General features: G+C 68.6%; 105 protein-coding genes, 4 tRNA genes and 3 pseudogenes (1 of these 112 cut by a window edge). 49 read left to right on the forward strand and 63 right to left on the reverse strand.

Going from position 1 to position 111051, the window contains the following annotated elements:
- Positions 1 to 51 precede the first annotated feature (51 nt).
- The 5 genes from NL115_RS04965 (at position 52) to NL115_RS04985 (ending at position 4618) form a co-directional block, all read left to right on the forward strand.
- Positions 52 to 582, forward strand: coding sequence for a DUF5812 family protein (locus tag NL115_RS04965; protein WP_254832096.1), 531 nt, complete (start codon positions 52 to 54; stop codon positions 580 to 582).
- Positions 583 to 1148: 566 nt separating this feature from the next.
- Positions 1149 to 1490, forward strand: coding sequence for a ferredoxin (locus NL115_RS04970; RefSeq protein ID WP_254832097.1), 342 nt, complete (start codon positions 1149 to 1151; stop codon positions 1488 to 1490).
- A 152-nt stretch (positions 1491 to 1642) separates the two neighbouring features.
- Positions 1643 to 1727 (forward strand) — tRNA-Leu (locus NL115_RS04975).
- A 242-nt stretch (positions 1728 to 1969) separates the two neighbouring features.
- Complete coding sequence (locus tag NL115_RS04980; RefSeq protein WP_254832098.1) at positions 1970 to 3889, forward strand: hybrid sensor histidine kinase/response regulator; 1920 nt, start codon at positions 1970 to 1972, stop codon at positions 3887 to 3889.
- A gap of 81 nt (positions 3890 to 3970) precedes the next feature.
- Complete coding sequence (locus tag NL115_RS04985; protein ID WP_254832099.1) at positions 3971 to 4618, forward strand: hypothetical protein; 648 nt, start codon at positions 3971 to 3973, stop codon at positions 4616 to 4618.
- A gap of 66 nt (positions 4619 to 4684) precedes the next feature.
- On the opposite strand, the gene NL115_RS04990 is transcribed toward NL115_RS04985, so the two are convergent.
- The 4 genes from NL115_RS04990 to NL115_RS05005 form a co-directional block, all read right to left on the reverse strand.
- Positions 4685 to 6376, reverse strand: coding sequence for a S8 family peptidase (locus NL115_RS04990; RefSeq protein WP_254832100.1), 1692 nt, complete (start codon positions 6374 to 6376; stop codon positions 4685 to 4687).
- Positions 6377 to 6427: 51 nt separating this feature from the next.
- Positions 6428 to 7054: an ArsR/SmtB family transcription factor gene (locus NL115_RS04995; RefSeq protein ID WP_254832101.1), complete on the reverse strand. Its 627-nt coding sequence runs from the start codon at positions 7052 to 7054 to the stop codon at positions 6428 to 6430.
- A gap of 295 nt (positions 7055 to 7349) precedes the next feature.
- A complete protein-coding gene (gene gatB, locus NL115_RS05000; protein WP_254832102.1) occupies positions 7350 to 8846 on the reverse strand; it encodes an Asp-tRNA(Asn)/Glu-tRNA(Gln) amidotransferase subunit GatB in 1497 nt (498 codons plus the stop codon).
- 90 nt (positions 8847 to 8936) lie between these two features.
- Positions 8937 to 9524, reverse strand: a complete 588-nt coding sequence (locus NL115_RS05005) for a DUF2238 domain-containing protein (protein WP_254832103.1) — start codon at positions 9522 to 9524, stop codon at positions 8937 to 8939.
- A gap of 154 nt (positions 9525 to 9678) precedes the next feature.
- On the opposite strand from NL115_RS05005, the gene NL115_RS05010 reads away from it, so the two are divergent.
- A complete protein-coding gene (locus NL115_RS05010; RefSeq protein WP_254832104.1) occupies positions 9679 to 10308 on the forward strand; it encodes a class I SAM-dependent methyltransferase in 630 nt (209 codons plus the stop codon).
- Between the two features lie 171 nt (positions 10309 to 10479).
- On the opposite strand, the gene NL115_RS05015 is transcribed toward NL115_RS05010, so the two are convergent.
- A complete protein-coding gene (locus NL115_RS05015; protein ID WP_254832105.1) occupies positions 10480 to 11601 on the reverse strand; it encodes a pyridoxal phosphate-dependent aminotransferase in 1122 nt (373 codons plus the stop codon).
- An 887-nt stretch (positions 11602 to 12488) separates the two neighbouring features.
- On the opposite strand from NL115_RS05015, the gene NL115_RS05020 reads away from it, so the two are divergent.
- The 4 genes from NL115_RS05020 (at position 12489) to NL115_RS05035 (ending at position 14483) form a co-directional block, all read left to right on the forward strand.
- Positions 12489 to 13022 carry a cupin domain-containing protein gene (locus tag NL115_RS05020; RefSeq protein ID WP_254832106.1) on the forward strand — a complete coding sequence of 178 codons (534 nt, stop codon included), beginning with the start codon at positions 12489 to 12491 and terminating at the stop codon, positions 13020 to 13022.
- A 51-nt stretch (positions 13023 to 13073) separates the two neighbouring features.
- Positions 13074 to 13808, forward strand: coding sequence for an AzlC family ABC transporter permease (locus NL115_RS05025; protein ID WP_254832107.1), 735 nt, complete (start codon positions 13074 to 13076; stop codon positions 13806 to 13808).
- Positions 13809 to 13836: 28 nt separating this feature from the next.
- Positions 13837 to 14175, forward strand: a complete 339-nt coding sequence (locus NL115_RS05030) for an AzlD domain-containing protein (RefSeq protein ID WP_254832108.1) — start codon at positions 13837 to 13839, stop codon at positions 14173 to 14175.
- A 71-nt stretch (positions 14176 to 14246) separates the two neighbouring features.
- Positions 14247 to 14483: a DUF2061 domain-containing protein gene (locus NL115_RS05035; protein WP_254832109.1), complete on the forward strand. Its 237-nt coding sequence runs from the start codon at positions 14247 to 14249 to the stop codon at positions 14481 to 14483.
- Between the two features lies 1 nt (position 14484).
- On the opposite strand, the gene NL115_RS05040 is transcribed toward NL115_RS05035, so the two are convergent.
- Together NL115_RS05040 and NL115_RS20705 are read right to left on the reverse strand one after the other, a co-directional pair.
- Positions 14485 to 14640 carry a GNAT family N-acetyltransferase gene (locus NL115_RS05040; RefSeq protein ID WP_254832110.1) on the reverse strand — a complete coding sequence of 52 codons (156 nt, stop codon included), beginning with the start codon at positions 14638 to 14640 and terminating at the stop codon, positions 14485 to 14487.
- Positions 14641 to 14719: 79 nt separating this feature from the next.
- Positions 14720 to 14932: pseudogene (locus NL115_RS20705) on the reverse strand (GNAT family N-acetyltransferase); the annotation flags it as partial.
- Positions 14933 to 15061: 129 nt separating this feature from the next.
- On the opposite strand from NL115_RS20705, the gene proS reads away from it, so the two are divergent.
- Complete coding sequence (gene proS, locus NL115_RS05050) at positions 15062 to 16528, forward strand: proline--tRNA ligase (protein WP_254832112.1); 1467 nt, start codon at positions 15062 to 15064, stop codon at positions 16526 to 16528.
- Between the two features lie 205 nt (positions 16529 to 16733).
- Here proS and NL115_RS05055 read toward each other — a convergent pair whose 3' ends face one another.
- From NL115_RS05055 to NL115_RS05080, 6 genes are all read right to left on the reverse strand, one after another.
- The gene (locus NL115_RS05055) at positions 16734 to 18434 is read right to left on the reverse strand and encodes an aldehyde ferredoxin oxidoreductase family protein (protein ID WP_254832113.1); all 1701 of its coding nucleotides are present in this window, start codon (positions 18432 to 18434) and stop codon (positions 16734 to 16736) included.
- Between the two features lie 111 nt (positions 18435 to 18545).
- Positions 18546 to 20456, reverse strand: a complete 1911-nt coding sequence (locus NL115_RS05060) for an NAD-binding protein (protein WP_254832114.1) — start codon at positions 20454 to 20456, stop codon at positions 18546 to 18548.
- A 59-nt stretch (positions 20457 to 20515) separates the two neighbouring features.
- Positions 20516 to 21439, reverse strand: coding sequence for an MBL fold metallo-hydrolase (locus NL115_RS05065; protein WP_254832115.1), 924 nt, complete (start codon positions 21437 to 21439; stop codon positions 20516 to 20518).
- A 635-nt stretch (positions 21440 to 22074) separates the two neighbouring features.
- Positions 22075 to 24000 carry a threonine--tRNA ligase gene (gene thrS / locus NL115_RS05070; RefSeq protein WP_254832116.1) on the reverse strand — a complete coding sequence of 642 codons (1926 nt, stop codon included), beginning with the start codon at positions 23998 to 24000 and terminating at the stop codon, positions 22075 to 22077.
- A gap of 95 nt (positions 24001 to 24095) precedes the next feature.
- A complete protein-coding gene (locus tag NL115_RS05075) occupies positions 24096 to 25133 on the reverse strand; it encodes a Glu/Leu/Phe/Val dehydrogenase family protein (RefSeq protein ID WP_254832117.1) in 1038 nt (345 codons plus the stop codon).
- A 73-nt stretch (positions 25134 to 25206) separates the two neighbouring features.
- Positions 25207 to 25737 carry a 2'-5' RNA ligase family protein gene (locus NL115_RS05080; RefSeq protein ID WP_254832118.1) on the reverse strand — a complete coding sequence of 177 codons (531 nt, stop codon included), beginning with the start codon at positions 25735 to 25737 and terminating at the stop codon, positions 25207 to 25209.
- Positions 25738 to 25822: 85 nt separating this feature from the next.
- Between NL115_RS05080 and NL115_RS05085 the strand changes: the two genes are divergently transcribed.
- Entirely contained in the window at positions 25823 to 27622 is a 1800-nt protein-coding gene (locus NL115_RS05085; protein ID WP_254832119.1) for a threonyl-tRNA synthetase editing domain-containing protein, read from the forward strand.
- Between the two features lie 110 nt (positions 27623 to 27732).
- Here the strand turns inward: NL115_RS05085 and NL115_RS05090 are convergent, their stop codons facing one another.
- The 3 genes from NL115_RS05090 to NL115_RS05100 all read right to left on the reverse strand — a co-directional run bounded on the left by NL115_RS05090 (position 27733) and on the right by NL115_RS05100 (position 30559).
- Entirely contained in the window at positions 27733 to 28215 is a 483-nt protein-coding gene (locus tag NL115_RS05090) for an HTH domain-containing protein (RefSeq protein WP_254832120.1), read from the reverse strand.
- A 134-nt stretch (positions 28216 to 28349) separates the two neighbouring features.
- Positions 28350 to 30011, reverse strand: a complete 1662-nt coding sequence (locus NL115_RS05095) for a class I adenylate-forming enzyme family protein (RefSeq protein ID WP_254832121.1) — start codon at positions 30009 to 30011, stop codon at positions 28350 to 28352.
- A gap of 83 nt (positions 30012 to 30094) precedes the next feature.
- Complete coding sequence (locus NL115_RS05100; RefSeq protein ID WP_254832122.1) at positions 30095 to 30559, reverse strand: PaaI family thioesterase; 465 nt, start codon at positions 30557 to 30559, stop codon at positions 30095 to 30097.
- An 880-nt stretch (positions 30560 to 31439) separates the two neighbouring features.
- On the opposite strand from NL115_RS05100, the gene cmk reads away from it, so the two are divergent.
- A complete protein-coding gene (cmk, locus tag NL115_RS05105; protein ID WP_254832123.1) occupies positions 31440 to 32018 on the forward strand; it encodes a (d)CMP kinase in 579 nt (192 codons plus the stop codon).
- 1 nt (position 32019) lies between these two features.
- A complete protein-coding gene (locus tag NL115_RS05110; protein ID WP_254832124.1) occupies positions 32020 to 33000 on the forward strand; it encodes an RNA-guided pseudouridylation complex pseudouridine synthase subunit Cbf5 in 981 nt (326 codons plus the stop codon).
- 30 nt (positions 33001 to 33030) lie between these two features.
- Here NL115_RS05110 and NL115_RS05115 read toward each other — a convergent pair whose 3' ends face one another.
- Together NL115_RS05115 and NL115_RS05120 are read right to left on the reverse strand one after the other, a co-directional pair.
- On the reverse strand, positions 33031 to 34050 hold the full coding sequence (locus tag NL115_RS05115; protein WP_254832125.1) for a response regulator: 1020 nt from the start codon (positions 34048 to 34050) through the stop codon (positions 33031 to 33033).
- Positions 34051 to 34198: 148 nt separating this feature from the next.
- Positions 34199 to 35101, reverse strand: coding sequence for a mechanosensitive ion channel family protein (locus NL115_RS05120; protein WP_254832126.1), 903 nt, complete (start codon positions 35099 to 35101; stop codon positions 34199 to 34201).
- Between the two features lie 96 nt (positions 35102 to 35197).
- Between NL115_RS05120 and NL115_RS05125 the strand changes: the two genes are divergently transcribed.
- A tRNA-Pro gene (locus NL115_RS05125) sits at positions 35198 to 35268 on the forward strand.
- 696 nt (positions 35269 to 35964) lie between these two features.
- Here the strand turns inward: NL115_RS05125 and NL115_RS05130 are convergent.
- The 7 genes and pseudogenes from NL115_RS05130 to NL115_RS20590 form a co-directional block, all read right to left on the reverse strand.
- Positions 35965 to 36699, reverse strand: a complete 735-nt coding sequence (locus NL115_RS05130) for a CBS domain-containing protein (RefSeq protein WP_254832127.1) — start codon at positions 36697 to 36699, stop codon at positions 35965 to 35967.
- Positions 36700 to 36861: 162 nt separating this feature from the next.
- A pseudogene (locus tag NL115_RS05135) lies at positions 36862 to 37017 on the reverse strand (helix-turn-helix domain-containing protein); the annotation flags it as partial.
- Positions 37018 to 37309: 292 nt separating this feature from the next.
- A complete protein-coding gene (locus NL115_RS05140) occupies positions 37310 to 38254 on the reverse strand; it encodes a CPBP family intramembrane glutamic endopeptidase (RefSeq protein ID WP_254832128.1) in 945 nt (314 codons plus the stop codon).
- Between the two features lie 315 nt (positions 38255 to 38569).
- Entirely contained in the window at positions 38570 to 39211 is a 642-nt protein-coding gene (locus tag NL115_RS05145) for a cysteine hydrolase family protein (protein ID WP_254832129.1), read from the reverse strand.
- Positions 39212 to 39438: 227 nt separating this feature from the next.
- Positions 39439 to 39990 (reverse strand): hypothetical protein, encoded by a 552-nt coding sequence (locus tag NL115_RS05150; protein WP_254832130.1) that lies wholly within the window; start codon positions 39988 to 39990, stop codon positions 39439 to 39441.
- Between the two features lie 41 nt (positions 39991 to 40031).
- Positions 40032 to 40583, reverse strand: a complete 552-nt coding sequence (locus tag NL115_RS05155; protein ID WP_254832131.1) for a hypothetical protein — start codon at positions 40581 to 40583, stop codon at positions 40032 to 40034.
- 366 nt (positions 40584 to 40949) lie between these two features.
- Positions 40950 to 41084, reverse strand: coding sequence for a hypothetical protein (locus NL115_RS20590; RefSeq protein ID WP_286667919.1), 135 nt, complete (start codon positions 41082 to 41084; stop codon positions 40950 to 40952).
- A 6-nt stretch (positions 41085 to 41090) separates the two neighbouring features.
- Between NL115_RS20590 and NL115_RS05160 the strand changes: the two genes are divergently transcribed.
- Positions 41091 to 41261: a hypothetical protein gene (locus tag NL115_RS05160; RefSeq protein ID WP_254832132.1), complete on the forward strand. Its 171-nt coding sequence runs from the start codon at positions 41091 to 41093 to the stop codon at positions 41259 to 41261.
- Between the two features lie 148 nt (positions 41262 to 41409).
- Here the strand turns inward: NL115_RS05160 and NL115_RS05165 are convergent.
- Positions 41410 to 42030 (reverse strand): annotated as a pseudogene (locus NL115_RS05165) (IS6 family transposase); the annotation flags it as partial.
- 96 nt (positions 42031 to 42126) lie between these two features.
- Here NL115_RS05165 and NL115_RS05170 point away from each other — a divergent pair.
- Positions 42127 to 42468, forward strand: a complete 342-nt coding sequence (locus tag NL115_RS05170) for a DUF1330 domain-containing protein (RefSeq protein ID WP_254832133.1) — start codon at positions 42127 to 42129, stop codon at positions 42466 to 42468.
- A gap of 27 nt (positions 42469 to 42495) precedes the next feature.
- Here the strand turns inward: NL115_RS05170 and NL115_RS05175 are convergent, their stop codons facing one another.
- Positions 42496 to 44763 carry a DUF7289 family protein gene (locus NL115_RS05175; RefSeq protein ID WP_254832134.1) on the reverse strand — a complete coding sequence of 756 codons (2268 nt, stop codon included), beginning with the start codon at positions 44761 to 44763 and terminating at the stop codon, positions 42496 to 42498.
- Between the two features lie 202 nt (positions 44764 to 44965).
- Here NL115_RS05175 and NL115_RS05180 point away from each other — a divergent pair, with 202 nt between their 5' ends.
- From NL115_RS05180 to NL115_RS05190, 3 genes are all read left to right on the forward strand, one after another.
- Complete coding sequence (locus NL115_RS05180) at positions 44966 to 46027, forward strand: zinc-dependent alcohol dehydrogenase family protein (RefSeq protein ID WP_254832135.1); 1062 nt, start codon at positions 44966 to 44968, stop codon at positions 46025 to 46027.
- Positions 46028 to 46235: 208 nt separating this feature from the next.
- On the forward strand, positions 46236 to 47732 hold the full coding sequence (locus NL115_RS05185) for a glycoside hydrolase family protein (RefSeq protein WP_254832136.1): 1497 nt from the start codon (positions 46236 to 46238) through the stop codon (positions 47730 to 47732).
- 158 nt (positions 47733 to 47890) lie between these two features.
- On the forward strand, positions 47891 to 48058 hold the full coding sequence (locus NL115_RS05190) for a hypothetical protein (protein ID WP_254832137.1): 168 nt from the start codon (positions 47891 to 47893) through the stop codon (positions 48056 to 48058).
- Positions 48059 to 48126: 68 nt separating this feature from the next.
- Here the strand turns inward: NL115_RS05190 and NL115_RS05195 are convergent, their stop codons facing one another.
- The 4 genes from NL115_RS05195 to NL115_RS05210 form a co-directional block, all read right to left on the reverse strand.
- On the reverse strand, positions 48127 to 48543 hold the full coding sequence (locus tag NL115_RS05195; RefSeq protein ID WP_254832138.1) for a hypothetical protein: 417 nt from the start codon (positions 48541 to 48543) through the stop codon (positions 48127 to 48129).
- Positions 48544 to 48681: 138 nt separating this feature from the next.
- A complete protein-coding gene (locus tag NL115_RS05200; RefSeq protein ID WP_254832139.1) occupies positions 48682 to 51048 on the reverse strand; it encodes a PAS domain S-box protein in 2367 nt (788 codons plus the stop codon).
- Between the two features lie 32 nt (positions 51049 to 51080).
- Positions 51081 to 51824: a histidine kinase N-terminal 7TM domain-containing protein gene (locus NL115_RS05205; RefSeq protein ID WP_254832140.1), complete on the reverse strand. Its 744-nt coding sequence runs from the start codon at positions 51822 to 51824 to the stop codon at positions 51081 to 51083.
- A 13-nt stretch (positions 51825 to 51837) separates the two neighbouring features.
- Positions 51838 to 52401: a response regulator gene (locus NL115_RS05210; RefSeq protein ID WP_254832141.1), complete on the reverse strand. Its 564-nt coding sequence runs from the start codon at positions 52399 to 52401 to the stop codon at positions 51838 to 51840.
- Positions 52402 to 52558: 157 nt separating this feature from the next.
- On the opposite strand from NL115_RS05210, the gene NL115_RS05215 reads away from it, so the two are divergent.
- Entirely contained in the window at positions 52559 to 53170 is a 612-nt protein-coding gene (locus tag NL115_RS05215; RefSeq protein ID WP_254832142.1) for a class I SAM-dependent methyltransferase, read from the forward strand.
- 244 nt (positions 53171 to 53414) lie between these two features.
- Here NL115_RS05215 and NL115_RS05220 read toward each other — a convergent pair.
- Positions 53415 to 53486 (reverse strand) — tRNA-Ala (locus tag NL115_RS05220).
- Between the two features lie 329 nt (positions 53487 to 53815).
- On the opposite strand from NL115_RS05220, the gene NL115_RS05225 reads away from it, so the two are divergent.
- Genes NL115_RS05225 through NL115_RS05240 form a run of 4 tightly spaced genes read left to right on the forward strand, consistent with a single transcriptional unit; the run spans position 53816 to position 56493 of the window.
- Positions 53816 to 54280 carry a 30S ribosomal protein S15 gene (locus NL115_RS05225; protein WP_254832143.1) on the forward strand — a complete coding sequence of 155 codons (465 nt, stop codon included), beginning with the start codon at positions 53816 to 53818 and terminating at the stop codon, positions 54278 to 54280.
- A gap of 16 nt (positions 54281 to 54296) precedes the next feature.
- A complete protein-coding gene (locus tag NL115_RS05230; protein ID WP_254832144.1) occupies positions 54297 to 55514 on the forward strand; it encodes an exonuclease RecJ in 1218 nt (405 codons plus the stop codon).
- The gene (locus NL115_RS05235; protein WP_254832145.1) at positions 55511 to 55861 is read left to right on the forward strand and encodes a KEOPS complex subunit Pcc1; all 351 of its coding nucleotides are present in this window, start codon (positions 55511 to 55513) and stop codon (positions 55859 to 55861) included. The genes NL115_RS05230 and NL115_RS05235 overlap by 4 nt, the downstream gene beginning before the upstream one ends.
- On the forward strand, positions 55858 to 56493 hold the full coding sequence (locus NL115_RS05240) for a 30S ribosomal protein S3ae (RefSeq protein ID WP_254832146.1): 636 nt from the start codon (positions 55858 to 55860) through the stop codon (positions 56491 to 56493). The genes NL115_RS05235 and NL115_RS05240 overlap by 4 nt, the downstream gene beginning before the upstream one ends.
- Before the next feature lie 38 nt (positions 56494 to 56531).
- On the opposite strand, the gene NL115_RS05245 is transcribed toward NL115_RS05240, so the two are convergent.
- Positions 56532 to 56945 (reverse strand): plastocyanin/azurin family copper-binding protein, encoded by a 414-nt coding sequence (locus NL115_RS05245; RefSeq protein WP_254832147.1) that lies wholly within the window; start codon positions 56943 to 56945, stop codon positions 56532 to 56534.
- Positions 56946 to 57071: 126 nt separating this feature from the next.
- On the opposite strand from NL115_RS05245, the gene NL115_RS05250 reads away from it, so the two are divergent.
- On the forward strand, positions 57072 to 58349 hold the full coding sequence (locus NL115_RS05250) for a tripartite tricarboxylate transporter permease (RefSeq protein WP_254832148.1): 1278 nt from the start codon (positions 57072 to 57074) through the stop codon (positions 58347 to 58349).
- Between the two features lie 87 nt (positions 58350 to 58436).
- Here the strand turns inward: NL115_RS05250 and glmM are convergent, their stop codons facing one another.
- On the reverse strand, positions 58437 to 59867 hold the full coding sequence (gene glmM, locus NL115_RS05255) for a phosphoglucosamine mutase (protein WP_254832149.1): 1431 nt from the start codon (positions 59865 to 59867) through the stop codon (positions 58437 to 58439).
- A gap of 137 nt (positions 59868 to 60004) precedes the next feature.
- On the opposite strand from glmM, the gene NL115_RS05260 reads away from it, so the two are divergent.
- The 4 genes from NL115_RS05260 (at position 60005) to NL115_RS05275 (ending at position 63521) form a co-directional block, all read left to right on the forward strand.
- Complete coding sequence (locus NL115_RS05260; protein ID WP_254832150.1) at positions 60005 to 60865, forward strand: HVO_0234 family beta-propeller protein; 861 nt, start codon at positions 60005 to 60007, stop codon at positions 60863 to 60865.
- Positions 60866 to 61161: 296 nt separating this feature from the next.
- The gene (prs, locus tag NL115_RS05265) at positions 61162 to 62010 is read left to right on the forward strand and encodes a ribose-phosphate diphosphokinase (protein ID WP_254832151.1); all 849 of its coding nucleotides are present in this window, start codon (positions 61162 to 61164) and stop codon (positions 62008 to 62010) included.
- Positions 62011 to 62098: 88 nt separating this feature from the next.
- Positions 62099 to 63007, forward strand: a complete 909-nt coding sequence (gene pdxS, locus NL115_RS05270) for a pyridoxal 5'-phosphate synthase lyase subunit PdxS (RefSeq protein WP_254832152.1) — start codon at positions 62099 to 62101, stop codon at positions 63005 to 63007.
- Between the two features lie 271 nt (positions 63008 to 63278).
- Positions 63279 to 63521, forward strand: coding sequence for a hypothetical protein (locus NL115_RS05275; protein ID WP_254832153.1), 243 nt, complete (start codon positions 63279 to 63281; stop codon positions 63519 to 63521).
- Positions 63522 to 63815: 294 nt separating this feature from the next.
- Here the strand turns inward: NL115_RS05275 and NL115_RS05280 are convergent, their stop codons facing one another.
- Positions 63816 to 64244, reverse strand: coding sequence for an SCP2 sterol-binding domain-containing protein (locus NL115_RS05280; RefSeq protein WP_254832154.1), 429 nt, complete (start codon positions 64242 to 64244; stop codon positions 63816 to 63818).
- A gap of 237 nt (positions 64245 to 64481) precedes the next feature.
- Between NL115_RS05280 and NL115_RS05285 the strand changes: the two genes are divergently transcribed.
- A complete protein-coding gene (locus NL115_RS05285) occupies positions 64482 to 66503 on the forward strand; it encodes a hypothetical protein (RefSeq protein WP_254832155.1) in 2022 nt (673 codons plus the stop codon).
- A 275-nt stretch (positions 66504 to 66778) separates the two neighbouring features.
- On the opposite strand, the gene NL115_RS05290 is transcribed toward NL115_RS05285, so the two are convergent.
- Complete coding sequence (locus tag NL115_RS05290) at positions 66779 to 67771, reverse strand: beta-ribofuranosylaminobenzene 5'-phosphate synthase family protein (protein ID WP_254832156.1); 993 nt, start codon at positions 67769 to 67771, stop codon at positions 66779 to 66781.
- Positions 67772 to 67879: 108 nt separating this feature from the next.
- Here NL115_RS05290 and ilvD point away from each other — a divergent pair, with 108 nt between their 5' ends.
- Positions 67880 to 69646 carry a dihydroxy-acid dehydratase gene (gene ilvD / locus NL115_RS05295; protein WP_254832157.1) on the forward strand — a complete coding sequence of 589 codons (1767 nt, stop codon included), beginning with the start codon at positions 67880 to 67882 and terminating at the stop codon, positions 69644 to 69646.
- A gap of 79 nt (positions 69647 to 69725) precedes the next feature.
- Here ilvD and NL115_RS05300 read toward each other — a convergent pair whose 3' ends face one another.
- Both NL115_RS05300 and NL115_RS05305 read right to left on the reverse strand, forming a co-directional pair.
- Positions 69726 to 69917, reverse strand: a complete 192-nt coding sequence (locus tag NL115_RS05300) for a hypothetical protein (RefSeq protein ID WP_254832158.1) — start codon at positions 69915 to 69917, stop codon at positions 69726 to 69728.
- A gap of 121 nt (positions 69918 to 70038) precedes the next feature.
- Positions 70039 to 72087 (reverse strand): PGF-CTERM sorting domain-containing protein, encoded by a 2049-nt coding sequence (locus NL115_RS05305; RefSeq protein WP_254832159.1) that lies wholly within the window; start codon positions 72085 to 72087, stop codon positions 70039 to 70041.
- A gap of 265 nt (positions 72088 to 72352) precedes the next feature.
- Between NL115_RS05305 and NL115_RS05310 the strand changes: the two genes are divergently transcribed.
- On the forward strand, positions 72353 to 72619 hold the full coding sequence (locus NL115_RS05310) for a DUF7322 domain-containing protein (RefSeq protein WP_254832160.1): 267 nt from the start codon (positions 72353 to 72355) through the stop codon (positions 72617 to 72619).
- A 237-nt stretch (positions 72620 to 72856) separates the two neighbouring features.
- Here the strand turns inward: NL115_RS05310 and NL115_RS05315 are convergent, their stop codons facing one another.
- Positions 72857 to 73192, reverse strand: a complete 336-nt coding sequence (locus NL115_RS05315; protein ID WP_254832161.1) for a hypothetical protein — start codon at positions 73190 to 73192, stop codon at positions 72857 to 72859.
- A gap of 83 nt (positions 73193 to 73275) precedes the next feature.
- Positions 73276 to 73380, reverse strand: coding sequence for a DUF7989 family protein (locus tag NL115_RS20825; RefSeq protein WP_491536941.1), 105 nt, complete (start codon positions 73378 to 73380; stop codon positions 73276 to 73278).
- 409 nt (positions 73381 to 73789) lie between these two features.
- Here NL115_RS20825 and NL115_RS05320 point away from each other — a divergent pair, with 409 nt between their 5' ends.
- Complete coding sequence (locus NL115_RS05320) at positions 73790 to 75430, forward strand: DUF7289 family protein (protein ID WP_254832162.1); 1641 nt, start codon at positions 73790 to 73792, stop codon at positions 75428 to 75430.
- A gap of 42 nt (positions 75431 to 75472) precedes the next feature.
- Here the strand turns inward: NL115_RS05320 and NL115_RS05325 are convergent, their stop codons facing one another.
- From NL115_RS05325 to NL115_RS05385, 13 genes are all read right to left on the reverse strand, one after another.
- Entirely contained in the window at positions 75473 to 76534 is a 1062-nt protein-coding gene (locus NL115_RS05325; RefSeq protein WP_254832163.1) for a DUF7289 family protein, read from the reverse strand.
- Positions 76527 to 76985 carry a DUF7266 family protein gene (locus NL115_RS05330; protein WP_254832164.1) on the reverse strand — a complete coding sequence of 153 codons (459 nt, stop codon included), beginning with the start codon at positions 76983 to 76985 and terminating at the stop codon, positions 76527 to 76529. Before NL115_RS05330 ends, NL115_RS05325 begins: the two co-directional genes overlap by 8 nt.
- A gap of 21 nt (positions 76986 to 77006) precedes the next feature.
- Positions 77007 to 78248, reverse strand: coding sequence for a DUF7261 family protein (locus tag NL115_RS05335; protein ID WP_254832165.1), 1242 nt, complete (start codon positions 78246 to 78248; stop codon positions 77007 to 77009).
- Between the two features lie 69 nt (positions 78249 to 78317).
- Positions 78318 to 79721, reverse strand: a complete 1404-nt coding sequence (locus NL115_RS05340) for a DUF7261 family protein (protein ID WP_254832166.1) — start codon at positions 79719 to 79721, stop codon at positions 78318 to 78320.
- Positions 79718 to 80350: a DUF7288 family protein gene (locus NL115_RS05345; RefSeq protein ID WP_254832167.1), complete on the reverse strand. Its 633-nt coding sequence runs from the start codon at positions 80348 to 80350 to the stop codon at positions 79718 to 79720. Before NL115_RS05345 ends, NL115_RS05340 begins: the two co-directional genes overlap by 4 nt.
- A gap of 61 nt (positions 80351 to 80411) precedes the next feature.
- The gene (locus tag NL115_RS05350; RefSeq protein WP_254832168.1) at positions 80412 to 81233 is read right to left on the reverse strand and encodes a DUF7287 family protein; all 822 of its coding nucleotides are present in this window, start codon (positions 81231 to 81233) and stop codon (positions 80412 to 80414) included.
- Between the two features lie 7 nt (positions 81234 to 81240).
- Positions 81241 to 83271 (reverse strand): type II secretion system F family protein, encoded by a 2031-nt coding sequence (locus NL115_RS05355; RefSeq protein ID WP_434084008.1) that lies wholly within the window; start codon positions 83269 to 83271, stop codon positions 81241 to 81243.
- Positions 83268 to 85727 carry a type II/IV secretion system ATPase subunit gene (locus NL115_RS05360; protein WP_254832169.1) on the reverse strand — a complete coding sequence of 820 codons (2460 nt, stop codon included), beginning with the start codon at positions 85725 to 85727 and terminating at the stop codon, positions 83268 to 83270. The genes NL115_RS05355 and NL115_RS05360 overlap by 4 nt, the downstream gene beginning before the upstream one ends.
- Positions 85728 to 85959: 232 nt before the next feature.
- The gene (locus NL115_RS05365; RefSeq protein WP_254832170.1) at positions 85960 to 87174 is read right to left on the reverse strand and encodes a pyridoxal phosphate-dependent aminotransferase; all 1215 of its coding nucleotides are present in this window, start codon (positions 87172 to 87174) and stop codon (positions 85960 to 85962) included.
- Entirely contained in the window at positions 87171 to 87719 is a 549-nt protein-coding gene (locus NL115_RS05370) for an Lrp/AsnC family transcriptional regulator (protein WP_254832171.1), read from the reverse strand. The genes NL115_RS05365 and NL115_RS05370 overlap by 4 nt, the downstream gene beginning before the upstream one ends.
- A gap of 343 nt (positions 87720 to 88062) precedes the next feature.
- The gene (locus tag NL115_RS05375) at positions 88063 to 89679 is read right to left on the reverse strand and encodes an HPP family protein (RefSeq protein ID WP_254832172.1); all 1617 of its coding nucleotides are present in this window, start codon (positions 89677 to 89679) and stop codon (positions 88063 to 88065) included.
- Between the two features lie 58 nt (positions 89680 to 89737).
- The gene (locus tag NL115_RS05380) at positions 89738 to 90337 is read right to left on the reverse strand and encodes a DUF8056 family protein (RefSeq protein ID WP_254832173.1); all 600 of its coding nucleotides are present in this window, start codon (positions 90335 to 90337) and stop codon (positions 89738 to 89740) included.
- A gap of 48 nt (positions 90338 to 90385) precedes the next feature.
- The gene (locus NL115_RS05385; protein ID WP_254832174.1) at positions 90386 to 91612 is read right to left on the reverse strand and encodes an outer membrane protein assembly factor BamB family protein; all 1227 of its coding nucleotides are present in this window, start codon (positions 91610 to 91612) and stop codon (positions 90386 to 90388) included.
- A gap of 85 nt (positions 91613 to 91697) precedes the next feature.
- Between NL115_RS05385 and NL115_RS05390 the strand changes: the two genes are divergently transcribed.
- Positions 91698 to 92717, forward strand: coding sequence for a phosphoribosylaminoimidazolesuccinocarboxamide synthase (locus NL115_RS05390; RefSeq protein WP_254832175.1), 1020 nt, complete (start codon positions 91698 to 91700; stop codon positions 92715 to 92717).
- A gap of 27 nt (positions 92718 to 92744) precedes the next feature.
- On the opposite strand, the gene NL115_RS05395 is transcribed toward NL115_RS05390, so the two are convergent.
- Entirely contained in the window at positions 92745 to 93731 is a 987-nt protein-coding gene (locus NL115_RS05395; protein WP_254832176.1) for a formyltetrahydrofolate deformylase, read from the reverse strand.
- A gap of 134 nt (positions 93732 to 93865) precedes the next feature.
- Here NL115_RS05395 and NL115_RS05400 point away from each other — a divergent pair, with 134 nt between their 5' ends.
- From NL115_RS05400 to purQ, 4 genes are read left to right on the forward strand one after another with little or no spacing between them, the layout of a single operon-like run.
- Positions 93866 to 94477: a hypothetical protein gene (locus NL115_RS05400; protein WP_254832177.1), complete on the forward strand. Its 612-nt coding sequence runs from the start codon at positions 93866 to 93868 to the stop codon at positions 94475 to 94477.
- Positions 94455 to 94670, forward strand: a complete 216-nt coding sequence (locus tag NL115_RS05405) for a DUF8150 family protein (protein ID WP_254832178.1) — start codon at positions 94455 to 94457, stop codon at positions 94668 to 94670. The genes NL115_RS05400 and NL115_RS05405 overlap by 23 nt, the downstream gene beginning before the upstream one ends.
- 49 nt (positions 94671 to 94719) lie before the next feature.
- Positions 94720 to 94971 carry a phosphoribosylformylglycinamidine synthase subunit PurS gene (gene purS / locus NL115_RS05410; RefSeq protein WP_254832179.1) on the forward strand — a complete coding sequence of 84 codons (252 nt, stop codon included), beginning with the start codon at positions 94720 to 94722 and terminating at the stop codon, positions 94969 to 94971.
- Between the two features lie 52 nt (positions 94972 to 95023).
- Positions 95024 to 95701, forward strand: a complete 678-nt coding sequence (gene purQ, locus NL115_RS05415; RefSeq protein ID WP_254832180.1) for a phosphoribosylformylglycinamidine synthase I — start codon at positions 95024 to 95026, stop codon at positions 95699 to 95701.
- 76 nt (positions 95702 to 95777) lie between these two features.
- Here purQ and NL115_RS05420 read toward each other — a convergent pair whose 3' ends face one another.
- On the reverse strand, positions 95778 to 97040 hold the full coding sequence (locus NL115_RS05420; protein WP_254832181.1) for an NAD-binding protein: 1263 nt from the start codon (positions 97038 to 97040) through the stop codon (positions 95778 to 95780).
- Between the two features lie 109 nt (positions 97041 to 97149).
- On the opposite strand from NL115_RS05420, the gene NL115_RS05425 reads away from it, so the two are divergent.
- Together NL115_RS05425 and NL115_RS05430 are read left to right on the forward strand one after the other, a co-directional pair.
- Entirely contained in the window at positions 97150 to 98451 is a 1302-nt protein-coding gene (locus tag NL115_RS05425; protein ID WP_254832182.1) for a potassium channel family protein, read from the forward strand.
- Entirely contained in the window at positions 98448 to 99686 is a 1239-nt protein-coding gene (locus tag NL115_RS05430; RefSeq protein ID WP_254832183.1) for a TrkA C-terminal domain-containing protein, read from the forward strand. The genes NL115_RS05425 and NL115_RS05430 overlap by 4 nt, the downstream gene beginning before the upstream one ends.
- Positions 99687 to 99766: 80 nt before the next feature.
- Here NL115_RS05430 and NL115_RS05435 read toward each other — a convergent pair whose 3' ends face one another.
- The gene (locus NL115_RS05435; protein ID WP_254832184.1) at positions 99767 to 100456 is read right to left on the reverse strand and encodes an HAD family hydrolase; all 690 of its coding nucleotides are present in this window, start codon (positions 100454 to 100456) and stop codon (positions 99767 to 99769) included.
- Between the two features lie 220 nt (positions 100457 to 100676).
- Between NL115_RS05435 and secF the strand changes: the two genes are divergently transcribed.
- The 4 genes from secF (at position 100677) to NL115_RS05455 (ending at position 104457) form a co-directional block, all read left to right on the forward strand.
- Positions 100677 to 101570, forward strand: coding sequence for a protein translocase subunit SecF (gene secF / locus NL115_RS05440; protein ID WP_254832185.1), 894 nt, complete (start codon positions 100677 to 100679; stop codon positions 101568 to 101570).
- Complete coding sequence (locus NL115_RS05445) at positions 101567 to 103162, forward strand: preprotein translocase subunit SecD (RefSeq protein ID WP_254832186.1); 1596 nt, start codon at positions 101567 to 101569, stop codon at positions 103160 to 103162. The genes secF and NL115_RS05445 overlap by 4 nt, the downstream gene beginning before the upstream one ends.
- An 87-nt stretch (positions 103163 to 103249) precedes the next feature.
- Positions 103250 to 103987, forward strand: a complete 738-nt coding sequence (locus tag NL115_RS05450; RefSeq protein WP_254832187.1) for an Nmad3 family putative nucleotide modification protein — start codon at positions 103250 to 103252, stop codon at positions 103985 to 103987.
- 59 nt (positions 103988 to 104046) lie between these two features.
- On the forward strand, positions 104047 to 104457 hold the full coding sequence (locus tag NL115_RS05455; protein WP_254832188.1) for a cupin domain-containing protein: 411 nt from the start codon (positions 104047 to 104049) through the stop codon (positions 104455 to 104457).
- Between the two features lie 34 nt (positions 104458 to 104491).
- Here NL115_RS05455 and NL115_RS05460 read toward each other — a convergent pair whose 3' ends face one another.
- Both NL115_RS05460 and NL115_RS05465 read right to left on the reverse strand, forming a co-directional pair.
- Complete coding sequence (locus NL115_RS05460; RefSeq protein WP_254832189.1) at positions 104492 to 105268, reverse strand: DICT sensory domain-containing protein; 777 nt, start codon at positions 105266 to 105268, stop codon at positions 104492 to 104494.
- Between the two features lie 218 nt (positions 105269 to 105486).
- A tRNA-Gly gene (locus tag NL115_RS05465) sits at positions 105487 to 105557 on the reverse strand.
- 256 nt (positions 105558 to 105813) lie between these two features.
- On the opposite strand from NL115_RS05465, the gene NL115_RS05470 reads away from it, so the two are divergent.
- From NL115_RS05470 to NL115_RS05485, 4 genes are all read left to right on the forward strand, one after another.
- Positions 105814 to 106641 carry an NAD+ synthase gene (locus NL115_RS05470; RefSeq protein ID WP_254832190.1) on the forward strand — a complete coding sequence of 276 codons (828 nt, stop codon included), beginning with the start codon at positions 105814 to 105816 and terminating at the stop codon, positions 106639 to 106641.
- Between the two features lie 79 nt (positions 106642 to 106720).
- Positions 106721 to 107017 (forward strand): DUF7312 domain-containing protein, encoded by a 297-nt coding sequence (locus tag NL115_RS05475; protein ID WP_254832191.1) that lies wholly within the window; start codon positions 106721 to 106723, stop codon positions 107015 to 107017.
- 81 nt (positions 107018 to 107098) lie between these two features.
- A complete protein-coding gene (locus NL115_RS05480) occupies positions 107099 to 107722 on the forward strand; it encodes an NfeD family protein (RefSeq protein WP_254832192.1) in 624 nt (207 codons plus the stop codon).
- Positions 107723 to 107787: 65 nt separating this feature from the next.
- The gene (locus NL115_RS05485) at positions 107788 to 108552 is read left to right on the forward strand and encodes a cytidylyltransferase domain-containing protein (protein ID WP_254832193.1); all 765 of its coding nucleotides are present in this window, start codon (positions 107788 to 107790) and stop codon (positions 108550 to 108552) included.
- 91 nt (positions 108553 to 108643) lie between these two features.
- Here NL115_RS05485 and NL115_RS05490 read toward each other — a convergent pair whose 3' ends face one another.
- The 5 genes from NL115_RS05490 to NL115_RS05510 all read right to left on the reverse strand — a co-directional run.
- A complete protein-coding gene (locus tag NL115_RS05490) occupies positions 108644 to 108907 on the reverse strand; it encodes a DUF8006 family protein (RefSeq protein WP_254832194.1) in 264 nt (87 codons plus the stop codon).
- 90 nt (positions 108908 to 108997) lie between these two features.
- Complete coding sequence (locus NL115_RS05495) at positions 108998 to 109294, reverse strand: DUF7996 family protein (RefSeq protein ID WP_254832195.1); 297 nt, start codon at positions 109292 to 109294, stop codon at positions 108998 to 109000.
- Positions 109295 to 109367: 73 nt separating this feature from the next.
- Complete coding sequence (locus tag NL115_RS05500; RefSeq protein ID WP_254823759.1) at positions 109368 to 109688, reverse strand: winged helix-turn-helix transcriptional regulator; 321 nt, start codon at positions 109686 to 109688, stop codon at positions 109368 to 109370.
- Between the two features lie 239 nt (positions 109689 to 109927).
- The gene (locus NL115_RS05505; RefSeq protein WP_254832196.1) at positions 109928 to 110095 is read right to left on the reverse strand and encodes a hypothetical protein; all 168 of its coding nucleotides are present in this window, start codon (positions 110093 to 110095) and stop codon (positions 109928 to 109930) included.
- 64 nt (positions 110096 to 110159) lie between these two features.
- Positions 110160 to 111051, reverse strand: the 3' portion of a protein-coding gene (locus tag NL115_RS05510; protein ID WP_254832197.1) for a heavy metal translocating P-type ATPase. Its footprint extends 1631 nt past the window's final position; the window shows 892 of its 2523 coding nt (coding positions 1632-2523); its start codon lies beyond the right edge, outside the window; it ends in the stop codon at positions 110160 to 110162.

Genomic DNA, 111051 nt, shown 5'->3' on the forward strand with positions numbered 1-111051 from the left:
GCCGCCAGCCGAGCACGAAACGGTGAACAGTCGCGAGCGCCAGTCCCCGATATGAACGACGAGCCGACGACCGACGGGGACGACGAGGCGCCGGCCGGGACCGATGGTCCCGCGGACGCCGAGTGCGGCCAGTTCGTGGTCACGCACGCCGACGAGGACAGCGCCGTCCTGAAAGCCGTCGACGGCGGGCAGGTCCACACGCTCGCGTCGAACCCGGACCTGGCCGAGGACGACGTGGTCGAGGCGACGCTCGCGCCCGAGCCGCCGATGGAGGTGACCTGGCAGGTCGTCGAGGTGGCCTCGCAGCGCGCGCTCAGCATCGAGCGCAGTCCCGAACCGCCGACCGAACTGGCCTACGATATCGCCGCCGACCAGCCCGTCGGCGAGGTGACCCGCCGGGAGCGTGCCGGGGAGGGCGAGCTCCACGTACTGACGCTGGACCCGGGAAGCGTCGCGGACGCGGCCGCGGAGGTGGCCGGCGACGAGGCCACCCGAACCGTCGCCGCCCGTGCCGGCGCCCGCCGGGTCGAGTTGCGGCTGGACGACGAGGAGGGCGTCCTCAGCGTCCGATACCTCCCGTAGCCGGACGTGGACAGCGCTCGGGCGGCGGAATACCCCCGGAGCGCCGTCCCGGACCACTTATCACCCGGTCGTACGTACCAACTCGTGTGCAGTAACCGGCGTCACCCGCCTTTCGACGACCGCAGTGGTCCGAACCGGGCGTCGCCGTAGTGCTGCCATGACTCTACACCGCCAGCAGCGGCGCTGTCCGCCGGACACGAGCGGAATCCGTCCTCAGCGTGGTCGCTCGTCGAGTCGCATCGACGAGGCCGTTATGTCACTCGACAGCGAGATGAAACTTGCTAGCAACTTTTGTGGGCGTGGAATGAAGCGGTTCCCATGGGGTCGACCGCGCGGGAGAGATTCAAACGGAAACTCGTCTACCTCGCCATCCTGGCGGTGCTGTTCCTCGGCACCGCCATCGGACTGGGGTGGGCGTTCGTTCAGGGTACGCCGTAGCCGGTGCGATGCGGGCGCTCCCGACCGACCGGGGGAGGTGGGGACACGCCGCTCGTGGCCTGCGTAGCCCCCGGCTCGGCTGGCGGACCACCGACACCGCTTAACGGACGCGCACCGAACCCGGGTGTATGAGCGACGCGGACGAGCCGGTCGACCCGGCCGAGATCGGGGAGACCGACGCCCCGGCAGTCGAGGAGAAGCCGTACAAGATAATCTTCGAGGCGAACAAGTGCATCGCGGCCGGCAAGTGCGCCGAGGTCTCCGCGAACTGGGAGATGGACCTGAAATCCGGGCTTGGACAGCCCGAGACGTACTTCTTCGACGAGTCGGAACTCGACCACAACATCCGGGCGGCCGAGGTCTGCCCCGCGAAGAAGGACCGCGGCGTCATCCACGTGGTCGACCGCCGGACCAACGAGGAGATCGCTCCCGACCCGCACGGGGACGGGACGCTCTCGGTGGATTGGTAGCGTTCTACCATAATCTCACCGACATATAACAACCAGCGGACTTTGGGAGATAATGCCTCATTCATGCCAGATATTCGATAGAAAGCAGAGCCTATCCGGGAGAGCGCGGGGACCGAAACCGACAAACCGCGCCCCCGCCGACTGAGGCACGCGCGGGGGTGGCCGAGTCCGGACAAAGGCGGCGGACTTAAGATCCGCTCCAGTAGTGGTTCGAGGGTTCGAATCCCTTCCCCCGCACTCCGACGAGCGCCGGCGAGTCGTGAGTGCGGACCGTAGGATTCGAACCCTGGAAGTCGCGCGCAGCGACCACCGGGAGCGAGCACCTCTTCCTCCGGTTCGAATCCCTTCCCCCGCACTCGCCGGCTCGAACGCACGTGAGAGCCACACGCCACACTCACTCGAAGGCGATGGGGCCCGATGCCGCGTGGGTCCGAACCAACATTCATTACCGACGCAACCACACTTCGGGAGAAGCGACAATGGCAGAGCACGGGGGTGGACCGCTGGCGACCGATGGGAAGACGAGCGAGATACGGTTGCTTCACGTCGACGACGACGCGGCCTTCGCGGACATCGCGAAGCCGCACATCGAGCGGTGCAACTCCGCTATCGACGTGACCGCGGAGACCGACCCCGAGCGGGCGCTCGAACGGCTGGCCGAGGGGTCGTTCGACTGCGTGCTCTGTGACTACGACATGCCCGGGCTGACCGGGCTCGACCTGCTGGCTGAGCTCCGGGGGTTCGCCCCCGAACTGCCGTTCATCCTGTTCACGGGCAAGGGGAGCGAGGAGATCGCCAGCGAGGCGTTCTCCGCGGGGGCGACCGACTACTTCCGGAAACCGACCGACACCAGCGAGTACGAGGTGCTGGCCGAGCGGGTCGCGACGGTCGTCGACAAGTACCGCACGGAGCAGCGCCTGGAGCGGAGCGAGGAGCGCTACCGGCGGCTCGTCGAGACCGCGCCGGTCCCCATCGCCGTGCACCACGGCGACGAAATCGTCTTCGCCAACCGGGCGGCCGCCGAGTTCCTCGCCGTCGACGACCCCAAGGAGCTGGTCGGGGACGACCCGCTCCAGTACCTGGAGACCGACGACCGCGCGGTCGCCCGCGAACGGGTCGGGCGGCTCCTCAACGATGAGACCACGACCGAGTCCATCGAGGAGCAGTACGTCGACGCCGACGGGAACGTGAAACAGGCGCTCGTGGCCGGGAGCGCCATCGAGCACGGCGGGGAGCGGGCGGTGCAGGTCGTCGTCCAGGACGTGACCGAACACCGGGAGCGCCAGCAGAAGCTGGAGCGCTACCGGCAGCTGGTCGAGGCGATGGGCGACGGCGTCTACGCGCTCGACGCCGAGGGGCGCTTCGAGATGTTCAACGAGCGGATGGTGGAGCTGAGCGGGTACAGTCGCGAGGAGCTACAGGGCCGGGTCGCGAGCGAGGTGATGACCGAAGCGGGGCTGGAGCGGACGGAGACAGCCATCCGCTCGCTGCTCGACGGCGAGGCGGATTCGGTCACCATCGAGGTGCAGGCAGAGCGCGCGAGCGGGGAGGTGGTCCCGCGGGAACTGACGCTCACGCTCCAGCCGACCGGCCCGGGCGAGTCGTTCGCGGGCACCGTCGGCGTCGTCCACGACATCTCGGAGCGCCGGGCCCGCGAGCGGGAACTGGAGCAGAAGAACGAGCAGCTGGAGGCGTTCGCCGAGATCGTCAGCCACGACCTCAAGAACCCACTCAACGTCGTGAGCGGCCACATCGCGCTGGCCCGCGAGCTGGCCGACGAGGGGGCGAGCGGCGAGGACCTGCTGCCACAGCTCGAGGCCATCTCCGAGGCGACCGACCGGATGACGACGATGACCGACGACCTGCTCACGCTGGCCAAGCAGGGCGACACGGTCGGGGACCGCGAGCCGGTGGCGCTGTCGGTCGCCGTCCGGGATATCTGGGGAACCCTCGACACGACGGGCGCGACGCTGGCGGTCGAGGACCCCGGGACCGTCGAGGCCGACCCGACACGGCTGGAACAGCTCCTCGCGAACCTGCTGGAGAACGCCGTGGAGCACGGCTCCACGGGCAGTCGGCCGCCGGCCGACGACGCCGTCGAACACGGCACGGAGACGGCGGCGTCCGCCGCGGACGGGAACACGACGACGGACGGTGGCGACGACCAGCTCGAGGTCGTGGTCCGGGGGACCGAGACGGGCTTTGCGGTGCTGGACAATGGCCCCGGGATTCCCGAGTCCGAGCGCGACGACGTGTTCGAGCGGGGCTACTCCACCGAGACGGGCACCGGCTTCGGGCTGGCCATCGTGCGGACGGTCGCGGAGGCACACGGCTGGGAGGTCACCGTCGACGAGAGCGCGGCCGGCGGCGCCCGGTTCGACATCCACATCGACGCCTGAGCCGCGGGCCACGGACGACCGGTGAGCGCTCGGCCGCGCGCCGACCGCGCCGCTCTTGTGCACGCATCCCCGAGGACGGGCATGGAACTGGCCTCGCTGGGACGGGACCTGTCGCCGTCGGAGGCCCGGAAGCTCCGCTTCCTGGCGGTCCAGCTCGTCGGCGCGGTCGCGGTCGTCCACCTCGTGGTCGGAGTGACGGGGTTCGTCGACATCCTCGTCAACGGCCTGCTCGTGACCTACCTCACGGAGTTCGTCTTCGAGCGTCCGCGAACCCTCCTGTTCACGCTCTCGGGGAGCGCCATCCTCGTCGGGCTGTTCGCGACCGCGCGTGGCCGGCTCGATCTCCGACGGGCGTATCTCCTCGGAGCGGCGATACTGGCAGCGTATCTCGTCGGCTGGCTCGCCTGGCACACCGTCCTCGACCACGGGTTCGCGCTGACCGGCGGTGGGCCGACCGAGACGACCCACACCCACGGCGGCGTGCTGGCCACGCTCTTCTCGCACTACGTCGAGCCGCTGCTGGCGACGCTCGGGGACGCCGGCTCCGGAACCCCCGGCTCCGGCCGGACGCTGCTCGGCATCGTCTCGGTCACGCTCGAGGCGGCCGGACTCGTCGTCATGGGACTGTTACTCCGTGGTGACCCCGATATCGAGCGGCCGGACGGCACGTTCGGTAGCCTGACGCTCGAGCGGCCGGACACGGACGAGGAACCGCGGGAGTCGAACTGAACGGGCCGGAATCGGCGCCAGCAGTACCGACTCTCGACACCAGGCAGCGCCGACCGCGAGCCGGGACTACGAACGGGCCACGGGCGCAGGGGTCTCGATGACCGACGGGTCCCCGAGGCCACCCTCGTCAGACGAAGGCGTCTCGTGTGAGGCTGGCGTCTCCGCGGACCCGTCAGCGACGGTCACGTCCTCGGCGGTGACCGCGTTCGGGCTGGCCGTTCCGAGACGTGCCGACGCCAGTGTCGCGGCGGCCCGTGCATCGAGCAGGCCGGCACCGGCGGCGGCGTCCGGCCCGGGAGCCGCGACGTCACGGGCGCTGTCGGTGAGCGCCGCCCGGATATCGGCCGCCGTGGCGTTCGGGTTGGCCTGGGCGATGAGCGCGGCGGTCCCCGCGACGTACGGAGCCGCGAAGGACGTACCGGCCGACGCGTCGGTCCCCGGGGCGGCGACCGTGTCCGGCGCGACCATCCCCACGCCGGTCCGGTTGCCGACCGGGCCGCGGGAGCTGAAGTCGGCCACCTGTTCGGCCTCGTAATCGTACACCCCGACGCCGAGGACACCGGGCGCGGTCGCGGGGGTGGCGAGGCTCCCCGCGGCCGTCCGGTAGGTCAGGTCACGGGTGGTGAACAGCTCCAGTTCGTGCGCCCGGGAGACGTTCTCGGCCTCGATGGCGAGGTAGTAGTGCCCACGAGGGACCGTGGCGTCGAGGTAGGCCGTACCGTTCCCACCGCCCCCCGACGAGGCGACGAGGCGCTGTCCGCCCACGCCCCGCCGGAACAGGTAGAGTTCGTACGCATCGGCAGTCGCGTTCGCACCGGTCGGTGACCACTCCAGGCTGGCCCGGACCCGGCCGGCGAACACCTCGCCGTCGGCCAGTGCGTTCCCCTCGGCACCCGGTCTGAACGTGACCCAGCGGCGGTCGTTCGGCTCGTGGGTGCCCGCCCAGTGTCGCCGGGCGTAGTTGCCCGCCGAGGTGACGAAGACGGCATCCCGGGAGGCGTTGCGAGCGACCGCAGACAGCGCATCCGTGTCGGCCCCGGCGTTCCCGAAGTAGCTCCCCGAGTCCACGATGACATCGGCGCCCGAATCGCGGAGCCACGCCACCGCCTCGCGGTACTCCGCCGCGGAGGTCGCGTCCCCGACGGCTGCGACGTGGAGGTCGGCGTCCGGGGCCGTATCGGCGACGACACTGGCGACGGCCGTCCCGTGGTCGGCGTCACCGGGCGAGCCGAACGAGCGGTAGGCCGCGACGTGCCCCGCGAGTTCGGGGTCGGAGACGCGGAACCCGCCGTCGATGATGCCGACGGTCACGTTCTCGCCCGTCAGCCCCCGTTCGTGGAGGGCGGTCGCACCGATGCGGTCGACGCCGGCCGCGACGCGACCGCCGTGGTCACGGCTGGCACGCAGCCGGACAGCCTGGACCGCCGGGTCCGACGAGAGGTCCCGGACCGCCGACAGTGGGACGTATCCCTCGACGTGGTGAGCTCCCTGTCTGACGAACCGGCGCTGCACGTCGAGCCCGGCATCCGAAAGCGTCCCCGTCTTGTGGAGTTTCACCGTCACCAGCACCTCTCGGTCCACGGACTCGGGCTCGGACGCCCCGCCGCGGAACAGCCGCTCGAGCTCCTCGACGGCCCTGTTGCTGTCCCCGAACGCCGTCCGTTCGGCGGGGCCGAGGTCGACGGTGAAGACCGGCAGGAGCGGCGTGGTCAGTAACGCCGCGGCGAGCAGCAGTCTGAGGCCGGTCTGTCGGTTCATTGTTCGCGCTCGTGCGGGATTCCGGAGGGCGTATCAAGAACGTTCGCCCGCCTATGTGGTGGCCTGCCACCGGGACACCGCGAGGACCAGTCCCAGCGCGAGGAGACCGCCGGCCAGGAAGACGAGGCCGACCGGAAGAGCGAGCGGACCGGCGCCACCGAGGCTCTCGCCGATGCGCGGGAGGTCACCACTCGCGGCCGTGCCGATGCTGGGGACGACCAGCCACTGGACCAGCAGACTCGCGACCGCCAGCACCACCACTGCGGGGAGGATGCTGCGGAGGGAGTCGAGCAGCCCACCGTCGTGTTCACGCGAGCCGACGAAGACCACCGTCGGGTCGCGTGCGGGCGCGTAGACGTTCATCTCGCGGCCCTTCGAGGAGTAGCGTGTCTCGGTCACCTCGACGAGGTCCGCGTCCTGGAGACTGTTCAGGTGGTGTCGGGCGTTCTGGAGCGACGTGTCCACCTCGTCTGCGACCTCGGAGGCGGTCGCGGGCTCGTCGTGGAGCGCCGTGAGCACCGACCGGGCGGTGTCGGACGCCAGCGACGAGAGCAGGTCCCCGGCCTCCTCGGAGTCGAGCCAGAGCGTCTGGAGGTCCCCCTCGCCCTCGGGCTCTGCCGACTCGTCCGCGATATCCCCCGACGGAGTGTCCGAGTCGGAGGACAGCAGTTCGGACATTGTCGGTGGTTGCCGCCCCGCGCGTTTAAGCTTTGAGGATACCCCTGCCGGGAATCTGCCAGGAGATTCCCTGAACGTTCGTTCTCGTTGAGTGAATGTACCCATGTAGGCATCGAGGAACGGATTCGGATTCCAGATTGCAACTTCTCTACCGAGAACGGCTACCGACAGCCGCAATTTCTGCCCATCGGTGCCAGTTCTGCCACCCCGGCAGGACGGCTCCGATACCTCGGAGCGCACCAGGGGGCTGGGTGATGGGCCGGGAGACGGAGTCGTCCGGAGCGTGACGAACCAGTCAGTTCTCGGCGTCCAGCTGCTCGCGCAGCAGCTCGTTGACCGTCCCGGGGTCCGCGCTCCCGCCCGTCGACTGCATCACCTGCCCGACGAGGAAGTTGAGCGCGCCGCCCTCGCCAGCGTGGTAGTCCTCGACGGCATCGGGGTTCTCGTCGATAGCCTCGCGGACCGCAGCGGCCACCTCGTCGTCGCCGGTCTTGCCCAGCCCCTCGCGCTCGACGATGTCGTCGGGGGCGTCTCCGTCGTCGAGCATCCCACGTAGAACGGCCTCACGGGCGTTCTTCGCGGTTATCTCGTCGGTCGCGACGAGCTCGACGAGTCGCTTGACCTCGCCGAGACGGTCCTCGACATCCGTGACGTGCATGTCGCGGTAGTTCAGCTCGCCCAGCAGCTCGTCGGCGACCCACGTGGCCGCGAGGTCCGGGTCGAACGCCTCGGCGACCTCCTCGAAGAAGTCCGCCACCTGCTTCGTGCTGGTCAGCTTGTCGGCGGCCTCCCGCGAGAGCCCGTACTCCTCGCGGAACCGCTCGCGGCGGGCGGCCGGGAGTTCCGGGATGGCGATGCGCTCCTTCCAGTCCTGCACGCGAAGCGGCGGGAGGTCGGCCTCGCGGAAGTAGCGGTAGTCCTTCTCCTCCTCCTTGGTCCGCATCGAGAGGGTGACGCCCTTCGACTCGTCCCAGTGGCGCGTCTCCTGTTCGACGTCGGCGCCGCGCTGGATGGCGTTCTTCTGTCGAGACTGCTCGTAGGCCAGCGCCTTCTCCGCGCCCTTGTGGCTGGAGATGTTCTTGACCTCGGTGCGGTTCGCGTCCTCCAGCGTGGCCTCGTCGATGGCCCCGTCCTCGGCCACCTCGTCGGCGTCGACCATCGAGAGGTTGGCGTCGACACGCAGGGAGCCGTCGCGGGTCGCGTCGAACACGCCGAGGTACTCGAGGACCTCCTCCAGTTTCGCGAGGAACGCCCGGACCTCCCCCGGCGACCGGAAGTCCGGCTCCGTGACGATCTCCATCAGCGGCGTGCCCGCGCGGTTGTAGTCGACGAGCGTGTAGTCGGCGGTGTCGATGCCGCCCCCGACGTGCTGGAGGCTGCCGGGGTCCTCCTCCAGATGCGCCCGGCGGATGTTCACCGAGCGGTCCTCGCCCTCGACGGAGAACTCCAGGGTCCCGTCCTGGCAGACGGGCGCGTCGTACTGCGTTATCTGGAAGTTCTTCGGCAGGTCGGGGTAGTAGTAGTTCTTCCGGTGGAACCGGGTCTCCTCGGGAATCGAGGCGTCGATGGCCTTGCCGATCTTGACGGCGGCCTCCACCGCGCCCTCGTTCAGCACGGGCAGCGCGCCCGGCAGCCCCAGACAGACCGGACACGTCCGGGTGTTGGGTGCCTCGTCCTCGGCGGGGTCGGTCGAACACCCGCAGAAGATCTTCGTGTCCGTCTCGAGCTGGACGTGGACCTCCAGCCCGATGACGGTCGCGAGGTCGCGCGATTGCGCGGTCTGTGCGGTCATTGGACCACTTTCGGGAGGGCTGGGGCTTTAGCCTGACGGACAGTGCTGTTCCCTCGGCAGCGGTTCACGCGATGCGCGCTCTGGAGCCACTCACTCCTCACCGCGTCGAACGAGGTTCTCGAGCGCGGTGTCGCCGACCGCGAGGACGATGACCGCGCCGAGGAGATTGAACACGAGGTCCAGAAGCGTGTCGCGTTTGCCGTAGGAGACGAGTATCGGTTCCAGCCCGACCCGGCGTGAGGCGACGTGGACGGCGTACTCCAGCAGTTCCCAGCAGACGCCCATGATGGCGACACCAGCGAGCACCCGCGGCCGCGGGTCCACGTCCGACCGCCGCGAGACCACGTGAATGGCGCCACCCACGAGCGTCGCCGACTGCAGGTGGGTGAGGTGGTCCCACCACCAGACGTCGTCGTACGGCCCGAGCATCCCCACGGCGTGCAGCAGCATCGCCACCGCCACGTAGAGCCGCTGCCACGGCCGGAACTCGACGCTGAGTCGCCGTTCCAGCACGGCCGGGAGGTACGTCACCCAGATGGCGACGAGGGCATTCACGACTGCCCCCGGGTCCCGCTGGCGGACACCCTGGACCAGGACGACGGCGATACCGGTACGGAGTCCACGCTCGGTACCCGCGACGACATCCGGTGGCGGGGTCCCGCCTTCGGAACGACTCATGCACTCACTGGGTGGGTCGCCCCCCGCACTCACAAAGGTAGTGAACTGGACCATGGGCACCCGAGTCAGTCTGACGGCGTCGACCGGAACGGGACCTCCGTGTTCCCCGCTCGACACCCAGTACTCGTAAGCCGACACCACGTGAACGGGCCCTATGCCGAAGTCTGAACCCTTCGAACGCCACACCGACCGGTACGAGGACTGGTTCGACACGCACCAGAGTGCCTATCGGTCCGAGGTCGAGGCGCTCGAGCGATTGCTCCCCCAGCCTGGATTCGGGCTCGAAATCGGTGTCGGCAGTGCCCGGTTCGCGGCGCCTCTCGGGATGCAGGTGGGGCTCGACCCGGCAGCCGAGATGCTGGCTCGGGCTCGCGACCGAGGGGTCGACGTCGTCAGGGGCGTCGCCGAATCGTTGCCCTTCGGGGACGGGACGTTCGACACGGCGCTGATGGTGACGACCATCTGTTTCGTCGACGACATCGCCCGGACCCTGGCTGAAGCCCGCCGGGTACTGCGTCCAGACGGCGCGCTCGTCGTCGGCTACATCGACAGGGACAGTCCCGTCGGCCGGGTCTACCAGGAGAAGCAGTCGGAGAACCCGTTCTACCGGGACGCCGTGTTCGTCTCGACCGACGAACTCGTCGAGGCGATGAAGGCGGCGGGGTTCTCGGCGTTCGAGTTCGTCCAGACCATCTACCACTGGCCCGGCGAGATCGACGACCCCGAACCGATAGACTCGGGGTACGGAGAGGGCTCCTTCGTGGGAATCAGGGCGACCCGGTAGGTCCCCCGGTGCAGCGATGCCGGCATCCGGTGGTGCCGACAGCTCGCTCGCGCAGCGAGTTCGTGGGGCCGGGCCGGGGTCGGGGTCGGGCCCGGGGCGGGGTCGGGGTCGGGCCCGGGGCGGGGTCGGGTCGGGCCCGGGGCGGGGTGCGGGGCCGCCCGGCTCGAAGCGCTACCGCACCGCGGCCGTCGCCTCGCCCATGATTGCCAGCGCCTCCTTCAGCGTCTCCATGTCCGTCGCATAGGAGATGCGCGCGTGGCCGGCGCCGTTCTCCCCGAACGCCTCGCCCGGGACGACCACGACGCCGCGGTCGATGACCTCGTCGACCCACCCGTCGGGGACGCGGGGCATCGCGTAGAACGCGCCCTGCGGGGTGGGCACGTCCAGCCCCATATCTTCGAGTCCGTCGAGCACGACGTCGCGGCGCTCCTCGAACGCGGCGACCATCTCCTCGACGGGGTCCTGTGGCCCGGACAGCGCGGCCTCCGCCGCGTACTGCGAGGGGGCCGACGCGCAGGCCTGACAGTACTGGTGGACCCGGAGCATCCGCTCGATGCGCTCGTGGCTCCCCGTGACCCAGCCGAGCCGCCAGCCCGTCATCGAGTAGGTCTTCGAGCAGGCGTCGACCACGACGACGTTGTCGGACTCGGCGAACTCCAGCGGCGAGCGGTGCTCGCCCTCGAAGACGATGCGGCCGTACACCTCGTCGGAGATACACAGCAGGTCGTGCTCGTCGGCGATGCGCGCGAACTCGCGCATGTCCTCGGTGGACTGGACCGCGCCGGTCGGGTTGGCGGGCGAGTTGACGACGAACGCCGCGGTGTCGTCGGTGATGGCGGCCTCCACGTCGGCCGGGTCCATCGTCAGGTCCGCGCGGAGTTCGACGGGGACGGGCTCGCCGCCGGCGAGGTGCGTGAGCGCCTCGTAGGAGACGAAGCCGGGGTCCGGAAACAGGACCTCCTGGCCCTGGTCGACGTGGGCCTCGAGCGCGATGTGGAGCGCCTCGCTCCCGCCCGCGGTGGCGATGACGTTCTCCGGGTCCACGTCGAGGTCGTTGTCGCGGGCGTGCTTCGCGGCGATGGCCTCGCGGAGTTCGAGGGTGCCCTTGTTGGAGGTGTAGGCGTCGCTCTCGCCCGACTCGATGGCCTCGACCGCCGCCTGCTTGGCGTGGTCGGGCGTCGGGAAATCGGGCTGTCCGAGTCCGAGGTTGATGGCGTCCTCGCCGGCCGCCTCGAACACCTCGCGGATGCCGCTGATGGAGACCTGCTCGACTCGCGATGAGAACCCGGTCATGGGAGTCGTGTGGAGGGGCGGGGTGGTAACTGTTCGTGGTCCGGAACATAGTGGTCAACGGCCCCTTTTACCACCTATACCCGCTATTTTATACTTATACTAGCTAATACTGATGAACAACGGCATTTCGAAGTGAATTCGGCAGTGCCAGCTAATTCGAACGAACCTCGAAGACCACCTACGAAGCCCTCGCGCGCTCCGGGGTCCCTGACTCGCTGCGCGCCTCACTCGCTCGCGGTGCTCGCTCGTTGCGGTGCTTGCGTCGTCAGCTGCCCCGGAGCCCGCTCGCCTTCCGGCAGAGCACGCTCTGCCGACGTTCGCCTCGCTGTGCTCGGCTCACCTTCGAGTCCGCCAGGATTCGGTTGTGTCACGGAGCGGAGCCCCTGCCCTTCCCCAGGTCGCGCGGGTTCGCCCGCAAGGGGCGAACCACCCGCTCCCGGCCCGTGGATTGTGGCGGGTCGCGCACGCCTGTCAGTCGCACCGGCGCGCGCTGGCTGGCGGCGCCCGCCCTCCGCGAGCGGTTTCATGCCGCGAGCACCAGCGGCGGGCGCCGCCAGCCTCTAAGCACGCGAGGGGCGAGGAGCGCAGCGAAGCGAGCACCACAGGCGGCTGGGGAGGTGTGAGGCTCACGGGCCCGACTGACCGATACCCGGTCCTGGCGGACTCGAAGGTGAGCCGAGCACAGCGAGGCGAACGTCGCTGGGCGAGCGAAGCGACTCCCGGACGGTCGAGAGCGCGAGGGCTTCGTCGGCGTTCTCGTCGTCCCCTCGCTGTCATCTCGAGAGAGCGCGAGAACGTCGGGCCCGTCGACAACGTAGCGGTCGGTCACACCGGCAACCACCCACGAACAGCCTTACGTGCCGACCACCCGCAGGGCGAGCCACGACATGAACCACATCGACATCGCCGACATCGAGACGTGGCCCCACCCGATGGGCGTCAACAGCGACCGCCGCGACGTGACAGGAGCGCTCGAGGCCGAGGACGTGGCCATCGTGCGCTACGAACTCGAACCGGGCGAGCAGTTCTCCGGCGGCCTCCACACCCACCACGACCAGGAGGAACTGTTCTACATCCTCGAGGGCACCGCCACCTTCGACGTGGGCCCGGAACCCGACGCGGACCACGCCGAGGGCCACGCGAGCGAGCGCCCCGACACCGAGGAGGTCGTCGCCGAGGCCGGCGAGGTCGTCCGCTTCCCGCCGGGGCAGTTCCAGTGCGGCCGGAACAGGTCCGACGACACGGTGGTCGGCCTCGTCATCGCCGCGCCGGACACGCGGCACGAGTGGGAGGCCCTGGAGTCGTTCGCCCCCTGCGCCGGCGACTGCGACGGCATCACCAGCCACGGCGTCCGCCAGCCCGACGGGGACGGGATGGTCGTCTACTGCAACGAGTGTGGGACCGAGCTGCAGGTGGCCTGAGGGGACGGCGAAGTCGGAAGACACGTGGCGACCCCCGCCGGAGCCCAGAGCGTGACCGAGTCGTCACGCGACGCGTTCCTCGCCGGGGTCCGAGCCGTCGCGCCCATCATCGTCGGCATCGTCCCGTTCGGGCTGGTAGCGGGCGCTGCGGCCGTCAACGCGGGACTGACGCTGCTGGACGCCGTCGGCCTGTCGGTCGTCGTCTTCGCCGGGGCCTCCCAGCTCGCGGCCATCGGCCTGTTCGGCGACGGCGCGCCGCTCGCCCTGGTCGTCGTGACGGTACTCGTCATCAACCTCCGGATGGTGATGTACAGCGCCAGCATCGCGCCCGAACTGCTCGACGAGCCGCGGCGCTGGCGGACGCTGGAGGCGTACCTGCTGACCGACCAGGCGTACGCGCTGTCGGTGACCCGCTTCGAGCGCGACCCCGGGACGAACCGCCGCTGGTTCTACCTCGGGGCCGCGGCGCCACTATGGGTCGTCTGGCAGGTCTGTACGGTCATCGGGGCCGTCGTCGGCGCGCGGGTCCCACCCTGGCTCCCGCTGGATTTCGCGGTTCCCCTCACGTTCCTTGCACTCCTCGTCCCGGCCGTCGAGGGGCGGGCGACCGGCATCGCCGCTCTGGTCGGCGGCGGACTCGCCACGGTGGGGACGAGCCTGCCGCTGGAGGCCGGGCTGATGGCCGGCGCACTCGCGGGCGTGCTGGCGGGTCTCGTCGCCGAGCGCGTCGTCGGTCCCGACGCGGTGGGGAGGGACGGGGACGGCCCCGGAGGTGGGCACGCGTGAGCGGTCGTCCCCCCGGAGGTGAGAGTGCGTGAGTCCCCCGCCCGGCCCGCAGGTATGGCTCGCCATCGTCGCCGCCGGCCTGGGTACGTTCCTCATCCGGGCCTCGTTCCTGTTCCTGTTCGAGCGGATGGGCGGCGTCCCGCCGCGACTGGAGCGGGCACTCGCCTACGTCCCGGCGGCGGTGCTGGCGGCGCTCGTCGTCCCGGCGATCGTGGCGCCCGACGGGACGGCCTCGGTGGTCGGAAACGACCGCCTGCTCGCGGGCGCGCTCGCGGCACTGGTGGCCTGGCGGACCGAGAGCGTCCTCGCCACCATCGTCGTCGGGATGGTCGCACTGGTGGTGCTGGGACAGGTCGGCGTCGTGTAACCACTAGAGACTTCTCGTGGAGATTTTGAAAACACTAGTGGTTACTTACGCCTCGGTACCGAACCCTCCGTATGGAGTCGACGCTCGGAGGGCTCATCAGCGACCGTCCTCATCAGGCGATGTCGCGGGCGGTCGTGAAGACGGCACTCTATCGGGTGCTGATGGTCTTCGTCTCGGTGGCGGTCGCCTACCTCGTCGTCGGGGACGTGTCGGCGGCGCTCAGCATCGGCCTCGCCACGAACGTTGTCAAGACGGTGACGTACTACGGGTACGAGCGGCTCTGGGACCGCATCGCGTGGGGCGTGTAGGTCACTCGAACGCCGACTCGTCCTCACGCGGCCGGTACAGGTGGCACATCTCCTCGGCGTCACCGTCCGGCCGGTCGACCGGGCTCGGGTACGGCTCGAAGCCGAACCGTTCGTAGAAGTCGACGAGTCCCTCGCGGCAGGTCAGCGAGAGCAACACGTCCTACGAGGTCGGGATGCGAGACGGCCGCGGCCAGCAACTCCGCGCCGATACCCTCCCCGCGGCGGTCCTCGGCGACCACCACGTCGTAGCATTTCGCGTAGTAGACGCCGTCACCGACGACACGCGCAGCGGCGACCAGGTCGCCATCGGCCCGGACGCCGAGCGCGACCATCGTGTTCGCCAGCGCCTCACGGACCTCGCCGACATCACGGTCGGCCCACCAGCCGTACTCCTCGTACAATCCCGCCAGCTCGGGAGCATCGGCGGGACCGAGTTCGACCGCTTCCATACACCGCCCTCGGCCAGTGGGAATAAATCGATGTCGTCGGCCCGGGACGACCTGGCACGGAGCGGGCCGCCCCTTCGCGCCGGAACCGGAACGCACCGTGTTTAAGACGCCCCTCCGACACCTACGAGTATGAGCGACGCCGACGACGGCGACGGACAGGAACTCGGCATCACCGAGTCCAAATCACACAAGCCCGGCGAGTGGTACGCCGAGGTCGTCCAGAAGGCCGAACTCGCGGACTACGCGCCGATGGGCGGGTTCATCGTCACGCGACCGCGGGGGTACGCCATCTGGGAGCGCATCCAGGAGCATCTCGACGGCTGGTTCAAGGACACCGGCGTCCAGAACGCCTACTTCCCGATGTTCATCCCCGAGTCCTACCTGGAGAAGGAGAAGGACATCGTCGAGGGGTTCGACCCCGAGGTGGCGTGGGTGGAGACGGCCGGCCACGAGGAGCTGGAGGAGCGCCTGGCCGTCCGGCCGACGAGCGAGTCCATCATCACGCCGTTCATCGCGCAGTGGGTCCGGAGCCACCGCGACCTGCCGATGCGACTCAACCAGTGGTGCTCGGTCGTCCGCTGGGAGGCCACGGACACGAAGCCGTTCTTCCGCACCAAGGAGTTCCTCTGGCAGGAGGGCCACACCGCACACGCCACCGAGGACGACGCCTGGGACGAGACGATGACCCGCCTGGGCCAGTACGAGCGCCTCTACGAGGAGGTCATGGCCATCCCCGGGCTCACCGGACGCAAGCCCGACCACGACAAGTTCCCCGGCGCGCACACGACGACGACCATCGAGGCGCTGATGCCCGACGGCAAGAGCGTGCAGGCGGGCACCTCTCACTACCTCGGGCAGTCGTTCGCCGAGGCGTACGACGTGACGTTCACCAACGAGGACGAGAACGAGCAGGTCGCCCACACCACCTCGTGGGGGCTGTCCTGGCGGGCGATGGGCGCGCTCATCATGACCCACTCCGACGACCAGGGACTCGTCCTGCCGCCCGCGCTCGCACCCCAGCAGGTCGTCGTCGTCCCCATCTGGCAGGAGGACACCGAGGACGAGGTGCTGGAGTACAGCGCCGAACTCGCCGCCGAACTCGACACGGAGTTCCGCGTCCATCTCGACGACCGCGACGAGCGCAACCCCGGCTTCAAGTACAACGAGTGGGAGCTGAAGGGCGTCCCCCTTCGCATCGAGGTCGGCCCCAACGAGGTCGCAGACGAGGAGGCGACGCTGGTCCACCGCCCTGACGGCGAGAACGAGGTCGCCGGCCGCGACGGACTGACCGAGGCGGTCGGCGAGGCGCTCGACACGGTGTACGCGAAGCTGTACGCCGCTGCCGAGGAGCGCATCGAGGAGAACATCCGCGAGGCCCACGGCCGCAACGAGATTCTGGGCACGCTCGGCCAGCACGGCGGCTACGTCAAGACCGGCTGGTGTGGCGATGAGGATTGCGAGGCCGAGATAAAAGACCAGATCGCCGCCGAGATCGTGATGGTGCCGCTCGACCGGGACGAGGAGCCCATCCACGAGACGTGTGGTGTCTGTGGCGAGGAGGCCGTCGAGACGGCGTACTTCGCGAAGAACTACTGAACACGAGCTTTTTTGCGCCGAGTGGTTCCGTGCCTGCGGCGCGGAACCCGAGACGGAAAGAACGTTCAGAAAAAGGCCGCACTCCGGTCGCTCCGCTCCCTCCGAGCGGTGTCGTTCGAGAGAGCTTCGCTCTCTCGTGATGAGGAGAGACGCCAGAGGCGTCTCTCGAACCAAAACGCGCGCCGAGGGCGCGCGTATGCTGTCCTCAGTCGTCGGCGGGCGCCGCGCCGCCGCCGCTCCCCCCCGTGACCTTCGCGTCCGGGACGGTGCCGTCCTCGTTCCAGCCGCGCAGGTCGTAGTAGTTCGACAGTTCCTCGTCGAGGCCCTCCAGTTCGTAGGGCAGGGCGTTGTCGTCGGCGCGGTCGAAGCCACGCTTCGAGTTGAAGTGCCGTTCCAGTTCGACGATGCGGCCCCCGACGTCCATCAGCTCCTCCCAGGAGGCGTCGAACAGCTGCTCGTAGCGCTCGTGGTCGAAGCTGGAGGCGGCGAACTTGCAGAGGACGCCCGCATCGTGGACGGCGTTCTTGTTCTCCTGCTCGATGAGACGGTCCGATTTCCCGGCGACGCCCTCCTTGTCGAGCGCGTCGTTGGGGGCGACCAGCGGGTACTCCAGCTGGTACATCTCGGCGTACATGTGGTCGGCGCCGCGGTTCGCGGTGGCGAAGGAGAGCCCCTGCCCGTTGAGCGCGCGGCCGTCGTGGGCGGCGAACTCCATCCCCTTCATCGTCCAGTTCTCGACGCCGAGCTCCTCGTGACAGCGGTCGATGCCCTCGGCGAGCGTGTCGCCGATGCCCTCGCGGTCGGCGATCTTCTCGACGGTCTCGACCATCAGCTCCTCGTTGCCGAGTTCGCCCTCGCTCTTGAGGTACGCGGCGACGGCGTCGCCACAGGAGATGGTGTCCATCCCGAGCTGGTCACACAGCTCGTTGGCCTCCATGATGGCGACGAAGTCGTCGTTGTCGGCGTTCGAGCCGAACGACATCATCGTCTCGTATTCGGGCCCCTCGGTGACGATGCCGGACTCCTCGTCCTTCGTCGGGAGCTTGCAGGCGAACGCACACTGCGAGCAGGTCCCCTTCTTGTACTTGTGTTCCATCACGGCGCCGGAGCCAATCTGGTCGAGGTGCTCGTACGACTGGTCCTCGAAGTAGCGGGTCGGGAGCGCGTTGACGGCGTTGGCGTAGTCCGAGACCGACACCGTCCCGGCGTCCTTCATCGGACTGCCGGAGGTGGAGGCCTCCTTGTGGATCTCCATCCCGAGCTCCTCGTCCAGGTCGATCTCCGGCGGCGAGTCCCCGTCGAAGGTGAGGAACTTCACGCCCTTGGCACCCAGCACCGCGCCGAGGCCGCCCCGCCCGAACGCGCGCGACTCACTGGTGATGATGCTCGCGAACCGGACGCCGTTCTCGCCGGCAGGACCGACGACAGCGGTGTGGCCCTCGTCCAGCCCGCGGGTGTCCTCGATGTGCTCGATGGTCTCGCTCGTGGTCGCGCCCGCGAGGTCGCTCGCGTCCTCGAACTCGACGCCCTCGTCCGTGACGTGGATGCCGACGAGGTCGTCGCTGGCGCCTTTGATCTCGACGGCGGCGTTGCCGGCCGCGGCGAACGGCCGCGACATGTAGCCGCCGGCGTTCGAGGAGAGCAGGCCGTCCGTGAGCGGCGATAGTCCGGTGCAGGACATCCGGCCGGTGAACGATGTCATCGCGGTCTGGAGCGGGCCAGTAGCGAAGACGAGCCGGTTCTCCGGGCCCAGCGGGTCCGCATCGAACGGGATGCGGTCGTGCGCGAGCTTCGTGCCGACGCCGCGCCCACCGATGAACGTCTCGTTCACCTCGCTGATATCCTCCTCCTGCGTCGTCCGCTCACCCACGTCGATGCTGAGGAGCGGGCCGCGATTGTGAATCATCGTCTCACGGGAACAGTCCCACCATGATAAACCGTGTGCCCCGGAACCCGGGCCGATTGATGGACCGGGCACGAACCGCTCGCGGGCGTGGAACGGCGTACCGCCGACGGGTTACTCCCCGGGGTGGCAGAACTCCATCGCTTCGCGGACATCGTCCCGGCTCCCGATGAGCGTGATGCGGTCGCCCATCTCCAGCGTGAAGTCCGCGTCCGGAACACGGGTGTCGCCGTTCCGGGCGACCAGCGCGATGAGGACGCCGCCCGGGAGTTCGGGGCCGACCTCGTGGACGGGTCGTCCGACCATCTCCTCGGAGGTGACCTCGATCTCCTGGACATCGCCCGAGCGCCCGATTTCACCCATCCAGTTGGCGAGCGCCGGACGCTCGATGGCGTTGTCCATGGCCTGCGCCGTGGCGACCGCCGAGGAGATGGTCCGGACGCCCAGATCCTCGAACGCCTCGACGTTGTTCGGGTTGTTGGCCCGGGCCATCACCGTCTCGATGTCGAACTTGCTTTTCGCGAGCTGTGCCGTGAGGAGATTGGCGTCGTCGTCACCGGTGGCGGCGACGAGGATACGGCAGTTGTCCGCACCGGCCGAGCGGAGGACATCCGTGTCCGTTCCGTCGCCGATGTGGACCGTGTGGCCCTCGTTTCGGGCCGTCTCGACCGCGTCCTCGTCGACCTCCACGATGACGACGTTCTCCCCTCTGTCTTCGAGGCGGTCGGCCAGAGTGCGTCCCACCTGGCCGCCGCCGACTACGATTACACGCATGGGTATCACGTCGAGGAACTCCGCGATGTACCGGGCGAGGCCGCCCTCGAACACGACCGTCGCCAGGATGACCAGGAACACCGTCCCGACCAGCAGCGTCGCACCGGCGTCGAGCTGGGCCGCCCGCGCAACCTCGCCTGCCGCCGCCAGCTCGTCGGCTTTCCCCTGCAGTTCGACCGCGAACAGCGTCGCCACGGACGCGGGGATGATACCGCGCGGGCCGACGAACGACATGAAGGCACGCTCCTCGAAGGTGAAGCGGTCGCCCACCGTCGTGAGGAACACGAGCGCCGGGCGGATGACCAGGGCAACCGCCACGACGACGAACACGCCACCCAGTCCCAGCCGGAGCAGGTCCTCGAACCGCAACAGCGCCGCCAGCGCGATGAACACGAACGAGAGCACCAGCAGCGTGATGTCGCCCTTGAACTCGGAGATATCCTCCTCGTAGGGGATGTCGAGGTTCCCGAGGACGATACCGGCGACGGCGACGGCGGCGACGCCGGCCTCGGCGAAGACGAAGTCGGCGGCCGCGAACGCGACCAGCGCCCCGGCCAGCACCAGCAATCGGGCGTTCTGCGGGGCATTCCCCGGCGAGAGGTCGACGTACCGGAGCGCGTAGTACAGCACCCCGGCGACGATGGTCCCGATGACCATGCCGGTGCCCAGCCGCTCGACGAACAACTGCAGGAACTCCGCGGGCGTCGACCCACCCGTGACGATGACCTCGAAGACGACGACCGCGAGGATGGCCGCCGTCACGTCGTTGACGATGCCCTCCGTCTCGAGGGCGGCCTCCACCCGGTCGCGCACGGGGACGACCTCCATGATGGGCGTGATGACCGTCGGCCCGGTCGCGACGAGGAGGGACCCGATGAGGAAGGCGAACTCCCACGAGGTCTCGGAGAACGCGAGTTTGACCGCGCCGGCGGTCCCGAACAGCGCGATGGCTGCGCCGATGGTGACCAGCCGGGTCGTCGCGGCGGGCGTCTCACGGAACTTCTCCAGCCGGAGATGGAAGGCCCCCTCGAAGACGATGATGGCGACGCTCAGTCCGACGATGGACGGGAGCGCCCCGGCGAACGTCGACCGCGTGACCAGGCCCAGCCCCTCGGGGCCGAGTGCGATGCCCGCGGCGATGAGGAAGATGATGCTGGGTACCTCGAAGCGGTCCGACAGCACCTGCGCGACCACACCGATGCCGATGATGGACGCGACGAGATAGAGCCCAGTACTCGCTCCGGCTGCCATACGGTCGGGTCGTCTCGCGTCGGTCGCTTAAGTCTCCTGTCTCGCGGCGATGCCCGGCATCACTTGCCCGCCTCGTCGGCCGCCGTCCGCCGGTCGAGATACCCCAGCACCCCGCGCACGTTCATCGCCGTCTCGGCCTCCGCCTTCCGCTCGCCCCACACCGCGTCCATCTCGGTCCGCTCGACGAAGTGCTCGATGACGGCCTCGTCGTCCGTGAGTTCGACGCGTGCCTCCGCGATGGCCTCGACCCAGTCGGTCAGCACGTCGGCGTACTCCGTGAGCAGGCCATCAGCGGGCGCGGGGCCGAAGTGAGCGTAACACAGCGTCTCCGGGTCGAGTCGCTGGATGAGACGTACGTCCTCGATGCACTGCTCGAAGTCGAAGTTCGCCGGCGGCGAGGTCGGCTCGATGGCGTCGAGCTGTGGCACGTAGATACCCGCGGCGTCCGCGACGAACACGGCGTCAGCTTCGGCGTCGTGGAAGACGTGCTGGTGCGGGGCGTGGCCGGGCGCCTCGTACACGTCGAGTTCCCGGTCGCCGAGGTCGACGGTGTCACCGTCGACGAGCGGCGCCACGCGGCTGTCCGGGACGGGCTCGGGCTCGGTGTAGAACTCGATCTGCTCGCCGACCGCCGCCTTCGTCCCCTTCCACAGCCGCTCCGGGTCGATGAGGTGGCGCGCACCCCGCCCGTGGATGAGAACCTCCGCGTTCGGGCAGGCCTCAGCCAGGAAGCCTGCCCCGCCCGCGTGGTCGAGGTGGACGTGGGTCGGGACGAGCAGTTCGAGGTCCTCGCGGTCGATGCCGACCTCGTCGAGGGCATCGAGGAGGAGGTCGTGGTTCGTGCCGATGCCCGTGTCCAGCATCGTCGGGCGCTCGGTGTCGAAGATGTAGACGGCTCCGTACTTCTCGGTGCCGTACATCCCGGTGTCGACGTAGTAGCAGTCCGGGACGGATTCGACGGGTTCGACGTCGCCGATTGTCATTGGCTCTGATGCGGGTGCGAGCGTCTTAGTTCGGTTGGGTGTGATTCGTTCTCGATGGTGGAATCGTCTCCCGAAGCCCTCGGCCGCTGTTGGTCAGTCGGAGAGTGTGGGCCTCACGCCTCCCCAACCGCCTGCGATGCTCACTCGCTGCGCTCGTTGCGCTTCTCGTCCCTCGCACGTGTAGCGGCGGCTGGCCTGCGGCACAGCCGCCAACGCGCACCGGCTGGACTGACGAGCTCGCACGCACCAGTCGAGCGGCTAGTCGGCAGGTCGGTTCCGAGAACAGGTAGCGCGCTCGCGCCACCGAGAGCGGTGCCCGAGGCCCGTGCGGCCGAGGGGCCGCGGTCACCCGGCGCGAGCGCGGGGAGGTGTGGGGACGCTAGCGCTCCGCTGGAACCACCACGCGCGTCGCTCGAGCCGAAACAATCCCCTGGCGGAATCGAAGGTGAGGCGAACAGCGGGGGAGCGAAGCTCCCCCGAGCGAACGGCGGCTTCGCCGCTGTGAGCGTCGGCAGAGCTTGCTCTACCGGAAGTCGAGAGCGCGAGGGCTTCGGAGCCCACTCACCTCTAATTCGCCAGATTACTCGACTATCAAGGAAACAACAAGTGAAACAAGATATTACGTGCGTTACTTCCTACTCTTCCAGGAAATCAGGCTCCGTCCGCTTCTCCGCCCGCTCGCTCTCCAGGTGCGACAGGAAGTCGTCCAGCTCGATGTCCTGCTCCTCGCGCTCCTTGCGGTCGCGCACGGAGATGTTGCCGGCCTCCTCCTCGTTGTCGCCGACGATAATCATGTACGGGAGCCGGTCCTCGTGAGCGCCCCGGATTTTGCGGCCGATGGTCTGGTCGCGGTCCTCGACCTCCACCCGGAAGCCGGCATCGTCGAGTTCGTTCTTGACGCGGTGGGCGTAGCCGAGGTTGTCGTCCGAGATGGGGAGGATGCGGACCTGCTCGGGCGCGAGCCAGAGCGGGAACTTCCCGTCGAAGTGCTCGATGAGGACCATGAAGAAGCGCTCGTAGGAGCCGTACAGCGCCCGGTGAATCATCACCGGGCGGTGCTCCTCGTTGTCCTCGCCGATGTAGCTCAGGTCGAACCGCTCGGGCATGTTGAAGTCGAGCTGGACCGTCGGGCCGTCCCACTCCCGGCCGAGGGCGTCCTCGAAGCCGAAGTCGATCTTCGGGCCGTAGAAGGCGCCGTCGCCGGGCTCGACGTGGTAGTCGAGGCTGGAGTTCTCCAGCACGTCACGGAGCTGTGACTCGGCGCGCTCCCATATCTCGTCGGAACCGACCGACTTCTCGGGCCGCGTCGCCAGCGCCACCGTGTAGTCGAGGTCGAACGTCTCCAGCACCTCGTTGATGGCGGTCATGATGTTGTCGACCTCCTGCTCGATGTCGTTCGGCCGACAGAACAGGTGGCCGTCGTCGATGGTGAACGCCCAGACACGGGAGAGCCCCGACAGCTCCCCGCGTTGCTCCTTCCGGTACACCTTCCCGTCCTCGGCGTAGCGGACCGGGAGGTCTCGATAGGACCACGAACCCTCCTCGAAGATGGTGGCGTGGCCGGGACAGTTCATCGGCTTCAGCCCGTACTCCTCGTCGTTCACGTCGAGGAGGAACATGTCGTCCCGGTAGTTGTCGTAGTGGCCAGACTTCTTCCACAGCTCCGTGCGGAAGAGGTGGGGCGTCTCGACGTACTCGTAGCCGTAGCGCTCGTTCAGGTCGCGGACGTAGCCCGACAGCTCGTCGAGCACCGTCTTCCCGGCGGGGTGGTACAGCGGCAGGCCGGGACCCGTCGTGTCCGGGATGGAGAACAGGTCGAGTTCGCTCCCGAGGCGGCGGTGGTCGCGCTTCTTCGCCTCCTCGCGCCGTTCGAGGAACTGCTCGAGGTCCTTCTCGGAGGGGAACGCCGTCCCGTGGACGCGCGTCAGCGTGTCGTTCTCCTCGTCACCGCGCCAGTACGCCGCGGAGATGTCGAGCAACTCGAACGCGCCGACCTCACCCGTGCTATCGACGTGAGGCCCCTGGCAGAGGTCCTGCCAGTCGTCCTGCACGTAGAAGGAGACCGCCTCCGCGTCGGCGGCTTCGGTCTCCAGAATCTCCTGCTTGTACTCGTTGTCCTCGTAGACCTCGAACGCCTCCTCGCGGGAGCGCTCGACGCGCTCGATGTCGTAGTCGGCCTCGACGATGTCGGCCATCTCGTCCTCGATGGCCGCGAGGTCGTCCTCGTCGAGGTCGACGTTCGTGACGTCGTAGTAGAACCCCTGGTCCGTCGGCGGGCCGATGGTGAGCTTGGCCTCGGGGTGCAGGCGTTGGAGTGCCTGCGCGAAGACGTGGGCGGCAGAGTGGCGGAGGACCTGCAGGTACTCGTCGGAGTCCTCCGTGACGATTTCGAGCTTGCAGTCCTCGTACAGCGGCGTGTGCCGGTCGACCAGCTCGCCGTCGACGACGCCGGCGACTGTGGCCGCCCCGAGTCCCGGTCCGATCTCGTAGGCGACCTCCTCGACCGTGACCCCGTCGTCCAGGTCCAGGACGGACCCGTCGGGGAGCGTGACGGCTACCATACCACGAGGGAGTCGGGAGCGCCGGATAAAGCTTTAGAGACGGCGGGAGGGGTTGGCACACACCCGCAAGCCGGGCATCGCTCGGCCGGGTGCGCTCAGAACAACGTCGACTCGCCACCCTCGGCCATCCGTGCCTCCGCGAAGCGGTCGGCCGCCGCCAGCGGCGTGATGCCCTCGGCCCGCGCCGTCTCGAAGATGGACTCCAGCCGGTCGCGGACGGCCGCCACCCGCTCCAGCGCCTCGGCGGTATCGCCGCCCTCCATCTCGGTGACGCCCGCGACCAGGCCGCCGGCGTTCACCACGTAATCGGGCGCGTACAGGATGCCGCGCTCGGCCAGCGCGTCGGCGTGCCGGCGCGCGGCGAGCTGGTTGTTGGCCGACCCGCAGACGATATCGCACTCCAGCCGGGAGATGGTCTCGTCGTTCAGCACACCGCCCAGCGCGCAGGGTGCGAAGGCGTCGCAGGGTTCGTCGTAGATGGCCTCGGGCGCGACCGACTCGACATCGAACTCCTCCTCGACCGCGGCGACCGCTTCCTCGTCCACGTCGGCGACGACCACGTTCGCCCACTCGTCCACGAGCCGCTCCACGAGCGCCCGCCCGACCTTGCCGACGCCCTGCACCGCGATGCGCCGCCCGTCCAGCGAGTCGTCCCCGCCCCGCTCGGCGAAGCAGGCTCGGAGGCCGTGGACGACCCCCGCCGCGGTCACGTCCGTCCCCTCGCCGCCGCCCGCGCCGCCGACGTTGCCAGTCGTCTCCTGGATGACACGAAGGTCCGCCACGTCGATGTTCACGTCCTCGCCCGTGACGAAGCGGCCGTCGTAGCTGTCGACCACGCGACCGTACGCCCGGAGGAGGTCGTCGGTCTTCTCGTCGGGGTCGCCGACGATGACGGCCTTCCCACCGCCCAGCGGCAACTCGGCGGCGGCGGTCTTGTAGGCCATCGCCTCCGAGAGCCGAAGTGCGTCCTCGAGCGCGTCGGCCTCGTCGTCGTAGTCGAGCATCCGGGTGCCGCCGACCGCCGGGCCGCGCCGGGAGTCGTAGACGGCGACGATACAGCGCAGGCCCGTCGACTCGTCGCGGTAGAAGGCGACGTGTTCGTGGCCGGCCTCGTCCATCTCGCGGAGGGTCATGTGCGGAGCCGACACACGGAGAGGGCTTAACGACGGGGGCGACACCCGGGCCAGCGGTCCCACGAGCGGCCGACTACAGGTCGATGGTCGCCACCAGTTCGTGCGTCCCGCCGTCGGCCGCCGGCCGCGTGACCGAGACGTTGTCGACCGTGAACGTCCAGGCGAACTCCCGCTCCAGCAGGTGCCCGACCACCTCGCCCGCGAGGTCGTGGTCGAGCGAGAGGGCCAGGCCGACGTGCGGGAACCACCCGTCGGGTTCGTAGTACTCGGTCGGGGCGTCCCCCAGCGGTGCGAGGGCGTCGACCGTATCCTCGTGCAGGTGCAGCAACGCCGGCGACTTCGCGACGGGGATGTAGACGTGGTACCCGGGGAACGTGCCCAGGCCGGACGTCCGGACGGTGAACGGGTCGTGCTCGGCGGCGACACGCTCGGCGGCGGCCACGACCGCGTCCACGTCCGCGGACGCCTCGAGGCCGTACAGCGTGACGTGCGGGTACGGGTTGACGTAGCGGTCGATGCCGAACCGGTCAACCAGGTCGTCCCACACGGCCTCGACGCGTTCGAAGTACGGCTCCGGGAGGGTCGGCCCGACGATGATGGCCATGGCCGACCGGCACGGCGCGGGCGCAAAAACCTCGCCCTCCGAGGCCACCCACAATCGCTTTGCCGCGACCGGCCGACCGCTCCCCATGCGCGTCCTGGACGTCCACGCCGACCACTGCTCGTTCGAGACGGTCGCCGCGCCGCCCGCCGAGGACGCCCCCGACCCCGAGGAGCCGACCCCCGACCCGACCGACGCACCCCCGGCCCCGCGCGAGGGTGGGTTCGACGACTGTCTCGTCGCCTTCGTCGCCATAGAGGGCGACGACGCACACGACCCCGGCGCGGTCGCGGCCGAGGCTGCCGACCACCTCCTCGACCGGGCCGACGACCTCCGGCTCTCGCGGGTGCTCGTCTACCCATGCCCGGCGCTCGGCGAGCGACCGAGCGACCACGAGACGAGCGTCGCGTGCTGTCGGGCGCTCGCGCGAGCGCTCGACGACCGCGGGGCCGACGACGGGGACGGCCTCGACGTGCTCCGGGCGCCCGTCGGCTGGCACCACGCACTCGCGCTTTCGACCGCCGGTCACCCGTTCGCCGAATCGGTGACCCGGTTCACGGGCGCGGTCGAGGTGCAGGCGGTCGAGTCCGAGTGGACCGTCGTCGCCGACGGTGAGCGTCGCGACATCGAGACTTCGCGCCGGGACCTCGACACCGACACGCGCGCGGCGTTCGACCTCGCGATTGACGGGCCCACGGTCGACCACCTCGTCGCGCGTGGCGACGGGGACGGGCAACCGCCCCTGGCCGAACCCGACGGCCTCGGTGGCCGCCGCCTGCTTCCCGCCGGCCGCCTCGTCCGGGACCTGCTAGACGACCGGGTCCACGAGCGGCTGCTGGGAGCGGGCGTCGCGCCCGTCGAGACCGCCGTCACGTACGACCCGTCGGACCCCGAAGTGGCCCGGCTGCTGGGCGCGCTGGGAACCGTCGGCGCGTACCCGGAGCGTGGCGCGCGGCTCCGCCCCTCGGCACGACTCGGTGCCCTCGCGTTCCTCCGGGACGTGGACCTCGAATCCGGGGACTGCCCGCTCCGCCTGGGCGAAACCGGCCCCGAGGAGCGCGATGGGAGCGCGACGACCGTCCCGACCGCGCACGCGGTGACGGCCGACCGCGACGCGGCGTGGGACGCCCTCGTCGAGTTCGCCACGCTCGCCACGGCGCTGAGCCGTGACTGCGGGCTCGGCGCCGCCCCGGTCTGTTACGCCGGCGGCGCGGTCCCACCGGACCGACTCGACGACCTCGCTGCGGCGCTCGACCGCCCGCTGCTGGTCCACCGGGACGCCGCCGCGGACGACGACTCGGCACGGGTCCGCCTCGAGTTCCACGACGCACGGCGCGACCCCGGCGACGCACCCCACGTTCGACTGGACCCGGGGCTCGCGGAGCGAGCGGACATCGCGTTCGCCGGGGGTGGGAACGAGGCCGATGGCGGAGACGAGGCCCCCGACCACCCGGTCATCGTCGACTGCGCGCCGCTCGGGAGCCTCGACGGGACCCGCCGCGCGTGCTGGGACGACCCCCCGGCCTGGCTCGTCCCGACGCAGGTCCGGTTCGTGACGGTCGACGGCGACGACCGTGACCGGGCGACGGCGCTCGCGGACGAGGTGTCGGCCGCCGGCCTCCGGGCCGACGTCGACGACCGCCCGCTCCCGGTCGGCGAGCGACTCGACCGGGCCGAGCGCGACCGCGTCCCGTTCGTCGCCGTGGTCGGTGACCGCGAGGCCGACACGGAGTCCCTGAAGGTCTGGGACCGACGCGAGGGGACCGAACGGTCGCTATCGGCCGAGGGCCTCGCGGCCCTCGTCGAGGAGGTGGTCGAGGGGTTCCCCCGGCGCGAGCGGTACCTGCCGGTGCTGGTGGAAGACGGGCCGCTCTGGGGCAAGGAGTGAGCCAGGGAACAGAGCGATTCTACTCGGCTAAAGGGCGCAGATTACGACTCAATTCCCCATTTTCAGTTTCTAGAAGAAATTATGTTAAAATTAGGTGAATACCAGTAATGTCACTGCGCGACGAGCCGCTTCTCGGTCGGTTCCACCGCCGCGAGCAGGTCGTCGACGGTGACGTGGTCGTCGTCGACCTGGACGGGGGCGACCCCGACGAGTTCGTCGCCACGGGTGGCCGCCAGCGCCACCGTCGGGAGCGAGAGCAGCCGGCAGTTCCGGTCGGTGAACGCACAGGCCGTCTCGCGGGTCTCGAACCCGACCAGTTCCGCGCCGTGGCGTGCGGCCCAGTCACGGAAGTCGGCGACCTCGTCGAGGACGAACCGCGCCGGCGGCGTCTCGGCGAGCGGCCCCTCGAGACCGACGGCGTCGCCCCAGATGTGGACGGTCGTGTCGATGGCCTCGTCGAGGTCGTCCAGCTGGGCGACGAGCTCCTCGACCCGCCCGCCGTCGCTATCGGGCGAGAGCGAGCGGACGAACAGGTGGACGGCCGTCACCGGCGGGCGATCGGTGCCGAACGCCTGGCTCGAGGAGAGGTTCATGTGAGAGAGTACCAAATGCGGTAGCTTAACCGTTTCTCCCGTGTTCGACACCGACCCACACGGGGTGGTGGGAGAGCCCGCTACCCACCACCCAGCGGCGTTCGCGGGGGCTGTCCTCGACCGGGGATGGCTGCCTACAGTTCCTCGCTGGAGGAGAGCGGCCCGCCCAGTCGCTCCGCGGCCTCGTCCTCCAACTTGTAGCGCTGGACCTTCCGGGTGCCCGAGCGCGGGAGTTCGTCGACGAAGAACACCCGCCGCGGGTGGGCGTACGTGGGGACACGGTCGAGCGCGAACTCGCGGAGCGACCGCTCCGTTATCTCGTCGGGGTCAGCGTCGTTCTCGAGGACGACGAACGCGACCGGGGCCTGCCCCTTCACCTCGTGGTCGGCACCGACCACCGCGGCCTCGGCGACGGCAGGGTGGTCGAACAGCGCGTTCTCCACCTCGGCCGGGTAGACGTTCTCCCCGCCGACGATTATCATGTCGTCCGCGCGGTCGACCATCCAGAGGAAGCGGTCCTCGTCGACGCGCGCGATGTCGTCCGTGTAGAACCAGCCCTCGTCGTCGAACACCTGCTCGTTCTTCTCGGGCAGGTTGTGGTACCCCTGGAACACCTGCGGGCCACGCACCGCCATCTCACCGGTGAACGAGTCCTCGTCGTCGAAGTCGACGTGCTCCTCGATATCGACGGGGGCCTGCGGGTCGAGCAGGGCGGCGTCGACGCGGGTCTCGCCCGTGACGGGGTCGACCAGTTTCAGTTCGATATCGGGGCTCGGGCGGCCGATACAGCCGGCGCCCTTGATGACGCCCCGGACGGAGTTCGTCGTGCCCGCGGGCGTGGTCTCGGTCATCCCCCAGCCCTCGATGAGCTGGGCGCCGAACATCTCCTCGACGCGGTCGCGGGTGTCGTCGGCGAGCGGGGCCGCGCCCGACCCGACCGTCTCGATACTGGAGAGGTCGTACGCCTCGGGGCTGGACTCGTACTCGTTCAGCATCTCGATGAAGATGGCCGGGATGCCCGCGAACTCCGTCACGTCGTGCTCGTCGATGGCCCCGAGCAGCTGCGAGGCGACGGGCAGCGTCTTCAGGACGATCTCGGCGCCGTTGTACAGCCCGTTGATGAGCACGACGCTCAGCCCGTACATGTGGAACAGCGGCAGCACGAGCAGCGCCGTGTTCTCCTCGGGGTCGCCCGCGCCGGTCTTCGTGTACGAGCGCGCCGTCGTCAGGACGTTCCGGTGCGATGTCAGCACACCCTTCGGGTCGCCGGTCGTTCCCGAGGTGTAGCACTGCAGGCAGACATCCTCGAAGTCACGTTCGGGCCGGTCGAATTCGGCGCTCGCGCCGTCGACGTGTGCGTCGTAATCCCGCAGGCCGGCGTCCTCGTTGCCGCCGGGGATGAGCGTCGTCTCGACGTGCGCGGAGAGGTCCGTGACGACCGACGGGAACACCTCCGACCCCACGAGCACCTCCACGCCGGCGTCGTCCAGGATGTACTCCAGCCGCCCCTTGTCCATCCGGTGGTTGAGCGGGACGGCGACGGCGCCCGTGCGGACGATACCGAAGAACGTCTCCGGGAACTGCAGCGAGTTGGCGATGTACATCGCCACGCGGTCGCCCGGCTCGACGCCGAGGTCCACGAGCGCGTTCGCCACCTGGTCGGCGCGCCGGTCGAGGTCGGCGTAGGAGTACTCCTGCCCGCGGTACTCCAGTGCCAGTTTCTCATCGTATCGGTCAGCCCCCATCGCCGGAATCGCCCCGACGTGCCGGAGCGGTTCCTGCTGGTGGTACTTCATGTGACACGGTGACGCGGAGCCCCCCGACTAAACTCTGACCCCTGTTCTGCCGGTACCGTTTTAACCGACGGCCATCGCGCCGACTACTCCCGGACGTACCCGACATCCTCGTCGAGTTCGACGCGGCTCCGGGCGAACCGGCCCGTACCCCGTGCGATCTCGTTGCCCTCGCCGTCCTCGGCGATGGCACTGGCGAGCAGCTGGTTCGGGTTCGCGTTCACGACGACCCCCTCCGCCCGGACGGTCCCCTCGCTGACGGGCCGCTCGAAGTGGACGTCGAACCCAGTCGTGAGGACGAACACGTCCTCGACGAGGGAGTTGACGGCGAAGAAGGCGGCGTCGTCGAGCGCCTTGAAGTAGTACGAGCCGTGCATCCCGCCGGCCGCGTGGTGAGTGGACTCGTCGACATCGAACTCCAGCATCGCCTCGGCGGTGTCGATACTGAGCGTGGGGTCGAGCCGGTCGTTGCAGGGGGCCTCGTGGTACATCTCCTCGAGCGCGCGGAAGTGGGCCGGGTCGGGGCCGCTCGTGTCGTCTTCGTCGGTCATACCGTGTCGGGTGGCGGGCGCGGGGAAAACGGTGCCGGGACCGGGGCGATGGCACGGGCGAGATAGCTGTGAAGCCCTCGCCCGCTCGACCCGTGACGAGGCCGACAGTGATGACGGAATCCTCTTGAAAGCCCCCGCCCGCTCGACGTTCCGGGGCTCGTTGCGCTCCTCAGTCGCTCACTTCGTTCGCTCCCTGCGGTGCTTACGTCGCCCGGGAACGGTCGAGCGGCCGGCCCCTGTCAGTCCCGACCTGTTGCTGGGTTGGCTGAGCGTGTGCGCGTGGTGGTTCCGGGCGAGCAGGGGGCCCCACACCTCCCCGCGCAGGCGTCCTCAGAATCGGAGATTCTGAGGGGCTGCGGGAGAGCTCCGCTCTCCCGAACGCCGCGAGTGTTCCGACACGCTCGCTCCGCTCGCGGTCTCCACGGGGATGGCGCCCGCGCGCTTCCTGGTCCCGGAACCAGCCCGCCGAGAACCACTCTCCGGCCGGGAGCGCGTGCCGAGGCCCTTGTGGCCGAGTGCCGCGCGACCTGGGGAAGGGCAGGGCCACAGCGCCCATGACACAACTGACTCCTGGCGGACTCGAAGGGCGAGCGCTCTCGACGACGGCGGCCGACGTAAGCACCGCAGGGCGCCTCTGGCGCCCGAGGAGCGCAGCGAGGCCCCCGAGTCGAGAGCGCGAGGGCTTCGTAGGTGGCTCCGTTGTAGTCGCTGTCACCGTGAGAGAGCGCGAGGGCTTCGTAGGTGGCTCCGTTGTCGTGATCGTCGGGGCGGGCGTGTGCCAGTTCGTCGGGCCAGTCGTGGTCCAGTGCCACCCCGCCACACGCCCGCAAACTGCCCCCGCAAGGACAACGATTTTGAACGCCACCGACCCAGAGAGCACATGTTGATTACCATCTCCGGCCCCGCAGGCAGTGGGAAATCCACTGCGGCGGCCGGACTCGCCGAGGCGCTCGGCTACGAGCACGTCAGCGGGGGTGACATCTTCCGGGCGCTGGCCGACGAGCGCGGGATGACGCCGCTCGAGTTGAACCGCGCCGCCGAGGAGGACGACGCAATCGACCGCGACCTGGACCGCCGGCTCCGCGAGACCGCCAGCGAGCGCGACGACCTCGTCCTCGAGTCGCGGCTGGCGGGCTGGATGGCCGGCGAGCACGCCGACTTCAAGATGTGGCTGAACGCGCCGCTCGCGGTCCGGGCCCAGCGCATCGCCGAGCGCGAGGACAAGGCCGTCGAGCGGGCCCGCGAGGAGACCCGCGCCCGCGCCGAGTCCGAAGCCTCGCGCTATCGGGAGTACTACGGCATCGACATCGAGGACCTCTCCATCTACGACCTCGTCCTGAACACCTCCCGCCTCGACCCCGACGGCGTCGTCGGCGCGCTCCGCGCCGTCGTCGAGGCGTACACGCCCGAGGGCGACGAGGGGAAGACCCCCGTCGAGGGCATCCGGTACGAGTTCTGAGATGACCGGCGACGCCGACGCGACCGTCGACATCGACCTCCGTCCCGCACCGGACGAGCGCTCGGTCCCCGAACTGCTGGCGTTCGGCGTCTGTAACCTCGACAAGCCGCCCGGCCCCTCTGCCCACCAGGTCGCAGCGTGGGCGCGTGACCTCACCGACGACGCGCTCGCCACAGCGGGCGCCGACGAGACCGTCGACCGCGCGGCCCACGCGGGGACGCTCGACCCGAAGGTGACGGGCTGTCTGCCGCTGATGCTCGGCGATGCGACCCGCCTCGCCCAGGCGTTCGACGACGCCGACAAGGAGTACGTCGCCGTCCTCGAACTCCACCGCCCGGCACCCGCCGACCTCGAGGAGACGGTCGCCGAGTTCAAGGCCCCCCTGCTCCAGAAACCACCACGGAAATCGGCCGTGAGCCGGCGCCTCCGCACCCGGACCGTCCACGAGCTGGCCCTCCTCGAACGCGAGGACCGGCGCGCACTGCTGCGCATCGAGTGCGAGGCCGGCACCTACGTCCGGAAGCTCTGTCACGACCTCGGGCTGGCGCTGGGGACGGGCGCGAACATGGGCGACCTCCGCCGGACCGCGACCGGCACCTTCGACGACACCGACCTCGTGACGCTCCACGACTACATCGACGCGCTTGCGGTCTGGCACGAGGACGGCCACGAAGGGCCAATCCGGGAGGTGGTCCGGCCGGCCGAGCGAACGCTCCGGCACCTCCCGCGCGTGACGGTCGCGCCCAGCGCCGCCCGGCAGGTGGCCACCGGCGCCCCCGTCTACGCACCCGGCGTGCTGGGCATCGAGCCGCCCGCGGAGGGGCCAAACGCCGGTGAGGTACCCGCCCCTGGGGACAGCGAGGACGCGCCGCTCGTGGCCGGCTACGCCCCGAGCGGCACGGCCGTCTGTCTCGGCCGGCTCGTGGGCGACCCCGACGCCGAGCGCGGCGTCGTGGTCGACCTCGAGCGCGTCCTCGTGTAGTGGCCTCGGCACGCGCCGGCGGCGCGGCGGCTACCGGACCGCGCGGTCGATCCGGTCGGCGAGCACGACGTACGGGTCGGTGCCGACGCCCTTCTCGACGTAGTCGGTGACATCGTCGAGGATGGCCCGCTTCGCCACGTCCTCGCTGCCCTGCCCGGTGAACAGGATGAAGGGAAGGTCGGGGTGGGACTCACGAACCTGCTGGAGCAGCTCGATACCGTTGGTTCTGGGCATCCGGAAGTCGCTCACGATACAGTCGAACGAGCCACGCTCGAGCTGCTCCAGGGCGTCAGCCGGGCGCTGGGTGGTGGTGACCGAGAGCCGGTCGGACTGCCGCCGAAGGAACACCTCCGCCAGCTCCAGTGCGTCCGGTTCGTCGTCCACGAGAAGCACCTCGGCGTGGTCGTCCGACGGCGCCGTGCCCTCGTCAGGTGCCACCATCCGCAACGGTGACTGGATGTACCGCCCGAACAGGTTGAACAGTCGGGGCGATGGGAGCCGCGCCGTGGTCATCGCGGGCCGTCCCTCCCGGCGCCAGTAGAGCGAGATGACAGGCCGCGCGTCGCCCTCGCCACTCTGGGACCGGAACCTTGTCAGGTCGTCGCGCGAGACCGTGAGTACGGGAGCGCCCGCCTCGTCCTCGACCCGGAGCCGGGTTGCGCTCACCCGCAGCGAGAGGTCCGACCGCTCGAACTTCCGACTCCCACCCTCCGTGTGTCGGACCGCAACGGGAGTCTCATCGAGCAGTACGCCGAACAGTGCGTGCTGGAACCGGAACAGCGTCTCCGCTCGCCCCTCGATGGAGACCAGTTGCCGGCGGCTCTCGGCGGTGAACGCGATGGTCACCGTCTCTGTCGCGTCGGCCTCGACCAGCGGCGAGACGTCCTGTGCGATGTCGAAGACCCGGTCGAGTGGAATCCGTCGTGTCGTCCCACCGGTGGCGAGAACGAGTCCGGCCGGCCGGAGGACGACCCGCGACCGCTCGGTCGTGTCGCTGGAGCCGCTGAAGGAAATTCGGGCCCCGAACTCCGCGATGGTCGACTCGCCCACGGTTGGCCTGTATCGGTGCGGAGCGCCTATCAATTCTCCTGCGACTCACTCCCGTGAACCGACCGGAATCGACATATGCCCGGCCACGCCGCGGCGCCCCACCGTACGGACCGGACCAGGAGTCGCGAGTCGGTCGCCAGCGACGGTGTCAGTCGCCGACGGTCGCCTCGCCCCTCTTCTCCATCTCCACGTCGATGCCCCCGAGCAACTGCTGGTGGGGGTACGGCATATCGATCTCCTCGGCGTCACAGCGCTCCTTGACGGCCTGGACGTACTCCGAGCGAACCTTCGCCCAGTCCGAGCGCGAGGGGTTCGCGATCCAGAACCGCGACTGGATGCCGACGTACGAGTCCGCGAGTTCGGTCACGCGCGTCGAGGGCGCGGGCTCGTCGAGGATGTCGTCGTGGCGCTTGGCCTCCTCGACGATGACGGCCTGCGCATGGTCGAGGTCGTCACCGTAGCCGACGCCGAAGGTGAACGGGACCCGGAGCTTGTCCTTCGCGACGGGATTGGTGATGGCCGTGTTCGCGAGTTCCGAGTTGGGGACCGTCACGAGTTCGTTGTTGAACGTCCGGACCCGCGAGACGCGGAAGCTGATATCCTCGATGATACCCGTCCGGTCGTTCCACTCGACCCAGTCACCGATACGGATCTTCGGGTCCGCGATGAGGAACACGCCGGAGACGAGGTTGCCGATGATATCCTGTGAGGCGAAGCCGATGGCCAGCGTCAGCGCCGCGGCGATGGTCGCCAGCGACGTGAGCAGGTCGCCGAAGCCGGCGATGGCGAACCCGACCGCGACGGCCACGAAGACGACCGCCGCGAGCGTCAGCTTCCGGGCCGGCTTCGCCAGCGTCGGCTCGATGTCACGGGCCTGCAACAGGCGCGTGACGACCGGGACGACGACGATGCGGCCGAGCAGGTAGAACACCACGACCGTCAGGACGAACACGAGGAGGTCGCCGGCGAACGCTACCGCGCCCGCCGCCAGGTTGTTGAACAGCGTGTCGATGCGTTGCCCCAGCGTCTGTACCGGCAGGGTCGGGAGCATACGCCCCGGCAGACTCGGCGCGGGGCCGTAATGGTAGTGGCCCCGGCGACCGAAACGACACGCTCTTTACCCGGACCCGCCTTCGCTCGGATGCAAGGGACCGTGGGGTAGTGGTATCCTCTGCGGATGGGGTCCGTAGGACCCGAGTTCAATTCTCGGCGGTCCCGTTCTCGACTTCGGAGCGACAGTACCCTTAGCTGCGCTCGTAGTCTCTCAGGCCGTAACTCCGAACCCCCGGTGAGGGTCGCTGCGACCCTCTCCAGCGGCGGTCAGAACGGGGGTGTCGAGCGAGATCGAGGCGACGCCGACACCGGGTCGGCGCTCAGTTGACAAGCAGCTGGGCGTTTGAGTTTCTCGCACGGATCGCGATGGGTGGGTTACCCCGGTTCAGCGGCAGTTCCTGGGCGCCGTGTTCACAACGCCTTCTGTACGGGACGCGACCGCATCGCGCTCCGCGCGACTGGCGACCGGGAGAAGCTGCTCGACCAGGCGAGAGGTGCCATCGATGCCGACGCTGATGCCGAGGTGATCGACGCCGCGCTCCAGCACTCGTCGAGACCGTCGAGAACTACGAGGCGGTGAAACGCGAGGTTGACGCCGAACTGGCCGAGCAGCTCCCGACCGAGGTCGTTCGGCTCACGCTCTACCCGCAGGTGCGGACCGATTGACAGCCGGCGACCAGGGTGATTGCTGACACCTTTCGAACGCCGTGCTGAATAGAGTGCGCGCGTTGGGTCTGGGAGCGATTGCCGCCAACACTACCCCTCTACCGAAAGCGTCTCAATTCACAGAGCCTGCGTCAGTTGACATAGTTGTCGTCAGGTTAGGTGATAGCTAGACCGACCCACCCACAGATTGAGAAGTTACACCGAAGAAAAGTACGACTGGCCGAATCTGAGCAGGTCCCGGTCGAATTCCTCCGGGTCGTCGATTCGAAAGTGGAAGAGCTGGTTTCGCATGTCTCCGATTTCGAACACCAGCTCTCGAATCACGTCCTGTTGATCGTCGAAGAGCGATTCAAACTCCTCCCAGTGAATCGATATAAACTGGGCATAGTGTGCGTAACTGCAATGCTCGATCGACGCCGGTGTCGGCAGTGGGTGTTCTTCGTCGAACGTTTCGGCCAACTGCTCCGACAGGGAGTCTCCGAACACTCGCGTGAAGATGTCACGCAACTGCATTTCGATCGATTCGATCAACAGAAACGGTTCGAGCATCTGCTTCAACCGTGTGAGGAGGTCGTAGTCGGTCAGAATGTTCCACTCGCCCTCTCGATTGACCACGATATACGTGTACTCTGCGAGTGCATCGAATACGGCCAAGAGGTTCTCGTCCTCGCTGATGGTGTGTGCATCTTCAACTGCGGCCCCGACCGAGATGTTATCGAGCGTTTTGTGCCCGACCTCCAGTTGATGGAATGCAAGGAGCGTCCGGACGACTGACCTGTAAGTGACAATTCCGACCAACTCACCGTCGCGTTCGACACCGATCTGTGTATAGCTGTACTCGAACATCCGACGGAGTGCCGATTCGAGGCCGAGATCGTATTCGACGGTCTGGAGAGTATTCTCGATAGGTAGGTCGGCGACTGTGTACATGGACGGATGGAGAGTTGGGTCGCAGATAACTATACATATCGGCACCCCTCCAGAGCACCGCTTCGTCGGCGTGATGACTACTCTCGGAAGTGGTCTCACCGGTACTGGCAGCGAGTAGTTACGTTCCCCAGCCGACGTTCCATGCATCGCGAGAGCCCTGTATCAGGAGCGGAAGGCCTCGAACACTCGGGGCTCGATCTTCTGGAGGTGTTCACCCACCGTCCCGACGGACAGCCCCAATCGGTCGGCAATGTCCCGATGAGTCGCCTCACGTTGCACGGTATAGTACCCGAGTTCGAGGGCGATCTCGAGCACTTCTCGCTGACGCTCTCGTCAGCGGTGACAAGCCATGCTGACTACACCCTCTGCATCGGTCACGTCGGTACTGACAGACGATGGGGAGTTCGAAACGGTATTGCTGCATGCAGCGCGCGTATCGGTCACGAAAGCCGAATCAAGAGTTCCCTGAGCGAATCATCCGATAGAGCGCGTGGAGCAGTCCCCCATCAGTATGTACCGGTACAATCGAGAAGACGACCCAAACGGTAAGAAGCTATGAGGTGGATTCTATGATACGCTCCCGGCATCTGCTCAACCGAACACGGCAGTTTCACGCTTCAGTACGGGACCAGGGACTCAGAGGACCACCTGTCGTAATTTGCTCATCAGCAAGGAGCCGATCGTGTACCAGACACGCTGCAATGCCAAACAGCGCGGCCACGATTCCGACGACGCCAAAGGAGGAAATCACGAGCTCGCTCTCGTTTACCAGGAACACCGACGTGAATACACCCAGGGTGAATGAGCCATGAAAAAACGTCGCGGCGAGCACCGACTGGGCCCGGACGGTCAGGTAGGTGTAAATCGGCGACAAAGCCACGGTTGTGACAGTCATCGTGAATATCCCGACCACTGGTTGGTTCGGGAACTGGAGTCCGAGAAGGATGAGCGGGGTATGCCAGATTCCCCAGACCAAACCCGTCCATAGCGACAGTTTCCAGAATCCGAGTGGTGCCAACTCCGTAAGCAACAGCCCCCGCCAGCCGAGTTCTTCGCCGAGGGCGGCGAGCGCGAAGAGCGTCCCCCCGAGGACGAGTCCCAGTCCGGCCAAGAGGACGACTACCGGAACGCCGGTCTGTTCCAGTTCGGCAATCGTGTCAACGGCTTCCGCCTCCGTGAAGCCGAGTTCGAGCAAGAACGCCGAATACTCTGTCGTAAACGTCGTGCCCGGAAGCACAAGACCGACGCCAATCATCGCGGCAGTAAGCCCAACCGGTGCTACCCAGGCGAGGCGAATCCACCGAATGCGCCCTCGGTAAAGACCAGTTCCCTTCCGAATGGATGCTCGGCGATACCGGAGAAGTGTAATTGCCGCGATGGCAGGGGCCCCCATGAAGACAAGAGTGCCAATGCCCTGCCCGGCGCTACTTCCGATATCGACGTCGGCGAAATAGAGCACAGCCACACCACCCCAGGAGATGGCAAACGTGAGGACGAGTAACTCCGATACTTTTCGAATATCTACCGGGGGTTGTCGTAACGTTCTTTCTGACATGTAGATGTGTTCGTTCAATACAGTGATAACACTGGGGGCGACGATTGATACGCACGCATACTGTGTTGGCGGTTCACGGCCCTCAGAGGTGAAAGCACATCCACTCGAACAGTTCTACGATACCTACGAACGTCACCAGGTCCGGATAGAGGACCCACCGGCAACTATGCCCAGGATATCCGACGAAACCCGAACGAATAGCACACCAGGAGCTCGTGGTGCATACAGCCTCTGAGTCGGTCACGCTGGTACTGACAGCGTTCTGCCACGAACCTCACCGGCTGCAGGCCGCGTACTCATCTCTCCAGCCAGTACCTATTCTGAAATCCATTCGATCGTGTCAGCAGTGCCCTGGACGGTCACGCCGATGTTCTCCAATTCCCGGATACCGCGTTCATATACCCTGGAGGTCGCGTCGGGAACGAAAACCAGCCGATAATCCCGCTCGCTTGCTTCGTAGATTGTCGTTCGCGGACAGTTCGGGAAGTTACACCCACAGGCGACGACCGTATCCACCGACCGTGCAGCGAGAAAGTCCTCCAATCCGGTTCGATAGAACGCGCTCCAGCGGGGTTTGTACATAATCCATTCTTGTGAGCCGATCTCCTGAAAGTCACCGCGGAGCAGCGCCTCGGAATCGATACGCACGTCGGCCGATGGTTTCAATTCCTCAACGAGCTCGGCGCCGTCAGTTCCAGGCTGGACGATTTCAGCCCCGGCTTCAATCGTTGCCCGCCTGCACTGATCGACGTTTGACCCGTCCTCCTTGTACAACCGGACGACATTAACGATCGGTGCGTCCGCAGACCGAAACGCCTCGGCGAGACGCTTCATCTGTGATACTGCCTGAGCGGTCCCCTCAATCTCTGCCGGAGCACCGGGCAACGTGAAGTCGTTTTGCGTATCGATGGTAAGCAGAACCGAACTCCCCGGACGGGGCTCGATATACTCGTCCATGCCCCGCAGTGGTGTGCCAGTTCGGTTAAATCAGGGGTGCTGCGTACACCCTCTGCATCGGTCAGGCCGATACTGATTGCGAGTAGTCACGCCTTCTGACCGGTACTGAATACAGCGCGCGAGTCGGTCAGACTCAAGCGGACATCCGCCCGCGATGCGGGAACTGGCGGGCCCCAGGGGCCGGCTGGTGAGAGAGCTTCCGAAAGAGAACTCGCGCGCGAGGATGGTCACACGTCCAGTTGCCGCTCGAACTCGAAGGTCGCCGCGGCGCCCCCCGCCGCCTGCGGTTTCAGGACCACTGTCACCTGCCCATCGTTGTTCTGGACCTTCCGGCCGCCGCCGAGCCCCGGGTCGACGTTCTTCGTAATCTCCGACTTCCGGCTCCGGGCGCCGACATCACCGATCGACTGGGTGCCCTCGTAGACCTGGTCGCCGCCGGTAGACACCGTGATCCCGACCGTCACATCCGCTGCCGGCGCCATCCCGCGGTTCGTGATGGTGTAGGTCACCGTCCGGCAGGTGAACCCGCACTGGCTGGTACTCTCGGCGAGGCTGGCGTCGAACTCGACGCCCGCGGGCGTGGGCGTCGGACCGCCGGTCGGTGTCGACGCGCCCGTCTCCCCGCCCGTTGCCGTGGCGTCCGTGGTCGGCGCTTCTGTGGGCGTGAGTGTTTGCTGGTCCGGCGTCGATTCGGGCGTGTCACCGTCGCTCGACGTGTCGTTGCACCCCGAGAGCGCGACCGCGGCGGCGAGACTTCCCAGGAGGGCCCGTCGGCGCATGCTCGTGTGTCTCGCCTCCAGCGGATAGGTTTACCGTCCGTTCAGGACGGAATCGACCCCGTCCGATTCGGCCCACTCGCGCCGGGGCGAGGTCGGCATCGGTACTCCACTCGGCTGCGAACCTGCATCACGCCCCGACCACCACCGCGTGCCCACAGGCGGCACAGTAACCGCCATCCACACTGACGGCCTCGTGCGTGCTGGGCCGGAGCAGTTCCTCTACTGCAGGCCGTCCAGTATCCGCGCCGGTCGTCGGCCGTCGGGTAGACGAGGATGAGCAGTGGCACCAGAACCATCGTCCACACCGTTGGCGAGAGCGTGGGAATCGTATAGAAGGTCGTGTAGAGGTAGCTGGCCAGCCCCAGGAGCGGCGCAAACACGACCGTCGGGGCGACCGGACCCAGCCGCGCCGCGGTCGGCGAGCCGTCCAGGCCGTACGTGGCGGTGACGGAGGGCGCCGGCCACTCGATGGTGAGCGACACCGTCTCGGCATGCCGGGCGTGGACGACGTAGTGGGCACCTTCGTGGAGTGCATACACGGCGGCGCACGCGAGCAGATAGCCGCCGATGAGGGCGAGGGGATTCCAGACCATGGGATGCTCAGGGGGGTGTGGGGGCTGACACAGATTGATGCTTCTATCGCGGCAGTCTCGGGACTTTTCCACGAAGGCGGGCTGGCTGAGCCCGGCCCCTGCACCACGCTTTTGAGTCGTCCTCCGGTGGGCCTACGTCCAATGTCACGGTCGGTACCCGTCCAATGCCCGAGCTGCGGCTGGACCGGTACAGAGGCAGAGTTAGCCAAGCGGGGGCGGACCTACCATTGCCCCGTCTGCGACGACGAAATCCCGGTCGAGTGAGCAGCCGGCGTGTGACGACTCTTACGCCCCAAGGCTGACAGGGCGCGTGGCGATACCCCGGCCGGGATTCGGGCGCTGAAACACGCCGCCGAGCGGCCCCCCTCAAGCGGTGTCGACCGCACCAGTGGGGCCGCAATCGCCGAGGAGGTGCCCGAGGCCCGGGCGGAGATCCGCCAGCAGACCATCTAGAACCTCACCCATCGGTAGCGCGTTCTGTTCGAAGTAATCGAAGAGCATGGAGAGGTGTCGGCCAGTGACCTGTACGCGGCGTACGAGAAGCGGGTCGAGGAGCCGTGCTCGGAGCGCCAGCGGCGCAACTATCTCACGGAACTGGAGTGGTACAACCTCATCGGGCGGGAGGGTGAGCGCCGGTGGGCGACGTATCGGGTCGTCGAGGGGCCCGTGCAGTCGTAGCCCGGGGCTGGTCGGTGGGGAACGAACGCAGGAAGGGTTGGTTACAGCTCTACGCGTTCGGGCCGGTCCACTTGCCGAGCGTGGCCGTGTCGCCGCCGTTCGAGGAGGACCAGAGGACCCGAATCGTTGGGTCGTGGTAAGTTTGGCATCGATTCCACCAGACGGCGAAGGTTTGCAGCCACGACTCAGCTGAGCGTAGCGACGCGTTGCTGAACGTATTGGAGAACAAAGATATTCGCCGTTTTACCCCCCTAAAGATACGTGCAGCGCTGTTCCGATTTCCGTGGCGAACCGTGTGAAATCGCAAGCCGAGTCGCTCAAGGACGCTAGCGAGTGTCGGCGCAGCATCGACGAGGAACGTGGCCTGCTCGACCTGCTGTTGTTCGCGGAGTTCACGCACGAACAGCACGGTGAGTTGCGTGGTTCGCGACCGAAACAGCCGTGCGTGGAGGATTTCGTTCGTCGCTGAATCGACGGCGGCGAACAGCCAGTGCCGTTCGTCGTTGACCTGAATCACGGTTTCGTCCACCGCGACGTGATTCGGCGAGCCGCCGCAGTTGGGCTGTAGGTCGGCCTTCTGCACCCAGTTGTGAATGGCGGTGCGGCTCCGTTCGACACCCAACCTCTCGAGAACCCGTTTGGTATTCGAAAGTGATAGTCTCGCGACGTGGAGGTGAATACCCACTTCGACGATTTCGCGGGGGGTCCGCTCGATGAATTCTAAGTCAATCCAGCTAGCACGGCCGCTGAGGCGTTCGAATTCGTCGATGAACACTTCGAACTCGAACGCCTCTTTCTCTAAGTTAACGCGACCCCACCCGGCCGCCCCCGCGATTTTATATCCGCTCCGTCCGCTGACGGACCGATGAACGAGAACGAGAACGAAAGCGAAGACGAAAGCGAGAACGGGACCGTCTACATCGTCGCACAGATCCAGGTCGAGGACTGGGACACCTACGAGTCCGACTACCTCCCGAAGACGCTCGAACGCATCACCGCACACGGCGGCGAGGTGCTGGTGGCGAGCGAGGCGGCCGAGGAACTGGAGGGGGAGTGGGACGGCAACTGGACGGTCATCATCGAGTTCCCGTCCGAGGCCGACGCCTACGCGTTCATGCAGGACGAGGAGTACGTCGAGGCGATGCGCGCGCGCCACGAGGCGGCCGCGTGGAACGACATCGCGATGCTCCCGGCGTTCGACGGCTGAGACGGGGGGTCGGGAATCCACGGCCCGCTACGGGTCGCTCCCGTCCGCAGCCGGGTCGTCGATGGTGTCACTGTCGCTGTTGCCCGCGGCGTCCTCGGCGACGACCGTGAACGAGTACGCGTCCCCATACGCGCCCTCCCGATGGTACGTCTCGGTCCCGCTGTAGGAGCTGTAGGTCTGGACGAGGCTCCCGTCCCGCCGGACCTCGACGGTCACCGAGTTGAGGTCGCCGTCGGCGTCGGAGGCGCCCCAGGAGATCTCGAACTCGGCGTGGTCCGTCGCGGCCTTGTTCTTGCAGCCCCCGTTCCCGTTCCCGGGGTTGACGTCCGAGCACTCGCTGTTGTCCGTTACCGAGAACGAGTCGACGGTCGGGGCGTTGTTGCCGCCGGGACCGGGGCTCGAGGCGGGGTAGTCCGCGGTCGCGGTCTCGGACTCGCTCTCGCTCGTGTCGACGGCCGTCACGCTGGACTCGTCCGGGAGGCTGTCGCAGTCGATCACCCCGGCGTCGCACGCGACCGTCGTGGTCGGGCCGGTCGTCGTCCGGTCGCGAGAGCCGTCGGCGTCGAAGTCCCAGTGGTACTCGTCGACCCGGTCGGCCTCCGTCGTGCCGCTGGCATCGAACCGGTACTCGTCGCCATCGCTCCGTTCGGAGACGGCGAGGTCCGCGATGATGGTCCGCCCCGGGAGCGTCACCGTCCCCTGTGTGGCGCTGGCCCCGTCGACATCGATGCGGTTGACCGAGATGTGCAGGTACGTGACCGGCGGCGGAAGCGCCGTCCCCGCGGGGAACCGCGGCTCGACCTTCCGGAGCCCCTCGCCGTAGTCGAAGCTCGTCCCCTGCTGGATGCTGGTCGGGCCGCCGATGATGGCGCCGTGTACATCGCCGCTCCCCTGGCCCACGCAGACATCGACATCGGTCGGGCAGGCCGAGGTGGCCGAGGTGAGTCCGTACTCCCCGACCGCCTCGTTCGACCCCTCGGCGGGCGCCTGGCGGGGGGCGTACACCGCACCCGTGAACCCCTTGCTCTGCCCCATCGCGAAGTGCATCTCAGAGGTTCCGTACAGCTGGAAGCGGCTGGCGTTCCCCGAGTCGACGCTCACCTCGGCCTGCCCGGTCGCCATCGCGACATCCCCGTTCGTGTAGATTCGGGCGTAGTGGTTCGTGTCCTGGCCGTTCTCGACGGCAATCTTCCCACCGTCCAGCCCGATGTTCCCGTCGACGAACAGCGTGACGTTGCCCGAGGAGAGATCGAGGGAGAGGGTGTCGCCGCTGAGACCGACCCCCTCGCTGTAGTACGCTCCCGAGGTGAGCGTCGTGTCGCCGGCGATGTTCGCGTCCGGGTGGTCGTCCTCGGCGTTGTCGAGGAGGACCTCGATGCCGGCGTCGAGGGCCATCCACCGCGTGTCGGTGTTCGTGGTGATGCAGTCCGAACCGCTCCCGGCGGCACACTCGATGCTCCCGTGCTTGTCGCTCACGCTCCCCGCCGAGACGACGGCCGTATCGACGGTCTTCGGGGTCTCCACGCCGATATCGCCGTCGGCGACGAGACCGTCGCGGTACGTTCCATCGAGGTCGAGGCGAGCGAGGTCCGCCTCGACGGTCCGGTTGTTGTGGTGGACCGTGACGGAGACGCCGTCGATGCGGTCGCGGAAGTAGTCCGCCCAGGCGACGTAGTGGTCGCTGGTGATGCTGACCGTGAGAATCTGCTCCCGGACGACGCCCGGACCGAGCCCCTGCCGGGAGCCGGCCGCCTGGAGGGTGACCTCCTCGCCGGTCCCGGCGTCGGCCGGGTTGGCGGCGACGAGGGGGAGCGTGAGCGTCCCCGCCCGGTAGTGGAATTCGGGCGGCGATATCATCCGGCTCGCGTTGCCCGTGCCGCGCCAGACGCCGCCACCCTGGTAGGCGACGACCTGGTCGCTCGTCTCCCGCGTGACGGTCCCGAGCGTCTGGTTGAGGTACTCGGTCCCGTCCTGGGCCTCGACGACGATGCGACCCGTCGCCGCCGCGGTGAGTGCACCCCCGCGACCGCTCCGGGTGAGGGGGACCGTCTGGACCTGGCTGTCACCCAGCGCGACCCGTGCCGCCTTCGCGTCGAGCTGCGTGAGCGCCGTCTCGGCCTGCCCCTGCTCGATGGTCCCCTCGATGTCGTTCAGTCCGGCCGCGCCGATAACGACCACCAGCGTGACGCCGAGCGCCGTGATACCCAGCAACAGCGCGACCCCGAGTACCGATGCCTGAGCCCGGCCGGCGTCCCCGCTCTCGTCCCCACGGCCGGCGTCCCCCGTGTGCAGCATTACTCGTCGTTGGCCACCGGAAATAAACAGGGGACCGACCACCACCCCCCGGACCGTCTATATCGGGGGGCACCCCCCGCAACGACCCGGACGGGGCGGCCACGTCTGGCGGAGCAACCACGACGGACGGGGCCGAACGCCGGTCGGGGATGAGCGTGCCCCCACCCGAACCCCTTTGTCACTCACACCCAACCGGGTAGCCATGCGTGCAGCAGTCCTGCGAGAACACGGCGAACCACTGGACGTGACCGAGGTCGACCCCCCGGAGCCGGACCCGGACGGCGTCGTCGTCGAGATCGAGGCGTGTGGCATCTGCCGGTCGGACTGGCACGGCTGGCAGGGTGACTGGGGCTGGCTCGGCCTCGAAACGTCGCCCGGACAGATCCTCGGCCACGAGCCCGCCGGCCACGTCGTCGCCGTCGGCGAGGAGGTCGAGAAGGTCCGCGAGGGTGACCACATCGCGGTCCCGTTCAATCTCGGCGACGGCACCTGCGAGCAGTGCCGCACCGGCCACGGGAACACCTGCGACAACACCACGCCGCTCGGATTCGTCGAGAGCGCACCCGGCGCGTTCGCCGAACTCCTGCACGTCCCCCACGCCGACCACAACGCCGTCCACCTGCCCGAGGGCGTCTCCTCGACCGATATGGCGGGACTGGGCTGTCGGTTCATGACCGCGTTCCACGGGCTGGCACACCAGGCGCCCGTCAGCGCGGGCGACTGGGTCGCGGTCCACGGCTGTGGCGGCGTCGGCCTCTCGGCGGTTCACATCGCGGACGCGCTCGGCGCGAACGTCGTCGCGGTCGACCTCGACGACGACAAGCTCTCGAAGGCCGCCGAGCTCGGCGCGACCGAGACGGTCAACGCCGGCGAGACCGAGCGCGTTCCACGGGAGATAAAGGGTATCTCCGACGGCGGCTGCCACGTCTCCGTCGACGCGCTCGGCATCGAGGAGACCTGCCGCAACTCCATCCTCGGGCTGGGCAAGCGCGGCACGCACGTCCAGATCGGCCTCACCACGGAGGCCGAGCAGGGTGACCTCTCCATCCCCTCGGACCTGATGGTGATGCAGGAGATCGAGTTCGTCGGCTCGCTGGGCCTGCCGCCGACGCGCTACGACGAGATTTTCCGGATGGTCGCGACGGACAAGATCACCCCGGGCGCCGTCGTCAGCGAGACCGTCGGACTGGAGGACGTCAGCGACAAACTCGCGGCGATGACCGACTTCGAGACCGAGGGCATCCCCGTCGTCGACTCGTTCTGAGCCGGGCGGCCTCGCGGTCCCTGGGCCACCCGGACCCGCGGAATCGGGGACGCTGGCCCATCCCATTCGGACACGGACACATAGCAATTACTAGTCACCCATGTCGAATGCTTCGCCATCAGCATCCGATTAGCAGGTATTTGACTCGATATTCACCAGAATCGTAGAAAATCCACTTAGGTGGTCCGTCCACAGAGCCGGTATCTCTATGGCCGGAGACAGTTCTCGACACCATCACGCGACGCCGACCCGACGCCGACTCATCAGGGGCGGCGCGGCCGCCGTGGGGACGGCAGGGTTCGCCGGGCAGGCGAGCGCCCTCGGCGAGGAGGCCGGGCACACGACCGACGACACCCTCGCGACGGGCGACCGCGAGGTCCGGGCCATCTACACGATGCCGAAGTGGTACTGGGACGGGCAGACGGTCGAGTCCAGCCGGCTGAAGATGACGCAGTTCCTCAACCGGGCCGAGGAGACGGGGCTGAACACCATCTACGCCTGGATAGAGAGCGACGGCCTCGCCTCGCTGCTGGGTGAACCGGCCTACGCGCAGTCACCGAAGTACGACTTCTGGAACCCGGACCGGGGCTGGGACCCGCTGGGTGAACTCATCGCCGGCGCCGCCCGGCGCGGTATCGAGGTCCACCTCTGGTACCCGTTCGTCCGGTACAAGCGCTCGATACTCCCCGTCCCGGAGTTCAACCCCGACCTAGAGGTACTCCCCCCAGGCGACCCCGGCTGGGCGGCGCTCAGCAAGTCGCAGTACGAGGCAGGCCACGACGACTCGACCGACATCGACGCCAACGCACTCTGTGCGAACAACTCGGCCGCGCGTGCGTGGACCCTCGAGACGCTGGCACGGGCGTTCGACCGCTATCCGATGCTCTCGGGGCTCCACATCGAGGAACCGGGCTACCTCGACGCCGAGCGGTGCGTCTGCCCCCGCTGCCGGACCCACTACGCCGATGTCTACGACGACGATCCGGAGAACTACGTGGACCACGTCTACGACACCAGAGAGCCGTACTTCGAGGACGACCTCGCGCTGCCGGTGAAGAACCACGGCACCGACGCCTTCGCCGAGGCCCTCTACGACTGGTGGACCTCGAGCCAGTCCACCGACGCCCTCTCGTACAACGGCGCGTGGCTCCCCGAGTTCGACGCCGTCCGCGGTCGCAACTGGCCGACCTGGTCCGAGGAGGGCTGGCTCCCCTACTACGCCCCGCAGATATACACGCAGGAGGTCGGCGTCTACCGCGACCGGCTGAAGGCGACGATGGAGGCGCTCACGGGCACCGTCGTCGTGCCGGTGACGGGGCTGCGGTGGGGCACCGAGGCCACCGCCCGCAACGACGTGGCGACCGTGGCCGACCAGGTCGAACTCGTCCGGTCGATGGACGGCTACGCCGACATCGTCACCGGCGGGACGGGGCTGTTCCTGGGCTCGGCACTCACGCCCGAGATGACCGTCGGCCTGCGAGCCGGCCCGTACACGCAGTCGGCCTCGCCCCACTGGTCCGACGGCTCGAACGAGCAGTCGTCCAGGGACGCGACACTCGCAGCGCTGCGCGAACAGGAGCCGTTCGCGTTCACCAGCCACTGGCCCGAGGACGTCCCGCTCCGCTCGACGATGGGCGGCGACGGCTCGGTCGAGACGAGCGACGGCGGGCGGGTCGACATGAGCGGCATCACCGAGACGGTCTGAGTGGTGACGGATGCGGGGGGACTCGACCGACCCGTCGTCGCTCGCGACGTGGGGCAGCCGTGAGCGCGGGCGTCGTCACCAGATGGTGCCCGGTAAAAGAACCCACCGGCAACCGAAGCCACAACCCATACACAGTTTCCAGCCGTTGTTACGGTATCATGACCACAGAGACCCGCGCGGACGAGATCGCCGTCTCGGACACCGGTCCCGGCCCTGCCGCCGAGACGTGCGACCTCTGCGGTGCGGTCGTCCAGCCCGACCCCGGCGAATCACGGTTCGAGGCCGTGGTCGCGCACTTCGAGACGGTCCACGTGGACCGGGACTGAACCCGGGGCTCGACGAGGAGGGAGATAGCCGCGTCAGACCGCAAAAATCAGTATCGGAAGCGTCGTCGTCAGGTGGTCTCCTCGACGAGGACTTCCAGTTTCGAGAACGAATCTATCGGCAGTTCGCTCGGGAAGTCGTACGTGACCGATGTCACCGAATCCTGCGTGAACGTCTTCCCGGTGTAGGTCTTGCTGTCCACGATGGTGCCGTCCGACTTCTTGATGGAGATGTGAACGTCGCCCGTGTGGTCGGTCATGCCGGTGTTGTTGACATCGACGGTGACGCCCGTCGCGTTGACGCCGGAGTACGAGAGACTCTGCGAGTCGATGGACAGGTTGGTCGAACCCGTGACCTGCCCCTCACCGGGAGCGACTTCGTTCGGATTGGCCTGGGAGATGGTCACCGCTGCCGCCGCGAGTCCGCCACCCACCACCAGCGCGACCAGACCGACCGCGATGGTCGAGGTCTTGATTGGGAAACTCATGTTGCACTGCTTCCTTCCGCTCGGCGACCCATCCTCGTGCGCACTAGCCTGTTACCCCCGTTCGCTCGGATGGCTTTCCAGCTAGACCGGGGCGAAGAACGGCCCGGTGTGGAGACGACGTTGCCGGCTACCGGTCGGTCACTCCGACTCCGAGTGGGACCCGGACGACAGGAGTTCGCCGAAGACGTGCCGCTGTGCGGCCCGGAGATGCGTGTGGAAGGTCGGCCCGGCGATGCCCAGGTCCGAAGCCAGGTCCTGTCCCGTCTGCACCCGGGGCGACTCGAAGTACCCGCCGTCGTAGGCCAGTTCCAGAATCTGCTGCTGGCGGTCGGTCAGCAGGTCGTCGAGTTGCGTCCCGAGCGCGGGCTGTGAGCGGCCGGTCCGCTGCTGGCGCGACCGCATCCGCACGGTGTCGTAGCTGTCGTCCAGCATCTTCACGAACGCCCGCACGTCGGTACTCTCCGGGACCTGCACGGTCAGCGTGCAGTGCTCGGGGGTCGCCGACAGGGATTCGAGGACGCTCCCGTGTGTCGCGAGCCTGTCGACGACGCCGTCCTCGGTGGTGCCGAGTTTCAGAATCGGCGTCTCACGGTCGCCAGTGACCCACTCCCAGTCGTCGATGGAGGAGAACCGCTCGCAGACGGCATCGACACGGTCGGTCTCTCCGCACGCCACGGAGAGATACATGGTGGACCTGCCGTCCTCGCGGGGCGTGATGCGCTCGAGCGTGATGGCCCGGTCCAGCGCCGCGGCGAACCGGCTGAAGAACTCGGTCTCGTCGGCGAGTTCGAGTTCGAGGTCCACGACCGGCGCGGCGAGCAGCGCCCGCTTGCGCTCGGCGGTGTTGATCGCCGCCCCGACCGTCTCGCCGAGTTCGCCGAGAACTCCCTCCTCCAGTTCGATGTTGTCGCTCCGGCGGCCCGAGTACAGCGCCAGCACCCCGTAGCGGGCGTTCTGGAAGCTCAGCGGAATCGCGATGACCGACTCGAAGCCCCGTGCCTGCGCTGCCTGGCGCCAGGGCTCGAACGCCGCGTCCGTGACCTCGTTCGTCTGGACCTGGTTCGTCCGTATCGCCCGTACGACGGGGGCCCGCTGCTCGTCGTCGAGCGATATCGATATCGCGTCCAGATACCCCTCGTCCGTCCCCGCGGCCGCTCTCGGGACAATCCGCTGGTGACCACGGTTGGGCGCCCCGATCCAGGCGAACTGGTACGGCCCGGCTCCGGCGAGCCGCTCACAGACGAGCGACTCCACCTCCGCCCGGGACTCCGCCGTGACGAGGGCCGCGTTGATCTCCCTGACCAGCCGGTTGGTCTGTGCGAGCATCGAGAGCTGCTCGCGCTGGGCGGTGAGCTGTCGCTCCCGTTCGCGGCGCTCGGCGATGTCGCGGGCGATGCCAGCGGCACCGATGACGGTCCCCGCCTCGTCGGTCAGCCGCCGGGTCCGCGCCTCGACCGGCAGCGTCTCGCCGCCCTTCGTCACCAGCGTCAGCTCCCGGGCGTCCTGGCCCTCGTCCAGCGCCGTCTGCAGCCCGGATTCGAGGGCCGGGATGTCCCGGCCGACGATGAGCCGGTCGAGGAACATCCCGTCGAGTTCGGCATCGGTGTAGCCGGTCGTCTCGGCGAGCGCCCGGTTCCACCGGATGAGCCGCCCGTCCGGGTCGACGACGTAGAACCCGTCGTTCAGCGTATCGAGCGCGTTCTCGATGAACCGTCGCTCCGACCGCAGCTCCCGCTCGGCCTCCCGGAGTTCGGTCACGTCGATGATGACCGCCTGTCCGACCGGTTCCCCGCGGAACTCACCGGGCGCCGTGGCGACCTGGATATCCCGGCAGGGCCCGTCGTCGGGGCAGACCGTCATCTGTGTCGGCCCGACCGTCTCCCCCTCCTCGATGACGCTGGCCAGTTCCGCCCGGGCGACCTCGCGGTCCGCGACCTCGATGTAGTCGAATATCGAATCGCCCTCGAGGTCGGCCGGGTGGTCGATACCGAGCAGGTCGGCGACGGCCTGGTTGGAGTAGAGAATCTCGCCCGTCCTGTCGAAGACGTTGATGGGCGCCGGTGACGCCTCCAGCAGGTTCCGGTAGCGCCGTTCGCCCTCGCTGGGCCCCGGCTCGCTGGCTGGCTCGCTGGACTGGAGAATATCGGTTACACGCTCGACCACGGCGTTCACGTCGGCTCTCGGGAGATATCCGTCCACGCCGGCCGCGACCGCCTCGCTCGCGACCTGCTCGTCGCCGTCGGTGGCGACCAGCACGAACGGGATGTCGGCATCCACGTCGCGAACGGCACGGAGGAACTCAAGCCCATCGCCGTCCGACAGCGAGTACCGGCTGACGACCACCTCGGCGACACCCTCCCTGACGAGTTCCAGCGCACGCTCGCGCGAATCGGCATCGTGCACGTCGAACGATATCCGCTCGGCCGCAGCGTTCACACGCTGCTCGGGGAGGTCGCTAGAGCCGACGTGGACGATGGTCGTGCCCGGACTCGCCGGACCGTGCATGATAGAAGGGCGCACACAGGGACGTAAAGAAGCTAGTCTTGACTGAACGTTCTCCAGACGGACCACTCCCGTTCGACGAACCAGGAGACCTGCTGGGCCTGGAACCACCCGATAGCACTGAGCGATGCCGCCAGCAGTGGTGCAACCGATGTTCCGCCCGGGGCAGCGACCGCGCTCCAGAGGACGCCAGCGACAGTCGCGGTCCCCGCGACCGTGTACAGCCGGGTGAACCGGACATCGGTTCCGCACTCCCACGCGGCGGCGAACAGGAGCGTCCCGCCGCCGAGCAGCACCACGAGCAGCTGGATGTGGAGCCAGTACCCCAGCTTCGGCGTGATGACGGCGAAGCCGGTCGTCAGCGTCAAGGGGTCGGGGATCTCCCAGTAGATGGTGTGAGCGGGCGCCGTCATCGCCAGGAGCATGTCGACACCCGTGAGGACGGCCGCGCCGCCGTACAGCAGCCGTCTGCGCGGAACGTTCGGCGTACTGCTCGCGGTGCAGGCGAAGAGGAACCAGCCGAGCGCGGCGAGCAGCGACCCGACGACCGACAGCGAGAGGAAGAACCCCTTCACCAGCGGCTGGGGGGAGAGGAGCTGTGCGGCGAGCATCGCGTTCCAGACGCTGATGCCCATCAGGAGCAGGATGTAGGCGAGCCCGTTGTCGCGACGGCGGTAGGCGATGGCGGTCGCGACGAACGGGTACGTCGACAGGAGGACCAGCACGGCGAACCCGCCGAGCAGTGCCTGGACGACCGCGTCGGCAACGATGGGGCTCATCCGTCGACCCTCCTCATGCGATGAGCCTCCGCAGTTCGGCCGACTCGAAGCGTTCGGTGTCCAGTTCGGCCCAGGACAGCTCTATCTCCGTCGCCAGCTGGTCGAAGGCCGAGCTCTCGCGGAGCTGTGCCTTCGTCTTCGTCTCCTGGAGTGCGACGCGCTTCTCGGCCAGCGCACAGAGGGACCGGAGCGTCCGGCCGTACGACGCCCGCTCTTGGAGCGTCTCGACGGCGGTCACGAGATCCGCCCGGGAGACCGGTTTCTGGAGGTACATGTCGAACGGCGGCCCCGTCGCGTCGATACTGGGGGCGGCGGCCGAGACGGCCGCGATCATACACGCGCGGTGCCGGTCGCGGATGTCGGCCACGACGGCGTCACCGGACCGACCGGGCATGTGCCGGTCCAGCAAGACGATATCGACCGTTTCGTCGAGGGTGTCGAGCGCCGCCTCCGCGCCATGTACCGTCCGCACGTCGGCGGACTCGCCGAGCCACATCTCGTAGGCAGCCGCGACATCTGGGTCGTCGTCGACGACGAGTACGGTCGGCACGTCACTGTTGGCTGTTGAACCCACCATACGCGCTCTTGTCGGGTACTCGAGGGTAGCGGTTGGGGCTCGATAGTTAGCGTCCGGCGCGGACACGAGGCTCACCATCTAGCCCTCGGTCGAGTCCGCCCGGCGGTCCGCCCGCGGCGGCGAGTGATTTACCTCGGTGGGCGCTGCCCACAGTATTGTGCCAGGGAACACGGAATCGGATGGTGAAGGGCCGGCAGCCTGGTGGAACGAGCGCTACGACTCGGATGACATGCCGTGGGACACCGGTGCGCCCCAGTCGGCACTCGTCGACGCCGTCGCGGAGTACGGGCTCTCGGGGCGGGTGCTCGATATCGGCTGCGGAACGGGAACCCACGCGCTGTGGGCCGCCGAGCAGGGCCACCCGGCCGTCGGCCTCGACATCTCCGAGCGAGGCATCGAGCGGGCACGGGACCGGGCGACCGACCATGACCTCGACGTCCGGTTCCGCGTCGGGAACGCGCTCGACCTCGACGCCGACGTCGGGGAGTTCGGGACGGTGCTCGACAGCGGCCTGTTCCACGCCTTCGAGGCCGAGGGACACGCCGCGTACGCCGAGCAGGTCGCCGACATCCTGCGGGCCGGTGGGCGGCTGTTCATCGTCGGGTTCGGCCCGGACGCACCGACGGATTTCGGTCCCGTGCCGATGTCGACGGGGGACGTACGCCAGGCGTTCGCGGACGGGTGGCACGAACTGACCTGTCGCGAGGCCACGTTCGAGACCCGCGCGATGGAGGTGCCGGGGCTGCTCGGGGTGTTCGAGCGAGAGTAGTCCAGCACGATGCCTCGCGGCGAGCACCTGTGGCCGGCCCAGCTAGTCCAGGCCGACCGCCCGCTCGAGATAGGCTCTCGCCAGGGAGAGATCGCGACGGAGTTCGGCGAGCAGTAGCTGCTCGGGCGATCGATTCGGGTCGGTGATATCTGATGTTCGGACCAGAGACGGATAACCAGCAGGTTCGGCCGGCTCGGCGCCGGTCAGGTGCTGCTGGAAGCGGAGGAGGGAACGAAGGAGTGAGTGGACTCGCGGGGATTTGAACCCCGGGCCTTCCCCGTGCCAGGGGGATGATCTACCGCTGATCTACGAGCCCGCGTACTCGTTTCTGAGTCCAGCCGCGGGCATAAACCCATCGTCATCCCACAGCGCGTGACCCGGCGTAGCACGCGGGAGGGACAACGGAAACCGTTTAGTCGCTGAGGAGTCCAGCACGGGTGGGAACAGCACAGCCGCATATCCGACTCGCCGCCCGTTCGGGCGGCTTGGGAGTGCGGAAGTGCAGGCCGACAGCGGCGCTTCGCCGCACCCGGCCACACGCTCGCAGCCCCTCGCGCGGTCGGCGCGCGGGCGACACCGTCCGAGGTGTCCGCCGAGGGGGCACGCGGCTCGTGCGGTTCCAATCACACAGCTACGAGTATACACATGGCACGAATGCATACCCGCCGTCGCGGCTCGTCCGGTTCGGACAAGCCCGCGACCGACGAACCGCCGGAGTGGAGCGACGTGGACGAGGACGCCATCGAGGAGCGCGTCGTCGAACTCGCAGAGCAGGGGCACGACCCGTCCCAGATCGGGATGAAGCTGCGCGACGAGGGCGTCCAGGGCACGCCGATTCCCGACGTCAAACTCGCCACGGGCAAGAAGGTCACCGAAATCCTCGAGGAGCACGACGCCTCCCCCGAGGTCCCGGAGGACCTGTACAACCTGCTCGAGCGCGCCGTGCGCCTGCGCGAGCACATGGACGAGAACCCCGGCGACGCACAGAACAAGCGCGCGCTCCAGAACACGGAGTCGAAGATCCGCCGGCTCGCCAACTACTACCGCGGTGACGAGCTGGACACGGACTTCACGTACACGTACGAGTTCGCGAAGGAACTCACCGAGTAACCCGACCACTCCACCCATGGCCGCTGCCGACCCGTCCGACGGGCACGCCCCCGGTGAGAGCGTCGCCGCCGCCTGCCGCGAAGCCGGCCTCGTCCGGCTCGTGGCGACGAGCGACGGCGACGCGCTCGCCGCGACGGGTGTCCTCGCACGGGCGCTCTCGGCGGTTGGCATCCCGTTCCAGGCCTCCGTCCGGCCGTTCCCTGCCGAGACACTCGGCGACGGCACGGACACGGACGCGACGGTGACCGTCGGTGCGACCGGCGGCGATGTCGCGCTCGACGGCCACCCCGCGAGTCCAGCGGCGTACGCGGCTGCCCGGAAACTCGCGCCCGACGCCGCCGACCCGACGCTCGCGCTCGCGGGCGTGCTGGCGGCCGACGCCGTGCCGGGCGACGACCCGACGACGCTGGCTGAAGATGCACGGGCCGCCGGCTGCGACCGCCGGCCCGGCGTCGGCGTTCCGACCGCGGACCTCGTCGACGGGCTGGCGCACACGACGCTGGCGCACACGCCCGACTCGGGCGACGTGGAGGCGTACCGCGCGGCACTGGCCGAGCGGGACCTCCCGACCGAGTGGACGGTCGAGCCGTCAGACGACGCCACCGCAGCGGGCGACGACCGCGAGGACGCCGGCCGCCGGCTGGCGTCGCTGCTGGCGTTCGACGCCGTCCGGTCCGGCGAGGCGCCGCCGCGGGCGGCCGACGCGGTCGAGCGCGCGCTCCGGCCCCACGCTGGCGCGCACTGCCCGTTCGCGACGGTCGAGGGGTACGCCGACGTACTCGACGCGACGGCACGCCGCGCGCCCGGCACGGGCGTCGCGCTGGCGCTCGGGCACGACGCCCGCGACGCCGCGCTCGACGCGTGGCGCGGCCACGCGAACGACGCCCACAGCGCGGTCCGGGCGGCCGACACCAGTCGGTACGACGGCTGTGTCGCGGTGGTCACGCGGACCGGCCCCGTCGAGACGGTCGCACGACTGGTTCGCGACTTCCGCTCGCTCGAGCCCGCGGTCCTCGTCATCGGTGACGGGGAGGCCGCGGCTGCGGGCGACGGCGTCGACGTGGGCGAGCCGCTGCGGGCGACCGCGGCGGCTGGCGGCCCGTCCGGCGGGCAGGCCTCGCCGGACGGGTCCGACGGTGGCACGAGCCACGCACGCGGCGAGACGGCGTACGCCCGACTGGACACGAGCGACCCGACGGGACTCCTCGACGCGTTCCGGGAGGGACTGGCATGAGCGGGACCGACGCTGCCGGCGACGGCACGGACGGCGTCCGCAAGCGTGCCACTCTCCGGACGCGCCACGACGACCCCACGGTCGTCGCCCGAGCGGTCCGGCCGGACAACACGGACGCGATGGGGACCGCAGTGACCGAGGACCGTGTCGTCACGCGCATCGAGCGCCCGACGACCGGTGGCCTGCGCTCGACCGTCGACGACTACGTGGTCAACCTCCGGGTGGCCGAGCAGGTCGCGGCGACCGCTCGGGGCGAGGCGGCGACGGTGGACCCAGTACGCGAGGCGACAGCATCGGACGGTCCGAACGACAGCGACATCACCACAGACGACACACACGACACATGAGCGAACGAAGCGTTTCCCGACGGAAACAGGAGAAGCGGTGGTACACCGTGCTCGCGCCGGAGCAGTTCGACCGGCAGGAGCTCGGCCGCACCCCCGCCGACGAACCCGAACAGCTCTACGACCGCACCATCGAGACGACCCTCGGTGAACTGGAGAACGACGCCAGCGAGAACAATACGAAGCTGACGTTCCAGATCAACGACGTCGGCTCGGACTCGGCGTACACGGAGTTCATCCGGCACGAGCTCACGCGAGACTACCTGCGCTCGCTGGTCCGCCGTGGCTCATCGAAGATCGCCACCTACGAGACCGTGCTGTCGACGGACGACTACCGCGTCCAGATCCAGCCGGTGGCGTTCACGACCAAGAAGGCCGACCACTCCCAGGAGAAGGCGATCCGCCGGACGATGATCGACCTGACCCGCGAGGCCGCGGAGGACCGGACCTTCGAGGAACTCGTGGATGCGGTCGTCAACGGCCAGCTCTCCTCGGCCATCTACGCCGAGGCCAAGACCATCTACCCGCTCCGCCGGGTCGAGGTCCAGAAGATGACCCTCGAGGCACGCCCCGAGGAGGTCGCCGAGGAGGAGGAGACCGCCGTCGCCGTCGAGGACGACGACGTCGAGGTCTGAACCCGAACGTTTCCGTTCTCTTTTCGCTCCCGCAGTGGCTACTCCGTGACGACGATGGTCCCCTTCATCCCGGCGGCCTCGTGGGGGATGCAGTAGTACTGGTACTCACCGGGGACCTCGAAGGTGTGCGAGTAGGTCTCTCCCGGCTGGATGTTCCCGGCGCCCGGCCACCCGTCCACCGCCTCCTGCTGGGAGTCGGCGCCCCCGGAGGCGAAGTACGTCGCGTCCGCGGGGATGAGGCTCTCGTAGGCCGTGACGCTGTGACCCCGGCTCCCGACGTTCCCCCAGACGACGGTGTCGCCGGCCGATACCTCGTACTCGACGGGCTGGAAGGCGTTGTGGACCATCCCCACGTCGTAGGAGTCGTCGGAGAGCGCCGCGCTCGACCCACAGCCCGCGAGGCCGACCGAGGCGGCGGCACCAGCCGTCGCGAGGAACGTCCGTCGCTTCATCACCTCGCGGTTGGGGTTCGGCGCGCTTAGGCGACGTGGTTCGACCCTCGAATCCGGGGCTCGGCACGAGAGTTCAAGTAGGGTGACGCGACCAGACGGCCCACCGTGCTCCCCGTGCTTCCGCCCATGCCGCCGGCGCCGCGCCAGTTCCCCCTCCGGGCGGCCGTCGACCTCGCCGGCATCCGGTTCCTGCTCGACCCGGCGCTGACGGCGACAGCGCTGGCGTTCGTGGCGGGTGGGGTCCTCCTCGGGACGGTCAGCGGGCTGACGCCGGGGCTGCACGCCAACAACATGGCGCTCCTGCTGGCTTCCGTGGCGCCCGCGGTCCCCGGCCCGCCGCGGCTCGTCGGCGCGGCGCTGCTGGCGACCGGCGTGGTCCACACGTTCCTCGACGTGGTGCCCGCGCTCGCACTCGGCGTGCCGGACCCGGCGATGGCCGCCTCCGCGCTCCCGGGCCATCGGCTCGTCCTCGAGGGGCGGGGCCGGGAGGCACTCCGGCTCTCCGCGCTCGGGAGCGGCCTCGCCGTCCTGCTCGCGGTGCCGCTGGCCATCCCCGTCACGCGGGCGATGGTCGCGGCCTACCCGACGCTCAGTACACACCTACCGCTCGTGCTCGGCGGCGTCGCGGCCGTCCTGGTCCTCACCGAGCGCGACCCGTTCCGGATGCTCGTGGGTGCCGGGTCGTTCCTCGCCAGCAGCGCACTCGGCTGGCTCACCCTCGACATCGACCCCGCCGCGCCGCTCGCCGTCGGCGGCGTCCTCACGCCGCTGTTCGCCGGCCTGTTCGGCGCCCCCGTCCTCGTCGACGCGCTCGGCGGGAGCGGCGTGCCCCCGCAGGGCGACACGACGGTCGCGACCGGGCCACGGACCGTCGCCCGACTCGGCGCCGTCGGCGCGCTCGCCGGCGCCGTCGTCGGCTACGTCCCCGGCGTCTCCAGCGCGGTCGCGGCGACGGTCGCCCTGCTCGCGGTCGGCGGCAGCGGTGCCCGCGGGTTCGTCGTCACGACGAGCGGCGTCAACACCGCCAACTCGATATTCGCCCTGTTCGCGCTCGTCGCGCTCGGCTCCCCGCGGACCGGCGTCCTGGTCGCGCTGGAGGAGGCGAAGACGCCGCTGAACCTGCCGTTGCTCCTGACCGCCGCCGGCCTCGCGGCCGTCGCCGGCTTCTGTCTGGTGCCGGTACTGGGTGACCGGTATCTCGAACGACTCCGTGACGCCGACTACACCCGGCTGTCGGCCGCCGTCCTCGTGGGACTCGCCGCCGTCTCCTTCGTCTTCGCGGGCGTGCTCGGCGTGGGCATCTTCCTCGTCGCGGCGGGGCTGGGACTGGTGCCCGCTCGCCTCGGCGCACGCCGGTCACACCTGATGGGCGTGCTGATGGGGCCGCTCATCGTGGGGGCGTGATTCGCCCCAAAACGAGGAACATCTCAGATATAAGTTCTTCGAGTAGAGTTAGATGGATATCGAGGAACTATTCGAGATATCCTGGGACTAGTCTGCTGCCGTGAGGATATCGTCCCGCATCGCGTGGGCGAGCGCCTCCGCTCGCTCGCGGCTCGGGGCCTCGGCGTACACCCGGATGAGCGGTTCCGTCCCCGATTCCCGGGCCAGCACCCAGGCGTCGCCGAAGTCGAGGCGGTAGCCGTCGATGGTCGTGACCTCGGCGTCCGCCGCGGCGGCGTGGGTCTCGATGGCCTCGAGCATCGCCTCGCGCTCCGCGCCGCCGGAGTGGCCGACGTTCAGGCGGACGTTCTCGTAGCCGTCGAACGGGGCGACCACCTCCCGGACCGTCCGGCGGCCGTCGGCGACGCCCGCGATGTCGCCGTGGCCGGCCAGCAACTCGCAGAAGCGGGCGGCCGTGTAGGCGCCGTCGCGGGCGAGGCGGTAGGGCGGGAAGAGGACGCCCCCGTTCCCCTCGCCGGCGACCGGGACGTGGGTCCCCTCGGCCTGCAGTTCCTCGATGCGCGTGATGATGTGCGTGCTCCCGATGGGCGTGAGTTCGAGGTCCGCGTCGGCCCGGCGGGCGGCCTCGACGAGCCGCTGAGAGACGTTCACGGCGGAGACGGTGGCGTCCCCCGGTTCCAGGTCCGCGGCGGCCAGCGCCGCGAGGGTGGCGTCACCCTCGACGGGGTCGCCGGCGGCGTCGTAGAAGATGGCACGGTCGGCGTCGCCGTCGTGGGCGATGCCGATATCGGCGCCGCGGGCCCGGACGAGACGGCCGAGGTCCGCGAGGTTGTCGGGGACGGGTTCGGGGTCCCGTCCCGGGAAGTGGCCGTCCGGTGTGGCGTTGACCGTGACGACCTCACAGCCGAGTTCGCGGAACAGGTCGGGCGAGGTGAGTGCGCCGGCCCCGTGACCGGGGTCGAGCGCGACCGTCAGGTCGGCGCTGGCGATGGCCTCGCGGTCGACCGCATCGAGGACGCTCTCGACGTACTGCCGCCTGGCGTTCTCGATGCGGTAGCTCCGGCCGGTCTCGTCCCACGAGGCGTGGGCCGGGCCGACAGCGCCGTCGGAACGCATCGCGCGGACGTGGGCCTCGACGCGCTCGAGTTCCGCGCGGTCCAGTTCGATGCCGTCGGCACCGATGAGCTTCACCCCGTTGTACTCGGGCGGATTGTGGCTGGCCGTCACCATCAGGCCCGGCACCCCCTTGTACTCGTCGTACGCCTGCAACCCCGGCGTGGGAACGACGCCGAGTCGGTGGACATCGATGCCGACGCTGGTCAGGCCGGCGGCCGCGGCATCCGCGAACGTCTCGCCAGTCCGGCGGGTGTCGCGGGCGAGGGCGGCCACCGGCCGGTCAGTCCCCGGGTCGTCCTCGCGCCAGACTGCACCGGCGGCGCGCGCGACCCGGCCGACGAACGCGGGCGTCATCAGGTCACCGACCACACCGCGGACCCCGCTGGAACCGAACACCTCCATTCGGGTGGGCGTCCGTCCGGTCGCGTCAAAGGGGTTCCGGACAGCACACCGCCGTCGCTATCCCGTGACGCCCTCGCCCACACCGGGAGCCGGAGCCGCACGGCAACCGCTTTGGGCGTGGCCGTCGGCGTTCGGATATGAGCGACGACGACATCTCCATCGACGAGAAGCGCGTCTACGGCGCGAAGACGGGCACGACGGCCGTGTTCGTCGCCACGGGCGCGGGGCTCGCGCGCGTCGAAATCTCGGACGACCTCGTCGGCGAGTTCGGCCTGGCCCACCGCGGCGGCGTCCACGACGTGGCCGGCGCGGACGGCAACCTCGCGCTCGCGGGCGAGGACGACGTGCGCCTCGGCACCGGCGACACCTTCCGCCCCACCGGGTTCGGCGACGCGACGGCCGTCGGCTGGCACGACGATGCGCTCCACGCCGCGGGCGACGACCGTGTCCTCCGGTTCGACCCCGACGGCGACCCGACCGTCGGCGACATGGATGACCCCGCGCCGGGTTCCTGGACGACCACTGCCGAAGTGGGCGAGGTGCGTGCCATCGTCGACGACATGGTCGCGGGCGCCGAGGGTCTGTTCCGCCTCGACGGCGACCGCCTCGGCCTCGCGGATGTCCGTGACGTGGCGCCCGCGGGCCCGCTTGCCGCGACCGGCGACGGGCTCTACTACCTCGGCAACGGCTGGATGGACGCGCTTGCCGGCGATTTCCGGGCCGTGGCCGCAGCGCCCGACGGCCGCGCCCACGCCGCGACCCCGGACGGGCTGTACGCCCGCTCGCCCGCCAGCGAGGGGTACGACGAGGCCGCCTGGGTCGAGACCGACCTCCCGGTGGCCGGCCACGTCGTCGACGTGGCGTACGGCCCCGAGGCGACCTACGCCGTCACTGCCGAGGGGACCGTCCTGGCGAACGCGGGCGACGGCTGGCGTGACCGCTCGCTCGGCCTCCCCGGCGCGCGGCGGCTGGCCGTCCCCGGCGTCTCGCTGGAGTAATCAGCCGGAAGCGACGGCCGGCCCGTTCCACCACAGGAAGCGCCCGCTCGCCCCATCAGGCGGAGCCGGCGCGTCAGCGCCGTGCGGAGCCACGCCGGCGAGCGGGCGGGGAGGTGTGGGGGTACCCTGCTCGGCTGGAACGACCACGGGCGTCGCTCGACGGGAAACCGTCCCCCTGGCGTCCTCGCGAGCGGAGCGACCGAGGGCTTCGTAGCCAACCTCGCCGCCATCCCCGACCTCGCTGCAAACGCCTGCCGACGGAAACGCTTGTTACCCTGCACGAGGGAGCCGCAGTCATGATAGTCCCAGGGTCCGGGTCGCAGTCGCTCGCGGCGTCGCTGGCCGCCGCCCTCGACGAGCCCCTGGCACCCGTCGAGTTCGAGCGGTTCGCGGACGGCGAGTTGCTGGCGCGGGTCCCCGGGTTCGAGGGGTCCCGAGCCGTGGTGGTGGCGAGCACGGACTCCAGCGACGCCCACGTCGAGTTGCTCCAGTTGCAGGACGCCGTCGCCGACCGGGCCGACGAGGTCGTGACGGTCATCCCGTACATGGGGTACGGCCGACAGGACCGGCGGTTCCGCGATGGCGAGCCGGTCTCGGCACGGGCGATGGCGCGCGCCATCTCCACGGGAACGGACCGCGTCCTCGTGGTCAACCCGCACGAGCCGGACGTCGGCGAGTTCTTCGACGCCCCGTTCACGGCCGTCGACGCGGCCCCGCAGCTCGCGACACCACTTCCCGACGACCTCCGGGAGCCGCTCTTCCTCGCCCCCGACGCGGGCGCGACCGACCTCGCGGCGACAGTCCGGGACGCGTACGGCGCCGGCGAGACCGACCACTTCGAGAAGCATCGCGACCGCGAGACCGGCGCGGTGGAGATGCAGCCCTCGGCGGTCGACGCCGGCGGCCGGGACGTGGTCCTCGTCGACGATATCATCGCCACGGGCGGGACGATGAGCGAGGCCATCGCGCAACTGCACGGGCACGCCGTCGGGCGCGTCTTCGTCACCTGCATCCACCCGATGCTTGCGGCGAGCGCGCGGACGCGGCTCGAGCGCGCGGACATCGAGGCCGTCTACGGCACGGACACGCTGGAGCGCGCGTCCTCGTGTGTGAGTGTCGCACCGGCCGTGGCCGAACACCTCTGAGTCGGCGCCGGCACCGCTACCGGGCCGTCACGACACGCATCCCCACGCAAAGACACGCGTTAAGTGGGTCCGGACCGAACCGTTTGTCATGAGCGAGGCCACCGATCTCGAGGAACTCGAACGCGGCACGGAGCTCGTCAAGCGCGGGTTCGCGAAGATGCAGAAAGGCGGTGTCATCATGGACGTCGTCAACCGTGAGCAGGCCCGCATCGCCGAGGACGTGGGCGCAGTCGCCGTGATGAACCTCGAGGCGGTGCCCGCCGACATCCGCAAGCGCGGCGGCGTCGCGCGGATGGCCGACCCCGCCAGCCTGACGGAGATCATCGATGAGGTCTCCATCCCCGTGATGGGCAAGGCCCGCATCGGCCACACGAAGGAGGCCGAGATTCTCGAGGCCGCCGGCGCGGACATGGTCGACGAGTCCGAGGTCCTCACCCCAGCGGACAACGAGTACCACATCGAGAAGGAGGAGTTCACGGCCCCGTTCGTCTGTGGCGCCCGGAACCTGCAGGAGGCGCTGCGCCGCATCGACGAGGGCGCCGCGATGATCCGCACGAAGGGCGAGGCCGGCACCGGGGACGTGAACCAGGCCGTCACCCACCAGCGCGCCATCAAGTCCGCCATCCGCGAACTGGAGGGCACGACGAAGGAGGAGCGCGAGAAGTGGGCCCGCGAGCACGAGGCACCCGCCGACCTCGTCCACCAGACCGCCGAGATGGGCCGGCTCCCGGTCGTCAACTTCGCGGCCGGCGGCATCGCCACGCCCGCCGACGCCGCGCTGATGATGCACCACGGCTGCGACGGCATCTTCGTCGGCTCCGGCATCTTCGGGGCAGAGAACCCCGAGGCGATGGGCCGCGCGGTCGTCGAGGCCGTCAACAACTGGGACGACCCCGAGCGCCTCGCGGAGATCTCCGCCAACATCGGGAAGGGGATGAAGGGCGATTCCAACGTCGACATGCCCGAGGAGGAGAAGCTGCAGGGTCGCGGCGTGTGACCGAGGCCGGCATCGTCTCCCCACGATAGTACTGACAGCCCGGGCGGCGAACCCACACAAGGCACTTACTGCGAACGCTTACCTCCCCGGACATGTCTCCGATACTTCGTCGGCGACTCCTCGTGACCGTCGGTACTGGAGGAGCGGCGTCCTCAGCTCCGGATGCACCTCACTTGGACAGTCTTCACCCACGGAGACCGCCCGCCCCGACTCGGAACGCCGGGACGACTTCAGATTCGCTAACGAGACTAGCTCGGAGGTCACCCTCCGGATGTCCGTCACCGACGAGGAATCGGGAGAATCGATTATAGAACGCTCGTACGACCTGGCACCCCGCTTCGAGGCGGAACACGTGATAGAGAATACGATTCCGGGACTACGCAACCAGCTCTACGCCTACGATTTCAGCACGGACGCTGGACCGGAGGAAAGCTACGGGTACGCGCCCTATCGGTCCACACAGCTGCGGGTATACGTTCGGGCGACCGGAATAGAGGTCCGGGAGGTCGCATAGCGTCTCGCATACGCGCGCCGAAGGCGCGCGTTTCACTTACCGTCGGAGCAAGCTCCGACGACGTTCGGGCTGTCGCCCTCACCGGCCGGAGTGAGCGGAGCTCTCGTGAGCGAAGCGAACGAGGGCCGTGCCAGAGCTTGCTCTGGCTGAGCGAACGGAGGCCGGCATTTTTCTGAACGTTCTTTGGCGTCATCAGAACGCGTCGTGTTCTGATTGCCCGTGGAATCGCTCAGCGATTCCACGACGCCGAGTGGTACCCGAGCCGTCGAAGAAGCTCGTGTGAAAGAGCCCGTTTCAGTGCTTGTAGTTCGTCGGAATCGTGCTCGAGATGTCGGTGAGGTCGACCGCGGCCTCGGTGTACTGCATCACCTTCTGCATGTCCCCTTCCAGCTCGAAGACCCCGGACATCATCCCGTCGACAGCGCCGATATCGCCGTTGTTGAGGTCGATCCAGTCCGTGTACGCCCCCCGGAGCACGAAGCCGGCGTCGACCTCGTCCGGGTCGTCGACCTCCATCGCCTCGGTGGCCTCGCCGTCCTCCAGTCCGATGAAGAAGTACCGCGTCTCGGGCAGACGGCCGTCGGCCTCGATGACGTAGAGGAAATCACCGTTGAAGTCGACACCCCACCCCGCGCCCGTCTCGGCGTAGCTCTCGCTGGCGTTGACGCGCTCCTTGTACTCCTTCATCCACTCCTCGCTGGGGAAGTCGAACTCCGCTGTCATGGTGCGACGTACCGCACGTGTGGTCCGTGGTTAAACGTTCGGCCCTTCATACGACGTATCATTTAATCCAAAGTCGGACCGAGCGCGCGGTGGACAGTTCGGTCAGGGCAGGTGGGGTCGGTCGGAATCGCCGGAAACCGGCGGAGTAGCCGGTATAAACCGCCGGAGAGCACCCCCGCAACGCTTTATTAGGTGGGGTTTACAAACGCTTGTAGACAGACAGTGACGCACAGCAACGTGTTTGGCCGTGCCGGGGTCGGTGGGAATCCCGGGCGCGGAGCGGACGGCCGGGTGGTGCTCGCGCTCCTCGGGGGACTCCTCGCGGGAGCACTGGCCGTGCTGGTGGCAACGGGCGTCGTCTCCGCACCCGACGGGATGGAGGGAATCCTGACGGCGGGGTCCGGAATGGCCATGAGCAGCGGGACGCAGAGTGCGACAGGGAACCGGAAACGGCGGGCGACGGCGTACGCCGGACTGACCGGCGCGCTGGCGGGAGCTGTGACGACCTACGTCGTCTCGGCGCTCCACCTCCGGTACATGGGAACCATCCTCCAGAGCGGGTCACCGACCCGTGGGATGTTCCTCTTCGGCGTCGTGGCGCTGGCGCTGACGGGCCTCTACACCGTCACCGGGGCGAAGTTCGTCGGCCGTGGTAGCGGGTTCGTCCGCCGGAGCGCGACGACGGGCCTCGCGTTCGGCGCCATCCTCGGCGGCCTGTTCAGTCTCTTCGTCGTGCCAGCGCTCATCGGAAGCACCCCGTCGAGCATCGATCCGGCGCCGACCGGCGTCGTCCTCGGCTGGGCCGTCTTCGGTCTGGTGATGGGAACGACCTACGCCAGCGTCCTCTCGGAGCAGCCGGTGCTCCCGGCGTACGTCCGCCGGAACGGGACCCGGGCCGTCGCGAGTTCACTCGCCGGCGTCTACCTCGGCGGCCTCGCGCTGCTCGTCATCCGCCCGCCGCATCTCCGCTTCGTCGGCACCATCATCGCCAGCGGGACCCAGCAGCGCGGGCTGGTCTTCCTCCTCCTCATCGGCCTGTTGCTGACGCTGACCGTCTCGCGTGTGGCCGGCCTGCGAGCCGAGCAGGCACCGTTCTCGACCGGCGTCTTCGCCGGCATCGGCATGACCGTCTTCGGCCTGTTCGTCGTGCCCGCGCTCGTCAGCGCCATCGGTGGCTGGCCGCTGCAGGTGCCCATCGGCTACTTCCCCATCGCCTTCGGCTACTTCCTGTTCGGGCTCGGAACGGCCGCCGCGTACGGCCTGCTCCGGCGCCGCGAGATCGACCTCGTTACCGACATCCGCAGCACTGCGACCCTGAAGGGACTCCTGGCCGGCGGCACCGTCGGCGGCGTGCTGCTCTACATCCTCGCACAGCCGCACCTCCTCTGGCTGGGCACCATCCTCCGGTCAGGTAGCACCGGGCGCGGCTTCCTCGCGTGGTTCATCGTCTGCCTGCCACTCGCGGTCATCATCGCAGCGGTCCCGGGACGCCGGTTCGAAGCCGGGACGAGCAGCTTCGACGCCGGCACCACGGGACTCATCTACGGCCTCGTGTACGCCATCGTCGCCGGCGCCGCGCTCGTGCCCACGGTCATCGACGGCGTGACCCCGCTCCAGCCGTATCCCGCGCCGTACGTCGGTCTGGGACTGCTCGCGTACGTCGCATTCGGCTTCGTGTTCGCCGCCGTCTACCGTGACAGCCTCCCGCTGGGTGAGCCACAGACCGACTTCGACGCCGTCGGCACCAGCGTCGGCTCGCGCCGCGCCCGTGCCTACCTGTTCGGCTCCGCCTTCGGCGGCCTCGTCGGTGGGCTCACCATCTACCACCTCGGCGGCCCGGTGTACATGCGCTACATCGGCTCGCTGTTCAAGATGGGTGGGAGCTTCGAGATGGCCTGGGTCGCGTGGTTCGTCCTCGCGCTGGTGCTGGGCCTCCTGTTCGTCGCGCTCCTGCGGAACAAGCTCGACGACTACGTCAACAGCCTCATCATGACCACCTCGCGGAACAAGGATTTACGCCAGCTCCTCCAGCCCGCACTGAAGCAAGCCTCGGTCACCACCACTGCGACGGCGGTCGGCCTGGCCTACGGCGTCGCGCTGGCGGTCGTCCTCGGGGCGGTGGGCCTGCCGCTGCTGGTCGAGAACCTCACCGCGTTCTCGATGGGGCCCGCCCCGAACCTCGACGGCGGTACGCTCCTCGGGTTCGTCCTCTACGGGGGCTTCCTCGGTGCCGGCTACGGACTCATGCTGGAGTTCTGAGGAACGGCCCACGAAAGCAACCTTCTTTCTTTTCGGCGCGCGAAAGAAGCCCATATTCTGATAAAATTCAGTTTGTCGAATTATCGCGATAGTTCGGAGGCAACCGATACACTTCTCCAGCACCCTGATTCCTAAGTAGGATACCGGGACCAGACGACGCGTGCCCTGACGAGTCGTCCCGGACCGCCGGCCCGGTCGGGGGGAACGCCACCCCTCGGCCGGTTCGACCAGTGCGGTGACCGGTCCGAGTTGCGGTCGCGGACACCGCCTGTTCGCTACTCGACCTCGATAGCGGCGCCCTCGTTCCGCGGTCGGGTGACCAGCACGTCGCCGTCGCTCCCGACCGCGTCGAGCGCTGCGTGGGCCGCCCGTTCGGCGTCGTCGGCCCGGTCGGCGTCCGTGAGCGCGTACACGGCCGGCCCCCACGACGACTGGCCGACGCCCGCGACCGCCGGCGATTCACGGAGTTCCTCGACCACCCGCCCGGCCGGCGGTCGGTAGACGCCACCCTGCTCGTCGGCGTACCACGCCCCGTTGAGCCGACCGAACTCCGCGACGGCGTCGCCGAAGGCTCCCAGTCGCCCCTCGGCCGCCGCGGGGAGCAGCCGCCGGACCGTCAGCGCCGCGAGGGCGTCCGCCACCGACGGGTCCGCCGACTCCACGACCGCGCGCATGCTGTCGTCCTCGTCGCTCCCGTGGCGTCCCTGTTCGGCGTCGGGGAGCGCGAGGACGACGCGCCACTCGGTCGGGAGCGCGTGCCGCGCCAGCACCGCCGGAACGGTCCAGTCGCCCTGCTCGGGCGGCCGGGTGGTGAACCGCTCGGTCGGGTGGCCCGCGTCGACGACGAAGCCGCCACACTCGAACGCGGCGACTCCAACGCCCGACCGGCCGCCCCGGCCCAGCGCGGGCGCGCGTTCCCGGGGGCACACCTTGCGGTCGTGGGCCCGGGCGACGGCTGCCAGCGTCGCCAGCGCCGTCGCCGTCCCACTCCCGAGGCCCGCGTGCCGCGGGAGCGTCGCCTCGACCGCCAGTTCGACTCCTGGAACGCCGAGCAGCTCGCAGGCCGTCGTCGCGTACGCCCGGACCTCGTCGGTATCGACCCCGTCGCCGTTCGCACGACAGGCCACCGTCTCTGCCGGCGTCGCCGAGAGCCGGACCCGCGGCTCCGCGAGTGCCAGCCCGACACCCCCGTAGAGGCGCTCGTGTGCAAGCGAGAGGTTGCCGAAGCCGACGTGGAGCCGCGCGCCAGTCGAGACGGTTGCCCGCATCGTCCGGGCGTGGGCGGCCCGCCGACAAGCGGCTTTCGACCGGCCGGCGTACGGGCAGAACTCGCCCCCTCTCGCGGAACTTAACCCCGTGCGCGACAATCGGCCAGCATGAGCCAGCAACGCCCCCGCCGCACCGAGGACGACGACGCGGTCGGCCCCGACGACGAGAAACCCGAGAACCTGCGGTCACGCGAGGTGACCGAGGGCGCCGAGCGGGCGCCCCACCGCGCGATGTTCCGCGCGATGGGGTTCGACGACGAGGACCTCACCTCCCCGATGGTCGGCGTCGCCAATCCGGCCGCCGACATCACACCCTGCAACGTCCACCTCGACGATGTGGCGCAGTCGGCGGTCGACGGTATCGACACCGCGGGCGGGATGCCCATCGAGTTCGGCACCATCACCATCTCGGACGCCATCTCGATGGGCACCGAGGGGATGAAGGCCTCGCTCATCAGCCGCGAGGTCATCGCCGACTCCGTCGAACTCGTCTCCTTCGGCGAGCGCATGGACGCTCTCGTCACGGTCGCGGGCTGTGACAAGAACCTCCCCGGGATGATGATGGCCGCCATCCGGACGGACCTGCCCAGCGTCTTCCTCTACGGCGGCTCCATCATGCCCGGCCAGCACGAGGGGCGCGACGTGACCATCGTCAACGTGTTCGAGGGGGTCGGCGCGTACGCCGAAGGCGACATGTCGGGCGAGGAACTGGACGACCTCGAACGGCACGCCTGCCCCGGCGCCGGGTCGTGTGGTGGGATGTACACCGCCAACACGATGGCCTCCATCAGCGAGGCGCTCGGGCTGGCGCCACTGGGGTCGGCGTCGGCGCCCGCCGAGGCCGAGGAGCGCTACGCGGTCGCCGAGCGCGCCGGCGACCTGGTTCTGGAGTGCGTGCAGGAGGACCGCCGGCCCTCGGACATCCTCACGAAGGAGTCGTTCGAGAACGCCATCGCGCTCCAGACCGCCATCGGCGGCTCGACCAACGCCGTGCTCCACCTGCTCGCACTGGCTGCCGAGGCCGACGTCGACCTCGACATCGAGGACTTCGACCGCATCAGCCGACAGACGCCGAAGATCGCTGACCTCTCGCCCGGCGGCACGCACGTGATGAACGACCTCCACGAGGTCGGCGGCGTCCCCGTGGTCGTCCGTCGCCTGCTGGAGGCAGGGCTGTTCCACGGCGACCAGCTGACGGTCACGGGCCGCACCATCGCCGAAGAGCTCGATGAGCTGGACCTGCCCGACGACGAGGAGATCGACGCCGAGTTCCTCTACACGGTCGACGAGCCGAAGTACCCAGAGGGCGCCATCAAGATCCTCACCGGCAACCTCGCTCCCGACGGCGCCGTCCTGAAGGCGACCGGGCAGGACGAGTTCCACCACGAGGGGCCCGCCCGCATCTTCGAGGACGAGGAGGACGCGATGCGCTACGTGCAGGAGGGCCACATCGAGTCGGGCGACGTCATCGTCATCCGGAACGAGGGGCCCCGCGGCGGGCCCGGGATGCGCGAGATGCTCGGCGTCACGGCCGCCGTCGTCGGCGCCGGTCACGAGGACGACGTGGCGCTGCTGACGGACGGCCGCTTCTCGGGGGGGACCCGCGGCCCGATGATCGGCCACGTCGCGCCCGAGGCGTTCGTCGGCGGCCCCATCGCCGCGCTGGAGGACGGGGACGTGGTCACCGTCGACATCCCGGACCGCACCATCGAGGTCGACCTGACCGACGAGGAACTGGAGCAGCGGCTGGAGGACTGGGACCAGCCCGAACCGGCCTACGACAGCGGTGTCCTCGCGAAGTACGGCTTCGCCTTCGATTCGGCGGCGAACGGCGCCGTCACCAACCCGGGCGTCAGGCGATCGGACGACCGGTAGGCAGCCCCATCGAGAGCGGGGCGACGTGACGGCGCCCGGCGATTCGACGAGTGGGCCAGCGCGATAGGCGTCCTCTGTCTCACCGCAGACTCGGCCGCGAGATGGCCACCGTCGAGGCGAGCCACGCGCCCGACTCCTCACGCCCGGACTCGTAGATGCGGATGCCGTCGTCGCTCTCCCGGGACTCGTACCCCTCGTAGGCCGCCGCACCCGGACCCACGGTCGGGTAGCGCTCCATCTCGCCCTCGCCGTCCCGCGAACTGCTGGACATCTGTCTCGAACTCCCTGCACCGGCCCTCGACCCATCTCTTGTTAAGTGTTGTCACACAGCATGACGTATGTCAGACGCGGGGGTCGGCGCGCAAAAGAAGTGAGAAGGGTCGGTCGGCCGCTCAGTGCTGGCGGCGGGCGAGGAGGGCCGCCGCGACGAGTGCGACGAGCGCTGCCACGGCGCCGAAGCCGGGCTGACCGTCGCTGGAGGTGCCGCCGTCGCCACCGTCACCGCCATCACCGCCGCCCGCGGTGGGCGTCGGGGTCGGTGCCTCGAGCCCGAGGTAGTCGTACGCGCGCTCGGTCTCCATCTCGGGGAACGAGCGGTCGTACGACCCGGGCATGTTGACGGTGGTGTCCTCGTCGACCACGGAGAGTTCGCGGACGGCGCTCTCACCGGCGCCGGCCTCGACTGCACCCGTGACGTAGACGTACTGGTTCAGCGAGCCGCTCTCGTTGGACCGGCCGACGACCTGACTGACCGAGAGGTCGAGCCGACCGGACTGCTGGAGCACGTCGCGGAACGCGGCCATGTCCTCGAACTTCGCGCCCGCCTCGAAGGTGACGTTCCCTTCGCTGACGCTGACGTCGGTGCGGGCCTTCTGGAAGCCAGCCTCGCGGAAGGCGCGGACGAACTGTCGGGCCTGTTCGACGTCCTCGTCGGTCGCGTTCTGGGTCTCCGTCGCGTTGAGGAACTGGTCGACGGCGGTGTCGACGAGGTCCTCCTGCTCGACGCTGAGCGACCCGTTCGCGACGATCTGGTCACCCGACGTATCGGCGGCCAGCGAGAACTCCTGGTTCGCGACCGGAATGTCGCGGCTCTGGAGTTCGCTCACGTAGGCCCCCCAGTTCTCCGTCCGGGACTGGGCCTGCAGCTCGATGACCGCCAGCGAGCTGGACTCCAGAGTGTGCGAGGCACTCAGCGAGTACGTCCGAGTGAGGTCGGCGGCCTGCTGAGCTTCGATCTGTGCGCGGAGCGTTTCGAGCTGGTCCGGCTGGACGGGAGGGACCTCCTGCTCCGGCGGCGAGTACGCTGCCGCCGCATCGAGGCCGGCCAGCAGGGCGTCGTTGTAGTTCTCGAGCTGGAAGTCGAAGCTGCCCTCGACGGACTGGGCCTGCATCCGGAAGTCAGCCGCGATGCGCTCGATCTCCAGCTGCGTCACGTTCGCGGCGATGCCCGATGCGGCCTCGCGCGAGAGGTTGAACTGCTCGGAGTTGGCGAGGTAGGCCGCCGCCTGCCGTTCCAGCCCCTCGTCGACGCCCTCGTACTCGACCGTGTAGTCCACGTCGAGCCGGTAGACGCCACGCTGGCTGGCGTTGGCGAAGGCGTAGGAGTTCAGCGTGACCGTGGCACTACCACCGAGCTGCTCGGCGACGCTCGCGTAGCGCTGTCGGATGGTCTGCCGGGCGCGCTCCTCGGTGTCCCACTGGTCCTTCGAGAATTCGCGGATGGTCTGGTTCTGGGCTGCCTCCAGCGTGTACGTGCCCTCACCCTCGACCAGTTCGAAGGAGCCCGACATCGGCTGACCGAGCTGCGTCGACGTCTGGGCGTTCAGGCTCCCGGTGGCATCGAACGAGTTCGGCGCGACCGTCGCCTCTAGCGACGTGTCGGCGGACTCGACGAGCCGCAGCGACGGCGCACTCCGTGTGGCGACAGCCACCCGGCCGTCCGCGTCGAAGCGGTTGTTCTCCTGGGTCCGGACGGCGTCGACCGTGAGGCTCAGGTCCTCGATGGCCTGCGGGCGGACAGTCGTCAGTTCACCCTCGGCAGTCAGGGCACCGGGCTCGAGCACTGCCTGCGCCGACCCCGTCGCGTTCGGGGTCTCCTCGAGGTCGCTCACGATGAGCCCGTAGAAGATGCCCTGCCCGACATGGAGCCCGTACTCGCCGTTCGTCAGTTCGGATTCCGTGCCGGTCTCCTGTTCGGTCTCGTCCTCGTAGTAGAGGATGGCGTCGCCGTTCTCCTTGACGTAGATCTCATCGGCGACGTCGAGTGTCTGATTGCCGGTACTGTCGTCGTCCTCCTGAAGGGACTGCTGCGCCGGGTCGTCCGCTGCCGCGACTGCAGCACCGGCACCCGCACCGATGGCCATACTCGAGACCATCAGCAGGGCGACCAGTGCAACAACCACCCGTCGCCAGTACCCCGCGGAGGGAGTTGCGTCATCCATTGTATTGTCACCTGTCGACCCCGTGGTTACACGGCAGGCCCCCGGAGACGTGACAGCAGTCACGCGGGTAGGGGATGGGGACCGGCGTCCTCGATTTCGGACGCGTTCGTCAACCGGTTCTAGCTGTCCCTACATAAACATTCGTGGGATGGAGTGACGATAGCAACCAGTAACCAACCGACACCACCACCAGCGACCGCCGCCTCCAGGCACCACCCGGACGGCGCCGGAAGGAGTATCCCCCGCTCGCACCTATGGATGGGTGATGGACCCGTTCTCGGTGGTCGTCGAGGAGGACGACGACGCGGGCGAGCGTCTCGCGGACGGCGTAGGGTCACTATCGTCGGGGACCTTCCGGGCGTTCGTCGTGGCCCTGCTGCTCGCGCAGGCGGGCCTGTTCGCGGCGAGTCTGGGGCTCCTGCTGGGCTGGTTCCGGGCACAGTGGCTGCTGGGCGGCGCGCTCTTCATCGGCGGTATCGTGGCGCTGGCGGCGACGGTCGGAATCGTCCGCTGGCACGCGCGACAGTCCTGAGACGGCCGGTCCTGGCGCCGTCGTCCACGCAGAACCGTCGAGACCCGGAGACCACCCGCTCAGGGCGCGAACCCCAGGCCGGTGGCGGCGACCGCCGAGACGACGAGAGCAACGACCAGAAGACAGAGGAGGAAGAGGAGCGCCTTCTGGACGCGGTACATAGGTTCACGCACGGCCGCCAGCAATAAGACCCCCTTCGGCGTTCTCCGAGCCAGAGAACGGCCCGGGGCGTCACCATCAGTCCTCGACCTCGTACATCGGCCGCCGCGCGACGACATCGCGCTCGCGGAACCATTCGGCCCCGGTCGGGAGCGTCGCCGAGCAGCGGCCGCAGGCCAGCCCCGTGAGCCCGCGCTCGACGAACGCCGCCGCGGGCGCGAGACACCACGGGCAGACGAGGTCGTCGGCCAGCGCGTCGGTCCCCGTCGCCGCCTCATCCCGCCCGTTCGCGAAACCGTCGTCCCCGTCCGGGCCAGCGCCAGGGCCATCGCTCGCCGAGCCCTCGTCGTCCGATTCGTCGCCATCACTGTCGCTGTCGGCGAACGTGCCCAGCGTCGCCTGGTCGTCGGCCATCGGTGGAGGAGCGTCCGGTGGGTGCTTAACGCTCACGGAGCACGTGCTCGCCAGGGAGGGCGCGCCGAGAAAGGCGGCGTCGCTTACTCGTCGTCGGTGGACTTCCGACCCCGCTCCCAGACCCGGACGGGCTCGCCGGTCGGCGGTGTGTGGCTGATGTCTTTCAGTGTCGGCTTCTTGGCACTCATTGTGAGACACAGTAGCACGAGCCAGCTATTTGAGGGTTTGCTGGCACCACCTATGACACCTTATACTATACATATATTTCCATACCAGAGAATATTCACGAGAATGGAGCCACATACACCCACTCTTCCACGATATTCCAGCAGTAAATATGCCATCCGTCGATGATGAACGGCCGTTCAGACAGTGGATGGACAGGCGCGGGCAGCAGGTGATTTCCAGCGACGTTCCAGCCACGAGGCTGTCACCGACCCATCCCTGAAGGACGTGGCGACCACCCGGGATAGCGCGGCGGAACCGCAACGGAAACGACCAGCACACCCGCCGAAACCGGCCGTCGTGGCGGCAACAGCCGGGCGAGGCCCGTGATGGCCACGCAGTTTATGCCTCGTGGCCCCCTCGTCGGGGACGATGAACGGAAGACCCTCACGGGGGCAGGCGACGATCGGGTTCGCGCTTATCGTCGGCATCGCCCTCATCGGGGTCGTGACCGTGGTGGCACTCGGCGCAACGGCCCTGACCGATATCCAGACCTCGTCGGGGACCGGTGCCGCCGAGCAGGCGATGACGCAGTTCGACTCCAAGACCTCCCAGGTCGCCCTCGGGGACTCGAACACCCAGACCGTCAGCGTCGGGCAGACCGCGGGCAGCTATCAGGTCGACCCCGACGCCGGCTACGTCCAGGTCGTCCACATCGACTACGACGGGAACTGGCAGGACGACGGGGACAACCTCCCGAACTCGGCTCCCCCCGGCGACGAGGACGAGGAGGTCATCTACGAGTCCACGCTGGGGACGGTCCGCTACCAGCGCGGTGACACGACCATCGGCTACCAGTCCGGTGGCGTCTGGAAGCGGACAGGGCAGGGTCAGAGCACGATGGTCTCCCCGCCGGAGTTCCACTACCGTGGCTCGACGCTGACGTTCCCGGTCGTTCGCGTGAACCAGCTCGGTGGGGGAACCCAGAGCGGTTCCGGCGCCATCGACCTCCGGGTACAGCAGTCCGACGAGCCGCGCAGTGTCTTCCCGAACCAGTCGGTCGCGTACCCTGACACGAACGGGAAGAGCAATGGTGTCTACAGCAACCCCTCGGAGAACGGGACCGTCGTCGTCTACATCGAATCCGAGTACTACCAGGCCTGGGCAAACTACTTCGAGGACCGCACCGACGGCCGCATCCAGACCAGCGACACCGGCGGCTCACTCCTCAACGGCTACCCCGCCGACCCCAACGGCGACGGTGAAACCGGGCAGCTCGTCGCGGTCGAACTCGTCAGTACCGGGCGCACCGGCGCGTTCAACATGCCGGGCGACGGCTCCGCTCTCGAGGTCTCCGGCGTCGCCGACCACTCGATGTCGAGTTTCGACATCACGCTCACCCCGGACAAGGCCGACAGCGCGAACTTCAACAACCTCCAGTGGTCGATGTACGCCGACGACGGGGGGCAGGAGTTCGAGATGCACGTCCGCAAGGACGGGGGCGGTGGGAAATGTGACACCCAGGAGTTCGCGGTCCGGATCTTCTACTCGCCCGCAGGGACGGACAAGTACCACGGCTGGGAGGAAGACGGCATCACGGGCAACTGCGTCGACGCCGACGGCGAGGACGGAGCGGACGAGATCGAACTCTCGCTCACCTTCGTCGACGACGACGACGGCGACGACCTGCCCCGTGAGGACAACGGCGACGAGAACGACATGCAACTCGAGTACACCTCGCTCTCGAACAACGCACTGATCCACTTCGACGCGAGCGGGCGGTCGCTCAAATCCAACCCGACGTTCGACCAGCACGGGGACACGCAGGGTGACGCAGATCCGGTGACGTGGGAGCCGGTGAGCTATTCGACCGGCGACGAGGAGTCCAGCGACGGCCTCGTCAACCACTACTTCTCCCTGCTGGGGCCCGGGTTCGACCTGACGGTCGACGACAGCAACAACAACGGGGTCCAGGAGAGTGCCTCCGCCGGCAACATCCAGTACACGGGCGGTGACGAGTTCATCACCTACGTCCACCTCTCGGAGAACGATGTCGAGGTCACCGTCGACTGAGCACGCCCCGGCGGACACCGGGGACCGACGGCGGACTGTTCCTTACCGGTAGATGACGTCCACACGCGTCGCCGTGGAATAGACGTTCTCGGCGGCGAGGCTGCACTCGACGGTCTCGGTCGTGGAGTCGCCGTCGATCTCGATGATGTCACAGGCCCCGGACCCGGCGCGGGCATCGAAGCTGCCGCCGGCCGCGGTGACCTGCTCCTCCAGGTAGTCGAGCCAGATATCGCTCCGTTTCTCCGAGGTCTGGATGCGGACCGTGACGTTGTACTCCTTGCTGCCGTCACCGTCGGGGTCGAGGTCACCGTAGTCGTTAACACCGTCGCCGTCGGAATCGAGATTCCCGTACTCGTGGTTGCCGTCGTTGTCGGGATCGAAATCGCTGATCTCGTCGGTTCCGTCGCCATCGAAATCGGGGTTGATTCTGAACTCGTTGGCGTCGTCTCCGGTAGTGTTGAATCTGAGAGTCTCTGGGTCGTCCTGGGCGATGGTGACCTCACGGGTGGCCAGCAACGTCCGCACGAGGACGGTTCGCTGGCTCCCGGTACTCTCGGGGCCGGTGTTCCGTGTCTCGATGACCGGCAGGATGAGCGTCTTCTCGGCGGCAGCGGCGTCATAGGTGAGCAGGAACGGCGGGTTCTTGTCCAGCACGGCGCCACTTGGGTCCTCACGGAACAGCGCGCCGTTCGAGTACAGGAGGTCGGTCCCGCCCTCGGCGGAGTAGACGATCGGCCGGTACTCGACGACTGAGGTGTTGCCGGTCCCCTTCATGTTCCGTATCGTGATGTTGGCCCGGACGGAGTCACCGAACTCCATCTGCGCGTCGGAGACCTTGATCTCGGTCGCCCGGCTCGGCGCCGCCTGCCGGTGGATGTCCCCGATGTTGTCCGCGAGCACGTCGAACGCACGCTCGGCGTTGTTCACCTGCTCGGCCGAGCGGGTGTCCTCCAGCCCGCCGATACCGGAGACGTACACCAGCGCGACGGTCGCGGCGATGAGCGAGAAGATGAGTGCGAAGCTGATGACCTCGCTCACGCCGCGGTCGGTGTCCCCCCCACCGTCCGGCGCGAACGCGCCGCGGGAGCGAGGGCGGTCAGACATTACGGACCACCAGTTCGTCGTCGCCATCCGGGTTGTAGACGACCTCGATATCCCCGCCGTCGACCGAGGTCTGTTCGAGGCCGCCGGGGGCGAACTGTGCCTCGACATCGACGCGGACCGTCACCTCCGGCTCGGCCGAGGTCAACCGGAGATGCGTCTCTCCACTCGTCACCACCGCCACCGTGTAGGCCGAACCGGTCACCCGATCCGGGAGGTTGCGCTGGACCCGGATGTTCGACGCGTCCGTGCCCACGAGCCGGTCCGCCGAAGCGATGTCGGCGGCGATCTGATGCCCGATGACCGTCAGCTCCGAGCGGGTGCTCGTGACGCGCTGGTCCTGCAGGAACCCGCCACCAGCGATGAGCAGGCCGGAGATGAGCAGCGCCGAGATGCCAAGCGAGAGAGCGTACCCGACGGTCGTCGAGACGGCCCGGTCGTCGAACTCACGCATCGTGGTCCACCCCCACCGCGCTCACGGCTCGTTCGGCGCCACCGTCACGTTCGATTCGTAACTCATGGAGTCCGACTGGTAGTCGAGGCTGACGTCGGCCGAGTAGATGGCCGGTTCGATGTAGGGGCTGTCGGGGCCGTACGGCGAGGTGTGCGCGGATGGGTCGGGGTGGGGCTGGTAGATATCCCCGAACACCGGGTCGTCCGACAGGAGCCCGAACAGGTCCAGTTCCAGGATATTCAGGCTGTCGTACCCGTTCTCGAAGCTGGTGGTCGACTCGTCGACGACGAGTTCGTAGTTCCCGGCGACCTGGTCGCCCTGGACGAAGAACAACTGGTACGACCCGGAGATTTCGGACTGGAACGCGAAGACGTCCCTGCAGGCACCGTCGTCTCCCTCCACCCGCCCGTTCGAGACATCGACAGTGAACGTGCTGTCTACGTCCTGGACCGTGCAGGTGCGCGTCGTCCCGGACCCGTCGTAGCGGTAGTACGTGATGTTCACGTCGTCGGGGTCCGCGTCCGAACGGTAGATGGCGAAGGAGTGGTCGACCTCGCCGGTGTCGCCGACATCGTAGACCACGGTGAACGGCGGGTCGTCGAACGACAGGTCGCCGATTCCGACCAGTTCGTCCCCGTCGCCACCCGTCTCCAGTTCCAGACCGGCCTGGAACGTTTCGATAACGCTGGCCTCGATTCCCAGCAGCGTATCGTCCCCGCGCAACTGGTCGGGGTCGATGTCCATGCTGAAGTCCCGAACCTGTGTCGCCCCGGGCGTCACTGACCAGTACTCCACGTTGATGGAACTGAGCAGCCCCGTCGTGAGGTCGACACTCACGACCGCGTCCGACTCCTCCGGCTCGAACGTCCCACCGTCGTCCTGCGTGATGCGCGTCCCGCGCGTGTACGGGTCGGTATCCACCACCCGTACGTCCACGTACTGCCCCTCGCGAGCGCTGTCGCGGACGGTCCAGTCCGACCAGCTGTCGATGGCGTCCTCGAAGTCGTTCTCCAGATTCCCGTACGACGCGTGCGAGTCGACATCGTGGTGGATGTGTTCCATCGCGACGCCGGCACCCTGTGTGGCCTCCCGTTCCAGCGTCACGATCTGACCGCTCTCCTGCTGGTTCGCGCGGGTCGCGAGGTTCTCCGCGTAGATGGAGGCGTTCAGGACCAGCGCGATACCCACGAGGACGATCGCGAGCGACAGCGCTCCGACGAGGATGAGCTGCCCGTTTTCCTGCCGCTCGCGAACGTCCCACATAGCTCGTTCGTGCGGTGAATGCGCTTCGAGCCGATATGCCTTTCGGCCATACTGGTGATAGCCGGCGATTCATAACGGGCACGCCCCGCTGGTGTCGGTATCGCCGTCGGCGTCGTGGGTCACGGTCCGGGTGCGCTCGGCCATCCCGTCGGTGACGGTCACGGCCAGGTCATAGGTGTTGTCCCAACCATCGGTGTCGGTGACAGAGAGGCTCCCCGTCTCCGACTCGCCCCCGATATCAGCGTCGTCTGTGTCGTCGGTGTCGACGACGGTCCCGGAGCTATCCACCAGCTCGAGGGTGACCTCGTCCAGATCGCCGTTCGGGTCCTCGACGGTCCAGGCGACGGTGAACGAGGCGTCCCCGTCGGTGGCGGAGTTGTCGGTCACGTCGAGCGAGGTGACCAGCGGCGTGTCCAGAGAGTCACCGGCCTGTTCGGGGACGACCTGTACCGTCGCGTCGCTCTCGGCCCCCTGGCTCCGGTAGCTCAGGTCGACCGTCCCGGCGTAGATGGCGGGGGCGCTGTACGGGGCGTTGCCGACCGTGGCGGCGTACGTGGTCCCGCTACAGGCGGCGCCGTAGTTCACGCGGTCGACCTGCTCGTCGAGGGATTCCTCGGAGGCGGACGGCCCGTCGGTCCGGTCGACGACGAGCCGGTAGGTCCCCATCGCCAGGTCGCCGTTGGTGACGTTCACCTCGTACGTGCCGCTCGCCTCGGCAACCGGACCGAGCGCGTCGCAGTACGCGCCGTCGACGGTCGGCCGCCCGGTCAGCGAGACGGTGGCGTCCCCGCCCTCGGCGTCGCACTCGCGGACGGCACCGGAGCCGACCTCACTGACCGCGACCCGAACAGTCGAGTCGTCGCTGTCCTCGTAGACGGCCACCTCGTGGGCCGTCCCCGTCGCGGCCGTCAGCGTCACCTCGAACGCGTCGCCGGTTCCGCCCGTCAGCTGGGTCGTGACCTCGCTCGTCGAGTCCGGTTCCGTCGGCTCGGCCGTCAGCTCGAACGCACGGATGTGAGCCGACGCGACCATCGTCCAGTCGCCGGCGGTCGTCGTCGCGTCACGGGGCGTGAAGTCGGTGCTCGCGTCGCCATCGACGATCTGGGTCCCCGGACGGCTCCCGTCAGTCGTCAGCTGGATGGCCTCGCCATCGAGCGACCGACGATTGGCGAGCTGGTCGGCCAGTATCTCGACCCGGGGCTGGTAGCGGTCGTCCCGAAGGGTGGCGAACGACTCGCCGGCACGGTCCTGGTTCGTGCTCCCGATGGCGTCTCCGACCCCGTCAGCGACCGTGCTACGGAACTCCTGGACCTCGGCGCTGGCGCCGCCGCTCTGTCGCGTCGCGAGGTTCTCGGCGAAGATGGAGCCGTTCAGTACCAGCGCGATGCCGATGAATATCATCGCGAGCACGATGCCACCGAGGAGGAGCAACTGGCCTCGGGCGGAATCTCGCCGGCCGGACCGCGCCGTCACATCCGCCACGCGACCACCTCGACGCGTACCACGTTGTACAGCCCGTCCGAGTCCGGGAGGTCGGGCGCGTAGAAGTCGCTCTTCCCCCAGCCGTCGCCCGGGCTGTCGTCATCCAGACACCGGCTTTCGTCGGTTGTCTCGTCTTCGTTCAGCATGCAGTCGCTGTCGTACAGCGTCACCGTCCGCGAGGCGCTGATGGCGTTGTCGCTCGGCCGGCCACGGTAGACCATCCGCTGGGTCACCCACGACCCGCTGCCGCCCTGGTAGGAGACGTAGACGTTGTACGCGATGGCGCGACCGCCGTACGCCATCGAGAGTGCCTCGCCGAACTCGTTGTCCGGTGGCCCGTTCGTGTAGTAGACGCCGGGGGCGCCGTAGAAATTGAACTCATCGTCGCTGTCCTTGTCGCCCCAGAACAGTACCGCATCCTTCAGGTGGTCGTCCTCGGCCGAGACCGCCAGCACGCCGTCGGCGACGGACTGCATCTGGTTCTCGATATGCTGGCTGGACGTACTGGCCGATAGCGGTGTCACGGCGGTCACCTGCAGGGCGAACGTCAGGCTCGACAGCAGCAGGATGGCCGCCACGACACCCTCCAGCGTGTGGGCCTGCCCACGGTCGCGGCTCACGGGCACACCTCGCGTGGACGCACGATAGGTACCGGTTCGGAGCGAGTGTACAAGTACCTCATCACCACACCCGTACGTAGACGGTCGCTCGGATGCCGTCGATGGTCACGATTCGCCGAGCCACAACGACCGAGCCGGAGTCCTCGGGCGGGTCCTCGCCGGCCTGGAAGGGGACATCGTAGTCGCCGTCCGAAGCGCCACAGTCAACCGACCCCGTGGTGTCGAAGGCCCCGTCCGGCGATTCGACGATTGTAGATGTGACGTTCGGATACTGATTCGAGTCGGGGTCCTCGTTCGCCTCGAGGCAGAGCAGGTTCCGCGTCTCGTTTCCGTCGGCGTCGCCCCGGATCTCGATCTGCAGTCCCGGCGAAAGTGCCCTGCTGACGCTCCCGTCGTCGGCGATTCCGGCGATACCGAGCCGCGCGTGGAGGTAGTCGGAGTCATCGGGTTGGGACACCTCGAAGTTGCAATCGTTGTTCTTCCAGAGGTTGGCTCGCGAGATGTCGAATCGATCCCGTGTCAGTTGGTCGTCGTTCGAGGTATTCAGGTCCTCGTCGTTGTCGGGGTCACCGTCGAGGTTCTCCGGCGCGAAGAACGCGACCGTGCACGCCTTGTCCAGCACGTACGGCTTCCCGGGGTCGGCCAGCGTTCCCTCGACGAGCTGGCTGGCCACGCGGTTCGCGATGATGGTGTCCTCGGTGCCGCTGTCGGCGAACGGTTGGATGAGGTTCGGTGTGAACGAGATGACGAACGCGACCGAGATGAGAAAGAGGCTCATCCCGACCGCGAAATCGAGCGTCGTCTGCCCGCGGCTTCGCCCGTCGTCGTCGCTGGGGCCGGGTGTGTCGCCGCGTGCGTCGAACGTGGGGGGCCTTGCCTGCATGCTGGCCTCAGAGGAACATGAACGTCAGTAGTGCGAACGTCGGCAGGACGACGGCGAACTTCAGCCCGGCCATCAGGCTCACGTCGCGCATGTAGCCCGCGATGAAGCCACTGATGATGGCCTGCAACGTGACGGCGTGGAAGAACAGCATGTTCAGCATGTTCACGTCCACGCCGCCGCTGAAGCTACCGCCGCCACCGCCACCGCCGCTCGACGCCTGCTGGGCCAGCCCCGCCATCACGTCGAGGAACTTCACCTTGAGGATGGCCATCACGCCCAGCAGCGTCATGTAGGTCATGATGATGATGACCGTCTGCATCCGCGTGCGGGACTTGCGGTCGCGCTCGATGTCGTCCTGGTTCTCGGAGGCCTGCGCCGCCGTCGAGAGGACCTGCGTGATCTGACTGGATGCCTCCTGGGCCTTCGAGATGAGCTTCATCGTCCGCGCGAGGCGGGGGATGTGGTACTTGTTGTTGAACTCCACCAGCGCCGTCTTCAGGCTGGTTCCGTAGTTCACCTTCGCGTACATCGTCTCGAACTCGTCTGACAGCTTCCCCGAGGAGGTGTCCGAGACGACCTTGATGGATTCGAGCAACGTCATCCCGGTGTCGTTGGCCGAGGAGAGCTTCCGGAGGTTGTCCGAGAGCTTGTCCGTGATGGCCCGCCGCGACCTGACGTTCCACTCGTAGAAGATGGTGAGCGGGATGAAGTTGATGTACAGCGGGGCGTACAGCCAGAAGAACGTCCCGAGGATGGGGCTGCCTTTCATTCCCTCCCACGAGGTGGGCGCCATCCCGGACAGGGCCGTGAACGCCAGCACGACCAGCGAGATGGGAAGCGTCACCCCCAGCACCGCGAGCGGGTGGTCCCGGAAGAAGTGGTGGGGTGACTTCAGTATCTCCATCAGCTCGTAGGTCCCCTCGCGGGACTTGATGCGGTCGAACAGACCGTACTCGCCGGTGTAGTTGTTCACGATGCCCAGGTCGAACATCGCGGTGTTGTCCGCGGCCGCGTCCGCGTCTCCCGGGTCGAGGTAGCCGTCACCGACCTCGTCCTGAACGACCGTCGACACGAGTACGAGGAACCCCGCACCGATGAGCGGGATGAGTCCGTAGACGGTCCCGTACAGCAGGAAGTCCTGGGCCTCGCCCAGCATCGACATGATGACGAGGATGATGATGAGCAGGAGCGGGAACAGCGACAGCGTCATGAACATCTCGCCGAACAGCTCCAGCGTCTCCAGCACCATCTCCTGTTCCTGCTTGGAGGTCCGCATCTGCTTCTCCTTCTGGTCGGACAGGAACTTCTCCATGTCACCGCCCGAGTTGATGATAGACAGCATGTCCGTGAGGAACTGGCTCAGCTCGTCAGATGGCGTCTCCATCGCCTGGTTCCGGATGGCCGTCCGGTAGTCCGTGTCGAAGTACTCCGTCTCGAGGACGATTGACTGGAACTCCTTCGACACCTCGCCGTACGTGTCGTCGGCCTTCGCCATCGCCTCGAGAATCTCGAGCTGGTTCAACCCACCCACCGACAGGGCGTACATGAACGACACCGAATCCGAGAGAAGGACGTTGATCTCCCGCTTGCGCTCGCCCGAGGTCATGTACGGACGAGCGACCATCGACCCGAAGCCGAGGCCGAACCCGATGAGCCCCATCACGATGCCGGTGACGATGATGAACGCCGGTATCTTGATGGCGTTCAGGAGCGCTGCGGTCGACTCGCCGACCGGCAGCCCGAGCAGGATGGGGACCTCGCTCAGCAGGACGCTGAAGACGAACCAGCCGGTGAACACGCCGAGGAACCACAGCACCAGCCCCACGAGCACGCCGACCGCGAGCGACCGAGAGAGGTATATCTCGACGGTCTCGGGCATCCGGGCCTCGGCCAGTTTCGTCTCGACGTTCGAGACGAAGTCGCCCTCCTCGTCGAACAGCCGCTTGTACATCGGGTAGAACAGGTCGCTGAGCGTGCCGCCTTCGCCGTACGACCCGCCCGCGCCGGCGCCCGCGCCACCCGCGGTGTCGAGGCTCACTCCTCGTCACCCCCCTCCTCGTCGTCGTCCTTGTCGAAGGCGAAGCCGCCGAAGTCGACATCGTCGGCCGCGCCGCCGTCGGCGGCGGCGGGCTCACCGGGGTCGGCATCCACGTCGAGTGCGGAGGCCAGGTCGCCCGAGCCACGACCGCGGTACTCCGTGAGCAGGTCCTCGGCGTTGTCGAGGACGTCGGCCGTCTCCTCGAGCATCTCCTCGCCGGCGTCCGGCCGTGGGACCATCTCTTCCTTCTCCGGGTCGATGTCGATCTCGACGGACTCCATCTCGCGGAGGTCCTCGAGGGACTTCTCCAGCCGGTCGCCGGCCAGCAGCCCCATGATGGTGTCGGGGTCGTTCATGAACGCCTGCAGGCTCGCCGCGACCTGCGTGTACGTGTTGAGGCCGTTCTCGATGAGGTAGGCGAGGACTACCTTCCGCTTGAAGATCTCCGTCTGCAGGCGGTCCTGGCTCCAGCCACGGTCGAACATGATGGTCTCGAGCGTGTTGGACTCGCCCATCTGGAGATACGTGTCCGTCTCGGCCTGCCACTGGTAGACGTCCTGGACGTTGATCTCGTCGTTCTCCGGGTCGTAGTGGTTGATCTCGGTCAGTGACTTGTTCCGGCGGACCTTGTGCCCGCGCACACGGGTCTGTGTCTGGATAGAGACCAGGTCCAGCGCCGTGAACATCGTCTTCGAGACGTTGATCGGCTCGGTGGTGAACCGCTTGATGACCTCGCCGACGGAGTCGGCGTGGAACGTCGTCAGCGTCGTGTGCCCGGTCGACATGACCTGGAACAGCGTCCGGCCCTCCTCACCACGGATCTCACCCATGACGATGTACTCGGGCCGCTGTCGCAGTGCGGCCTCCAGCAGGTCGAACTCGTCCACGTCACCCTTGTCGCCCTCCGAGAAGGAGGGTCGGGTGACCGACGCGATCCAGTTGCGCTGGGGCAGCTCGACCTCGCGCGTGTCCTCGATGCTCACAATCTTCGCCTTCGACGGGATGAACAGCGACACCGCGTTCAGCGAGGTCGTCTTCCCCGACGCGGTCCCGCCCGCGAAGATGAGCGACTTGTGGTTCTCGATGCAGAGCCACAGGAACGCCATCTCGTCCAGCGAGAAGGTGTTCCAGTTGATGAGGTCGACCGGCGTGAACGGGACGTCCTTGAACTGGCGGATGGTGTAGTTGGTCCCGTGGTCGGAGACCTCCTTGCCGAGCGTGAGCTGGGCACGCGAGCCGTCCGGGAGGGTCGCGTCGACCTGCGGCGAGCGCTTCGAGATGCCCTTCCCGGAGCGCTGGGCCAGTTTGACGACGAAATCGTCGAGTTCCTCTTTCCCGTGGTAGACGTTGGTGATGAGCTGCTCGTAGTCCGAGTGGTAGACGAAGACGGGCGAGTTGTAGCCGTCGACGGAGATGTCCTCGACGTTGATGTCGTGTTTGATGCCGTCGATGCGCTCGAAGCCGATGAAGTCCCGCTTGAGCAGGTAGAGGATCTTGTCGATCTGGTAGCCGGTGAGCGTCTCGGCGTCCTCCTCGATGACGGCGTGTTCGGGCCGGACCGTGACCTCACGGGCCGGAACGAGCGCCCCGTCGCCATCGTCGGTACCACCACTCATTCCGAGCGCGTTCTTGACCCGGGACATCACGTCGCCGCCGGCGATGCCGTCACCGGCGCCGTCGCCCTCCCCACCGGAGCTGGAACCGTTTCGCCGGGCGGCCCGGGCGCCCTCGGCGTAGAGGTCGTAGCGCTCCAGGAGGTTCTCGGTCTCCTTCTCGATGACGTTCGCGCGGGCGTCCTCGTTTCCCTCGACGATGACGTCGTCGCTGGAGTACTTGATGGCGGTCTTCAGTTTCGAGGAGAGGAACTCCCGCAGGTCAGACTCGATGGGCGTGAGATGGGGCTCGATGAGGTAGTACTTCTTCTCGTTCTCCTTCTCGGAGTGGAAGATGATGACGAAGGCGTAGGGCTTGTTCACCCAGTAGCGGTCGACCTCGCGGAAGTGGGTCTTCTTCGCTAGCGGCACGGCCTTCTCGAGGTCGTAGCGCGTGACGATGGTCGAGGAGCCGTCCTGTTCGCTGAAGAAGGCGTCCTCGTCGAGGTCCTCGGTGACGCTGACGGACCGGTCCTCGACGATGTCGGCGAGGGCCTCCCCCACATCCCCGGCCATCGCCAGTTGCCCCTCCGTCTGCTCGGGGTCGAAGCCGAGATACTCCGTGGGGTCGAACTCGATTCGCTGGCCGTTGTCGTCCGTCGGCGGATTACCGGCCTCGTCGTAGTAGTACTCCTCCTTGAACGCGTCCCAGTCGTACGTGCCGGCGACCACGGACGACTCTCCCGGTTCGACGTCGGCACTATCGGCGCCGTCCGCGCGAGACGCCTCGGACGCCTCGCTATCATCGACGGCGACCTCCCCCGCCTCCTCCGCGTCGCCGCCGTCTGCCTCGTCGATAGCCATTGAACAAGGGGTTGGTCCGAGTAGGGATATAAATTACGCCCACCTTAACTTCCCAGGGACCACCCTATAGAGGCATTTAGGGCCGTTCTACCGGGAATTCAGTTCCCGTCGCTGCCCCGGGGAGACCCGGATTATTTAACTGCTGTTCCGCCGTGCTACCGGTCGCCATTCCTGCCGGTCACGGCCGTCTCCCACGCTCTCGGAACCCGGCCGGCTCCCCGGTCGCCCCGGGTCAGTCGGCATCCTCGACGAACCGCTCCAGCCGGTCCATCGCCTCCTTCAGGTCGTCCAGTCCGGTCGCGTACGACGCACGGAGATGCCCGCCGCCACCAGCCCCGAACGCGTCGCCCGGGACCATCGCCACCGACTCGGCCTCCAGCAGGTCCTCGGCGAACGTCTCCGCGTCCGTCCACGGGTCGGGAACCTCCGGGAAGACGTAGAACGCGCCGGTCGCCTCGAAGCACTCCACCCCCATCTCCTCGAACCGCGAGAGGACGAACTGCCGGCGGCGGTCGTACTGCCGACGCATCTCGGCGACCTCGTCCGCACACGACTCCAGCGCCTCGATGGCGGCGTACTGGGCCGTCGTCGGCGCCGACAGCATCGCGTACTGGTGGACCCGGTTGATTGCCTCAATCGCCCCCGCGGGCCCCAGCGCGTACCCCAGGCGCAGCCCCGTCATCGCGTACGCCTTCGAGAAGCCGTTGAACACGACCGTCCGCTCGCGCATCCCCGGCAGCGCGGCGATGCTGGCGTGGTCGCCCTCGTAGGTGAGGTCGGCGTAAATCTCGTCGGAGAGCACGCCGATGTCGTTGGCCTTGCAGAACTCCGCCACTGGCGCGAGTTCCTCGACGCTCATGGTCGCACCGGTCGGGTTGTTGGGGAAGCAGTAGACCAGCAGGTCGGCGTCCTCGGCGCCCGCATCGCGCAGCACGTCGGGGGTCAACTTGAACTCGTCCGCGGCACGCGTCGGCACCGGCAGTACCTCCCCGCCCGCGAACCGGACGCCGGGCTCGTAGGAGACGTAACACGGCTGGGCGACCGCCACCGTATCGCCGGGGTCGACGAGCGCCCGGAACGCCGCGTCGATGGCCTCGCTCGCCCCCGCGGTGACGATGACCTCCTCGTCGGCGTCGTACGAGAGGTCCCACCGCTCGGCGTCCTCGGCGATGCGCTCGCGCAACTCGCGCATCCCCCGGTTCGCGGTGTAGGAGGTCTGCCCGCGCTCCAGCGAGGCGATAGCCGCCTCGCGTGCGGTCCACGGCGCGGTGAAGTCCGGCTCGCCCACGCCCAGCGAGATGACGTCGTCCATCTCCTCGGCGAGTTCGAAGAACCGGCGGATGCCCGACGGCGGGGTGTTCTGCACCCGCTGGGACGGGACGAGGGGGGCCTCGCTCTCGCCATCCTCGCCGCCGCCGTCCTCGCCCTCGGCCTCGTCCAGGCTCATGGCGTCACGGAGAGCCGGTCGTCGTCGCCGGTCTCCTCGAAGCGGTGGCCCGCCTCCTTGTACGTGTCCATCACGTAGTGGGTCACCGTCTGGGTGATCTCGGGGACGGGCGCGACCTTCTCGCTGATGAAGCGCGACACCTTGCTCATCGATGCCTCCTCGACCTCCAGGGCGAAGTCGTAGTTGCCGCTGACCAGCCGGAGCGCCTGCACCTCGGGGAACTGCGCCAGCCGGTCGGCGATGTCCTCGTAGCCGGTCTCGCGGTCCAGCTCCACGTTCAGCTCGACCAGCGCGTGGACGTGCTCGGCCTCGGTGACGGACTCGGCCCGCTCCCAGTCCACGACCGCGGCGTACCCCTGGACGACGCCCGCCGATTCGAGGTCGGCGATGACGTCCTCTACCTCGGCGGCGTCGAGCCCGGTCATCCGTGCGAGGTCATCGGTGCTGTAGCGGGCGTTCTCGCACAGCAGGTCGAGGAGTTCGGCTCGGGCCTCGGTCTCGTCCTGGCCGCCGTCGGCCGCGGCGTCGTCCGACTGGTCGCTCATACCTCGTTGGGGGTGCAGGGCGGACTAAACGCTTGCGAGTGCGTGCTAGGTGTGGGCGTGGAGGGGACGGAATCGGTACCAGGCCCTGAGCTCTCTCCCTCTACGCCTCACTCGCTCTCACGACGACAACAGCCACGACAGACTCGGGGAGAAAGCCCCCACACGCTCGACCGGTTACGACTCGCTGCGCTCTCTCGAACGACAGCGACCGACGGGGGCGAGGAGCGCAGCGAGTCGCGGCCGGTCAGGAGCGCGAGGGCTTCGGGTACGGGGTTGTCTGCTGGGATAATAAGCAGAAAGTAGACATTTCGATAAAAATTGCGAGCCAAGTGGTAAGAAGTAATTACAACTTGAAATTCCGGTCCAGAATAGCGAAATCACAGTCCAGTTCGTCCACGCGCTCGAACGTCGGTCGCGACACGAACCGCGACGCGGTCGACCGGTCCGAGGACGACCCGATGATGACGAGGTCGTAGCTCGCCGAGGCGCGGGCGAGGAACTCCGTGATGTCGTCCCGTGCGACCCGCGTCTCGACGCCGCCGTCGGCCGTCTCAGCCAGGTTCCCGAGCATCCGCTCGGCGTCGGCGCGCTCGCGCTCGCTCCCGATGCACTTGCAGACCGAGACGCGGCCGACATCGCCGGCCAGCCGGGTGGCGAAGTCGATCATCTTGTGTGCCACGTCGCCCGCGCGCCGGACCGGCACGAGGACATCGCGCCACTCGCCGCCGGAGGGATGCTCCGAGTCGGCACAGCGATGCACCAGCGTGTCCGTGTCGCTGTGGAACAGCTCGTGGATGTAGCCGGCCAGCCGGTCGCCGTCGGTCTCGTAGGGGGTGACGATGAGGTCGCAGCTCGTGTCGTGGGCGGCCTGCACGATGGCACGGCCGGGCGTCTCGGGCGTGGTCTCGGCGACCAGCACCTCCGTCGGAACACCGTAGGCCGCCTCGATGTCGGCGGCCCGCGACTCGAGGTCCATCGCCGACGCCGCGGTCGCGAGCTGCTCGGCGAGGGTGTCGGCGCCCCCGGGCGCCGGCGCATCCGCCGTTGCCTCGTCGGGCGAGGTGCCCGCCGCGAACTCGTCACCGGACCCGGGGTCGGCATCGTCACCCGACACGTCGTCGGGGGTCGTCGTGCCGCCGTCGGGACTCGGGGACTGCCCCTCCTCGACGACGGCGACGCGGTCGGCCGAGCGGTCCGCCTCGGGGACCTCCGACGCGGCGGCCGCGAACTCCTCGGGGTCAAGCAGGCCGAGGAGCACCACCTTCGCGCCCTCGTGTGCGGCGGCGATGCGGGCACCCAGGCGCGCGGTCTCGCCCGGGTGTGCACCGCGGACGGGAACGAGCACGCGGTCGTCGCCGCGCGTCGAGGTGTAGAGGTAGCGCGCCCGCTGGTCGAAGAACCGCTCGCGCCACAGGAGGAACACGCCGGCGACGAGGATGCTGGAGGTGGCGACGCTCAGGACGTACGTCAGGCGGTCGGTTCCGGTGACGAGGACGAGCAGCGCCGTCGAGAACGCCGACGGCTCCTCCAAATCGAGCGCCCACGTCCCGGCGCCCGCCAGAAAGACCGCCAGCGCGGCTCCCTCGGGCGTGACCTCGAGGGCGTTCACGGTCGTCCCCTGCAACCAGGCGGAGGCGTTGACCGCGACCAGACCCGCGACCGCGCCGAACGTCAGCCCGCCCACGAACCGCCGGGGCGAGGCGAACGCCCCGTCCGGGTCGTAGAACAGCGTGTACGTTCCGGATGCCAGCGGCGGGAACAGGAGGAAGGAGATCTGCTGCACCTCGCTCGAGAGGAAGGTGACCGCCGCGATCAGCAGTGGCACGAGCAGGAGCGCCGAGAGGTGGATGAGGTTGTTCGTGTGCTCGAGCCACGCGCGGAACCCCCGGACCTCACGCCGCTCCAGCCGCCGCAGCCGGGACCACGCCGACTGCAGGCGCCCCCGGAGGTCGTCCTGCATGACTGAAGACGTGCGGGCGCGGCCAGTAAACCGTTCCGCCAGCGTGCGGAGCGTGACGTTACCGGGCGTAGCGGTGCGCACCGTAGATGCTCGCCGCCGCCGCGAGCGGAATCAACACGGACGCGACCGGCGGGATGGCGTACAGGAGCGCGACGAGCGGCGCCAGCAGCCCCGACGGCGGCGTCCGGGTGACGGTCTCGCCATCGAGGACGAACTCCGGCGGGATGGAGGCGACGACCCCGAGGTACAGCGAGAGCAGGAACAGGAACCCCGACGCCCCGAGCAGGCGGTCGTACCGGGTGTCGCTCCCCGCTCGGCGGTGCCGGCGCGCGACGAGCAACACCGGCGCCAGCACCGGCCCCACGACGAACAGGCCGACGAGGATGAACATCGCCCGCGAGAAGGTGAACGTCCCGCCGGTCCCGGAGAGCGTGTTGAACACCTGCACCACCAGAGCGAGGCCGAAGAAGAGCGCGAGCAGCCCACCGAGCAGCCCGCCGAGAGCGACGTACAGCTTGCAGAGCCGCGAGCCCGTCTGCCGGAAGGCGTACGGGAACGCCCCGAACAGCCCGGAGTAGGCGTCGTCGTCCGGTGTGGGGTCGTCCGCCGCACCCGTCGCCGGCCCGGCGTCTGCCGTGGCGGTCTCCGAGTCGGTCATCACCCGGGCTACGGGCGGCGGGTCGAAAAGCCGCCCGGTACCAACCGGTCAGCGGTCGCCGAGCGCCGCGCCGCAGTCCGGACAGAACGATGGCGCTGCCAGTTCCGACAGGTCGGTACCACAGTGCGAACAGCACTCGGGGGCGCCGGAGTCGTGCACCCGGGCGGCGGTCCCGGAGGTGTGGTCGTCGGGCGACCCCGGCGGGCCGGCAGGGTCGCGGCGGTCGTGGTGACCCAGCGTTCCGGCCAGTACGCGCGAGTCACGACTCGACCAGTCGCGGTCGCCGACAGCCCCGACCGCGTACAGGTAGCCGTCGTGGCTGCCGGCGTAGACGGTTCCGTCGACGACCGTCGGGGCGGTGTCCACCGGCCCCTCCGTCTCGAACCGCCAGCGTTCCTCACCGGTCCACGCGTCCACCGCGACCAGGGCGCCGGCACGCTCGCCGGCGTACACCGTTCGACCAGCGACCGTCGGCGAGGACGCCACCGACGAACCGGTCTCGAACCGCCAGCGCTCCTCACCGGTGGTCGCGTCGAACGCGTACAGTCGGTTGTCATCACTCCCCGCGTAGACGAGGCCGTCGGCGACGGTCGGGGTCCCTCTGAACGCCTCATCGCGACGGGCACGCCAGCGTTCCCCGCCGGTCGCCGCGTCGAACGCGTACAGACCCGCCCGGCTCCCGAGGAACACCGCCCCCGCCCCGACGGTCGGCGAGGAGTGTCCCGGCGGGATGTCGGCGCGCCAGTGCTCCTCACCGGTTGCCGCGTCGAGCGCGAACGGCCGCCGTTCGCTCCCCGCGTACACGGTCCCCTCGACGACCGTCGGCGACCGGTGGATGCCGGTCGCGGCCACGTACTCCCAGCGCTTCTCCCCGGTCGCCGCGTTCACCGCGTCCAGTCGGTGGGCACCGACGCCGCAGTTTCCCACGTAGACCGTCCCGTCGTGGACGGTGGGCGAGACGTCGATGTCGTCGCCGACCGTGTACGTCCACCGCCGGTCCCCGGTGGCCGCGTCGAGCGCGTGGAGGTCACCGTCTGCGGCGGCGTAGACGGTGCCGTTGGCGACCGACGGCGCGGTCTCGACCGGTCCACCGGGGCCGTACCGCCAGCGCCGGTCGCCGGTCGCGGTGTCGACGGCGTACAGGTATCGGTCCGTGCTTCCGACGTACACCGTTCCGTCGACGACCGTCGGCGAGGAACGCGTGATGGCCCCCGTACGCGTGCCTCGATTCGTGGTCGCGTCGTACCGCCACAGCCGCCTGCCGCCATCGGGCATGTGACCGGAGGGGGCCCCGGAACCCAACAACCTTCCGACGGTCCGGAAGGGGAAACCCCTTGCCGACCGACTGCGACCCCCCCGCATGACCAGCGTCAAGGAGTTCGTCATCGAGGAACCCGCGACGCCCGAGCGGACGGGCCGCGGCCGCTTTGCCTTCACCGACGACTACTCCGTCTTCGACTGGGGGAAGATGCCCGACCCCATCCCCGGCAAGGGCGCCTCGCTCTGTGCGATGGGCGCCGCGAACTTCGAACTGCTCGAAGCCGAGGGCGTCCCGACCCACTACCGCGGCGTGGTCTCGGAGGGCGAGGTCGTCACGCTGGACGAGGCCGACGCACCGCCCCGCGAGATGGCCATCGACCTCTCTCGCGTGCCCGACCTCCCCCACGAGGGGCGCACCTACGACTACACAGTCTTCCATCGCGAGGCCGGCGAGAACTACGTCGTCCCGCTGGAGATCGTCTTCCGCAACACCGTCCCCGTTGGCTCCTCGCTCCGGGGGCGTGCCGACCCCTCGGATTTCGACCTCGAGTTCGACGACTGGCCGGACGAAGCGGTCGACCTGCCCGAGGCCGTGGTCGAGTTCTCCACGAAGTTCGAGGAGTCCGACCGCTACCTCTCGCGCGAGGAGGCCGACCGCATCGCCGGCGCCGCCGACATCGAGACGCTCGAGGAGACCGCCCGTACGGTCAACCGGCTCGTCACCGAGCGCGCCGACGACGCAGGGCTCGAGCACGAGGACGGGAAGATCGAGTGCATCTACGTGGATGGCGAGGTCCGTGTCGCCGACGTGGTCGGCACGTTCGACGAGAACCGCTTCTCCTACGACGGCCAGCAGGTCTCGAAGGAGGTCGTCCGGCAGTACCACAAGCGCGAGCAGCCCGAGTGGGTCGCGGCCGTCGACGAGGCGAAGCAGCGCGCGAAGGCCGAGGACGTTGCCGACTGGCGCGAGCTCTGCGAGCGCGAGCCCGAGCCCCTCCCCGAGGGCGTCGTCGGGGCGATGAGCGACCTCTACTGTGGGGGCGCGAACGCCTACCTCGGGCGCGACCTGTTCGACGCGCCGCCGCTGGCCGAGGCCGTCGAGCGAGTGCGCGACCTCTGAACGGCGCGCCGACCGCGGCCGTATTTCTCAGTCGTCCTCGGACGATTTCGGAGCGATGTCCATGTCGACATCGTACTCCAGGCCAGCACCGTCACGCGGCTCGCTGGGCCGGAGGGCGTCGGCCTCCTCGGAGAGCCCGAGCTGGTACTGCGAGCGGTCCACGTCGTCGCGGAACTCCGTGCGGCCGTGGTAGACCGACACCGCGTCGTCCAGATGCAGGCGGACGGCCTCGACGAGCGCGGCCGCCTCGAGCGGCTGCCCCCGCCGCTCGAGTGCCTCGACCTCGGCCCCCGCGGGCGCATCGAAGACGCGCTGGGTGATGATGGGCCCCTGGTCGAGGTCCGTCGTGACGTAGTGGGCCGTGACGCCAGCCACACGCACCCCCTCCTCGCGGGCCTGTCGGTAGGCCTCGGCGCCGGGGAACGCGGGCAGGAGCGACGGGTGGACGTTGATGATGCGGCTCTCGTAGCGGAAGACGACGTTCGGGCTGAGGATGCGCATGTAGCGCGCCAGCACCACCAGGTCGACCTCGTACTCCGCGAGCAGATCGAGCAGGTGGTTCTCGTCGGGAACGCCCTTCTCGTCGCCGATGTCGTGGAAGTCGACGCCGCGCTCGGCCGCGAGCGGTTCGAGGTCGTCGTGGTTCCCGATGACGACGCTGATTTCGGCGTCGAGTTCACCCTCCTCGCGCGCCTGGAACAGGGCCTCCAGGCAGTGTGACTCCTTCGTCACCAGGACGGCGATACGGTCGGTCTGGCGGTCGCTCGGGAACCGGACCTGGATGTCGACCCCGAGTTCGTCGCCGAGGTCGGTCAGGTCGTCGCGGAGCGTCTCGTCCTTGACGATCATCTCGCTCGTGTCGACGTGGAGCGTCATCCGGAAGACGCCGTCACGGACCGCCTGGTCGAGGTCCTCGATGTTGATGCCGCGCTCGAACAGCAGCGACGTAACCCGGGCGATGAGTCCCTTCTTGTCGTCGCCGACGACGACGATCTCCGTGTAGTGGCGGGTCACGCGACCACCTCGATGGGCGTGGAACTGGTCATACACTCCCCGAGCGGCCCAGTCGGCAAAAGCGCCGCGCTCTCCGGATGGAGGTGAGGGCCGACCGAGCGGAGGTTTATCATCCGGCGCGCGCCACCGTCCCGGTGAGCGAGTTCCCAATGGAGTACGACGGCGACCGGCTCGTCATCGAGAAGGAGACCCTGTCGAACCTGGACGAGTTCGTCCTCCAGTTCACCGAGGTTCTGGACCAAGCGGGAGTCCAGTACGTCGTCGTGGCCGGCTACGTGGCGATACTACTCGGCCGGTCGCGGGCGACGGAGGACGTGGATGTCATCATCGAACCGCTCTCCGAGTCGGAGACGGACGCGCTCGCCGAGGCGCTTGATGACGCCGGCTACTGGGGCGTCGAGGAGCCGCTGGAGCACATGTACGACCGACAGACCGACGACATCGCGACCCGGGTCGCCCCGGATGGCAAGATGATTCCGAATTTCGAGGTCGTCTTCCCTCAGGACGGGTACGACCGTCACTCCCTCAGCGAGGCCATCGTTGCCGAACTCGCGGGGCGAACGCTCCGAATCGGGCCGCTCGAACTCCAGGTCGCGTACAAACTGCACCTGGGGTCGCAGAAGGACTTCGAGGACGCCCTCCACCTGTACACCCTGTTCGCCGACAGACTCGATACGGAGAAACTCGAACGGTTCGTCGACGGCTTCGAGGTGAACGACAGCTATGAGCGACTCAGAGACGCCTGACCTGGACGAACTCGAGGCCAAGCACGAGCGCAACCGCCAGCAACGGCTCGCGTTCGTCAAGCGCTGGGCCGAGTACGTCCGCACCCACCCGGACGAGGAGTGGGCCCGCCAGCAGAAGGTCGTCATCGACGGCCAGGTGGACCCGCCGCCCGACGAACGGGAGACGGACGCGGCCGACGACGGCGAACCGTAGCCACTCGCCGAACAGAACCGTTTTGTCCGGCCGCCACCCGCCCTCGAACATGACCGCCTACACCGCCGTCGTGACGGTCCGACTGAAACACGGCGTGCTGGACCCGGAGGCCGAACGGACACAGGAGGCGCTCGAACGGCTGGGGTTCGAGCTGGCCGACCTCCGCTCGGCGGACCGCTTCGAGGTGGACCTCGACGCCGAATCGCCCGAGGCCGCCGCCGACCGCGCCGAGGAGATGGCCGAGCGCCTGCTCGCCAACCCCACCATCCACGACTACACGGTGGAGGTCGAGGAGCGGTGACGGTTGCAGTCACGATGACGGCGACGCCCGACTCCCACACGAGGTGGTCGCTGTGACCGTCGCCGTCATCCGCTTCGGTGGCTCGAACTGCGACCGCGACGCCGTCCGCGCCCTGGAGCACCTGGGTGTCGACGCCGACATCGTCTGGCACGAGGACGGCCTCCCGGCCGACCCCGCCGGCGTCGTCATCCCGGGCGGGTTCTCCTACGGGGACTACCTGCGCGCCGGTGCGATGGCCGCCCGCTCGCCCATCATGGACGAGGTCCGCGCGGTCGCCGACGAGGGCACGCCCGTCCTCGGCGTCTGCAACGGCGCACAGATCGGCTCCGAGTCCGGCCTCACGCCGGGCGCGTTCACGACCAACCGGAGTGCCCGCTTCCAGTGCGAGCACGTCCACTGCCGCGTCGAGCGCGCCGATACCCCGTTCACGAGCGCGTTCGAGGAGGGAGCTGTCGTCGAGTTGCCCATCGCTCACGGGGAGGGCCGCTTCGAGGTCGACGAGGACCGCTACGACGCGCTCGTCGACGAGGACCGCGTGCTGTTCCGCTACTGCGACGCCGACGGGAACGTGACCGACGCCGCGAACCCGAACGGCTCGAAGGGGAACGTCGCCGGCGTGCTGGGCGAGCGCGAGTCCGTCGCGGTGCTGATGCCCCACCCCGAGCGCGCGACGCTGCCGGACCTCCACGCCGGCACCGACGGACAGGGGCTGCTGCAGGCGTTCGCGTAGCGGGCGCTGCGGGAGCTCTTCTCGTCGAGGAACTACGATTCGGTGGAATCGTCTTCCAGAGGTTACCGACGAGTGGTCACTCCTCGGCCAGTTCCTCGTCTGCGGCCGCGATCTCCTCCTCGTTGGCCTCGGCGATGTGGGCGGCGAAGTTCTCTACGCCGGTACCGCCGCCGAGTGCGGACTGGGCGAGGAGGTGGCCACCGATGACGGCGGGCGAGACGACGGTGTCGGCGCCGGCGCGCTTGAGTTTCTTCTCGTTCTGCCGCTCGGTCGCGGCGGCGACGATGTTCAGGTCGGGGTTGAGCTCGCGGGCGGTCAGAATCGCGAGCGCGTCCTGGGCGTCGTCGTCGGTGGCGGCCACCAGCGCACGAGCCCGCTCGATACCGGCCTGTCGGAGTGGGTCCTCGTCGGAGGGGTCCGCGACGACGACGTCGACGTCGCGGTTCCGGAGGCGTCGGGCCTTCTCCTCGTCGCGGGTGATGACGATGAAGTCGACCCGGCCCAGTTCCTCGATGATCGGTTCCGTCATGTCGCTGAACCCGACCACGATGACGTGGTCGTCCAGCAGTTCCAGTCGTGATTCGTTCATGGTTCCGAGTGCCTCGGCGAGGCGGGCCTCGATGGCAGGCGTCAGTAGCGTCCCCAGCGCGACCGCGAACGATGCCGTCCCGATGACCAGCGCGCTCATGGCGAACAGTTTCGCGGTTTCGGTCTGGGGGGTCACGTCGCCGTAGCCAACCGTGGAGGCGGTGACCAGGGCGAAGTAGAACGCGTCGGTCAGGGAGTCGACGCCGGTGAAGCCGTCCTGCAGGGCGAACGCGCCCGCCGTCCCGTACACCTGTGCCCCGACGATGGCCGCCAGCGCCGCCAGCTGTGTCGTTCCGAGGTCGAACTCCCGGTCGAACGTCCGGAAGTTGATGAGCAGGCCGAGCAGCGACAGCACGGAGAGCGCGACCAGCGGTGTCGCGACGGGGATGGTCCGGCCGGCGACCGCCACCCCGGTGGAGCCGACGAGTCCCTGGAACGCCGTCACGGGGAGCAGGACGACCGCGATGCCCCAGGCGACACGGACCCCCCGGCGGAGGCCGGCAGTGGTGGCGAGGAGGATGAAGCCCGTGAGCGCGCCGGTGAACCCGAACGCCTGCTCGACGGACTGGGGGACGTACGCCGAGAGCAGTCCGGACGTCTCCGTGCCACCGATGTTGATGATTCCGGTGACGATAGAGAGGAGGGCGACGACGGTGACGAGGCCGATGGCCGCACGGACCCGGAACAGCGACCGGCTGGCCCGGCGGACCGAGCGCCCCGCCTCTTCGAATTCCTCGTCGACGCTACTCATGCGGTGAGCCACATCCCCGGCCGACAAAACAACCGCGGTCCCCGAGACAGCGGCGTGCCGAGTCGTGACCTCCGGTAGTCGTTTAACCGTCCCCACCATCGGAGCGCGCATGGCTCCACTCCCCGTCGAGGTCGTCCTCGGCATCTATCTGGGGGTGCTCACCGGCATCATCCCGGCACTGGTCGCCTGGGGGCTCGGCTTCATCTTCAAGTACGTCACCGGGGTCTCCATCCCCGGATTCGGTGTGGTCGTCCTCGCGCTCGCGATGGCAGGCGTCAACGGCGGCCTGCTGGCCCTGACCGACCAGACCGTCACCAGGCAGGCCTCGGGGCCGGTCGTCGTGGTCGCCATCCTCGTCGTCCTGATGATGTCGCTGTACGCCCACGCGAAAGGCGACGCGATGGGCTCGGCGTTCCCCAAACGCGTCTCGCTCCAGCGCCTGCGCGACCAGACGCTCTCGGCCGACGTGGTCGAACTCGTCGGCGGGCGCGGCCAGGTCCGCGTCGCGGTGGTCGGCGAGGTGGCCGACATGGAGGGCTACCCGCCGCTCCCGGACGACATCCGGTCCGAGATCAAGGGCGGCGACTGGACGTTCCCAGCAGACCTCCCCATCGGGGAACTGGAGTCGCGGTTCGCCGACCGCCTCCGGACGGAGTTCGACTGCGCCGAGGTGACCGTCCGCATCGACGAGCGCGGCCAGGCGTCCGTGGCCGCCGCGCCACCGATGGCCGGCCTCTCGAAGCGCGTCCCCGAGGGGCACCGCGCCATCTCCGTCGACGCGCTGCTCCCGACGGGCCTCGCACGCGGCGACCGCGTCACCGTCCGCACCGACGGCGGGGCGGTCGACGGGACCGTTCTCAGCGCGAAGACCGGGACGCCGCCGGCACCGACCCGGACGCCGGAGCCGCCCGACGCGCCCCCCAGCACCAGCGGCGACCGCTCTCCCTCGTCCGACCGTGAGAACCGAGACGACGACGCCCGGACGGACGGCGGGACCGTGGCCGAGGCCGCCGAAGTCCCCCCGCCGCGGGCACCGACGACCGCCGGCGGTGACGGCCGGCTGACGGTGGCGGTCCCGCGGAGCGACGCCGACACCCTCCTGACGGCCGACCGGGGTCGCGTGGTGGTCCGCTCGCGGGGGCGTCGCCGCGAGTTCGAACTCCTCTCGCTGCTCCGCCGGGCCGGGAAGCGCGTCCGGCGGCTGACGCTCCGGGCCGACGGCGCCCTCGACGGCGCGAGCATCGGGAGCGCGGGCGTCCGGGAGACGTACGGTGTGGCGGTGCTCGCGGTCCGAACGGCCGAGGGCTGGGCGTTCGCCCCCTCGGGAGAGACGGAACTCGCCCCCGGCGACGAGCTGTTCGCCATCGGGACACGCGAGTCGCTCGACGCGTTCGCGGAGGCGGTCGCATGACGGGACTCGCCGCGTTCGACACCTTCCTCCAGTCGACGGGCGGGCTCGGCTCGGTGCTGGGCATCCCGGTGCGGTCGTTCGTCAACGCGGCCGGACTGGCGGTGCTGGCGTTCGCGCTCGGCGGCGGCATCGGGCTCGTCCACCGCTGGTACGCCGACCAGACGGTCCCCGAGGGTCTCTCCGTGCTGGTCGGGCTGAGCGGCGTGGCGCTCTCGCTCAACACCGACTTCGCGCTCGCACAGGTCATCGACGACCAGACCGCCGTCCTGGGGCTCGAAACGGCCGTGTTCAACGTCAGTGTCTTCCTCGCCGCCGGCCTCACCGCGGCGGCTGGAGGGCGTGCCGGCGACCGTCTCGGCGCTGGCGCGTTCGCCCTGACCGGCGCCGATAGCGTCGACCGCGAGGTTTCGAAGGTCGTCAGGGCCGTCGGGCGGGTCGTCACCGTCGACCTCCCGGACACCGAGGACATCGGTGACATCGAGGGGTACGACCCGGTTCCATCCGAAACGAAGGCGGAGTTCGGGGGCGCGACGCTCGTCTTCCCCCGGCGTCTGACAGTCGAGGAACTCCGCAGACGCCTGGTCGAGCGTCTCAAGACCGACTACGGCGTCGGACAGGTAGACCTGGAACTCGACGAGGACGGCGTCGTGGAGTTCCTCGCGGTCGGCTCCCGCGAGTCCGGCATCGGCCCCTCGCTCCCGCCCGGGACCGCCGCGGTCCCCGTCCGCGCGGACCCGCCCCACGCGGCCCGGGCCGGCGACGTGGTGCAGGTGTTCCGGCCCGCCGACGCCGAGGGCGGCCCGAAGCGCGTGACGACGGCGGAGGTCCGCGGGAGCGCCGACGACACGGTGACGCTGGCCGTCGACGAGGAGGAGACCGAGGCGCTCGACGACACGACGCGCTATCGACTCGCGACGCTCCCCACGTCCCCGCGCGCCGACCGCGAGTTCGTCTCCCTCCTTCGCGCGGCCGTGGAGACGATGGGCGTCGCCACCGTCGCCGAGGGCAGCCCGCTGGTCGGCGTGAGCCTCGGCGGCCTCGCGGTGTCTATCGCGGCCGTCCGCCCCGCCGATGGGACCGTCGAGGCCATCCCGGCCCGGACCCGGACGCTCGCCGCCGGCGACACCGTCTACGCCGTCGCACGGCCGGCACTCCTGCGACGGCTGGAGGCCGCCGCCCGCGGCGACGCCGACGCCGAGCCGCCGCTGGTGGACGCCGCCGGGCGCGACGACTGACCGCCTCGGCTTCCGGCACGCTACCCATTGACTCTCGACGCGCGATGAGCAGCACGACCAGCCACAGTGACACGTCCGTCTTACTCCCATGGCGGGTCGACCAGCTCCCGCATCGACCCCAGCTCGAAGTGCGGCCGGGTCCCCGGCCGCCCGGTCGCGTCCAGTGCCGCCTCCGACCGTCGCAACCACGCGGTCCGCATCCCCGCCGCGTCGGCCCCGAGCACGTCGTCGCGGCCGTCGCCGACGTGAACCGTCGCAGGAGCCGCGGTCCCCAGCGCGTCCAGCGCGTCGAGGAACGGCGCGGGGTCGGGTTTCGCGAGCGTGTCGTAGCCCGCGTGGACCACGGTCTCGAACCGGTCGGCGAGGCCGAGTTCGTCGAGCTTGGGCGCCTGAATCTCGGGCGCGCCGTTGGTCACGACGGCGAGGGGGTAGCGCTCGGCCAGTGCCGCCACCGCCTCGCGGGCCCCCGGCACCGGCTCCACGTCGCGGTGGTCGCGCAGGGTCGTGTGGACCGCGGCGACCCGTCGCCCGACGGCGCGGTCGTGGCCACGCTCCGCGGCGAGGTCCGCGAAGCACGCCTCCCGGAGCTCGGCCTTCGTGTCGGTCCGGGGGACGTAGCGGAACATCCGGCTGCGATACTCCTCGGCGGTGAAGAAGGGATCGACGCCGACCTCGGCGAAGGCCTCGCCGAGCAGGTCGGCGGTCGAGCGCCGGTACTCGCACAGCGTCCGGTCGATATCCAGCGTGACGGCTGCGACCTGCGTCGGCATTCGCTCGCGGGTAGGGCCCTTGCGGCCGTAAACTGTTGGGGGCGTTCGCGGGACGAGTCCGTGACCGCGGGACGGCCGCGGCTGGGCCGAGGCCGGTCGGGAACCGGGCACGGGTCTCGGTCGTCAGCAGGACCTGCCAGCGCCGAAGTGAGAAGGCTTATTCGCCGCCGTTGCCGACCCGTGGCCATGGTAGACTCCGCGCACGTGGGGGTGAACGCCGGTGGCTGAGGCCGACGCCACCGGGAAGCTCCCGTTCAGCCTCCCCGACGTGGACTACGAGCAGTACACGAACCGGCAACTCATCACCGTCCCGCTGGTCGTGCTCGTGATCGCGCTCGCGGTCATCGCCGGCTTCTTCGTACTCACCGGGTCGCCCGTCCAGCCGGGACTGGCGTTCACCGGCGGTACCGAGCTGCAGGTCACGACGACCGACACCGCGGCCCAGATCGAGTCCACGTTCGAGTCCAACGGGTTCGACGTGGAGTCGGTCCAGCCCATCCGCTCGCAGGAGAACGCCTTCATCATCACCTTCCAGTCGACGGACACGGACGCCATCCAGACCCAGGCCGAAGGGGCCGGCTACGACGTGAACTCCATCCAGGGGCGGTCGGCCTCGTTCGGCGCACAGAGTCAGAGCCAGGCTCTCATCGGTCTCGCAATCGCCTTCGGCGGGATGGCGGTCCTGGTGTTCGCCCTGTTCCGGACGTTCATCCCCTCCATCGCCGTCGTCGCGAGCGCCTTCTCCGACATCGTCATCCCCCTCGCGCTGATGAACATCTTCGGGATGGAGCTGACCCTCGGAACCGTCGCGGCGCTCCTGATGCTCATCGGGTACTCGGTCGACTCCGACCTCCTGTTGAACAACCACATCCTCCGGCGGTCGGGTGGCTTCTACGAGTCGACCTACCGCGCGATGCGGACCGGGGTGACGATGACGCTCACCTCCATCGCCGCGATGACCGTGATGGCCATCACCGCGTTCCTGTTCGGCATCCCGCTCCTGCCGGCGGTCGGGACGGTACTCGTCTTCGGACTGACGGCCGACCTGATGAACACCTACATGCTCAACATCACGCTGTTACGCTACTACAAGTACGAGGGGGTGGCGAGATGAATCTCTCACCCCGCGAGAACTGGCGTGTCTACCTGCTCATCGTCCTCATGCTGGTGAGCACGGTCGCGGTGTTCGTCCCGCTGGGCGGTGCCGACACGGACGGCCCGACGAACCTCCAGTACGGCCTCGAACTCTCCGGTGGGACCCGCGTCCGCGCGCCCCTGGTCGGCATGACCGCCGAGGTCGACACCGGCGGCACTGACACCCGTGAGCTCGCGGCCACGCTCTCGAACCGCCTCAACGTCTCCCGGACGGATGTCAACATCCGGCAGGTCCAGAACGGACAGGACACCGTGGAGGTGTTCGCCGACGCCAACAACGACAACGTGACACAACAGGAGTTCGCCGCGGCGCTCGACGCGGCTGGCGTCGAGGCCTCGACCGACGACATCCGCGACGGCGTCACCCAGGAGACCCGACAGACCGCCGTGAGCGTCCTCTCGAACAAGATCAACACCGTCGGGCTCTCGGGCGGGACCGTCTCGACGACGACCACGCCGACCGGCGAGACGTTCGTCCTCGTCGAGGTGCCCAACGCCAACCGCTCGCAGGTGCTCGACCTCATCACCTCGCGTGGCCGCGTCGAACTGGTCGCGCACTTCCCCCAGCAGCGCCAGAACGAGAGCGACAACGGTACCCGGACCGTCTACCGCGACGTGTCGCTGCTGACACAGGAGGACTTCTCGACCAGCAACTTCCAGGCCCAGCCGGCCGACCAGGGTCAGCCGGCCCGCGTCCCGGTCGCGCTGAAGGACGAGCCCGCCCGGAACTTCTCGAACGCGATGCAGACCTTCGGCTTCACCGACGAGGGAATCAGCAACTGTGGCTACCAGCCCGCCTCCGGCGAGGACCCGGACACGTTCCCGGGCTACTGTCTGTACACGGTCCGTGACGGCGAGGTCGTCTACGGCGCCTCGATGAGTCCCGGCCTCGCTCAGACCATCCGGAGCGGCGACTTCGTGAAGGACCCCACCTTCGTCATCACGGCCAACAACTACAGCGAGGCCCAGCAGCTCGCTATCGACCTGCAGGCCGGCGCGCTCCCCACGACGCTCGACATCCAGGGCGAGGGGACGACCTACTTCCTCGAGGCCTCGCTGGCCAACGAGTTCAAACTCTTCTCGCTGATCACCGCCATCATCGCCGTCTTCGCCGTCGCGGGGATGGTGTTCCTGCGCTACCGCGAGCCGGGAGTGGCGGCGCCGATGATACTCACCGCAGGCGCGGAGGTGTTCCTGCTGCTCGGGTTCGCCTCCGCGGTCGGCCTGGCGCTGGACCTGTCTCACATCGCCGGGTTCATCGCCGTCATCGGCACGGGGGTGGACGACCTCATCATCATCGCCGACGAGATTCTCCAGAGCGGTGAGGTCAACACCTCACGCGTCTTCGAGTCACGCTTCCGCAAGGCCTTCTGGGTCATCGGTGCCGCGGCGGCGACCACCATCATCGCCATGTCGCCGCTCGCGGTCCTCTCGCTCGGGGACCTGCAGGGCTTCGCCATCGTCACCATCGTCGGCGTGCTGCTCGGTGTGCTCGTGACCCGGCCCGCCTACGGTGACATCCTCCGCAACCTCGTCCTGGAGGACGTCTGAACGCGGTTCACTGACCGGATTCTTCGCCCGCCGTCACGACGTTCCCGGCGGCTTGATGTGCCACACCGTCGGAGTGTCTCGGACAGAATGCGCGGCCTCGCAATCAACGTCGGCGCGAACACGAACGAGCCGGGCTTCCGGGCCCCGGTCGATGCCTACGGCCACTTCGACTTCGTACCCATCCCGGAGGACGAGCCCACGCGCGAGGACGTTCACGTTCCGACGTACGGCGAGCTGGACGGCACGCTGGGCTTCGATGTCGACGTGAGCGACGTGGCGGACGTGCCGGTCCACCTCGACCCGGAGTTCAGGGACTACCCGTTCTGCGAGGGGTACACCTACGGCGACCCGTACGGGGCGAAGGCGGGCCCCATCTCCGAACTCGAGGCGGGCGATTTCCTCTTCTTCTACGCGACGCTCGACACGCCGAGCGAGGACCGCCCCGACTGGCAGCCACCGAGATGGGGCGCCTTCCTCGTCGGGCACTTCCGGCTGGCACGGGACCCACTGGGGCCCGAGGCGTTCGCGGCGGCCGGCGAGCCGACGAGGGCCGCGTTCGCCAACAACGCCCACGTCAAGCGCGAGACGTTCGACGCGCGCGTCCTCGTGCAGGGCGACGCGTGGGGGTCGGAGCTGTACAACGCGGCGGTGCCGCTCTCCGCGCGGACGGCCGGGAGTGAGGCCAACCGGCTCGTCACGGAACTCTCCGCGGACTCGGGGAAGGGCCCCTGGTGGCGCCGGCCGCTCCACTTCGACCACGACGCCACGGAGGAGCTGCTCGATGTCCACGACACGCAGGCGTGGGACCGTTGTTTCAGGGCGTAACCCGGCCGCTAGCAGGCGTGCCCACAACCTTCCTTGCTCCCCCGACTCCAGGCCCATCCATGGCCGACACCGACCCCGGCGATGGTACGACCGTCTCGCTCGCCGACGCCTTCGACCGCATCGACGACCACTGGGCGCCGCGGCTCGCCGCCGAGTGCAACGGCCAGCACGTCAAGCTCGCGAAGCTCCGGGGCGCCTTCGAGTGGCACCACCACGCCGACGCCGACGAACTGTTCCTCGTCGTGGCGGGCGCGCTAGACATCGAGCGCCGGGACGCTCCCGACGTACATCTGGACGCCGACGAACTGCACGTCGTCCCCGCGGGCGTCGAGCACCGGCCGGTCGTACCCGGGGAGACGGGCGTCGGTCCGGACGGCGACGAGGCCCACGTCCTCCTGTTCGAGCCGGCGGGGACGCTGAATACGGGCGAGCACGAGAGCGAGCGGACCCGCGAGGTGACGGAGCTGTAGCCGGGAACGGCCCGAACGGCGAGGGTCAGAAGTTCTACGTGACGTACCGACCGATCCGCTCCACGCGGCCGGGGTCGTACGTCCACATCGCCCGCCAGACGTTGGCGCCGGTCTCCAGCGCGACGAGGGCGATGTGGCCGTCCTCGCCGTCAGGTGGACGGAATACCACGAACCAGGAGTGGCGGTACTCGTCGTGTGTCCCCGCGTGGACCGTCACGTCGAGTGAGTCGGGAACCGGCTGGTCCCGGACACCGTAGACGTGGACGTCGACGGCCGACTCGCCGAGCCAGCGGTACACCTTCCGGGTGCCGTACTCGTCGTCGAGTCGGGAGAACCGCTGGAAGGAGACGTCGAACCGGCCCTCGCCGGCCTGGAGCGCCCGCCCCTCGATGAACCGGGAGATGAGCACCAGCAAGAGCTTCTCCTTGTTCGATTCGGGGAACCCGCGGACCTCGAACTCGACCTCGTCGAGCCCGGTCAGTACCTCGGGGATCTCGGCGTCGTCGAGCCCGTGTGCGCCGGTCCGGTACCGGTCGGCGTTGATGAGCAGGAACGTGTTCTGCAGGCGCTCCATCGGCGTGGTCGCGACGATCTCGCCCTCCCGGAGCAACAGCACCACGTCCGTCGTGCCCTCGGGGACCTGTCGCTCGGCGACCGTCACGTCCTGCGTATCGAAGGCCTCCTGGAGGAGGGAGACGAGCGGCTCCGGTCCGGTCCGGTTCAGCACCACCAGAGACGTATCGGTCTCGGGAACCTCGTCGATGAACTCCGAGAGTGCCTCGGGGAGCGGCTCATCCACCGACGAATCCATGTATGTCGGTAAATGGGACGGCGAGAACAAGTATGTGGGGACTGGTTCAGACGCCCACACCGAACGGGCGGCGGCTGGATGTACTGTCGGGAACCTCGCCCGCCGGCGTCCGAGAGATGCGCCGTCCGGGAATAGTGAACTCCCATCATTCCGCTCCGCTCCACGACGACGTTCAATTCCCGGCGAGCGGTTTTCGCCTCGCTTTGCTCGGCAGAAAATGCGCCGTCCGGGAATTGAACCCGGGCTCTAGCCTTGGGAAGGCTATGTCCTACCACTGGACCAACGGCGCGCTTCCTTCCGTCGCGCTCCGCGGCTCGCAACCCGCAGGGTCGCTCACCAACGGCGTGCTGGTTACACTCGCGCCTCGAGGCTCCTAATCCCTTCGGGATTACTCACCAACGGCGCGCTTCCTTCCGTCGCGTGAACTGCTTGCTCGGTCGTCGACTTCAACGTAGCGCTTCCGTGGGCCCTGCACCACCGGACGACCGTCCAGTTCCGCTCGCCGGACAGGAGGTATTAGTCGGTCGCGGTCCACGATTCCGGTGATGACAGAATCTACGGCGCTTCTGGAGGGGACGAACGTCGACCTGCTGCTCTCGGAGGCGGAGCTGGAGACCCGACGCGAGCACATCGCGTCGTTCATCGAGGGGGTCGTCGAGGACGCTGGCGCCGAGGGTGCGGTACTCGGTCTGTCGGGCGGTATCGACTCGACGCTGACGGCCTTTCTCGCCGTCGAGGCACTCGGCGAGGACGGCCTCCACGGGCTCGTGCTACCGAGCGACGTGAACACGGAGGCGAACATGAGCGACGCCGAGCGAGTCGCCGAACTGCTCGACATCGGGTACGACGTCATCGACATCGAGCCAATCGTGGCGTCGTTCGTCGACGCCGCGCCCGCCCACGCCGCCGACGACCGGATGGCACTGGGCAACGTCCGGGTGCGGACGCGCGCGGTGCTCAACTACTTCGTCGCCAACGCCGAGAGTCGCATCGTCCTCGGGACGGGCAACCGCTCGGAGGCGATGACGGGCTACTTCACGAAGTACGGCGACCAGGCGGTCGACTGCAACCCCATCGGCAACCTCTACAAGTGCCAGGTCCGCCAGCTGGCGCGCCACGTCGGTGTCCCCGACGAGTTCGTCGAGAAGGCCCCCAGCGCCGAGATGTGGGAGGGGCAGACCGACGAGGAGGAGATGGGCCTGGGCTACGATACGCTGGACGCCATCCTCGCGCTCCACGTCGACGGTCCGTTCTCGAAGTCCGCGACGATGCGGACGCTCGACGTGCCCGAGCCGGCCATCGACCGCGTGACCGAGCTGGTGGCTGGCAGCGAGCACAAGCGCCGGATGCCCCCGGCGCCCGAGCCGCCGTGAGCCGACGGGTGTGACAGCGGGCGGACACGGCGTTCGGTATCGACGGTAGCCCTTTGAGCGTCCAGCCCCTCGTGCTGGTATGGACGAGACGGACGATTCGCGCGACGGACCCACCGACGAGTCCGGACACAGGGAGTACGCCGCCGAGCCTCGCGAGCCGGAGGAGGACCCCCGCTACGACGACGAGACGGTGGCGTCGACCGTGCGTGATGTCGAGGGCATCGAGTACGAGGAGGGCGGGAACGTGGCCGGCGCGTCGCCGGGCGCGGACCTCGGGCCGGTGGAGCCGGAGGCACCGACGCTGGAGGGCGCGCTGTTCGTGCTGCTGGGCGCCGCCCTCACGCTCGTCGTGCTCGCACAACTGGTCGGCTTCTGAGGGCGGGCCCGCCCTCGCGACCGCGCCGACGGGCGGACTCGGGGGCCAACCGTTATTCCGGCGCGCGCCGTAGCCGGGAGTATGCTCGACGCCCTCGCGGTCGTCCCCCTCCAGGCAGGGCTCGAACTCTTCGGCCTGCCTCTCTCGCTGATACTGCTACTGGCGGGTGCCGGACTCGTCGTGCTGGAGGCACTGGCTCCCGGGGCGAACTTCATCGTCATCGGCGTGGCACTGCTGGCAGCCGGGCTTGTCGGGACGCTGCTGGGCAGCGCGCTCGGCCCGCTCACCCCGCTCCTGCTCGCGGCGGTCGTCCTCGTCTCCGGCGCCGGCGCGCTGTACGCCTATCGCAACCTCGGCATCTACGGGGAGGCCGACGGGGGGCGCACCTCGGATTCGGGGTCGCTCCGTGGCAAGACCGCCCGCGTCACCGAGCGGGTCACCCGCGACGGCGGCGAGGTGAAGCTCTCCGAGGGCGGCGGCTTCAACCCGTACTTCCAGGCCCGCTCGGTCGACGGCGCCATCGAGGAGGGCGAAGAGGTACTCGTCGTCGACCCCGGCGGCGGGAACGTCCTCACCGTCGAGTCCGTCTCCGGGCTCGGTGGCGAGGACCCCATCGACCGCGAACTGGCGCGCGAGCGGGCACGACGGGCAGCCGAGGCCGGCGACGACCGCGAGGACGAGGACGAGGAGCCCGAAACCGCCTGAGTGACCGCCACGAGCCGACCGCTCCGGACCGACTCACTTTCCACCGTTCGCACAGAGACCCGATCATGAGCGAACGCGTCGTCGCCGTCGTGCAGGCCCGGATGGGGTCGACCCGACTGCCGGGGAAGGTGCTGCTCCCGCTCGCGGGCGAGCACGTCCTGACCCACGACGTACGGCGGCTGCAGGCGACGGAGACGGTCGAGACGGTGGTCGTCGCGACCTCCACTGCGGGCCGGGACGACATCGTCGCGCGCTACGCCGAGCGCGCAGGGGCGGCGGTCCACCGCGGCCCCGAGGACGACGTGCTCGGGCGGCTGCACGCTGCCGCCCGCGAGGCCGACGCCGACGTGGTGGTCCGGGCGACGGGCGACGACCCCCTCGTGGCGCCGTCCGTCGTCGACGCCTGTGTCGAACGGGTCCACGCGGGCGCCGACTACGCCGCCAACACCATCGACCGGACGTTCCCGCAGGGACTGGTGGTGGAGGCGTTCTCGATGGACTCGTTCGACCGTGTCGAGGCGGCTTCCGACGACCCCCACCAGCGCGAGCACGTCACACAGTACTACCTGGAACACCCCGGCCGGTTCGACCGCGAGAACGTCGCGTGGGAGGAGGTGTACGACCGGCCGCTTCCCTGTGACCGCCGCGACGTGCGACTGGCGCTGGACGAGCCGGACGACTACGAACTCCTGCGCGGGGTCTACGAGGGCGTCGAGCCGGACGAGCGCGGCATCCTCCCGGTCCGGGACGCCATCGAGTACGCGCTCGCCGAGGGGCTCACGGAGTGGAACAGCCACGTGGGACAGACGAAGGTGCAGGGCGACGAGTAGCCACGAGGGCGCAAGCGTCCGGGAGAGTTACCCAGTTATCGAGAGAGCTGTCGAAAAAAGGCGCGATTTCGCACCGAAAAGAACCGATATATTACTGCCGGCCAGTGATGACGAGGAACGGACCGACGAAGATGAGTGCGATGCCGAGGAACTGGAAGTGAACCGGTTGCATCGACGGGGTCGGGGTCAGCAGGAACAGCACCCCGAAAACGACCGTGTTGAGGCCGATTATCTTCCGGGACTTGAGCGGGAGTGCCCCGAGCGTGGTGAGGATGAAGAGCGCGAGGATGGCCTGCCCCACGTTGTACTGGAGCAGGAAACTGTCGACGAGCTGCAACGGTGCGACAGGGAACATTCTTGCTCCGAAGTCACGACGACGCGCACATAACAATTCCGTTCGTCGCCGGCGGAGGCCCCCTGCGGGGGTTCTCCGCAGGACCGCGGCTCAGTACGGGTCCGACCGGTCGCCGTCGTCGGTGTGTGGGTTCTCCTCGGTGTCGGCCTCGTGGCCGACGCCCGTGTCGCCCACGAGGTCGAGGTGCTGGCCCCAGACCACCCAGACGACGATGATGGTCCCGGCGTAGCCGCTGGCCCACACGAACGTGGCGAGGTTCGGGTAGCCGGCCTGTGTCAGCGCGAAGTCCGCCAGCCCGGAGACGGCGACCCCGACCGCGAGGACGGCCAGGAGCCGGGCCCACCCGGGAAGGTCGATATCGTAGTCGGCACCCGACGGAAGGGGCATGGCACCGACTAGGGGATGGAGTCGCCTGAACCTGACGGTCGACGGATGGGGAACGCAGGAAACAGTGGACCGCTCAGGCCTCGTGTTCGGCGGTCGCCTCGACCTCGTCGGCCTCGCTGGCGAGCGCACGGACGCGGTCGGCCAGCTCGTCCAGCCCGGCGTTGATCTCGGCGACGCGCCCCTCGATATCGTCGGCGGGGACGGCACCCTGCTGTGTCGGATCGATGAGCCCGTCGTTCTCCAGCATCCGCAGCGAGTAGCGAACCTTGTGTTCCGGGATACCGGTCTCCTTGGAGATGCGCACGATGCCGATAGGATGATGGTCGATGACGGCCTGCAGAATCTGCAGGTCGCGAGCCTCCTTCGAGACCTGGTCCGTGAGTCGCTCGATCATTACCCCTTGCTAGTGGCTCCCGGAGCAAAAGGGTACCGATTGGAAACCATCTCTAGCCATCTCGTACCATCCGAGGACATCTATTGGAACGAGGCGCGACTGCCGGCGGAGCGCCGGGACGAGGCGGGAGCTACCACTGCCGAGTGGTGAGAGGACACTAAACGTTCCGGCAGCCTGCCGGTCGCCCCGTGGGAGCAGTCACGAACGGGCCGGCCCGGTCAGGATGGTCTCGGAACGATTCAGAACGCGCCGAGGAAGTGGAGTAGGTCGACGAGGACGACCCCGAGGATGGCGAGCAGGATGAGGAGCATCATCACCTTCACGCCGAACGGGAGTCCGTCGTCGTCCTCGGTGGAGTCACCCATAGGTTGCTCGTCGGTGCCCTCCGTGGTGTCGGTTGCGGTCATCATCGGAGAGGAGGTCATCTCCAGGCATCAACGCCCGCTCCGCTCCCAGATTCTGGGAACGGATTCAGTCGCCACCCGCCGGCGTTCGCGTAGGGGTCGACGGTTCCTCGGAGTCCGGGTCGCTGACGTGGTCGCCACCGTGCCGGCCCGCCTCGCCGCTCTCCCCGTCGCCGAGAACCGACCGCGTCGAGTTGACCACCACGAGGAGGCTGCTGGTCGCCATCGCGACGGCCGCCAGCAGCGGCGACAGCAGCCCCAGCGCTGCCGCCGGCACCGCGACGGCGTTGTAGCACAGTGCCCAGCCCAGGTTCTCGCGGACCCGGCGCCGGGTCCCCGCCGTCAGGTCGAACACCGTCGCCACCCGGTCGAGGCCGCCATCCGTGACGACGGCGTCGGCGGCGTCGGCCGCGAGCGCCGTCCCGGAGCGGAGCGCGACCCCGAGGTCCGCCGCCGCCAGTGCGGGCGCGTCGTTGCTCCCGTCGCCAACCATCACGACCGTCCCCTCCCCCCGGAGGCGCTCGACCGTCTCGGCCTTCCCCTCCGGCGGGACGCCCGCGAACACCTCGTCGACGGCCGGGTGCGAGGCGAACGGCTCGGCGGCAGCGCGGTCGTCGCCCGTGAGAACGACGAGCCGCCGGCCGTCACCGAGGGTCGCGACCGCCTCCCGCCATCCGTCGCGCGGGCGCTCCGCGGCGACGAGTGCCCCCCGGACCGCGCCGTCCCAGCCGACGTACGCCGGGATACCGCGCTCGTCGCCCGACGCGTAGCACTCCCGACAGTCCTCGGGTATCGCCCACTGGCCGTCGAGGCCGTCGAACAGGCCGGCATCGCCGACGTAGACCCGCTCGCCCTCGACGACCGCGCTGACGCCGTGGCCGGGGTGCGTGCGGAAGTCGCTGGCTTCGTGGGGTGCGTCGGCCGCCTCGACCACGGCGCCCGCGATGGGGTGGTCGGCC

It is taken from the genome of Haloglomus salinum (assembly GCF_024298825.1).
GTDB classification, from domain to species: Archaea; Halobacteriota; Halobacteria; order Halobacteriales; family Haloarculaceae; genus Haloglomus; species Haloglomus salinum.

What these genes read in the sequence shown, in the direction of transcription:
- NL115_RS04965 (WP_254832096.1), top strand. Translation starts at nt 52, where the DNA reads ATGAACGACGAGCCGACGACCGACGGGGACGACGAGGCGCCGGCCGGG.
- NL115_RS04970 (WP_254832097.1), top strand. Translation starts at nt 1,149, where the DNA reads ATGAGCGACGCGGACGAGCCGGTCGACCCGGCCGAGATCGGGGAGACC.
- NL115_RS04980 (WP_254832098.1), top strand. Translation starts at nt 1,970, where the DNA reads ATGGCAGAGCACGGGGGTGGACCGCTGGCGACCGATGGGAAGACGAGC.
- NL115_RS04985 (WP_254832099.1), top strand. Translation starts at nt 3,971, where the DNA reads ATGGAACTGGCCTCGCTGGGACGGGACCTGTCGCCGTCGGAGGCCCGG.
- NL115_RS04990 (WP_254832100.1), bottom strand. Translation starts at nt 6,376, where the DNA reads ATGAACCGACAGACCGGCCTCAGACTGCTGCTCGCCGCGGCGTTACTG.
- NL115_RS04995 (WP_254832101.1), bottom strand. Translation starts at nt 7,054, where the DNA reads ATGTCCGAACTGCTGTCCTCCGACTCGGACACTCCGTCGGGGGATATC.
- gatB (WP_254832102.1), bottom strand. Translation starts at nt 8,846, where the DNA reads ATGACCGCACAGACCGCGCAATCGCGCGACCTCGCGACCGTCATCGGG.
- NL115_RS05005 (WP_254832103.1), bottom strand. Translation starts at nt 9,524, where the DNA reads ATGAGTCGTTCCGAAGGCGGGACCCCGCCACCGGATGTCGTCGCGGGT.
- NL115_RS05010 (WP_254832104.1), top strand. Translation starts at nt 9,679, where the DNA reads ATGCCGAAGTCTGAACCCTTCGAACGCCACACCGACCGGTACGAGGAC.
- NL115_RS05015 (WP_254832105.1), bottom strand. Translation starts at nt 11,601, where the DNA reads ATGACCGGGTTCTCATCGCGAGTCGAGCAGGTCTCCATCAGCGGCATC.
- NL115_RS05020 (WP_254832106.1), top strand. Translation starts at nt 12,489, where the DNA reads ATGAACCACATCGACATCGCCGACATCGAGACGTGGCCCCACCCGATG.
- NL115_RS05035 (WP_254832109.1), top strand. Translation starts at nt 14,247, where the DNA reads ATGGAGTCGACGCTCGGAGGGCTCATCAGCGACCGTCCTCATCAGGCG.
- proS (WP_254832112.1), top strand. Translation starts at nt 15,062, where the DNA reads ATGAGCGACGCCGACGACGGCGACGGACAGGAACTCGGCATCACCGAG.
- NL115_RS05055 (WP_254832113.1), bottom strand. Translation starts at nt 18,434, where the DNA reads ATGATTCACAATCGCGGCCCGCTCCTCAGCATCGACGTGGGTGAGCGG.
- NL115_RS05060 (WP_254832114.1), bottom strand. Translation starts at nt 20,456, where the DNA reads ATGGCAGCCGGAGCGAGTACTGGGCTCTATCTCGTCGCGTCCATCATC.
- NL115_RS05065 (WP_254832115.1), bottom strand. Translation starts at nt 21,439, where the DNA reads ATGACAATCGGCGACGTCGAACCCGTCGAATCCGTCCCGGACTGCTAC.
- thrS (WP_254832116.1), bottom strand. Translation starts at nt 24,000, where the DNA reads ATGGTAGCCGTCACGCTCCCCGACGGGTCCGTCCTGGACCTGGACGAC.
- NL115_RS05075 (WP_254832117.1), bottom strand. Translation starts at nt 25,133, where the DNA reads ATGACCCTCCGCGAGATGGACGAGGCCGGCCACGAACACGTCGCCTTC.
- NL115_RS05080 (WP_254832118.1), bottom strand. Translation starts at nt 25,737, where the DNA reads ATGGCCATCATCGTCGGGCCGACCCTCCCGGAGCCGTACTTCGAACGC.
- NL115_RS05085 (WP_254832119.1), top strand. Translation starts at nt 25,823, where the DNA reads ATGCGCGTCCTGGACGTCCACGCCGACCACTGCTCGTTCGAGACGGTC.
- NL115_RS05090 (WP_254832120.1), bottom strand. Translation starts at nt 28,215, where the DNA reads ATGAACCTCTCCTCGAGCCAGGCGTTCGGCACCGATCGCCCGCCGGTG.
- NL115_RS05095 (WP_254832121.1), bottom strand. Translation starts at nt 30,011, where the DNA reads ATGAAGTACCACCAGCAGGAACCGCTCCGGCACGTCGGGGCGATTCCG.
- NL115_RS05100 (WP_254832122.1), bottom strand. Translation starts at nt 30,559, where the DNA reads ATGACCGACGAAGACGACACGAGCGGCCCCGACCCGGCCCACTTCCGC.
- cmk (WP_254832123.1), top strand. Translation starts at nt 31,440, where the DNA reads ATGTTGATTACCATCTCCGGCCCCGCAGGCAGTGGGAAATCCACTGCG.
- NL115_RS05110 (WP_254832124.1), top strand. Translation starts at nt 32,020, where the DNA reads ATGACCGGCGACGCCGACGCGACCGTCGACATCGACCTCCGTCCCGCA.
- NL115_RS05120 (WP_254832126.1), bottom strand. Translation starts at nt 35,101, where the DNA reads ATGCTCCCGACCCTGCCGGTACAGACGCTGGGGCAACGCATCGACACG.
- NL115_RS05130 (WP_254832127.1), bottom strand. Translation starts at nt 36,699, where the DNA reads ATGTACACAGTCGCCGACCTACCTATCGAGAATACTCTCCAGACCGTC.
- NL115_RS05140 (WP_254832128.1), bottom strand. Translation starts at nt 38,254, where the DNA reads ATGTCAGAAAGAACGTTACGACAACCCCCGGTAGATATTCGAAAAGTA.
- NL115_RS05145 (WP_254832129.1), bottom strand. Translation starts at nt 39,211, where the DNA reads ATGGACGAGTATATCGAGCCCCGTCCGGGGAGTTCGGTTCTGCTTACC.
- NL115_RS05150 (WP_254832130.1), bottom strand. Translation starts at nt 39,990, where the DNA reads ATGCGCCGACGGGCCCTCCTGGGAAGTCTCGCCGCCGCGGTCGCGCTC.
- NL115_RS05155 (WP_254832131.1), bottom strand. Translation starts at nt 40,583, where the DNA reads ATGGTCTGGAATCCCCTCGCCCTCATCGGCGGCTATCTGCTCGCGTGC.
- NL115_RS20590 (WP_286667919.1), bottom strand. Translation starts at nt 41,084, where the DNA reads ATGCTCTTCGATTACTTCGAACAGAACGCGCTACCGATGGGTGAGGTT.
- NL115_RS05170 (WP_254832133.1), top strand. Translation starts at nt 42,127, where the DNA reads ATGAACGAGAACGAGAACGAAAGCGAAGACGAAAGCGAGAACGGGACC.
- NL115_RS05175 (WP_254832134.1), bottom strand. Translation starts at nt 44,763, where the DNA reads ATGCTGCACACGGGGGACGCCGGCCGTGGGGACGAGAGCGGGGACGCC.
- NL115_RS05180 (WP_254832135.1), top strand. Translation starts at nt 44,966, where the DNA reads ATGCGTGCAGCAGTCCTGCGAGAACACGGCGAACCACTGGACGTGACC.
- NL115_RS05185 (WP_254832136.1), top strand. Translation starts at nt 46,236, where the DNA reads ATGGCCGGAGACAGTTCTCGACACCATCACGCGACGCCGACCCGACGC.
- NL115_RS05190 (WP_254832137.1), top strand. Translation starts at nt 47,891, where the DNA reads ATGACCACAGAGACCCGCGCGGACGAGATCGCCGTCTCGGACACCGGT.
- NL115_RS05195 (WP_254832138.1), bottom strand. Translation starts at nt 48,543, where the DNA reads ATGAGTTTCCCAATCAAGACCTCGACCATCGCGGTCGGTCTGGTCGCG.
- NL115_RS05200 (WP_254832139.1), bottom strand. Translation starts at nt 51,048, where the DNA reads ATGCACGGTCCGGCGAGTCCGGGCACGACCATCGTCCACGTCGGCTCT.
- NL115_RS05205 (WP_254832140.1), bottom strand. Translation starts at nt 51,824, where the DNA reads ATGAGCCCCATCGTTGCCGACGCGGTCGTCCAGGCACTGCTCGGCGGG.
- NL115_RS05210 (WP_254832141.1), bottom strand. Translation starts at nt 52,401, where the DNA reads ATGGTGGGTTCAACAGCCAACAGTGACGTGCCGACCGTACTCGTCGTC.
- NL115_RS05225 (WP_254832143.1), top strand. Translation starts at nt 53,816, where the DNA reads ATGGCACGAATGCATACCCGCCGTCGCGGCTCGTCCGGTTCGGACAAG.
- NL115_RS05230 (WP_254832144.1), top strand. Translation starts at nt 54,297, where the DNA reads ATGGCCGCTGCCGACCCGTCCGACGGGCACGCCCCCGGTGAGAGCGTC.
- NL115_RS05235 (WP_254832145.1), top strand. Translation starts at nt 55,511, where the DNA reads ATGAGCGGGACCGACGCTGCCGGCGACGGCACGGACGGCGTCCGCAAG.
- NL115_RS05240 (WP_254832146.1), top strand. Translation starts at nt 55,858, where the DNA reads ATGAGCGAACGAAGCGTTTCCCGACGGAAACAGGAGAAGCGGTGGTAC.
- NL115_RS05245 (WP_254832147.1), bottom strand. Translation starts at nt 56,945, where the DNA reads ATGAAGCGACGGACGTTCCTCGCGACGGCTGGTGCCGCCGCCTCGGTC.
- NL115_RS05250 (WP_254832148.1), top strand. Translation starts at nt 57,072, where the DNA reads ATGCCGCCGGCGCCGCGCCAGTTCCCCCTCCGGGCGGCCGTCGACCTC.
- glmM (WP_254832149.1), bottom strand. Translation starts at nt 59,867, where the DNA reads ATGGAGGTGTTCGGTTCCAGCGGGGTCCGCGGTGTGGTCGGTGACCTG.
- NL115_RS05260 (WP_254832150.1), top strand. Translation starts at nt 60,005, where the DNA reads ATGAGCGACGACGACATCTCCATCGACGAGAAGCGCGTCTACGGCGCG.
- prs (WP_254832151.1), top strand. Translation starts at nt 61,162, where the DNA reads ATGATAGTCCCAGGGTCCGGGTCGCAGTCGCTCGCGGCGTCGCTGGCC.
- pdxS (WP_254832152.1), top strand. Translation starts at nt 62,099, where the DNA reads ATGAGCGAGGCCACCGATCTCGAGGAACTCGAACGCGGCACGGAGCTC.
- NL115_RS05275 (WP_254832153.1), top strand. Translation starts at nt 63,279, where the DNA reads ATGTCCGTCACCGACGAGGAATCGGGAGAATCGATTATAGAACGCTCG.
- NL115_RS05280 (WP_254832154.1), bottom strand. Translation starts at nt 64,244, where the DNA reads ATGACAGCGGAGTTCGACTTCCCCAGCGAGGAGTGGATGAAGGAGTAC.
- NL115_RS05290 (WP_254832156.1), bottom strand. Translation starts at nt 67,771, where the DNA reads ATGCGGGCAACCGTCTCGACTGGCGCGCGGCTCCACGTCGGCTTCGGC.
- ilvD (WP_254832157.1), top strand. Translation starts at nt 67,880, where the DNA reads ATGAGCCAGCAACGCCCCCGCCGCACCGAGGACGACGACGCGGTCGGC.
- NL115_RS05300 (WP_254832158.1), bottom strand. Translation starts at nt 69,917, where the DNA reads ATGTCCAGCAGTTCGCGGGACGGCGAGGGCGAGATGGAGCGCTACCCG.
- NL115_RS05305 (WP_254832159.1), bottom strand. Translation starts at nt 72,087, where the DNA reads ATGGATGACGCAACTCCCTCCGCGGGGTACTGGCGACGGGTGGTTGTT.
- NL115_RS05310 (WP_254832160.1), top strand. Translation starts at nt 72,353, where the DNA reads ATGGACCCGTTCTCGGTGGTCGTCGAGGAGGACGACGACGCGGGCGAG.
- NL115_RS05315 (WP_254832161.1), bottom strand. Translation starts at nt 73,192, where the DNA reads ATGGCCGACGACCAGGCGACGCTGGGCACGTTCGCCGACAGCGACAGT.
- NL115_RS20825 (WP_491536941.1), bottom strand. Translation starts at nt 73,380, where the DNA reads ATGAGTGCCAAGAAGCCGACACTGAAAGACATCAGCCACACACCGCCG.
- NL115_RS05320 (WP_254832162.1), top strand. Translation starts at nt 73,790, where the DNA reads ATGAACGGAAGACCCTCACGGGGGCAGGCGACGATCGGGTTCGCGCTT.
- NL115_RS05325 (WP_254832163.1), bottom strand. Translation starts at nt 76,534, where the DNA reads ATGTCTGACCGCCCTCGCTCCCGCGGCGCGTTCGCGCCGGACGGTGGG.
- NL115_RS05330 (WP_254832164.1), bottom strand. Translation starts at nt 76,985, where the DNA reads ATGCGTGAGTTCGACGACCGGGCCGTCTCGACGACCGTCGGGTACGCT.
- NL115_RS05335 (WP_254832165.1), bottom strand. Translation starts at nt 78,248, where the DNA reads ATGTGGGACGTTCGCGAGCGGCAGGAAAACGGGCAGCTCATCCTCGTC.
- NL115_RS05350 (WP_254832168.1), bottom strand. Translation starts at nt 81,233, where the DNA reads ATGCAGGCAAGGCCCCCCACGTTCGACGCACGCGGCGACACACCCGGC.
- NL115_RS05360 (WP_254832169.1), bottom strand. Translation starts at nt 85,727, where the DNA reads ATGGCTATCGACGAGGCAGACGGCGGCGACGCGGAGGAGGCGGGGGAG.
- NL115_RS05365 (WP_254832170.1), bottom strand. Translation starts at nt 87,174, where the DNA reads ATGAGCCTGGACGAGGCCGAGGGCGAGGACGGCGGCGGCGAGGATGGC.
- NL115_RS05370 (WP_254832171.1), bottom strand. Translation starts at nt 87,719, where the DNA reads ATGAGCGACCAGTCGGACGACGCCGCGGCCGACGGCGGCCAGGACGAG.
- NL115_RS05375 (WP_254832172.1), bottom strand. Translation starts at nt 89,679, where the DNA reads ATGCAGGACGACCTCCGGGGGCGCCTGCAGTCGGCGTGGTCCCGGCTG.
- NL115_RS05380 (WP_254832173.1), bottom strand. Translation starts at nt 90,337, where the DNA reads ATGACCGACTCGGAGACCGCCACGGCAGACGCCGGGCCGGCGACGGGT.
- NL115_RS05385 (WP_254832174.1), bottom strand. Translation starts at nt 91,612, where the DNA reads ATGCCCGATGGCGGCAGGCGGCTGTGGCGGTACGACGCGACCACGAAT.
- NL115_RS05390 (WP_254832175.1), top strand. Translation starts at nt 91,698, where the DNA reads ATGACCAGCGTCAAGGAGTTCGTCATCGAGGAACCCGCGACGCCCGAG.
- NL115_RS05405 (WP_254832178.1), top strand. Translation starts at nt 94,455, where the DNA reads ATGAGCGACTCAGAGACGCCTGACCTGGACGAACTCGAGGCCAAGCAC.
- purS (WP_254832179.1), top strand. Translation starts at nt 94,720, where the DNA reads ATGACCGCCTACACCGCCGTCGTGACGGTCCGACTGAAACACGGCGTG.
- NL115_RS05420 (WP_254832181.1), bottom strand. Translation starts at nt 97,040, where the DNA reads ATGAGTAGCGTCGACGAGGAATTCGAAGAGGCGGGGCGCTCGGTCCGC.
- NL115_RS05425 (WP_254832182.1), top strand. Translation starts at nt 97,150, where the DNA reads ATGGCTCCACTCCCCGTCGAGGTCGTCCTCGGCATCTATCTGGGGGTG.
- NL115_RS05430 (WP_254832183.1), top strand. Translation starts at nt 98,448, where the DNA reads ATGACGGGACTCGCCGCGTTCGACACCTTCCTCCAGTCGACGGGCGGG.
- NL115_RS05435 (WP_254832184.1), bottom strand. Translation starts at nt 100,456, where the DNA reads ATGCCGACGCAGGTCGCAGCCGTCACGCTGGATATCGACCGGACGCTG.
- NL115_RS05445 (WP_254832186.1), top strand. Translation starts at nt 101,567, where the DNA reads ATGAATCTCTCACCCCGCGAGAACTGGCGTGTCTACCTGCTCATCGTC.
- NL115_RS05450 (WP_254832187.1), top strand. Translation starts at nt 103,250, where the DNA reads ATGCGCGGCCTCGCAATCAACGTCGGCGCGAACACGAACGAGCCGGGC.
- NL115_RS05455 (WP_254832188.1), top strand. Translation starts at nt 104,047, where the DNA reads ATGGCCGACACCGACCCCGGCGATGGTACGACCGTCTCGCTCGCCGAC.
- NL115_RS05460 (WP_254832189.1), bottom strand. Translation starts at nt 105,268, where the DNA reads ATGGATTCGTCGGTGGATGAGCCGCTCCCCGAGGCACTCTCGGAGTTC.
- NL115_RS05470 (WP_254832190.1), top strand. Translation starts at nt 105,814, where the DNA reads ATGACAGAATCTACGGCGCTTCTGGAGGGGACGAACGTCGACCTGCTG.
- NL115_RS05475 (WP_254832191.1), top strand. Translation starts at nt 106,721, where the DNA reads ATGGACGAGACGGACGATTCGCGCGACGGACCCACCGACGAGTCCGGA.
- NL115_RS05480 (WP_254832192.1), top strand. Translation starts at nt 107,099, where the DNA reads ATGCTCGACGCCCTCGCGGTCGTCCCCCTCCAGGCAGGGCTCGAACTC.
- NL115_RS05485 (WP_254832193.1), top strand. Translation starts at nt 107,788, where the DNA reads ATGAGCGAACGCGTCGTCGCCGTCGTGCAGGCCCGGATGGGGTCGACC.
- NL115_RS05490 (WP_254832194.1), bottom strand. Translation starts at nt 108,907, where the DNA reads ATGTTCCCTGTCGCACCGTTGCAGCTCGTCGACAGTTTCCTGCTCCAG.
- NL115_RS05495 (WP_254832195.1), bottom strand. Translation starts at nt 109,294, where the DNA reads ATGCCCCTTCCGTCGGGTGCCGACTACGATATCGACCTTCCCGGGTGG.
- NL115_RS05500 (WP_254823759.1), bottom strand. Translation starts at nt 109,688, where the DNA reads ATGATCGAGCGACTCACGGACCAGGTCTCGAAGGAGGCTCGCGACCTG.
- NL115_RS05505 (WP_254832196.1), bottom strand. Translation starts at nt 110,095, where the DNA reads ATGACCGCAACCGACACCACGGAGGGCACCGACGAGCAACCTATGGGT.